An 81,570-nucleotide genomic window follows, 5' to 3' on the forward strand; every position below is an offset into this window, starting at 1 on the left:
GTCGGCCTGCATGGCGATACGGGTGATGGCGCGAAACAACCGAAACGACTTGACGTCGGGCTCGACCGCATCCGGCAGGTAAACGGCGAGCCGGCCCTTGCCCTTCAGCACCCGCACCAATCTGCGGCTGACGAAGACATGCTCGGCGTTGAAGGCGATGGTGCGGCCGAGCTCACGCCACGGCTCCAGCCACGGCGACCTGGCCGAAGCCTGGTCGAGGATGTGCAGCGTGTCCTCCGGCAGCAGCGACAGCATCAGCGCCGGCTCGATGCGTGACTGATGCCAAACGACGTAGATGACCGGGGCCGCCGACTTGCGGGCAATCTTGATGCGCTCGTCGCTGATCCGGTAGGCGAGCTTGAACGGCACGTAGAGCAGCGCCTGGCTCAAACGCAGGCCGAGGCGGAACGTCTCCACCACGCCGATCAGCAGCCACTCCGCGACAAGACCCGCAAGCAGCGCCAGTGTCAGGATCATCGCCGCATCTCCCAACAATCTCACGTCACGGCTCTTCAGTGGCCGCTTCGGGTGAGAACCTAGCCGAAGTTGGATCAACGTCAATGCGGCTCCATTTTCCTTTTCTCCTGTCATCACTGGATTCGGCTGCCTATCGCAGCTACGCCGCTTTCATCCTTCCGCTGATGAAGCGGAATTCCTGCGTTTTGCCGCCAAAGCCATAGGCCGCCGCAGGTACTTCATGCACGAGGGCGTAGCTTTCCTCATGCACCTTGCCCAGAAGCCGGCCGAATGCGGCAAAAATTGCCTGCAGATACGCCTCCAGCTCGAGCTTGGTGTTGGTGCCGTCGACAACCTTGATGTCGAGCCAAGCCGTGTTGGCGCCATGCTCGGCCAGCGACTTGCCGCCGGCGAACCAGTGCTCGGGGTCGTGATAGGAAATGGCAACAGCTGTAATCGTTGCGTCTTTGCGCAGATGCATGGCCGTCAGTTCGGTTACCTCCTTGGCAATGGCGGCTGACAAACCGGCATCGGGTTTGCCGGTAACGCTGACATTGATGATCGGCATGTTTCTTCTCCTCGGCTTCAAGCGGCGTTTCTCGCCGTCCAAAAAATCGTGCCATCATTATTAAATCAAAAAAATCGAATTGTTTTTGATAAACACTTTGATAATATCGAATTATGCAGGTGTTCGATCCCGACCTCCTCAAGACTTTCCTCGCTTTCGTCGATGGCGGTTCCCTGGCGCGGGCTGCGTCGATCGTCGGCCGCTCGCCGTCCGCAGTGACCGCGCAGATGCAGCGGCTCGAGGATGTTGTCGGCGAAGCGCTGCTGGTACCGCAGGGGCGAGGACGCGGTCTGACGCCGGCAGGCGAGGATCTTGTCGGCCACGCGCGTCGCATCCTTGCCGCGCACCGCGAGGCGTGGCTGGCCCTCAAAGGGGCGCGTGCCGACGGGCGCGTCGCCATCGGCACCACGCAGGACTTCGCCGACAGCGGCTTGCCGCAGCTTCTCAGGGCTTTCGCTGTCAGCCATCCTCGCGTCAGGATCGAATTGCGCGTCGGCCGTTCCGCCGAACTGGCGCAGGCTTTGCAGGCCGGCGCCCTTGATCTGGCCATTGCCATGCGGCAGGTGCCGACACGCGACGAAATCGGCGTGCTCAAGGAACCGATGATCTGGCTTTGCTCACAGAATGGGCTGGCCACCCGCCATGACGAACTGTCCTTGGCACTGCTCGATCCTCATTGCGGGTTTCGCGAAGCGGCGACCAGTACACTCGATGCGGCCGGCCGTCGCTACCGTATTGCTGCCGGCAGTGCCAGCCTTGCCGGCCTGCGCACGGCAGTGCACGCCGGCATCGCCTTGACGTTGAGGACTGCGCGCTTCGCTCATTCCGGCATCGTCGAGGCGCCGCGCGATCTTGATCTGCCGCCAGTGCCGGTCGCCGAATTCGCCATCCGCTTGCGTGAGGATGCCGATCGACCAGCGCAGGATCTGGCCGCGTTGTTCAGCGGCAACCTGGCCTTGGCCAACTGAGCCAGCAAAGAAAAAGCCGACCTTGCGGTCGGCTCTGAGTAGGACGGGCCGAGGGGTTTGGGGGGACTTGGGGTGGCCCGTCGCAGCCATAATGACTGAGCCCTATGATGGTTCCATGACTTTTCAAATTTATTTTGAGGAACGGACTTCTCGTGATCGGACCGCCAACTCGCCCTCGGACGCGGCGAGGATTGGTCATGCATCCGCTGCGCGCTGCTTGGCCATCAGCCAGTCTCGGCCGGCGTGAGCGAACACCGCGCAAAGCACGATGGCCCCGCCGAGCATGCTGGCTGCCGGCGGGATCTCCGCGAGGAACAGGAAGGCAAACAGGATCGCGAATGGCACTTCGGCCGAGCCCAGCAATCCTGACTCGGCCGCCGGAATAAGCCGGGTGCCCTCCGTCCACAGGATCGAGGCCAGCGCGAACGAGGCGCCGAAGGTGGCTAGAAGCACAGCGTCCCTGGCCGAGACGGCCAGCGGATCGGTGATGAGCCAGCCGAGCACGAACAGGAGGAACGCCGACATGGCACCCGCCCACACCACCGGCGTATCGCGGAAGGCCCGCACCATGATCATGTAGAGCGCGCTGCCGATCGTCATCAGCAGCGCCAACCCGTCGCCGAACAGATGGCCGGTGCCGAAGCCGGACCAGACCATGATCGCCACACCGCACAGTGACACGGCGGCGGCGGCAAGCGTCTGCAGCCGGAACGGCTCGCGGACCAGCATGAAGGCAAGCAGCGCGGTGACGAAAGGGGCCGTGGCATAGATGATCGCGACATTGGCGACAAAGGTGAACTTGAACGCCGAGATGAAGGCGATGCTGGCGAGCGCGCCCTCGATCGCCAGCAGCCAGCCGCGCCAGCCGAGCCGCAGGCTGTCGCGACCGCCGGAGCGCTGGCGACGCCATAGCACATAAAGGCTGATCAGGATCGAGCCGACGAAGCCGCGCCAGCAGGTGATGGTCAGCGGGTCGGCATGGATCGATTTGGTCAGCACGCCGGTGAGGCCGAAGACGGCCGCCGATGCCGAGACCAGGATGATGCCGAGGGTACGTTCGCGGGCGCTTTCCACTGTGCCTGACATGTCCAGCGATTCCGTCATTTTACCAGCTTACGCTGCCCCGTCCTGACACCATAGTGTCAGCTTGATCGAGGCGTCGTGCATCGAAACAGCAGACGGCAGCGCCGTTGAACAGGAGGCCCGCAAGAACCCTTTCGCGGGTTTCCAGGGTGGCGATATCGGCCATATGTCCGGCGGCCTTACGAATGTGTTGCGAGAGAGGGTGTGAAGGCGTTGGATGTCGGGCACCCGTATCGTCAGGCTATACGGGCGAAACCCTGCCAAGCGCTACGCCAGCGGGGACTTGCGTTTGGGGCAGGCGACACCGCCGTTAAGCGGCGAAGCCAGACAACTATGGGAGAGAAATGAAATGGACGCGATCGCATTGAAGGCCATGCAGGCGCCGCTGAAGGAGGCCTATCGCGACGACGCCTCGCGCGCGCTGATTACCCTCAAGGCCAAGGGCTCGATCGACGACCAATCGATCGCCTGCAAGGTCGAGACGGGCAGGGCGATTGCCATTGCCGGGCTGCATCCGGCGACCGGCGGCACCGGGCTCGAACTCTGCTCCGGCGACATGCTGCTGGAGGCGCTGGTGGCTTGCGCCGGTGTCACGCTGAAGGCAGTGGCGACGGCGCTGGAATTCAAGCTTGGAGCCGCCACGGTGGAAGCCGAAGGCGATCTCGACTTTCGCGGCACGCTTGGCGTGGCGAGGGATGCGCCGGTTGGCTTCCGCGCCATCCGGCTGACATTTGGGCTCGACACCGACGAACCGCAGGAGCGCATCGATGCGCTGCTCAAGCTGACCGAGCGCTACTGCGTGGTGTTTCAGACCATCAGCCAGAAGCCGGAGCTGACGGTCAGCGCGCGACGCTGACGATCTCCCCTTGAGGGTCCTCAGGGGGAGATGTCGCCGAAGGCGACAGAGGGTTGTCTCGCGTGAAGCGCCAACCGCTGCAGCAGGCCGAGCCCGATCGGACCAACCCCCCTCTGGCCTGTCGGCCATCTCCCCCTCAAGGGGGGAGATCACGCTGTCCTACTGCGCCGACGGCTCCTCGGCGTCGCCCTCGTCGGCGAAGGGCGAGGCGCTCGGCACGCACTGCACCGACCAGCCGGCCGGCGTCGGTTGCTTCTGGTATTCGGTTATGGCGAAGGCGCACTGTTCGCGGGTGTCGAATGTGCTGGGCAGCACGACCATGCCGCCTTGCGGGCCGGCGATCACCAGATACCAGACTAACGCTACGCTCGGTGCCGCCATGAGTATTTCCTCGCTCTGCTTGTTTGGGAGTCGCACGATCCTAGCAACTCCGGCCCAGCGGCGAAAGCTGGGCCAAAGCGCGGCGTTAAGCCACGGCATCACAGCCGCGTGATGTCGGTCGTTTTCCGGCTGTGGTTCAGTTCACCGCAAAACAATAGAACAGGCCGTCGCCGCCGGTGCCCTTCAGCGCCTCCTGGCTGCAGCCACCGCGTGACGCATGCGAGGAATTCCACGATTTGGCGGCTGCCGAATCATCGAGGCCGGTACGATCGTGATGACCCATCATCGCCACACCTTCTGCTCCGCTCAGCGTCCAGTCGCCGCAGGTCTGGTCGGCTATTTTCGCGCCATCCGGCTTGGAGCCGGTCAAAACGTCGTGCCGGTTGGGCGTGTCGCCGCGGCCGTTGACCATTTGGCCCTTTTCGTCGAGTGCCGTCTGTTTGGTGATGGCGTTGGCATCGCTATGCAGGGAAGCGACATCATCGGCGATCTTGACGCCCTTGGCGTTGAACCACGGGCCTTTGCCGATACGGTCGCGTGCATCGGTATCGCTGGTCGAGAGATAAGCGCGCCATGTCTTGCCGGTAACGCCCGCGGCTTCGGCCAGTGAACTACAATGGGCGTCGGCGCCGGCCACACCGCCGAGATCGGCGCCTTTGCCGGAGCCGACGCTGGTGACGAAAAAGCTCATCGTTGCCTCCTGCGACGACGTGGCGCCGATAACTGCAAGCAGCGCGGTGGCAGTCAAGAGAAGCAGTCTCCGCATATGGTCCTCCGTTCCTCGAATTGTGGCACCCGAACAACGTTGGTGCCGGCGCAATTCTTCCGGCAAAATGCGATGTGTGGCTACTCCGGCTGCCGGTAGGCGACAAAGCGATTGTGCTTGGCCTGGAAGATCAGCCCGGTCTCCTTGAGCATAGGGCTGGCCAGCGGCACGATACGCTTGGCGATCTCCGAAGGGTGCGGCAGTGTTTCAGGATCCTCGCCGGGTACGGCCTGCGCCCGCATCGCGGTGCGCGTTGCCCCGGGATCGGCGGCATTGACCCTGAGCGGCAGGTTTTCGGTCTCATGCGCCCATGAACGCGTCATGGCCTCGACCGCCGCCTTCGACGCCGCATAAGGCGCCCAGAAGGCGCGTGCGGAGTGGGCAAGGCTGGAGCTCAGCACGATAGCACGGCCGGCATCTGAAAGCCTGAGCAGCGGGTCGACCGAGCGGATCAGCCGCCATGTTGCGGTGACGTTGATGGTCATCACCTTCTCGAAGGTCTTGGCCTCGACATGGCCGATCGGGGCGATGACGCCGAGCACAGCGGCGTTGGCGACCAGTATATCGAGCTTGCCCCAGCGCTCGTGGATGGCGCCGCCCAGCCGGTCGATCCCCGCCATGTCGGCAAGATCGAGCGGGACCAGCGTCGCCTGCCCGCCATCTGCCTTGATCTGGTCGTCGAGTTCTTCCAAGCCGCCGACGGTGCGAGCAACTGCAATCACATGCGCACCGGCCGCGGCAAGCTCCCTGGCGATGAAATAGCCGATACCGCGCGACGCGCCGGTGACGACCGCAACGCGGCCGGAGAGGTCAAGGCTCATACGATGGATTCCGACAGGCAAGGTGAAACCGCCGTAAGGGGCCAAGGGGACGGAGACAAACGGACCGGCAAGGCCTACGACCCACCTGCCGCCAACAGCGACAGCGTGCGCACATTGTCGGAGCCTTCGAAATCGGCAAGCCGGGTCGGATACTGACCGGTGAAGCAGGCGTCGCAGAATTGCGGCTGCTCGTTGTCGCGGCCGGCTTCGCCGACGGCGCGATAGAGCCCGTCTATCGACAGGAAGCCGAGCGAATCGACGCGGATGAACTCGGCCATCTCCTCCACCGACATGCGCGATGCCAGCAGCTTCGATTTCTCCGGCGTGTCGACGCCGTAAAAGCATGAGGCGCGCGTCGGCGGCGAGGCAATGCGCATATGCACTTCCTTCGCGCCGGCATCGCGCACCATCTGCACGATCTTCTGGCTGGTGGTGCCGCGCACGATCGAATCGTCCACCAGAACCACCCGCTTGCCTTCGATCATGCGGCGATTGGCGTTGTGCTTGAGCTTGACGCCCATGTGGCGGATCGAATCGCCGGGCTGAATGAAGGTACGGCCGACATAGTGGTTGCGGATGATGCCGAGCTCGAACGGAATGCCCGCGGCCTGTGAAAAGCCGATCGCCGCCGGCGTGCCCGAATCCGGCACCGGCACGACGATGTCCGCCTCGACCGGGCTTTCCAGCGCCAGCTCGGCGCCGATGCGCTTGCGCACTTCGTAGACATTGCGGCCTTCGACAGACGAATCCGGCCGCGCGAAATAGACATATTCGAAAATGCAGAAGCGGGTCTTCTGCGGCTCGAACGGGAACAGGCTTTCGATCCCCTTGCTGGTGACGACGACCATTTCGCCGGGCTTCAGGTCACGCACGAAACGCGCCCCGATGATATCGAGCGCACAGGTTTCCGAGGCGAGGATCCAGGCACCGTCAAGATCGCCGAGTACCAGCGGGCGGATGCCGAGCGGGTCGCGGCAGCCGATCATCTTCTTGGACGTCATCGCCACCAGCGAGAAGGCGCCTTCGACCTGGCGCACCGCATCGATAAAGCGCGAATTCAGGTCGCGCTCCTTGCTGGTGGCAACCAGATGCAAGAGCGTCTCGGTATCGGAGGTGGAAGAGAAGATGGCGCCTTGCTTCTGCAGCGCGCGCTGCACGGTCATGGCGTTGGTGAGATTGCCGTTGTGGGCGACGGCAAAGCCGCCATCGGCAAGTTCGGCGAAGAAAGGCTGGATGTTGCGCAGGCCGGAGCCGCCGGTGGTGGCATAGCGCGTGTGGCCGATGGCACGGTTGCCTTGCAGGCTGTCGATGACACGCTGCTTGGTGAAGGTGTCGCCGATCAGGCCGACATGGCGTTCGACATGGAATTGGGTGCCGTCGTAGGAAACGATTCCGGCCGCTTCCTGGCCTCGATGCTGCAACGCATGCAGGCCGAGGGTTACGATGGCTGCGGCGTCCTGCCGGCCGAAAATGCCGAACACGCCGCATTCGTCGTGGAAATGGTCGTCGGCTTCGGCGGAAAGCACGTCGTCTGCGTCTGCCATTGAGGCTGCCATTGGGGGCTCAAGCTCCGCTAAAGTCGCCATATAAGGCCATAGCGGATCGAAAGCAACGCACGTCGTGCGGCGTTCACATGATCGTCAGTCTTGATGCCTCGCCAAGTCTGCAGATTGGCAAGTCTGTCGAAATCAGTTTGCCGGCGCCGGGTTTGCAGGTGCCGGCGTCGCGGGCGCATTGTCTGCTGGCGGCGCGTCACTGTCGTCGGGTGCCGGTGCGGTGGCGTCGTCGCCGGCGGCAGGTGCTTCCGCTGCAGGCGCGTCTGGGGCCAGAGGCGTCTCGGTGGCTGGCTGATTCGGATTGAGCTTGTTGAGGATGGCGTTTTCCGGATCCTCGGGCAGCAGGCTTTCGAGCTTGGCGCCGATCGATTCGAGCAGCGGCTTTGACTTGGCGTTGGCAATCCAGCCTGGGGCCTTGGCGCCGGCCAGCCAATTGAAGAAAAGCAGAGCAACAGCGACGACCAGGATACCGCGCGCCGCGCCATAGAGGAAGCCAAGTGTACGATCGAGCGCGCCGATCCTGGAATCGATGATCCAGTCGGCGAGCTTCATGGTGATGACCGAAACGACGATCAGCGCTACAATGAAGACGATACCGGCGGCCGCGGCCATGGCGGCCTTTTCGTTGTCGATATAGGGCTGAATGTAAGGCAGCACCGGCTTGTAGAAGAAGAAGGCGGCCGCCGCGGCGGCTGCCCAGGAGATGATCGACAGGATCTCGCGCGAAAAGCCGCGAACCATGGCGAGCATCGCCGAGACCAGGGTGAAGCCGACGAGAATTCCGTCAAGCAGCGTAATCGGCATGTTTTCGCCCCACTCCGATCTCTTTTTCGCGGCTCGACGAGCCGCATCACTCTCGCTCGTCGACGCGGCTGCGCCGTGAGCCGGCTATGCGCGCCACGAGATCGGCAAGCTCGGTGGGCTGGAAAGCGCCGGCTCCGATCCCCCCGACCCCATTACAACCGACAAGTTCCTCGCTGCCCAAGGGCAGAACCGCGCTTCCGAAACCCAGCTTTTCGGCTTCCTTGAGGCGCTGCTGCGCATGTGCAACCGGCCTCACCGCACCCGAAAGGCTGATTTCGCCGAAATAGACGCAATCGGCGGGAAGGGCAAGACCGGTGAGCGAGGAAACCAGTGCCGCAGCCACCGCCAGGTCGGCCGCCGGCTCCGAAATGCGGTAGCCGCCGGCAACGTTGAGATAGACGTCGTGGGTGCCGAAGCGGACGCCGCAATGAGCTTCCAGAACCGCCAGGATCATCGACAGCCGGGCACCGTCCCAGCCGACGACGGCGCGGCGCGGCGTGCCGAGCGACGACGGTGCTACCAGCGCCTGGATCTCGACCAGCACCGGCCGTGTGCCTTCCATGCCCGCGAAAACCGCGGCGCCCGGCGACTTCGCGTGGCGTTCACCGAGGAAAAGCTCGGACGGGTTGGCGACTTCCCGCAAGCCCTTGTCCGACATTTCGAAGACGCCGATCTCGTCGGTTGGCCCGAAACGATTCTTGACCGTGCGCAGGATACGGAAGTGGTGGCCGCCTTCGCCCTCGAAATAGAGCACCGCGTCGACCATGTGCTCGACGACGCGTGGGCCGGCGATCTGGCCCTCCTTGGTGACATGGCCGACCAGAACGATCGCCGCCCCTGTGGATTTTGCGTAGCGGATCATCGCCTGGGCCGCGGCACGCACCTGGGTCACCGTGCCGGGCGCCGAATCAGCCATGTCGGTCCACAGCGTCTGGATCGAATCGAGAATGACCAGATCCGGCCGCTTGCCATCGGCGATGGTGGCGAGGATGTCCTCGACATTGGTTTCGGCGGCGAGCTCGACCGGGGTGTCGGCGACGCCGAGCCGCTGGGCGCGCAGCCTGATCTGGGCGACCGCCTCTTCACCCGAGACGTAGACGATGCGGTGGCCCTTTGCCGCCAGCGCGGCCGCGGCCTGGGTGAGCAGCGTCGACTTGCCGATGCCGGGATCGCCGCCGACCAGCAGCGCCGAGCCGCGCACGAAGCCGCCGCCCGTGGCGCGGTCGAGCTCGCCGATGCCGGAGACGATGCGCGGCGCGTCCTCGATGTCGCCGGACAAGGTGGTGAGCACTACGGCGCGACCCTTGCGCGCGTTACGGCTATTGGCCGGACCCGAGCCGATGCCGCCGGACGTACCTTCCTCGACCAGCGTGTTCCACTCGCCGCACGCATCGCATTTGCCGGCCCAGCGCTGATGCACCGAACCACAATTCTGGCAGATGAACTGGACGCGCGATTTGGCCATCAGGCGTGGCCCGGTTCGGGTGTGGCAGGTGCCAGCGCAGGATAGGGAGGCGGGACAGCGCCCCCCTCTGTCCTGCCGGACATCTCCCCCACGAGGGGGGAGATCGGACTGAACGTAGGATTTCGCCAATTTTCCGCGTCGCAAAAAAGAGTGGCGTCGCGAGTGACGGCCAATCTCCCCCCATGTGGGGGAGATGTCCGGCAGGACAGAGGGGGGCGCCGTAGAGCGCCGACCGCATTTTCGGGGCGTGGTTTAGCGAGCTGGTTCAAACTCAGTGCTTCTTGGCGAGAGCGCGAACTTCGGCAAGCGCCTCGTCGAGCAATTCCGGGTTGGGTGGCAGCATCTGCGAGTTGTAGATGGAAATCATCCCCTGTGTCTGGGTGGCAAACTCCGGCTCCGCTTTCCGCGCTTCCTCAGTGATCGCATCCACGTAAAACAGGAAATTCTGCCCGGCCAGAACAGGCACACCGCATCCACCCATGATCAGAGTGGTCGTGGAGACCACGCCATTCGGTTCCGGTTTGCCCTTGAACACCTCGGCAATCTCGTATCGTACGTTAACCAGTATTCGGCCATCACCCTCATCAGGCGGAACAGTTCCAAGTTTGATTGGGCTAAGCTCAGTTTCAGTAACCATGCCTCGGAATACCAGGGAGGCCTCCGCAAACGCTCGCTGCGGCGTCCAATGTGGAGGCATGGAACAAGCAGAGGCGGTTGCGAGGGCGGCAACCGCGCCAATGAGCGCAAAAGCAAGAACGGCGGCGCGTCTGAAGTGGTTACCCATGCTACTCAAACCGATCCGGCAAATGATGTTCCTCGGCAAGGTCGGAGAAGCGGGTGAACTCGCCCTGGAAGGCGAGGCTGACCGACCCCGTTGGGCCGTGGCGCTGCTTGGCGACGATGACTTCGGCCTTGCCGCGCATTTCGTTCATCTCGTGTTCCCATTTGATGTATTCGTCGGTGCCCGGCTTCGGCTCGCGGTTCTTCAGGTAGTATTCCTCGCGGTAGACGAACAGCACCACGTCGGCGTCCTGCTCGATCGAACCGGATTCGCGCAGATCCGAAAGCTGCGGGCGCTTGTCGTCGCGGCTCTCGACCTGGCGCGACAGCTGCGACAGCGCAATGATCGGCACCGCCAGCTCCTTGGCTAGCGCCTTGAGCCCGGTGGTGATCTCGGTGATCTCCTGGACGCGGTTTTGCGATGATTTCGCGCTCGACCCCTGCATCAGCTGGATATAGTCGATGACGATGACGTCGAGGCCGCGCTGGCGCTTCAGGCGACGTGCCCGGGCGGACAGCTGAGCAATGGAAATGCCGCCGGTCTGATCGATGAACAGCGGGATTTTCTGCATCGTCTGCGAGCACGCGACGAGCTTTTCGAAATCCATCTCGCTGATCTCGCCGCGCCGGATTTTCGACGACGGGATTTCGGTCTGTTCGGAGATGATGCGGGTGGCCAGCTGTTCGGACGACATTTCGAGCGAAAAGAAGCCGACGACGCCGCCATTGGCCGCTTTGAACGACCCGTCGGCCTGCTGCGCCGGGACGTAGGCCTCGGCGATATTGAAGGCGATATTGGTGGCGAGCGAGGTCTTGCCCATGCCGGGGCGCCCCGCAATGATGATCAGGTCGGACGACTGCAGGCCGCCCATGCGGCGGTCGAGGTCGCGCAAGCCGGTGGCGACGCCCGACAGATGCCCGTCGCGCATATAGGCGGCATTGGCCATGTCGACGGCGGTCTTGACGGCGTCGGTGAAGCTCTCGAAGCCGCCATCATAGCGGCCGGTCTCGGCCAACTCGAACAGGCGCCGCTCGGCATCCTCGATTTGGTCGGAGGGCGACATGTCGACCGGCGCGTCATAGGCGATGTTGACCATGTCCTCGCCGACGGTGATCAGCGCGCGCCGCGTGGCCAGATCGTAGATGGCGCGGCCATAGTCGGTGGCGTTGACGACCGTGACGGCCTCGACCGCCAACCGCACGACATATTGCGCCACCGTCATGTCGCCGACCTTCTCGTCGGCCGGCAGGAAGGTCTTCAGCGTGATTGGCGTCGCGATCTTGCCCATGCGGATGAGCTCGGCCGCGACCTCGAAGATCTTTCTATGCAGCGGCTCGTAGAAATGGCCGGGCTTCAGGAAGTCGGAGACGCGGTAGAAGGCATCGTTGTTGACCAGTATGGCGCCGAGCAGCGCCTGCTCGGCCTCGATGTTGTTCGGCGCCTCGCGATAGAGCGGTGTTTCCGCCACGCCGAATTTTCGTGCTGCCTCTGCCATGATGTCCCCGGTCCTGATCCCCGGTCTCTCGATATCAGAACGAGACAAGTCGGTGATGACTTATCTGCATCAGTCCCCAACCAACCAACTTTGATGCCCGCGATTCACAGCCAGGTTCTTTCGGTGGAAAGAATCTCAATTGACTCGAATCAAGATGGCGAGCCTAGCCGTTCTTGGGCGAGAACAAAACAGGAAAATAGCTGCCGGTCATTCCGGCAAGGCATCACCCCACTCCAGTCGCCGTGCGGCCTTGAACGTCTCGCCATCGCGCTTGGTGAACAGTCGCTCGGCAGCACTTCCATCCTGTTGGCAAAGCTTCAGCAAGACCTTGCCGGAGCCAGACTTCGGCGGTGCGATCACTCGCGCTCGAGGCGGAGTGGCCGGATGGCGGGAAGCCGCGACAAAGATGAATTTCTCGTCCTCCCACGGCACCTCGGCATCCTTGGCCAGACGGTGCAGGCGCGAGCGGGCGACCCGGCGGGCGAAATGGCACCAGTCGGGAGCGACGAGAGGGCAGGGCGCCTCATGCGGGCAGGGCGCAAGCACGTGCGCCCCCGTATCGATCAGCTGCCGCCGCACGGCAAGAATACGCTGCCAGCCGGCCGGCGTGCCCGGCTCGACGACCAGCAGCGTGTCGGCGGTCAGCTGCCAGAGCCGGTCGACGAGTTTTGCCAGCGATGCCGGCGCGATCTCATCCAGCACATAGGCTGAAGTCACCAACTCGGCCGGCTCCAGATCGACCAGGTCGACGGTGACGTCGCCGGTCCGCCAGGCGGTCCTGGCCGTGATCGCATGCGCGGCAAGTGCTTCGCCGACCCTTCGTACCGCGGCGCCGGCCTCGAGCAGCACCGCCTGCTGGAGATCAGGCCAGAGATTGATTGTGGCCCAAAGCACCGTGCCAGGGCCGGCGCCGACATCGAGCAGCGTTCTCGGAGCATAATCGGGCCGCGCCTCGCTTACCGCGTCGAGGCTGGCGCGGACGGCAGCATAAGTCGCCGGCAGCCGCGTTGCCAGATAGGCCTTCACCGCCATGTCTTCGGCCATGTGCAGGCGACCGTCGCGCAACTCTGCGCGGTAGCGGTCCGACAGCGTCTTTGCCGCTTGCTTAAGCATCGGCAACGGCACCTGTTCGAGAAGGCGATCGACGCCTTGTCTAAGCGGGACGGGCAGTTCCATCGCTTAGACAGTCCGAGGTGAGAGCAGAATGACCGAGGCGCCAACGATGCAGATCGCGGCACCGGCAAGATCCCAGCGGTCGGGGTGCACGCCTTCCGCCAGCCACAGCCAGGCCAGCGAGGCGGCAATGTAGATGCCGCCATAGGCGGCGTAGGCCCGGCCCGCGGCGCTGGTGTCGACCAGCGCCAGCAGCCACGCGAATAGCACCAGCGAGACGAGACCGGGCGCCAACCACAGCGGCGATTTTTCCAGCCGCCACCATGTCCAGAACGAAAAGCAGCCGGCGATCTCGGCAAGTGCGGCAGCGACGTAGAGGAGGTAGGTCATAAAAAGGTCCCGCGTTGACGGGAGCCTTTTCAGCGTGCCAGTCGGCAAATGGCAAGCGGCAATGGCGCGATCGCCGGCCGTCTACTCCGGATCCACCATTTTGCGGCGGCGAGCGGGCTTGGCCGCCGGAGCCTTTTCACGACGTCCAAGATCGCGCATCTCCAGCGCCTTCTCACAATTGGCCATGTAGTCGCGCGTCATCGGCAGCGTGTCGTTCTTCTTGGCAATCTGGATCTGGAAGATCACCAGATCTTGCCAGCGGAACGCAGCTTCCGAGGCGGCAAGATAGAACTCCCACATACGGCAGAAGCGCTCGTCATAAATCGCCTTGGCCTTGTCGCGGTTGGCCGCGAAGCGTTCGCCCCAATGCTTCAGCGTCTCGGCATAATGCAGCCGCAGAACCTCGATGTCGGTGACGACGAGCCCCGATTTTTCGATGGCCGGCATCACTTCGGAGAGCGACGGAATATAGCCGCCCGGGAAGATGTATTTGCGGATGAAGGCGCTGGTCGCCCACGGCACGCCGGAGCGGCCGATCGTATGCAGCAGCATGACGCCGTCCGGTTTCAGCAGCGTCGCCGACTTGTCGAAGAAGGTGCGGAAATGATTGACGCCGACATGCTCGAACATGCCGACCGAGACGATGCGATCGAAACGTTCATTGAGTTCGCGATAGTCCTTAATGTCGAAATGAACCCGGTTTTGCAGGCCCTGCGCATGGGCGCGGTCGGTGGCAACGCCGTGCTGCTCGGTCGACAGCGTCACGCCCTGTACGTCGACGTCGAACGCCTTGGCGAGATAAAGGCCAAGCCCACCCCAGCCGGAGCCGATATCGAGCACCGTCTGGCCGGCCTTCAGCCTGAGCTTGGCGGCAATATGGCGCTTCTTGGCCGCTTGTGCCTCGTCGAGGGTCATATCCGGCTGCTCGAAATAAGCGCAGGAATATTGCATGTCCTCATCGAGGAAGAGGCGGTAGAGGTCGCCCGACAGATCGTAATGGCGCTGCACGTTGCGGCGCGCCCGCGACGCCGTGTTGATCTGCTGCAGGCGCCGGAAGGCGTGGCGCAGACCTTCGATCGCTTTCGACCAGGTGGCATCGATACCGCCGCTGCCCATGTTCTGGAAGGCAATCCGCATCACCCCCAGCACGCCGCCCTCGAGAATGTCGAGTTCACCGTCCATGTAGGCTTCCGGCACCGCCAGCATCGGATCGAAAGTGATGGCGCGCTCGGCATGCCTGGTCTTGATGTGCATGTGCACCGGTTCGCCGCTGCCGTCACCGAAAGTCACCATCGAGCCTTGCGGCCCTGTCACCTTGAGATTGCCTGTGCGGACCAGGCGGTCGAGAATGCGTTTCAGCAGAATATTCATGACCAAATGTCCCCTCTCGGTCAGACAGGCTGTCTTATTCTGCATCAAGATATAGGGGTTCGAAAAGTTCCATTTGGCATAAAAATGCCCGGGTACGAGGCCCGGGCATTGGTCCAGAATAGCGATTAGCCGGCGAATGCCGACGAATGACGATCAGCCGTTGTCTTCGCCGCCCTCGAACTCCGCATTCGGATCGAAGAAGTTTTCCGGCCGCGCATTATCGTTGATGTCCTCGCCGTAGATGGCTTCCGCGGTTGTCAGCGTTTCGCCCTTGGCCTGGCGCTCGGCTTCGTCGGCCGTGCGGGCAATGTTGAGCGTGATGGTAACCTCGACCTCCGGATGCAGCGCGATCGCCACATTGGTGACGCCAATGGTCTTGATCGGCTGGTTGAGCAGGATCTGGTTGCGGTTGACCGAAAAACCTTCCGCCGTCACCAGCTCGGCGATGTCGCGTGTCGAGACCGAACCATAAAGCTGACCGGTCTCGCCGGCTGAGCGCACGGCGATGAAGCTCTTGCCGTCGAGCTTTTCTGCAATCTGCGCGGCCTCGGACTTGCGCTCCAGGTTGCGGGCTTCCAGTTGCGCCCGCTGTCCCTCGAACTTCTTCTTGTTAGCTTCGTTGGCGCGCAGCGCCTTGCCCTGCGGCAACAGGAAATTGCGGGCGAATCCGTCCTTGACCTTGACGGTGTCGCCCATCTGGCCGAGGCGGGAAACGCGTTCGAGAAGAATGACTTCCATGGTTTTGTTCCTTCGCTTGGGCGCTATCCTCAGGATCGGCGCCGAGTTGTCTGGAACAGGTCAGAAAGCTGGGGCGTCACCGCCTGTGTCGCTGTCCTGCCTGTCGCGGCAGTTAGGATCTCGTGTCGAAATCCAACCCGGGATTTGGTGTTCGATCCGGCTACGCCCGTCGTGGCCGGTGACAAAAAGCGGGCGGCGAACCGCCCGCGTAGATTTAGCGGACCACGTAGGGCAGCAGGCCGAGGAAGCGGGCACGCTTGATCGCCTTGGCGAGTTCGCGCTGCTTCTTCTGGCTGACGGCGGTGATGCGCGATGGCACGATCTTGCCGCGCTCGGAGATGTAGCGCTGCAGAAGCCGCACGTCCTTGTAGTCGATCTTCGGCGCGTTGGCGCCAGAGAACGGGCAAGTCTTGCGGCGGCGGTGGAAGGGGCGCCGGGTTGGGATCTGATTGATGTCGACCATTATTCTGCGGCTCCTTCAAAGCCTTCGCGCGGACGGCGCGGGCCACGATCGGCACCGCCATCGCCGAAGCTGCGCGGCGGACGATCACCACGGTCACCGCGATCGCGGTCGCCGAATGAGCGCGGGCCACGGTCGCGGTCGCCGAAGCCGCCGCGTTCCGAGCGCTCTTCGCGCTTCTGCATCATTGCCGACGGACCTTCCTCATGCGCATCGACCTTGATGGTCAGGAAACGCAGTACGTCCTCGGACAGACCCATCTGGCGCTCCATTTCGTTGAGCGCGGCCGGGGGGCAGGTGATGTCCATGAGTGTATAATATGCCTTCCGGTTCTTGTTGACCCGGTAGGTGAGGGACTTCAGTCCCCAGTTCTCGACCCGGCCGACGGACCCGCCATTCGCGGTGATGACGCCCTTGTACTGTTCGACAAGCGCATCGACCTGCTGCTGCGAGAGGTCCTGCCGAGCAAGAAACACATGTTCGTATAGAGCCATAGTGTTCGTGCCTTTCTTCGTTTCTCTCCCGGTTCCCGGCGGCAAAAGCCTCTGCAACTTCTCTGACCCGCAATCCTTGCGAAGGCGGGGAAGAAAGGAGCATGACGAGACGGTCGAGAGCGGAGACACGGGAGGCGGAAGCGCTTCTGGCTTCACGCGAAGGTTTCGAAAAACCTCCGGCCCTCCGTTCAGCCCCCAGCAAGGACCGGCAGATTGCGGGCGTCTATACAGGAATTTGGCCGCAAGGCAAGGGCAAACGGCCGACGTGTCGTAAGCAGATGAGTTGTCCGGATTAGGTAGCACATGAGTTGTCCGGTCTTATTGGGCTGCTGGCCTCATTCGCAAGGTCTTACGGATTCCCTGCCCGGACCCAAGAATGTTTTCCTGCATTTCGCCTGACAAAACAAACCGGATGCCCTGTTCGTATAATCGCGGGAGACGGTCGAGGTAACGCCAACAAATCGAACAGCTCTACGCAGTCGGCAATCAGCTGCAACAATTCCCGTCTCTCGACGACACGATCGGAGTTCGCGCATCACGCTGCAACTTCAGCTGCCTCAGCTCGTGTGTGCAGCCACTTTGCCTGTGGTTTCGGGGAAGAAATCGGGCGCCGCATGGCGCTTGCCGAACATCATGTCGTATTGCAGCAGACGGAAGTCGCGGATTGCCGGGTCGATCTCTTTCTGACGCGACCAATCGGGGGTGGCCTCGCCCCCCGGTGCCAACAGCAAATTACGGTCGATGACGCGGTAGCGCTCTCGCAACTGGCCGAGGAAGCCGGTGTAATAGGGATGGCTGATGCCGGCCGTTTTCAGGATATGGTAGGGCAGGAAGGCCGGGCTGACGGCGCCCAGATCCTCGGAGGGGCCGCTGCGGTTCGACCAGACGATCAATGGCGTCTGGTGGTGCTGCAGCATCTGGTCGGCCGGCTCCTTGCGCGGCGCGACATTGTCCTTCAGGAAACCGGTCTCGACGTAGACCGGCCCAAGCGGCGGCAGGTGATCGCCGAAGAATGCGATGACGGTCGGCCGCTCGCGTTTCTTCGCCCATTCGATCAGCCGCTCGAGGCCGCGGTCCGCGTCGGAAGAGCCTTCGGCGTAGCTCAACAGCGATTCACGTGCCCATTGGCTGATCGGCGCCTGCACCTTGTGGGTCGGATTGGTATAGCGATACGGCTCATACGGCCCGTGGTTCTGCAGGCTGACGGCGAAAAAGAAGACCGGCTCGGCGCTGGTATCGGCTTCGCGGATGATCTCGTCGGTCATCGCTGCGTCCGACGCGAGCGGTCCGCGCTTCTGCATGGGCGGCAACGTCTCCTCGGACTTGAAGTCGTTGAAGCCGAAATCGGCATAGACGGCCCCCCGGTTCCAGAACCAGTTGGTGCCGGGATGGATGGCGCGTGCCCGGTAGCCCTGACTTTTCAGGAAGGTCGCCAGCGAGGGAGTCGGTGTCCGCACATATTGCTGGTAGGGAATGCTGCCCGCCGGCAGGAAGGCGTTGGAAAAGCCGGTCAGGGCCTCGAACTCGATGTTGGCCGTCATCCCGCCGAACTCGGGCGAGAACATGTAGCCCGTGCGCAGTGCCCGCACATTGGGGATAGGGTCGGGTGTGATGGTGACGCCGGGCAGCTTGGTCGGATCCCAGAAGGATTCGCTCATCACGACGATGATGTCGGGCTTCTCGGCGGGTACCGAGGCGATCACCTGCGGTTTGCCGATCGCTTCGATCGCCTTGTCGGAATAGCCGGGCGGCGCCGAGACATGCGCCATCGGGACGTTCAGCGCGAAGGCGAGCGCAAAACCGTTCGAGGCATAGTTTTCCTTCTGGTCCCACATGATCGGGATGATCTGCAGCCGGTCGCGCGTCCACGAGAAAGTGGCATAGTCCATGATGGAAACGAAGAAGGCGATCAGCGGTACTGTCAGCGTCAGCCGGGCAAGGCGGCCCTTGTGGCTGAGCGCCGGAACGCGGCGGCGCCATAGCCGCCAACCGTAGACGAGCAGCGACAGTCCGCCGACGATGCCGATCGCCAGGGCAATGGCGGTTCCCGGGCGATCGCGTACCAGAAGCGGCATCAGTGCCACGATCTGCCGGGAATAGAGGAAATCGGTCGGATAGAGCGGATCGCCGAGATACAGCGACTTCTGGTGGCCGACGAACGCCAGCGACAATGTCAGCGGCGCAACGATCATCAGGCTCTGATGACTGCGGCCGAGCACGGCGTCGAGGCCGATGAGGATCAGCGCAAAAATGATGATCGTGGTCCAGCCGGGTTTGAAAGGCTGCAGAAAGAAATCAATGGTGCCGGCAAAGTTGCCGCGCACGATCAGTTCGATGGCAAACACAAGGATGGCCGCAGCCAGCAAGCTGATAAGGCCATAGCGGATGACAGGCCATTTGCGCGCCGGCAGATAGCCGGTCGACGGATCGCCTTCAAGAAACTGGGGCGCCGCCTCGGCTGCGCTCTGCTTGGTCTTTGCCACTTCAATAGTTCCCCGGCCCGCAACAAAAGCGTCACTCGATTGTCATCGAACTGTCACGCAAAGCCTAGCGCCTGTGGCGGAAATAAGAAGAGCCAGCAAACAAATCGTGAGCGGTTTTCATCATGAGTGATCGCCAAAAAGCCTGCCGAAACAGGCACTCGGCCGATATTACGCGATCAAGGTTGGACTTGACTTGGCCGCACGCCTTGCGTCACAGGCAACGTGAACCAGCAGCTGGGAGCCGCCGATGGCCATCGCATTCACCTTTCCGGGGCAGGGCAGCCAGGCTGTCGGCATGGGCAAGGACCTCGCCGATACCTTTGTGGAATCGCGGCGGATCTTCGAGGAAGTTGACGACGCGCTCGGCGAAAACCTATCGAAGCTGATCTGGGAAGGCCCGGAAGAGACGCTGACGCTGACCGCCAACGCCCAGCCGGCGCTGATGGCGGTGTCGCTTGCCGCAATCCGGGCGCTGGAGGCGCGCGGCTTCTCCCTGAACGGCAAGGTCACCTATGTCGCCGGCCACTCGCTCGGCGAATATTCGGCACTTGCGGCCGCAGGTTTCGTTTCGGTCGCCGACGCCGCCCGGCTGTTGCGCATCCGCGGCAATGCCATGCAGGCGGCTGTGCCGGCCGGCGAGGGCGCCATGGCGGCGATCATCGGGCTGGAACAGGCCGACGTCGAAGCCGCTTGCGCAGAGGCCGCCCAGGGCGCCGCCAAAGATCCCGCACAAGCCTTGGTTTGCCAGATCGCCAATGACAATGGCGGCGGCCAGCTGGTGATCTCCGGCGCCAGGCCGGCGGTCGAACTGGCGGCGAGGCTATGCACGGAGAAGGGCGCCAAGCGGGCGCTGATGCTGCAGGTCTCGGCGCCCTTCCATTCGGCATTGATGAAGCCTGCGGCCGAGATCATGCGGGAGGCGCTGGCCGCCGTGACGAAGAGTGCGCCGGTCGTGCCGCTGGTCTCCAATGTTACGGTGACCCCGACGAGCGATCCCGACGAGATCGCCCGCCGACTCGTCGAACAGGTGATCGGGCGCGTGCGCTGGCGCGAAACGGTGGAGTGGTTCGGCAGCAACGGCGTTGCGACGCTTTACGAAGTGGGCGCCGGCAAGGTGCTGTCGGGACTGGCCCGCCGCATCAACCGCGATATTGCCACCACTGCCATCGGATCCGCGGCGGATGTCGAGGCGGCGCTGGCGGCGCTTGCATAATCAACTGGCGATTTGACCCCGCTCCATGCGAAGGGTGTTCGCTCAGATCAGGAGGCAAGAATGTTCGAATTGACCGGCCGCAAGGCGCTCGTCACCGGCGCATCGGGAGGTATCGGCGAGGCGATCGCCCGGGTGCTGCACGGCCAGGGCGCCATCGTCGGCCTGCATGGCACACGTATCGAGAAACTGGAGGCGCTGGCCGCCGAACTGGGCGACCGGGTCAAGCTTTTCCCGGCCAATCTTTCCAACCGCGACGACGTCAAGGCGCTCGGCCAGAAGGCGGAGGCCGACCTCGAAGGCGTCGACATCCTCGTCAACAATGCCGGCATCACCAAGGACGGGTTGTTCGTACGCATGGCTGACGCCGACTGGGATAGCGTGCTCGAGGTCAACCTGACCGCCGTGTTCCGGCTGACCCGCGAGCTTACCCATCCGATGATGCGGCGCCGCCATGGCCGCATCATCAACATCACTTCAGTGGTTGGCGTCACCGGCAATCCCGGCCAGACCAACTACTGCGCCTCCAAAGCCGGTATGATCGGCTTTTCCAAATCGCTGGCGCAGGAGATCGCCACCCGCAATATTACCGTCAACTGCGTCGCCCCGGGCTTCATCGAATCGGCGATGACCGCCAAGCTCAACGACAAGCAGAAAGAGGCGATCATGGCGGCGATCCCGACCCGGCGCATGGGCACGGGCGCCGAAGTCGCCTCTGCCGTCGCCTACCTAGCTTCCAACGAGGCAGCCTACGTCACCGGCCAGACCATTCATGTCAATGGCGGCATGGCAATGATCTAACACTTGGGAAAACGCTTCATTCCGTCTTGGATGCACGGGATTTTTCGTGTAATGCCGCCCGCAACCCGGCGGTTCGGGCAAAAACCGGTCCTGTTCCGCTGCGTTTCCGGCAGGACCATCTTTCAGCTTGATTAGCGGCATTCTGCCCGCTAACGAAGACAGACAACCAAAAGACGAGGATGCCCAAATGAGTGACACCGCAGAGCGCGTCAAGAAGATTGTCATCGAGCACCTTGGCGTCGATGCCGACAAGGTGACGGAGCAGGCGAGCTTCATCGATGATCTGGGCGCGGACAGCCTCGACACGGTCGAACTTGTCATGGCGTTCGAAGAAGAGTTCGGCGTCGAAATCCCGGACGACGCCGCCGAGACCATCCTGACTGTTGGCGATGCGGTGAAATACATCGACAAGGCCTCCGCCTGACGCTATTTGCAGTCATCACCGGGGAGGACCTGCGATGAGGCGTGTCGTCGTCACGGGCCTTGGGCTGCTTTCGCCGTTCGGCATGGGCTTCGAGCACAGCTGGAAGGAGCTTCTGACCGGCCGCAGCGCAGCCAAGCGCATCACCGAATTCGAGGTGGAAGACCTTGCCTGCAAGGTCGCCCACGTCATTCCGCGCGGTGACGGCTCCAACGCCACTTTCAATCCTGAAGCCGTTCTCGAGCCGAAGGAACTGCGCAAGATCGGCGACTTCATCCTGTACGGGATCGCGGCCGCCGACGAGGCACTCAAGGATTCCGGCTGGCAGCCGAAGACGCATGAGGAACAGTGCGCCACCGGCGTGCTGATCGGTTCGGGCATCGGCGGCATCGAAGGCATCGCCGAGAATGCGATGATCCTCAAGGAACGCGGTCCGCGCCGCATCAGCCCATTCTTCATCCCTGGCCAGATCATCAACCTCGTCTCCGGTCAGGTCTCGATCCGCCATGGGCTGAAAGGCCCCAACCATGCCGTCGTCACCGCTTGCTCGACCGGTGCGCACGCCATCGGCGATGCCGCCCGGCTGATCATCTGGGGCGATGCCGACGTTATGGTCGCAGGCGGCGCCGAAGCGCCGGTGACGAGACTGTCGGTCGCCGGGTTCGCCGCTTGCCGCGCGCTCTCCACCGAGCGCAACGACGCGCCGCAAACGGCCTCACGCCCCTATGATCGCGATCGCGACGGCTTCGTCATGGGCGAGGGCGCCGGCGTTGTCGTGCTCGAGGAGCTCGAACACGCCAAGGCCCGCGGCGCCAAGATCTATGCCGAGGTCACCGGCTACGGTCTGACCGGTGACGCCTATCACATCACCGCGCCTGCCGAAGACGGCGACGGCGCTTTCCGTTGCATGACCGCGGCGCTGAACCGGGCGAAGCTGACGCCGGCCGATGTCGACTACATCAACGCGCACGGCACCTCGACCATGGCCGATACGATCGAACTCGGCGCCGTCGAGCGGCTGGTAGGCAACGCCGCCTCGAAGATATCGATGTCGTCAACCAAATCGTCGATTGGCCACCTGCTGGGCGCGGCTGGTGCTGCCGAGGCGATCTTTTCGATCCTCGCCATTCGCGACAACATCGCGCCGCCGACCATCAATCTCGACAATCCGGAGCGCGAAACGGCGATCGACCTGGTGCCGCACAAGCCGCGGGCCCGGCAGATCGACGTGGCGCTGTCCAACTCCTTCGGCTTCGGTGGCACCAACGCCTCGCTCGTCTTCCAGCGCTACAATGGCTGACCGCTCTGCCGGTTTCCGTCTGCCGTCAATTTTGCCATATTCGCCCCTACTCTGCCCGAGGGGATTCGTCGCAAGATCAGATGGTAGGGCGCTATGAACACAAATCCGGCCGATAACGGGGAATTCGGGCAACGGCCAGCAACGTCCGGCCCGATCGTGCCGAAAACGGCCAGCGAGGCGTTGCGGCCCGAGGCCGGCACGCCGCCGCCGAAGCGCTCGCGTGCCTCGCGCAGCCAGTTGGTCGTGTTCATGAACTTCGTCATCTCTTCGGTGATGCTGATGGTACTGGCGGCAGGCGTTGCGCTGTATTTCGGCAAGCAGGAGTTCAACGAGCCCGGCCCGTCGGCCAATGGGGACACTTTCCTGGTCAAGCCGAATAGCGGCGTCCAGGAGATCGCCGACCAGCTTGAGCGGCGAGGACTGATCAGCGACGCCCGCATTTTCCGCCTTGGCGTGCGCGCCTTCGGCAATGATTCCGCCCTGAAGGCCGGCGAATACGAGATCAAGCCGCAGGCGTCGATGCACGAAATCATGGAACTGCTGAAGAGCGGCAAGTCGGTGATGTATTCGCTGACTATCCCCGAGGGGCTGACGGTGGAGCAGGCGCTGCAACGGATCGCCGAGCAGGACGCGCTGACCGGCGATATGCCGTCGACCACCCCACCTGAGGGCAGCCTCGCCACCGACACGCTGCGCTTCACCCGCGGCGCAACACGCCAGCAGATGGTTGACAAGCTTCTGGCCGACCAGAAGAAGCTGGTCGACGAGGTCTGGCAGCGCCGAGCGCCGGATCTGCCTATCGCCAATGTTGAGGATTTTGTCACCCTAGCCTCGATCGTCGAGAAGGAGACCGGCAAGGGCGATGAACGCTCGCGCGTAGCCGCCGTCTTCCTCAATCGGCTGGCCAAGGGTATGCGGCTGCAGTCGGACCCGACCATCATCTACGGCCTCTTCGGCGGCAAGGGCAAACCCATCGACCGCCCGATCTATCAGTCGGACATCCAGAAGCCGACGCCCTACAACACCTATCTGATCAACGGTTTGCCGCCGACGCCGATCGCCAATCCCGGCCGTGCGGCGCTGGAGGCCGTCGCCAATCCGTCGAAGACCAGCGATCTCTACTTCGTCGCCGACGGCAGCGGCGGCCACGTCTTTGCCTCGACGCTCGATGAGCATAACGAGAATGTCGCTCGCTACCGGGCACTGCTGAAAAAGCAGGCGCAGGACGCCGGCAAGGCCGGGGCAACCAATACCGGAGCCGACACGCCGGCGGGAGCCATCGTTGACGATGCGGGCGCCACCGCCGCCCAGTAGGGCCGGACGCCATCAGGTTGGCCCTGTGCATGTCCGGGTGGATGTGCAAGGGCTGCTATGGCATTAAAATTCACATGATCCTGCCCGGAGAAAATCGCTCCGGCTTGAGGGCATTCGGCAAAGGGACGCACGGCTACATGAACTTGCAGAGCATGACCGGTTTTGCGCGCAGTGTCGCCGAACACGACGGTACTTCGATTGCCTGGGAAGCCAAGTCCGTCAACGGCAAAAGCGTCGAGGTCAGGTTGCGGCTGCCGCAAGGTTTCGACCGGCTGGAGCCGGCCGTCCGGCAGACGGTGCAAAAGCGTTTTGCGCGCGGCAATTTTCAGATGACGCTGACCATTGGCCGCGCCGCCGGCGCACAAGCGCAACCCGTGGTCAACGAGGCTTTCCTGAAGGATCTGGCGGGCTTGGCCAAGCGGCTGCAGGAGCAGTTCGGGGTAGCCCCTGCGGCGGCCGACGGGCTGCTTGCGCTGCGCGGCGTGCTCGACATTCCCGAAACCATCGAAACCGAAGAGGCGCGCAGTGCGCTCGATACCGCGATACTGTCGGCGCTGGAAGCAGCACTGAACGGGCTGCAGCAGGCGCGCCAGGGCGAAGGTGCCGCACTTCGTTCCCTGCTGTCCGGCCATATCGATGCCATCGAGGCGCTGACGCTGCGGGCCGAGGCCGATCCATCACGCGAGCCGGCCACGATCCGCGAAAGGCTCGCCGAGCAGATCCGCCTGTTGATGGACGCGTCCGCCAACCTGGACGCCAGCCGGCTGCATATGGAAGCGGCGTTTCTGGCCACCAAGGCCGACATACGCGAGGAAATCGACAGGCTGAAGACGCACGTGACGTCGGGGCGGGCGCTGCTCGCCGGCGGTGGCGCCATCGGCCGCAAGCTCGATTTCCTGGCACAGGAATTCAACCGCGAATCGAATACGCTGTGTTCCAAGTCGAATGCTGCCGCGGTCACCGCCATCGGGCTGGAACTGAAGGCGGTTGTCGACCAGTTTCGCGAACAGGTCCAGAATCTGGAATGATCCCGATGCCAAGCCACATGACTGCCAAGCCCCATGACCGCTAGGGATTTGGGTTCCCGCATTCGGCGCCGCGGGCTGATGCTGGTCTTGTCGTCGCCGTCAGGCGCCGGCAAGTCGACGATTGCGCGCAATCTGCTGGAGAGCGATTCCAGCCTCGAATTGTCGGTCTCGGTCACCACGCGGCCACGCCGCGGCAGCGAGATCGAGGGCGTCCATTACCACTTCCGCACCATGCGCGAGTTCGAGCGGCTACGCGATTCCGATGCGCTGCTCGAATGGGCGGAGGTGCACGGCAATTGCTACGCGACGCCGCGCGAGCCGGCCGAACAGGCGCTGGCCGAAGGCCGCGACATGCTGTTCGACATCGACTGGCAGGGCGCTCAGCAGCTCAAGGAGAAGATGCGCGCCGACATCGTCTCGATCTTCATCCTGCCGCCATCGATGAAGGAATTGAAGGCGCGGCTGAAGCGTCGCGCCGAGGACCAGGAAGCGGTGATCGAGACGCGGCTCAAGAACGCCCGCAACGAGATCGAGCACTGGAAGGAGTATGATTTCGTCATCGTCAACGACGATCTCGACCGCGCTTTCGCCGAGGTGCGCGGCATCGTTACGGCCGAACGGCTCAGACGCGATCGCCGGCCGGGCCTGTTCGATTTCGTCTCGGGGCTGCTCGATGAGAAGACGGATTGATCAAGGCGCTGTCCCCGCGACCAGGATCAGATTGCGGCTGAGCGCGGCGTCGCGCAGTTCCAATGCCGCGGCATATTCGGCGGAGCGGTACCAACGCCGCGCCGTGTCCATGTCGGGGAATTCCACGATGATCAGCGGCCCGGGAGACCAGTCGCCTTCCAACCTTTCCACCTCGCCGCCGCGTACCAGATAGCGCCCGCCATGCTGGGCGATGGAGGCAGCCGCGCGGGCGCGATAGGCATCGATAGCCTCTGTGTCACGGATCGTGACGTCGGAAATGACATAGGCGGCCACTGTTTGTCTCCGGGCAGGGTTTGTCCGGCTATCTATGCCATGAGAGCGGAAATTCCACGCGGGCGCTTCCCGGCATCACACCGCGTTGGTCAGGCGAATGAATTCCTCGACGCTGAGCGTCTCCGCACGCCTGGTCGGATCGATGCCGGCGCGGGTGAGCAGTGCCTCGCCGCCGAGGCTTTTCACGCTCTGCCGCAGCATTTTCCGGCGCTGGCCGAACGCCGCTTCGGTGACGCGGCTAAGCCGTTTGACCTCTGCCGGCAAGGGGCTGGCGCGCGGCACCAGATGCACCACCGAGGACGTCACCTTGGGTGGCGGCGTGAACGCCTGGGGCGGCACGTCGAAGACAATCCTCGCCTCCGTCCGCCAGCCTGCAAGCACGCCGAGCCGGCCATAGGCCTCGCTGCCGGGGCTGGCTGCAATGCGTTCGGCGACCTCGCGCTGGAACATCAGCGTCATCGACGCGTAGAAAGGCGGCCACTCGGTCACGGTCAGCCAGCGGATCAGCAATTCGGTGCCGATATTGTAAGGCAGGTTGGCAACGATTTTCGCCGACCCCCCGCTTCCCGGCGCTCCTTTGGCAAGCGCTGCAAAATCAGTTTTCAGCGCATCGCCGGCCACGATCTCGAGCCGACCCGGATAGTGGTTCGCGATCTCGGCCAAGGCCGCCAGGCAGCGCTCGTCGCGCTCGATCGCGACGACCCGGCGGGCGCCGTTGAGGAGCAGGGCCCGAGTCAGCCCACCCGGACCGGGACCGACCTCGATAACCGTAACGTCGCTCAGGTCGCCGGCGGTCCGCGCAATCTTGCTTGTCAGGTTAAGGTCGAGCAGAAAATTCTGGCCGAGTGCCTTTTTCGCCTGCAGCCCATAGCGCTCGATCACCTCGCGCAGTGCCGGCAGGCCGTCTATGCTCATAGGGTTGGGCTCATCGGGCTGGGCTCATCGGGCTGGGCTCGTCGGGTTAAGGCCATCGAATTGGGCTCATTGGGCCCAGTGGCCTACGGCCTTTTCCCGGTATCGGCAAGCAGGCGAGCGAGTTTCAGCGCCGCAATCAGGCTGTCGGCACGGGCAATGCCCTTGCCGGCGATGTCGAAGGCGGTGCCGTGGTCGGGCGAGGTGCGGATGAAGGGCAGGCCGAGCGTGACGTTGACTGCCTCGTCAAACGCCAGCGCCTTGGCGGGGATCAGCGCCTGGTCATGATACATGCAGAGCACCACGTCATAGCCGGCGCGGGCGCGAGCGTGAAACAGGGTGTCGGCCGGCAATGGCCCGAAGGCTTCTATTCCTTCCTGCCTCAGCCTGTCGATCGCCGGGCGCACGATCCGCTCGTCTTCGGTGCCTATCGCGCCGCCTTCGCCGGCATGAGGGTTGAGGCCGGCGATGGCGAGCCGCGGCTTGGCAATTCCGAAGCGGTTTGCAAGGTCGGCGGCGGTAATGCGGCCGGTGGCGACGATCAGGTCGGTCGTCAGCGCCTTCGGCACCTCGGCCAGTGCGATGTGAATGGTGACCGGCACGGTGCGCAGGTCCGGACCGGCAAGCAGCATCACCGGCGTCACTTCGGTGCCGGTGTGAAGTGATGCCAGATGCGCCAGATATTCGGTGTGGCCGGGAAAGCGAAAGCCGGCATCGTAGAGCGGCTTCTTGGCAATCGGGCAGGTGACGACCGCGGCAGCGCGGCCGGCCAGGCAGTCGGCAACGGCGCGGTCGATCGCCTCGATGATTCCGGCGGCGTTGGCTGGATCCGGGCGGCCGGGACTGTCGACGAAACGGGCGGAAAGCGCCACCACCGGCAGCGCGCGCGAAAACACACTAGGCGCTAGCGCCGGCGTCGTCTCGGCAATCGCGATATCGGTGCCGAGCCCGTGCGCCCGCGCGGCAATCAGCGCCGGATCGGCAAGGAGATAAAAAAACGGAACGCCGGCGCTGTCGCGGGCCTGCCAAGCGGCGATGGCGATGTCCGGCCCCACACCGGACGGATCGCCGACGCTCAACGCCAGCGGAAGCTCTGTGTCAGGCACGGCGATGCCGACTTCAGCGCTCGATGATGCGGGCTTTCTTCCGCAACTCCTCGACATATTTCTTTGAGAGCTCGTCGGCGTTCTTGTCGCTCGAGCCCTCGCTCTGGAACACCATCTGCGCGACTTTGTCGTCCGACACTTCGCGCGACGAGCAGATGCCGACGAATTCGACGCCGCGGTCGGTCTCGCGCGTCGCGGTGGCGCCGCCGACCTTGGTGGCCTTGATCTGCTCGGCCCAGTCCGGCGGCAGTTGCGGCGCCAGCACCCGGCCGAGGTCGCGAACGGTGACGTCGATCAGGCCCTTGGCGAATTCGCGGGTGGTGTTGCAGCCGTTGAAGCGGGCGCGCATGGCATCGGCTTCGCGCTTGCGCTTGGCCAGCGTCGCGCTGCGCTCGGCTGCCGGCACCACGAAGATGACCTGCTGCAGCATGTATTCGGTGGCGCTCGGCTTGCTGCCGCCCTTTTCGAGCATGCGCTTGACGACGTCCTGCTCGCTTATGGCGCCGCCCCCGTCGGCGGAGCGGTAGCGCGCGGACAGCGCCTGGTTCCAGGCCATCTGCGCTCGGATGAATTCCTTGAAGTGCTCCTTGGTGACGCCTGATTGCGCCATTACACCGTCAAGCTGCTTGAGCTGCATCTTGTTGTTCGTGGCGAAACGCTGATAGGCGGCATCGACCTGCGCATCGCTGATGCGGATGCCTAGGCGCCGAGCCTCGGCCGAGCGCAGCGTCTGATCTATCATTTCCTGGCCGGCATCGCCCTTTCTGCGCTGCAGGCGCAGGAAAGCGGCCCGATGCTGGATGTCGCCGGTGGTGATCGGTACGTTGTTGACGACGTATTTGATCTCGGTGGCGAAAGCCGGCCGCGTCACTGCGGTGGTCGAGAACGCCACCAGCAGCGCGAACCCTGCCGAAAAGAGGTATTTCCTCATCGAAAGCATCCCAGTTCCATCCCGATTCGACCCAACCCATCCCAGTTCAGGTCGCCGAAATCCGTGCCTGCTCTATGCGGCGAAACAATGTCGTCCGCCAGCCACCCCGTTGCCGACTGCCGTTATTGGATACTGCCGTTATTGGATGGTGTCGATGGAGCGTTGCGACGAGCCGAAATCGCCGAGCGTGCGGAACGACAGGTTGAAGCCGACGTTCTGCGACACTTCCCTGGTGTTAAGGTCACGTCTTTCCGAAAACGTCATCAAATAGGTAAAGCACGAATCACTATAGGCAAAGCCGACGCCGTCCTTGACCAGCACGCTCTGCTCAAGATCATATGTGCCGGTGCCAAAGACGCGCCAGTTCTCGGCAAGATGCGTCGAGGCGCCGAGCGTGACCTCATGGCGATCCGTGGAGAAGCCATAGAGCGGCTGTGCCTGGATGAAGGCATATTTGGCGCTCAGCGATACCGGCAGGCCTGAAAAGGCGGCCTTTACCTCAGCGCGGCGGATCTCGAAGCTCTGCTCGTCGAAACGGCCGCTGACCGAGCCGGAAAATCCGCTGGGGCTGTTGAAGCCGACAAGGCCGACATAGTCGGAGGTTGCAGTTTCAAGACCCGAATAGGCGCCGACATTGACCAGATCCGGCGTGCCGAACGAGTTCTGGCCGCCGAGCTGGTAGGATTGGCCGAACACCGCATTGGTGCCCCAGCCATTGTCGTATGCGCCGGAATAGCGGAGCCCGACATTGGCGCGTGTGCCGCCTTCCATGCGGTCATAGCCCGAGAATTTGTCGCGCTCAAACAGCGTCGTGGCGTCGAAGACGAAGCTCTGGGCGTCCTCGTTGGGAACCGCCAGCCCGCCGACATATTGCTCGTTCGGACGCACGAATACTTGCGCCATCGGCTCGAAGACATGGCTGGAACTGGTCATCGAGAACAGCACCGGCCAGCGCATCTCAAGGCCGGCGGTCGCCATGAAGCGGGCAAGCGATGAACGCATATCGTCCTCAACGCCGAGATTGGTCGCCATCTGGTTGATGGCGTCGAGCGAGGCGGAGGAGGCGTTGACATAGCCGGCGTCGCCGCGCAGCGCCAGGAGCGGCGTCAGCAGCAGCCCGCCATCGGTGGTGATGGTGCGCTTCCATTCGGCTTCCGCAGTAAGACGGCCGGATTGACCGTCGATGCCACGAACGTTGTTGACGGACGAAGGGACGCCCGAATCTGCAAGAGCCGTATCGAGCCTGTCGCGGTCTATGACCCGCGCGTTGACGTCGAACGAGAGCTGCCCGCCGGCCACCGGCATGTCGGGGATATAGGCGTAGTCGAGCGAGGGCAGCACCCAGGGCTGCTTGGCGGCGCGTGCGGTCGGATCGCTGGCGAGAGTGTCTTCCTGAACGTCGAAGTGCATGGCGCGCACATCGAAGTAATTGCGATCGTTGAGTCCCGTCAGATACACCTCGGAGCGGTGCACGCTGTCGTTGAAGCCATCGATGTCGTAAGTGCGCGCGAAATTCTTGTCGCTCTGCAGCAGGATGTCCCAACCGAAGTCCCAGCGCGGGTTGATAGCGAACTGGCCCTGGGTGCCCATCATGCCGCGGAACCTGTTCGGGTCGCCTTCGGTACCCGAATTCACGTTGTGACCATTGTCGTCGATGAAGGCGTCGGGATTCTCCTGCCGAATGCCTGCAATTTTCAGGCTGTACTGACCATTGTTGAAGCGCTGCCTCCACTCGGCCTCACCGAGGAAACCTTGCTTGGTATAGCCGCTGCCGGTGACAGTGAGATCGTAGGTCGGCGAGAGCGCGAAATAATAGGGGACTTTAACACCCACGCCGAGGTCGCTCTTGTAGGCGACGCCGGGAATCAGGAAGCCGCTCTTGCGCTTGACCGTTGGGTCGGCGATCTCGAAAGCCGGCAGATAGGCCAGCGGAAAGCCGAAGAACTCGAAGTTCGAGTTTTCGAAGCGAACCGTCTTCTTTTCGCCGTTCCAGATGATCTTCCTGGCCTTGATACGCCAGATCGGCGCTTTGTCGGGCTTGTCCTCGCACGGCTCGCACGCGGTGTAGACGCCATTGTGGAATGTCGTCAGCACGCCGCCCATGCGTTCCGCGCTTTCGGCGGCGAAGTAGGCCTTGTCTATGGTCTCGACCCGCAGCGCGTTGACGAAGCCGTCGGCGAAATCGTCAGTGATGTCGGCATGCTGCGAATAGATCTTGGTGCCGTCGCTATTGACGAGTTCGACATTGCCGCTGGCGACGAGGCGTTTGGTGTTGCGGTTGTATTCGACCCGCTGGGCGACGAGACGGTTGCCGCCGTAGTCGATCTGGACGCCGCCGACGGCCGTCACGGTCTGCTTGTCGTTGTCGTAGACCAGCGTATCGGCTGCCAGCAGCATCTGCGTGCCACTCGGAACCTTCGTTGCCAGCTCACTGACGTCCTGGGCAAAAGCCGGAGCAGCCGGGGCGACGCTGGCAAGCAGGCATGCCAAGGCGCTCGCCGCAGAGAGGCGTGCCAAACCGGCGTGCCTATGGCTGCGCAAAACCGCCTCCCTCACTAGCCGTCTTCCTTGTATAGCAGGAATGTCACCCCGAAGAACATAGCCACGACAACCGGGACCCAAGCCGCTACGGCTGTGGGTACGAATCCCGCTACGCCGAATGCCTTGACCAGCACCGAAACGACATAAAGCAGAAAGCCGGCCACGATGCCACCCAGAATCATCGTCGCCGACTGCCCCATCCTCGCAAATCGCATTGATACCGTTGCCGCAATCAGCGTCATCGCCACGAGCAGGAAGGGCAGCGCCACCAGGGAATCGAACTGCATGGCGAAGGCATTTGCCTTGAGGCCGAAGGAGCGGGCCACCTCGACTTTGCCGGGCAAATCGTAGAAGGGGATAGTCTCAGGGCGCGCCAACCGCTCTTGCACGAATTCCGGCTTGAGATTGGTCGGCAGCCGATCGCTGGGTAACGACTGGATGGTGCCGTCCCGGAACACCTTGACGTCCTGCAATTCCCAGTAGCCGTCCCGCAAAAACGCGCGCGCCGCATCCTTGCGCTCGATGATATCGCCTTGCGGACTGAAGCTGAAGAAGACCGCGTCGGCCATCTCCAAGCCTTGATTGAGAATGGCGCGCGCTCCGATGATGGTATCGCCGGAACTGGTTTTCTGCCTGATCCAGGGTGCGGCATCGGCCGAGACCGTATTCGACTTGCCCGAACGGAGCTGGGTCTCGATCTGCTCGGACCAGGAATAGGCGTGCGCGGCTATCGGATTGATGACGCCGACCGTCAAGGCACCAAACAGCAGCGCCCCGATGCAGCATGGCAGCAGGAACTGCCATGCTGAAACCCCGGCGGAACGGGCGATTACCAATTCATATTTGCGGTTGAGCGACACCAGGGTCGCCATCGCCGAGAACAGGCCGACGAACGGCACCGTCTGCAGCATGATCATCGGCATCCTGAGCCCGGAAATGGCGAAGGCAGTTCCGTAAGTGAAGCCTGGCACGCCGGTCGTGCGGCCGGAAAGCTCGGTGAAATCGATCAGGAACACCAGCGCCAAAAGACCGATGAAGAACCAAATGGTGATCGTCACATAGCGAAAGAAGAAGTATCGACCCAGAGTCCAGCCCATCAGCCGGCTCCCTGTCCGGAAGCGCCGCGCCCAGCAAAACGGAGCTTGATGGCGCTCCAGCCCTCACTGGAGCGGCCGGCAAGATTGGTCACCCAGTCGGCCCAGGCAACAGGCAGTTCCATGGTCCGGTTGGAAACAATGAACCAGATGGCGATCGCCGATGCCACGATCGGGACGCCGTAGACCATATAGGCATATTGCGGCACCTTGTCGGCCTTGCCGGCGGCAAAGAACCCGAGCCAGCGCACGAACAGCGCGATCGCGATTGCCGTGATCAGCGGGTGCACACGCGCCTCACGATGCGAGCGTGCATCTCCGGCGACGGCGAGCGCGATCAGCGCGAAGACGAGCGAATAGGACCACTCGGAAAAACGCTGGTCGAGCTCGGCCAGGTACCTGTTCGGCTTTTGCTGGTACATCTTGTCGTTCGGACTGGGATTGAGCAGATACTGGGTCGTCCGGTCCTTCGGCAAAAGCAGGATGTCGGATGATGCCGACATGAAAGCGGACAAATCGAAGGCATAGGAGGTGAACCGGATCACCGAGAGGTCGCCGGTCATGGTTTTGCGATGGATCACCCCGTCATTCATCATCAGCACCTTCTCGTCGCCGCGTTCGATGATGCTGCCGGACTTGGCATAATAGACGAGATTGACGCCTTCTTCGCGCGAATCGGCGACGAAGATGCCGCCGAGGCGATTGTCGGGAAGCCGTTCGCCAACCTGCAGGAACAGGCCGTCATCGATCTTGCGGAAGGTGCCTTCCTGGATGATCAACGACAACAGATCCGCACGCGAAGATGCTATCAGCTCGCGGTTCTTCTGGCGCGCGTAGGGGTCAACGCCATTGTCGACCGCGAACGAAAAAATGCTGGCTGCGAGTGCCAGAAGCATGATCGGCCTGACTATTGTCCAGCGTGAAGCGCCGGCGGCATTGATGACGGCGAGCTCCGAATCCGAATTCATCACGCTGAGGATCTGGGCGACCGCGACCACCAGGGCGAAGGGCACGACGATCGGAACGATCGTCGGGATGATCAGCGCTGCGACTTCGAAAAAGGTGAGGGCCGATTGACCGCTATCGGTGACGAGGTCGATGCGGGCGAGGACCTGAGTCGTCCAGACGATCGCCAGCGTCCAGACGAGCGCCAGCGCGAATACCGCGAAGGCACGGCGCATGATGTAACGTTCAACGACCTTCATGAAGGCTTTTCTCGGCGATTTCGAACGGCATCATGCCTTGGAACAAGGTAGTCGTCCGGCGCCGGCTGTACAACTGGCTCAGTTTGACGGTTCGATCCGGGTTCTGTCCCGTATCGTACATTCCGCTGGGCCGGAGTGTCGGCGGCAATGGATAAGAAAGGGCGAACATTGTTGGTTAACAACAGGTTGCGGCGGGAAGCGGGGCCGTGCCGCGACGAATCGTAGGTGGTTCGATATCGCATATGGGAGCGATTTCGGCCAAAGTCTTGTCAAATGCGGCAAAACGACCAAATGTCGCGCCGGTCGCGACCGCCGCGGCGTGATAAGACGGGTCAGGATCTGTTGAGCCCCAGCATGGAAGCGGAAAGATTGCGCAGTCAAACCGGTCGGGAAACCGTCTTGGACGGCGCGATCGTGGTCGGCGCCGGCGCGGCCGGCCTTGCCGCCGCCCACGCCTTGATGAAGGCCGGCGTACCGACGCTCGTCCTGGAAAAGGAGAGCCGGCTCGCCGAACCCTGGCATCGGCGCCACCAGCGGCTGCACCTCAATACCCATCGCGATCTCTCGACGCTCCCCGGTGTCGGCTATCCCGCAGGCACCCCGGCTTTTCCGCATAAATCGGCCGTCATTCGCCATCTGAACGATTTCAGCCAGACGCATGGTCTGCCGGTCGCATTCGGCGTTGCCGTTGAAGAGGTCACGTTCGACGGCGATCACTGGACCGTGCGGACGAACGCCGGACGTCGTCTGGCGCGCCATGTCGTCGTCGCCACCGGGCGCGACCGGCAGCCGTTTATTCCCGCGTGGAAAGGCAAGAAGGATTTTGCAGGCCGGATTATCCATTCGGCCGATTTTGGCGATGCGAGGGACTACGCCGGCAAAAGGGTGCTGGTGGTCGGTGCCGGCAATTCGGGTTTCGACGCACTCAATCATCTGGCGAATGCAGATGCCCAAAGCATCTGGCTGTCGGCCCGCAACGGCCCCTCTCTGCTGCCGAAACGCATCGGCAAGGTCGCCGTCCACAGGCTTTCACCGTTAATGGCGAGCTTGCCGGTGCGGCTGGCCGATGCGGTGATGGCGACAACCCAGCGCCTGGTTTTCGGCGACCTGACGAAATTTGGGCTTCCGCCGGCTCCCACAGGCGGTGCGAGCCGTCTGAGCGCCGACTACACCGCGATCGCAGCCGACGACGGCGCGGTTCGCGCCATCAAGGCAGGCACGATCGTGGTGGTGCCACCATTGCGGGAATTTAGCCAAGACGGCGTCGTGTTGAATGACGGCAGGTTTATCACGCCCGATATCGTCATTGCAGCGACTGGTTATCGCACCGGTCTGGAGCAGATGGTCGGCAAGCTCGGCGTTCTCGACGGCAAGGGCGTTCCGCTTTTCAACGGCGGCGATGCCGATCCGAAATTGCCCGGCCTGTGGTTTACCGGCATGCGGCCGAGCATTCGCGGTTGTTTCGCCAATGCCCGCATTCAGGCCAGGGCGATAGCGGCGCGGATTGTCAAGCAGCGATAGTGAGCAGGACTATGCCGATTGTTCCGCCCGCAATAGACACGCCTTGTTGGAGCGTGCTCGAACCGAAAGGTCAATGATCATGACGCCAGTCAGCATTCGCTACATGGTCGATGATGTCGCCACCTCGATCGATTTCTACTGTGGACAACTGGGCTTTACCGTCGAACAGGACGCGCGACCGGCTTTTGCTTCCGTCACGCGCGGCGCGTTACGGCTCCTTCTGAGCGGACCCGGCAGTTCGGGTGCACGGGCTATGCCGGATGGCCGGCAGCCGGTGCCGGGAGGCTGGAACCGCATCCTGCTGGTGGTGCCGGACCTGAAAGAAGAGGTTGCGCGCCTCAAGAGTGCTGGACTTGTCTTTCGCAACGATATCATAACGGGCGTCGGCGGTTCCCAGACCCTGCTCGAAGACCCATCGGGCAATGTCATCGAGCTGTTTCAACCCGCCGCTCACTGACGCAACAACACGGCACCTTTCGGTCCGACCAATCGAACGCTTCTCGCGATAATCCAACGCACTTCCCGAAAGCAGGACATCATGAATTCGAGACCCTCGATCGCCTTCGCCAAATTCGCCGCGCCCAAAAAGGGCAGCGTTTTCGTTCTGGCGGCCGACGAGGGCGACCTCAGCGATGCCGCCAGGGCTTGTGATCCGGCAAAGACCCTTGAGCGGGCTTTTCCGGTCGCTGACTTCAGCGGCAAATTCGCCAGCCTGGTCGAAGTGCTGGCACCGGAAGGGACATCGCTCGATCGGCTGGTAGCGGTCGGTGCCGGCAAGGGCTCCAATCTCGATGATTATGGTTGGCTGAAGCTCGGTGGCACGATTGCCGCGTCCTTTCGCAAGGCAACCGAAGTGGCCGTCGTGCTCGATCTTCCCGGTGCCGCCATCAGCGGCAGGCAAGCCGTTCAGCTCGCAGCAGGCATCCTGCTGCGCAGCTATTCCTTCGACAAGTACAAGACCAAAAAGAACAATGGTGACGACAAGCGCGAGCCAAAAAAGCCGGTCAAGGTGACTATTCACACCGCCGATCCGGCAGCTGCAAAGAAGGCCTTCGCCGATGAAGCGGCGGTGATCGACGGTGTCTTGCTGGCGCGCGATTTGGTCAATGAACCGGCCAATGTTCTGGGGCCGGTGGAATTCGCCACCCGCATCGCCGAACTGGAGGCGCTCGGCGTCACGGTCGAGATCCTGGCCGAGAAGGAGATGAAGAAGCTCGGCATGGGTTCGCTGCTGGGCGTAGCGCAGGGCTCGCCGCGTGGCGCCCGCATCGCGGTCATGCGGTGGGACGGCGGCAAGGCCAAGGAAAGCCCGGTCGCCTTCGTCGGCAAGGGCGTCACCTTCGACACCGGCGGCAATTCGATCAAGCCGGCCTCGGGCATGGAGGACATGAAGGGGGATATGGGCGGCGCTGCTGCCGTCACCGGGCTGATGCACGCGCTAGCCGCGCGCAAGGCGAAGGTCAATGCCGTCGGCATTGTCGGGCTGGTCGAAAACGCCGTCGATGGCCACGCTCAGCGACCGGGCGACATCGTCACCTCGATGTCGGGCCAGACCATCGAAGTGCTCAATACCGACGCCGAGGGCCGCCTGGTGCTGGCCGATGCGCTGTGGTACTGCAACGACCGCTTCCAGCCGAAATTCATGATCAATCTGGCGACGCTGACCGGCGCCATCATGGTGGCGCTCGGCCAGCATTATGCCGGCCTGTTTTCCAACAATGACGAGTTGGCGGACCGGCTGACGGCGGCCGGACAGGCGACGCAGGAGCGGGTGTGGCGCATGCCGCTCGGTGCCGAATACGACAAGCTGATCGATTCCAAGAATGCCGACATGAAGAACATCGGCGGCCGCCACGGCGGCGCCATCATCGCCGCGCAGTTCCTGCAGCGTTTCGTCAAGGACACGCCCTGGGCGCATCTCGACATTGCCGGCACCGCTATGGGCGCGCCCTCCAACGAGATCAACCAGTCATGGGCTTCCGGCTTCGGCGTCAGGCTGCTCGACCGGCTGCTGCGCGATCATTACGAGCAATGAGCGGCTGGGGCGGGGGTCCGAAAATGTAGACTGAACGCATGGCCGAGATTCTGTTTTATCACCTGACCGAATCGACGCTGGAGGCTGCGCTGCCCGGCCTCCTGGAGCGCAGTATCGATCGCGGCTGGCGCGCCGTGGTGCAGACCGGCACCGAGGAACGGCGCGACGCGCTGGACCAGCATCTGTGGACTTTCCGGGACGATTCATTCCTGGCCCACGCAACGGACCGCGAAGCCCGTCCCGCCGAGCAGCCGGTGCTTCTGACCGTCAGCCCTGACAATCCGAACCAGGCGCAGATACGCTTCCTGGTCGATGGGGCGGTGCCGCCGGAGCTTGGCGGCTACCAGCGCGCCGTGTTCCTGTTCGACGGTCACGATGCAGCCCAGCTAGAGGCGGCACGCACGCACTGGAAGACAATGAAGGAGGCGGGCCACACCGTGACCTACTGGCAGCAAACGCCCGACCGGCGCTGGGAACGCAAGGCTTAGGGAATTTGCCGCCTAGTGGAATCACTGGCGCCGCAAGAATGCGACGCCAAAAAGATGGACTGCCGGCTATTCAAAAGACCTGAGCAAGCCCGATGCCGCCCGATGAACGAACACCAGGCATGCCGATAGATGCCGCACTTGTTCGCCGGCTGATTGCCGCGCAGTTCCCCAAATGGGCGGACCTGCCGGTAGAGCCGGTCGAGCCTGGCGGCTGGGACAACCGCACGTTCCGACTGGGCGATCACATGTCGGTGCGGCTGCCGAGCGCCGCCGCCTACGTCGCCCAGGTCGAGAAGGAGCATCGCTGGCTGCCCCGCCTGGCGCCTCACCTGCCTCTGCCCATACCCGTGCCGCTGGCCAAAGGCGCGCCCGGGGAAGGCTATCCATGGCCTTGGTCCGTCTATCGCTGGCTTGGCGGCAGACCGGCGGCTGGTGGACTGATTGCCGATCTTACTGAGCTCGCCCGTTCGCTGGCCGGCTTTTTGGTGGCGCTCTACCGGATCGACGCTGCCGATGGGCCACCGGCAGGGCAGCATAATTTCCACCGCGGCGGCCGGCTTTCGGTCTACGACGCCGAGACCCGAGCCGCGCTCTCGGCGCTCGGTGGCCGCATCGACAAGGCCGCAGCCGAGGCCGTGTGGGCGACGGCCCTTGCCTCGGGATGGAAAGGGCCGCCGGTCTGGGTCCATGGCGACGTCGCCTCGGGCAATCTGCTCGTCGAAGATGGCAAGCTGTGCGCGGTGGTCGATTTCGGTAGTTCGGCTATCGGCGATCCTGCCTGTGATCTGGTGATCGCGTGGACGGAATTTTACGGCGAGAGCCGCCAAGCGTTCCGCGACGCCATTGCGCTTGACGAGCACAGCTGGGCGCGCGCTCGGGGCTGGGCGTTGTGGAAGGCGCTGATCGTCGCTTCGGGACATGACGGCAACCAGCGCGAGGCGGAAAAATCGTGGCGGGTCATCAATGAGGTGCTGGCGGATCACACAAACAGTCGGAGCGGGATGGCTAATTCAGTCTGAATGCATCCCGCTCTAACAACGAAAGGCATTACTGCCCGCCCATCTCCTTCTTGAATGTATCGAAATCGACCTGCATGCCGTTGAAGATGGTGCTCCAGTGGCGGGTCAGCGCTGAAACGGCGACCGCCTCCTGGATCTCCTCGTCGGTAGCGCCGGCCCGCTTGGCGTCCTGCGTGTCCGACCAGATGCAGTAGTTGCACGGGATTTGCGCCGCCACCGCCAGCGAGATCAGTGACTTGACCTTCGGCGGCAGCGCCGTCTTGTCGCTGAGCTGGATAGCCTTGACCTCGGCCCATGCACCGGGCAGACCGGCTTTCGGGAACTGCTTTACGAAACCGGGCACCCCGCCCATGGTCGACTGGATGTCCTTGACGGTTGCGTCATACTCATCGGCATAAGAAGGAGTTGCAGCCAGCGTCAGCACACAGGCGGCGGCGAGCAGGCAGGCACGGCGGATGGAAGAATGCGTTGATGAAAGAGTACGATACACAGACATGACGTTCTCCTCTGGCGTTTGTAGACCTTACGGTGTAAGGTAATGTCGAAAATGAACCTTACAGTGTAAGTTGTCAAGCGGCACCATGGACACATCGATCAAAAAAAAGCGACCGCGCGGCAGACTGTCTCGCGAGATGATCGAGGCTGCCGCTTTGAAGGTGATCGAGAGCGAGGGCCTCGCCGGTTTTTCGATGCGCAAGCTGGCGACTGCACTCGGCTGCGAGGCGATGAGCATCTATCACCACTTTCCTTCGGTGGCGCATCTCTTCGAAGCCTTGGTGGACCGGCTGATCGGCTCCCTCGAAATGCCCGACACGGACCTACCTTGGCGACAAAGGTTGCGCATCGCCGTGCAGGATTTCCGCCGCGTCGCGCGTGAGCACCCGGCTTTCGCCAGCTTCTTCGTTACCTACCGGATGAACTCGCCGACCTGCCTTGCGTGGCTGAACGGCATCCTCGGCCTGTTCGAGGCCGGCGGCTTCGGACCGGAACTTGGTGCGCGGCTGTTCCGTACCACCGGCTATTATCTGATGGGTGCCATCCTCGACGAGACTGCCGGCTATGCGAAGGGGCCTTCGGCCGTGACCACGGTCAGCGATGAGCAACTGGCGCAGGATTTTCCAAAAGTAGCTGCGGCCGGGCGTTATTTCGGCACCGCCGAATTTGACCGGACGTTTGATCTCGGCCTTGATATGCTCCTGGACGAAATGGAACGCGCCCGCGACGGCACCAGCGCGCCGAATACCGGGTCTTGACCTCATGCGCTCTCTGTTCGCCCTGATACTGCTCATCGGTACCGGCATCGGCGTCGTCTATCCCTGGGCGATGACCAATTTCTCCGGCCGTGAGATCGGCACCTGGAGGGTTTACGACCAGGGCCGGTTCAAGCCAGTGACGGTGGCCCTTAGCGCACGCGACGGGCCGCTACGCGTGCTGGTCGACCTTACGGCAAGAGCCGAGCGTATCGTCTCGCAGCAGCGCACCGTGTTGACCCTCACTGCCGCCACCGCCGGCAGGACGGTGCTCGCCTCGACGCTGCAGTTCAACCATTCCGACAATCCTCGGCAGGTCAGTCCGCAACTGCCGGACAGGATCTTTCGCGACGAGGCCGGCCTGATCCCGACCGTTACCGCCGGCCCCTATATTTTTACCGTTGGTCCGGGCGACGCCGAGGGCATTCCGATGCGGGCCGTCGACCTCGTCCTGCGCTCGGCTGCCGGCGAGGTCGACCGCCGGGCGCGACCGGTCGGTTTTTCCCTGATGGCGGCCGGCTTGGCCGGGCTGGTGCTGGCATTCCGTTTCGGCGGCCGTCGGCCGGAAAATCCGAATTCGCAGCCGCCAGCGCCTCGCTGGGGCAGGGGCTCCAATTGAACTATCGCCACGCCTACCATGCCGGAAACTTCGCCGACGTCGTCAAGCATGTCGTGCTCAGCCGGCTGATCGAATATCTGAAGCAGAAGGACAAGGCGTTTCGGGTCATCGACACCCATGCCGGGATCGGCCGTTACGATCTGTCCTCGACCGAAGCGCAAAAGACCGGCGAATGGCAAGGCGGCATCGGCCGGCTGGTCGATGCGGCCCTCGATGCGCCGGTGGCAGCACTGCTGGCGCCGTATCTTGAAGCCGTCCGCTCGCTTAATCCGGACGGCGGCGTGAAAAAATACCCGGGTTCGCCGCTGATCGCTCGGCACCTGATGCGCAAGCAGGACCGGCTGTCGGCGGTCGAGCTGCATCCCAAGGATGCCGCCAGGCTGAAGTCGCTGTTCGACGGCGACTTCCAGACCCGGGTGATCGAGCTCGACGGCTGGCTGGCGCTCGGCGCGCATCTGCCGCCAAAGGAGAAGCGCGGCCTCGTCCTCATCGATCCGCCTTTCGAGGAAGAGGGCGAGTTCGGTCGCTTGGTCGACGGGCTGCAAAGAGCCCATCGGCGCTGGCCAGGAGGGATTTACGCGCTCTGGTATCCGTTCAAGGACCGCAAGGCGGTCGCCGCCTTCCGCAAGGCGCTGAAGCAGACGGGCGTTCCCAGGCTGCTCGACATCGGTTTTGAGATCAGGCCGGCCTCTGTCGAGCCGAGCCTCGATGGCTGCGGCATGGTGGTGGTCAATCCGCCCTTCACCCTGGAGGGCGAGTTGCGGACGCTGCTGCCGGCGCTGCACCGGCTGCTTGCTGTCGAGCAGCCATCGCATTGGACGCTGGACTGGCTGGCGGGAGAGTAGTTTGAGATGCGGTCGTTGTCGTTCCCTCAGCGCAACCGCGTCACCACAACCATAGTCGCTACAACCGCTTGACCGCGCGTCAGCGAATCCGCACAGTGCGCGCAGTCGACCTTGAGAGGCTGCCATGACTCGCTTCGCCCAATCCGCCCTTGCCGCACTGCTCGCCGTTTGCACGCCGCTGGCTGCGCCTCTTGGCGTTACTCAGGCGGTGCAGGCCGCCGACCTTGCAATCTATACTGATGAGGACAGCGGCGTGTGCGGCGAGGCCTGGGTGCTGAACAAAATCACCGACCGCTTCTCCTATCAGGTGCATCACGTGCCGCATCTGCCGGATGTGCAGATCGTCGACTTCCAGCGCATCCACCAGCATCGCTATCTGCCGGCCGACGACACCTGGCCGATCGGCCGCCGTTATTGCGGCGCCACCGTCAGCCTCTCCGACGGCCGCGCCCGCACCATCTGGTACCTGATCGAGGAAGGCCAGGGCTTTGCCTCGATCGGCGACAATGTCGAATTCTGCGTGTCGGGCTTCGACCGCTGGATGGTCTACAACGGCCGCTGCCGCGTCCTGCGCTGATCGCGCACTCGCTGATTCCGACTTTTTAGCACCGGCCACCTGATCGACCGTCACCGTTTCCATGCGGCGCAGCATTCGCGGGAAGCGCGATCTGCTGTCACGAGTTTGCGGGGAAACAGCACCACATGGATTTGCTTGTTTATACTGTTGCTCTCGGCGCGGTCGTTGCTGGCTTCGTCCAGGGGCTTTCCGGGTTCGCTTTCAGCCTGGTTGCCATGTCGATTTGGGTTTGGACCGTGGAACCCCAACTGGCTGCTGCCATGGCGGTCTTTGGGGCGCTCACCGGTCAGATCATCGCTGCCGTCACCGTCCGCCGGGGTTTCGACCTCAGGCTTCTGCTGCCCTTCCTGATTGGCGGGACCATAGGGATTCCGGTCGGTGTCGCCATCCTGCCCTTGCTGGATGTGCAGTTGTTCAAGCTGGTCTTCGGCGCGCTGCTGGTCGTTTGGTGTCCCTTGATGCTCTTTGCGCGTCGCCTCCCTCCCATCAAGGTCGGGGGTCCTGTTGCAGACGGTGCAATAGGTCTGGTCGGTGGCATCATGGGTGGACTTGGCGGCTTCACCGGCCCGGTTCCAACGCTGTGGTGCGTGCTGCGCCAATGGGAAAAGGACAGGCAGCGTATTGTCATCCAGAATTTCAACCTTGTGACCCTCTCCATGACGATGGCCGCCTATCTTGCGGCCGGAAAGATCAAGCTCGAAATGCTGCCGATGTTTGCCGTCGTCGCGCCGGCGATGTTGATACCGACACTCCTTGGCGCGAGACTCTACATCGGCGTTAGCGAGGCGACTTTTCGAAAGATCGTCCTCACACTCTTGGCCGCATCAGGTGCGGCATTGTTGGCATCGTCCCTGCCGCACCTCATAAGCCGGCTTTGAACGACACACAGAAATCCCGACTTCCGCCGTGCCATGCGCTATCGACCGGTACGGCCCGCTCCCGATAGGTAGGCGCAGATCAGTTCGACGAGTTGCTTTTGCAGCTCCGGCGCGGCGAGCATGTTCCGGCGTGCCGCGTTGTGGATCACACCTTCGATCGCTGACGACAGCACCCGCGCCACGGCCTCCGTGTCGGCGCCTTTCCTTGGCTTGCGATAACTGGCGACAGCAGCCGCATAGTGATTGAGGTATTGTGCCTGGAACGAAGCATGGGCGGCCCTGGAGCCACGATCGCCAGGCGCCTCGTCGAGCAGCACCTGGTGTAGTGTCGGGTGAATGCTGTGTGCCGCGATCATGCCGCGCACCAGCTCCTGCGCGAATGTCCTGAGCGGCTTTTGGTCTTCCGCCGAATCGCGAATGACCGACAGCACATGATCGAAGTGACGGCGCCGGACGGCTGCGAGCAGGGAGAGCTTGTCGGGAAAATACTGGTAGAGCGTGCCGATGCTCACACCTGCTGTCTCGGCCACTTTGTTGGTGGTGAAGCCGGCCCAGCCCAGCCCGCTCAGAACATGAGCCGCTGCCTCGATGATCGCCTCGACGGTTGCCCTGGAACGCGCCTGGCGCGGCTGCTTGCGCATGCGCGGATGCGGTCTTGCAATGCGAGTAGACACGCCCTCTCATTCTCCTGAAAATATAAACAACATACTCGCATTTCCGGAAAAGGACACCGACCATGAGTGCGCTCGCTCTGGTTCGCAGCCTGTTTGCCTATCAGGCCTGGGCCATGACGAACTGCTGGAAAAGCTCGCGAGTCTCGACCCGCATGTTCACGGCAAGGAACGGCAGGCCGTGATACGGCTCGTCGATCACAGCCATGTGGTGTCGCGGATATTCTCGGCGCACCTGGTTGACGCAAGCCATGGCTACTCCGCCGCCACCACTGAGGACACGCCGGCGTTCGACGAACTTCGCGCCGCGGTCGCAGCGACCGATCGCTGGTATCCCGATTATCTCGAAACCGTTTCGTCGCGGCAGCTGTCCGAGCCCCTCGCCTTCGTGTTCACCGACGGGGATAAGGTATTGATGTCGCGACAGGAAATGCTGACCCACGTCGTACTGCACGGCGGCTATCATCGCGGTGAAGCGGGGCGCATCCTGGCACAGATTTCCGTCATGCCGCCATGGGATACCTTCGCCGTCCATCTCCACAGGGCCGAGCCTTCGCGCCGGCTGCAGATGAGCCGTGAGCCGCCCGGCGCCTGAACGGCCAAGCGCTTTCGATCACGCCGGTCGGCTCGACCGGATCTATCGAACGATATCCTGTCCTTCAGAAATGTGAGCTGTCTGCTTACTTTCATCGCGCCGTGCAAGATAGTGCAGCGGCGTGCTCGTCGCGTTGCTTCCTACTTACCTGTAGTTTATCTTTTCAAACAAGACGAGGCGGGCGACCGCCTTCGTTCTGGACAATGTTCGCGCTGAGCGCCGGACGTTGAAGCGCAAAGCTGGTCGAAAAGGTCCTGAGCTTGACGAGAAGACCGGTCGAGATAGAGCGGCCAGAATTTCTGTCGCAGAACTTCACTGCGGGAGACAAAGATTCGCAGCCGGTTTTTGCGAGGGTAAAATGGTCGTGCGCTCGCCGTAACCGAAACTTAAGCTGCAAAAATCATTCTAATGCTTCGCTGGCTAGCAAGCCGCGAGTCAGATATGCAATGCGCGCCGGGTCAATAACGGCCGTCGGCACAACGGAAGGGGCATGATATGGCTAAGCAGTCATCCAAGGCGCCGGCATCCAAGGCACCGGCAAAGAAAGCACCAGCAAAAGCAGCCGCGGCAAAGGCCGCAACTGCTGTGAAGAAAGCGGCACCCGCTGCCAAAGCGAAGGCCGCCGCGCCTAAAGCAAAAGCAGCGCCGGCCAAAAAGCCGGCCGCCAAGGCCGCGGCAAAACCGGCCGTGAAGAAAGCAGCACCTGCTAAGGCAAAGGCAGCACCGGCCAAGGCTGCACCCGCAAAGAAGGCGGCACCGGCCAAGAAGCCGGCTGCAAAGGCGGCCGCGAAGCCAGCTGCGAAGAAGGCAGCACCGGCAAAGGCCGCCGCTGCGAAATCTTCTGCGGCAGTGAAGAAAGCAGCGCCCGCGGCCAAGCCGAAAGCAGCGCCCGCAAAGGCGAAGGCCAAGAAGTAGTCGCCGCCCTGCTACCGTCGGGGACAATACTCAAGACAGTCAGGGCGGGATGCCGGACAGGCGCCTCGCTTCTTGGTTGACGGTCGGGCAGAACGAGAAAGAGGCGGGAGGAAGACGTCTTTTCGCAGCTCCCAGGGCTTCGCCATGCGGCGAAGTCCGGTGGGATTTTCGTGGCTGCCAAAGGCTAACCTTCGGTGCAAGGCCGAGTTGGTAGCCAATCGGATTTGGATTGTCCGACCCGCTCGCGTCTGCCGCCGCACTGCGGCTTATCGCATCGCGATTGACGTCGAGACAATGGTTGTACGCTGGCGGCGCGGTTTTCCGCCTCTGGCCGTTGATGAACCCTGCATGATCGGTCAACAGTGCCCACGCACGAGCCCCTGTCGGAATCGATTTTCGGTGAGGGTCATGTGCGAAGTCACAATGCTACCGCGTCCTTTTGCGCGTCCAACGGGGCATATGGAGCTGTAGCCGCCAAACAGGAATCGACAATGCCCAGACTGCTCTACGCGTCTACTTCCCCCTACAGCTCCAAGGTGCGCATGGCAGCACTTTATGCTGGCATCGCGGTCGATCTCGTGCCGATAAAGACGGAGGAAAGGCCGGCCGAACTGATCGGCGCCAATCCGCTCGGCAAGATCCCGGTGCTGGTGCTCGATGACGGCCGCTCGGTCCACGACAGCCGCGCCATCACCCAGCATCTCAATCGGATGTCGAAGAACGCATTGTTTCCGCGCAATCCCGACAGGCGCCTTGAGGCGGAGGTGCTGGAGGCATTGGCCGACGGTATCTGCGACTGCGCGCTGTCGATGGTCTATGAGCGGCGCACGCGGCCGGAAGAGATGGTCTACCAGCCTTGGCTCGAGCGCCAGTGGACGAAGATTTCGGCCGCGCTCGATCTGCTCAACGCCAATCCGCCGAAGCTGCCGAAGAAAATCACCTTAGGCCAAATCGCATTGCGCGCCTGCCTTGGCTATCTCTCGCTGCGCTTCGCCGGAAAATGGGAAAAGGGCCGCGGCCGGCTGACGCGCTGGGCGGCACGCTTCGACGAGAAGTTCCCGGAACTGAAGCCCGCCATCCCGGCTTGAGGGCGGGCGGCCTCAACCGGTGCCACAAAAAAAGCCGGGCGCGAGGCCCGGCTTTTTCGTGTCGTGGCTTGGACGACTCAGAACTTCATACCGACGCCGAAAGTGACGCGATTGTCGGTCGACTTAACTTTGCCGATACCGTCGAAGTCCTTCCTGCCGAAGTCCGTGTAACGATACTCGACACGGCCGAACACATTGTCGGTGATCTTGATGTCGGTACCGACGCCGGCTGTCCAGCCGAACTGCGTGTTGGTGTCGCTTACGCCGGCAGCTTCAATCTTCTGGTTCTTCAGCGCGCCACCGGCGGTGCCGTAGAGCAGGATGTCCGGGCTGACGGCATAGCCGAGGCGGGCACGCAGCGAGCCCTCGAAGCCACCTTTGGCCTCGATGCCGGCATCGTCGCCCTTGACGCCGTTGTAGCCGATATCGGCTTCGGCACCGTAGACGAAGTTCTCCTGCTGCCAGTTATAGCCGCCGAAGACGCCGCCGACAAAACCCTTGGTGTCGACGTCGACGCCAATGTCTTTGGCTTTGGCGTGGCCAGCGAAGCCGTAGCCGACGCTCACACCGGCATAGGGACCGGCCCAGGATGCGACCGGAAGCTCTGCAATCGGGGCAGGTGCCGGCGGCTCTTCCTGAACCACGTCCGCGGCATAGGCGGTTCCGCCGAGGGCGAACAGCCCAAACGCCACCGCGAGCGGTCGCGCAAATTTAAGATTGGCTTGCATTGTTCTTTACTCCTTAAGCCACAGGACACAGGCTTGTTGTTTATGAGCGCCCTCAACCCGTCCGGGGGGTGAAACGGATCCGGCGTTCAACGGTTCCAAATGTCGTGTCGAAATGCGGCTGAAGCGAACCTGAACTTGGGTCATTCCCTGGCACGAATGAGGCAGAACCTTGACGTTGCATCTTCGCAACAGCCAATGTCAGCAGGTTCGCCGTGCTGCACTGCACACGGCTTGGTGTAAGGGCTCCAGCGCCCTATATTGCGGCGGGCTGGTCCGAGTTCCGGTCGAGCCAGAACGCCCACTGGCCACTTTGCCACAATCCTGCCCCAGGTGGAAATGGGATTTAACGCTTGGCGGGCCATAATTTGCCGACGCGATCCCGGCAGGTCGGAATCGGCATCGGATTAAGGATTGACAGATGAGCAAGGTCGCCGCGACGGCACTGGTGACGGGCGGGGCGAAGCGGATCGGCAGGGCGATCGTCGAGGACCTTGCCGCGCATGGTTTTGCCGTCGCCATTCACTGCAATCGCTCGCTGGCCGAGGCGGAGGTACTGGCCGCCGAAATCAACAGTGGTCATTTTGGTCGACATGGCCGGGCCGCGGTGGTTGCTGCCGACCTGACCGACATGAACGCGGTCGGCGACCTAGTCGGCCGCGCGGCGGCGGCGCTCGGGCCGGTGTCGCTGCTGGTCAACAACGCCTCGCTGTTCGAGCACGACAGTGTTGAGGATTTCGACTGGCCGGCCTGGGATCGCCATTTCGCCGTGCATGTCAAGGCGCCGGCGCTGTTGGCGCAGACTTTCGCCCGGGCCTTGCCGCAAAACGGTGAGGGGCTGATCGTCAACATGATCGACCAGCGCGTCTGGCGCCCGACGCCGCGTTATTTTTCCTATGCGCTGTCGAAGTCGACATTGTGGGCGGCGACCGAGATGATGGCGCAGGCGCTGGGTCCCCGCATCCGCGTCAACGCTATTGGTCCTGGCCCGACCTTGAAGAACACGCGCCAGCACGACAGCGATTTCGATGCCCAGATTGCCGGGCTGATCCTGAAACGCGGCCCGGAATTGCCGGAATTCGGTGCCACTATCCGTTATCTCTGGGCGGCACGCTCGGTCACCGGCCAGATGATTGCGCTTGACGGCGGCCAGCACCTTGCATGGCAGACGCCCGATGTGACAGGCATGGCGGAATGAGCCCCATGGACCAGAAACAAAAAACGCGCGGTGGCGCCGACGACCTGCCGCCCGAAATCGACCTCGAGGACGAGGCGGCCGAAGAGGTCGTCGAGCCTGCAGCCGGCGGTTCGGACGTCACCTTCACCGCCATCGACTGGACCCCGCATGCCGGCGACGCCGACGGCATGGTCGGCGCCGAGGTGATCCAGACGTTGGTCAAGCGGCTGCCCAATGCGCCCGGCGTCTACCGCATGATGAATGCCAACGGCGACGTGCTCTATGTCGGCAAGGCACGCAGCCTGAAGAAGCGGGTCACCAGCTACGCGCAAGGCCGGTTCCACACCAGCCGCATCGGCCGCATGGTGCGCGAGACGTCGACGATGGAGTTCGTCGTCACCCGCACCGAGATCGAAGCGCTGCTGCTTGAAGCCAACCTCATCAAGCGCTTGCGGCCACGCTTCAACGTGCTGATGCGCGACGACAAGTCGTTCCCCTATATCTTGTTGACCGGCGATCATGTCTCGCCCGGTATCTACAAGCATCGCGGCGCGCGCTCACGCAAGGGAGACTATTTCGGCCCCTTCGCCTCGGCCGGCGCCGTCGGCCGTACCATCAACTCGCTGCAGCGCGCCTTCCTGCTCAGGAGCTGCACCGACTCCTTCTATGAGAACCGCACCCGGCCTTGCCTTTTGTTCCAGATCAAGCGCTGCGCCGGCCCGTGCACCGGCGAAATCTCGCACGGCGATTACGCAAGGCTTGTCGCCGAGGCGAAGGATTTTCTCTCCGGCCGCAGCCAGAAGGTGAAGACGGAGATCTCCGCCGCCATGCAGCAGGCTTCGGAGAACCTCGACTTCGAACGCGCCGCCATCTATCGCGACCGGCTGGCGGCGCTGTCGCATGTGCAGAGCCATCAAGGCATCAATCCGCAGACCGTCGACGAGGCCGATGTCTTCGCCATCCATCAGGAGGGCGGCCAGGTCTGCATCCAGGTGTTCTTCTTCCGCACCGGCCAGAACTGGGGCAACCGCGCCTATTTTCCCAAGGCCGATCCGGCGCTCGAAGCCGGCGAGGTGCTGGGATCGTTCCTGGCGCAGTTCTACGACGACAAGCCGACGCCGCGCACCATCCTGTTGTCGCATGGCGTCGAGGACCAGGAATTGCTGGCGGAGGCGCTCTCCACCCGCGCCGGCCGCAAGGTGTCGATCTCGGTGCCGCAGCGCGGCGAGAAAAAGGACCTGACCGACAATGCGCTGCAGAATTCGCGCGAAGCGCTCGGCCGGCGGCTGGCCGAAACCTCAACTCAGGCGCGGCTGCTCACTGGCTTTGCCGAGACCTTCGGCCTGGAAAAGCCGCCGGTGCGCATCGAGGTCTATGACAACTCGCACATCATGGGAACCAACGCCGTCGGCGCCATGGTCGTCGCCGGGCCGGAAGGTTTTGTGAAGAACCAGTATCGAAAGTTCAACATCCGCTCGACCGAGATCACGCCGGGCGACGATTTCGGCATGATGCGCGAGGTGATGCAGCGGCGCTTCTCGCGGCTGTTGAAGGAACATGGCGATGCCCGGCAAACCGAGGGCGCGGGCGAGGCGGGCCCTACCGAACCGGGCGACGATATCGAGGACGCGGGCGGCTTCCCCGCCTGGCCCGACGTCATCCTCATCGACGGCGGCCAGGGCCAGATGACGGCGGTGCGCAAGATCCTGGCCGATCTCGGCATCGAGGATCGCGTTGTCGCCATCGGCATCGCCAAGGGTCAGGACCGCGATGCCGGCCGCGAACGCTTCTTCGTCAAGGGCAGGGCCCCATTCTCGCTGCCCGTTCGCGATCCGGTGCTCTATTTCGTCCAGCGGCTGCGCGACGAGGTCCATCGCTTCGCCATCGGTTCGCACCGCGCCCGCCGCAAGAAGGAGATGGTCAAGAGCCCGCTCGACGAGATCAGCGGCATCGGCCCGGGCCGCAAGCGCGCGCTGCTGATGCATTTCGGTACGGCCAAGGCGGTCAGCCGTGCCGCCGTCGAGGACTTGGTCAAGGTCGATGGCATTTCCGAACAGGTGGCGAAATTGGTCTACAATCATTTTCACGAGAGCTAAGACTTATTGCCGATATTTCGGCTGGCTAATCGATTCTGGCCTGTTGACCCCCCACATTCGCTTCTGATTTGACTAAGCAGGCAGAAAGAGTTCCCAAAACATGTCCCAGCGCGCGTTCAACCTGCCCAACATGCTCACTTACGCCCGCATCCTGGCGGTGCCGCTGGTGGTGCTGTGCTTCTTCCTGGAGGGGCATCTGAAATCGAGCGACTTCGCGCGCTGGTCGGCGCTCATCATTTTCCTGCTCGCCTCGATCACCGATTACTTCGACGGCTATCTGGCGCGCGCCTGGCAGCAGACCTCCAACATCGGCAAGATGCTGGACCCGATCGCCGACAAGCTGCTGGTCGCCACTTGCCTGCTGCTGCTTGCCGCCGACACCGACCGCCATGCCGGCATCGCCGGCTGGTCGCTGTGGGCGGCGATCATCATCCTGTGCCGCGAGATCCTGGTCTCGGGCCTGCGCGAATATCTGGCGGCTTTGAAGGTCTCGGTGCCGGTGACGCAGCTCGCCAAATGGAAGACCACCATCCAGATGATCGCCATCGCCTTCCTGCTTGCGGGCCCGGCCGGCGACAAGCTCTTTCCGCTGACCACCCAGACCGGGCTGGTGCTGCTGTGGATCGCCGCCCTGGTGACGCTCTACACTGGCTACGACTATTTCCGCGCCGGCCTCAAGCACATCATGGACGAGTAGCATGTCGACGAAGCTCATTTATTTCGCCTGGGTGCGCGAGCGGATCGGCAGACCGGAAGAAGACGTCGAGTTGCCGGCCGGCATCGAAACGGTCGCCGACCTGTTGCGCTGGCTGAAATCGCGCGGCGAGGAATACGAGCACGCGCTGCAATATCCTGACGTGATCCGCGTCGCCATCAACCAGGAACATGTCGAGCACCGCGAAAAGATCGCCGGCGCGCGCGAGATCGCGCTGTTCCCGCCGATGACCGGTGGCTGAACCATGTCCGCGGTGGTGCCTGTCGTGCGCATCCAGGCGGAGGATTTCGACGTCGCCGCCGAGATCGCCAGGCTGACCAGGGGTCGCAACGACATCGGCGCTGTGGTGACCTTCTCCGGCCTTTGCCGCGACGAGCAAGGCAGGCTCTCCGCGCTCGAGCTCGAACATTATCCCGGAATGGCTGAAGCCGAGATATCCCGCATCGCCGGCGAGGCAATCGAGCGCTGGCCGCTGCAGGGGCTCACCGTCATCCATCGCCACGGCAAGATCGCGCCGGGCGAAAACATCGTGCTGGTGGTGTCCGCTTCCGCCCACCGGCAGGCGGCGTTCGAGGCCGCGAATTTCCTGATGGATTATTTGAAATCACGGGCGCCGTTCTGGAAAAAGGAACACCATAGCGACGGTTCCGAAGGCGGCTGGGTCGACGCCAAGGAGGCCGACGACAAGGCGGCGAGCCGCTGGAAGCGAGACTGACCAGGCTTCCGCGAGCCCTCAACCTTTGTCAGTGCCGATCAGATGATCGAGCGAAATCCGGCCGGGTCCCCAGGCCATGATGCCAAGCGCCATCGCCGCCCAGGTAATGTGCAGCGGCGAGCCGTCCGGCACGGTGAGCTCGATTGACCAGCGTCATCAGCAGCAACCCGAACGCCGCCAGTCGCGTCGCCAGGCCGAAAACAAGGAGAACTGGCAACACGATCTCCGCTGACCCTGAAGCGAACGCCACCAGCGCGGGTGCCGGAAAATCATAAGGACCGCCCGGCAGATGCAATTTGAGTTCCGAGCTGAAAAGCAGCACTGCGACATCGTTCAACTGTAGAAAACCGTCCCATGTTGACGCCGGACCGCCAGAACGGGACAGCGAGCGCGCAGCGCAGGACAAGCTGCGTCAGCGATGGCGTCGCGATCGTGCGCAGGGCGGCATTCAGCCTTTCGACGAGAGCGGCGAACCCTCGCGGTTCGGTGCTCGCGTTCTGCCTATGGCTCATCGTGCTCACCTTTCCTGATGTGCCGTCGTGAAGGCTCCCGCTTCCAGCACACCGGCAATGTTGGCGGAAAGCTCGAATTCGGCACTCTCCGCAAACGCTGCCGCGGCCGCTGCACCGAGCGACTCGCCCGCGACCAGATGCGAGATAAATACTGCGCCGCCGGGCGGTAGGTGGCGGACGAAGACCTCGAGGCCGGGCCGCGTGACCAGCGCATCTTCAGCGCCCGTTGCCCGGATCGGCCCAACAGGAGCGTCGTTCCGGTTTGCCGCGAAGACTGTGACTGCCGGGAACCGGGAGCGCGCGATCCGCGTCGCCGGATGCGGCCGCAGCACGGTGTCGGCAAGCCTCTCGCGAGGGATCGACGCCAGTGCCTCAGCCGACAGCGCCTCCGCGTCGGCGGCATGATAGGCATCGAGCCAGGCCCGCTCGATGCGCGCCACGTCGGCCAGCCACGGCATCGACTGCGCGTGTTCGTAGCGCTCGATGAAATCGGGAAAGTCGCGGCCATATTCGAATAGAAGCGGCGAGGTGGGTGGCGTTTCGCGGATGTGAAAGCGCGCCATCGCGCGAAAGAAATCCGGGCCGGTGATGCGCAGCGTCGCTGGAAAGCTGGCGGCCAGCGCATCGATCAGGCTGACCGTGACGTTGTTGCGGTAGACGGCATATCGCTTGATCGCAGCCTTCCCGTTCGGCCCCGAGACAGAGTCAGGCGGGGCACGGTCAGGATCGAGCAAACCGGCGGTGAATGCCGCCGCATAGTCAAACCGGCGGCCGAGATCGCCCGACTGGAGCTCATCCTGCGGCATGGGCTTTTCCGAGACAGTCGCCGAGCGTGGACTGAACAGAGTTTGCGGAGCGGCCAAGAAGGCCGACGACAAGGCGGCGGGCCGCTGGAAGCGCCCCGCCGTCCAAACAAATTCCTGGGACAGCCATGCCCATACGCCGCCGGCCATTCATTGACCGCAATCCTGCGAAACCCTTTGCCGAAGGGGAGCAGGATCATGCTGGACAGGATCGCCGAGTTCTTCATCTTCGGACTGGTGCCGCTGGCCGTTGGCATACTTGCCGTTCCGGATCGTTCCGTGGCTGCCGAAAAGACCCTCAAGGGCGAGGTGATGTATCGCGAGCGCATCGCGCTGCCGCCCAATGCCGTGCTTTCCGTGCAGCTTGCCGACGTGTCGCTGGCCGACGCGCCGGCAGCAATCATCGGCGAGCGCAAGGTGGTGCCGGCCGGCCAGGTGCCGATCAAGTTCGAGATCAGCTTCGACCCGCGGGTGATCCGGCCTGATATGACCTACGCGCTGCAGGCGCGCATCACCGTCGATGACCGGCTGCTATTCGTCACCGATACGCGCCATCAGGTCGACCCGCTCAGCGACGCGCCACAGACCATCATGCTGAAAATGGCGGCGCCGGGCGACGAGCCGGCGGCACCTTCCGTGTTCGGCCAAAGCTGGCTGGTCGAATATATCGACGGCGTCGGCGTGATTGCCGAGCCGCGGGCGACATTCCGCATCAGCGAAGCCGGCAAGGCCGGCGGCAGCGGCCCTTGCAACGTCTATTTCGCCACCGCCAGGATAAACGGCTCGACGATCGCTATCAGCGGCATCGGCTCGACCTTTAAGGCCTGCGCGCCTCAGGTCATGGCCGAGGAAAAGGCGCTGTTCGAGGCGCTGGCCAAAGCAGCATCCTACCACGTCGACGCCGGCAAGCTTGTCATCGCCGACAGAGATGGCCGCGACATCCTGCGCTTCAATGCCGCGAGCTAGCGCTTAGTCCGCGCCGATTGGCCCGCGCGGCAGCCGCATGTCGATCACGATGTGTTTCAGCGGGAAGAGGCCGGGCAGAGGGCGCGTTAGTTCCACATAAAATGGCGGGTAAGGCAAAAGGGACATTTGTCCCTTCGTTGAAGCCGCCAGAATGGCTGCGGCTCGTTCTGGCCTTAACTCAAAGGAGTCCAGACATGAAAACGCACACGCTTATCCTTGCCGCCACCGGTGCATCGCTCCTTGCCTTTACCGGCCTTGCCAAGGCGGACGACCATCTTGTCAATGCTCTTGACCACGGTCTCAAAGCGGACAGCCAACCGTTCCAGACCAACAAGGCCGGCCATAGCGGCGATCTCGCACCGGGGCAGGGCAGCCCGTTTTCAGGTGAAGAGACCAAGACCCCGTCCACCGACACGGAGGCGGCGAATGAACATGCGAACGTGAAGGAACGCCAGGCGAAATAGACTGACAGAACCCGCCGCTAGGGGGCGGCGGGCGACACACATCCTAGCGACAAAGTCGCATACGCCCGGCATTCTCAATTTGTCGCTTGTTTGAATACCGCGCCATAGTGATAGGGCGGCACATCAACCAATTCGGCAAGCTTGAACCCGCTCGCTTCCACCGCCGCGATGGTCTGTTTGGGTGACAGCCTCAGCTCGGTCTTTGGCCCGCGCGGCTCGCCCAAGAGCGTGGTTTGCTCGCGCGGATACTGGTGCCAGTTGACGATGGCAAAACGACCGGCAGGGTCAAGCGTCGTCCGCACGGCGCGGGCAAGGCGCGGCCGGTCCGGAACGCCATGGAAAGCGTTGGCCATGAAAACGAAGTCGACGGTCTGAGGCACCAGCCCGGCAAGCTCATAGGCGTCGCCCGCCACAAACTCGCAATTGCCCGCGCCGCCTTCGGCCAACCGCCGCCTTGCGACTTCGAGCAGATCGGCATCGATGTCGATAGCGATTACATGACGGGCGACCCTGGCGATTGGCAGCGTGAACCAGCCGTCGCCGCAGCAGAGATCGACCACGTCCGTGCCGGGCTTCATGCCTACTGCCGCCAGGACGCTGGCGGGCTCGGGCCACAGCGCTTCCCACCAGCCGCTGGTTGGCATTTCGGTGCCCTGGAAGAAGCCGGGAATGGCGCTGGTCATGGCCTTGTCGGCTCCCCAAAATCCTCATTGTCGGGACGGCGTTTGATCCGCCCTCCGAGCTTAACGCACCGGTGACCCGTCGAGGAGCCTGAAGCTGAAAATGTCCGCTACTGCATATCGCGCAGCAGCGTGCAGCGGTTTTGCGATACCGGCATGCATCAAAACAAGAACCTGAAGTGCATCGCATGAGACCGATCGAACGCGACGCGCTTTAGCGAAAAAGGCCGGCGTTGCGCCGGCCTTTTGATGGGGTTCGAAATGCCGGCTTAGCCGACGATCTCGGTATCCGAGAACCAGTATTTGATCTCTTGCGCGGCGGTTTCCGGCGCATCGGAACCGTGCACGGAGTTCTCGCCGATCGACAGTGCGTGCAGCTTGCGGATCGTGCCTTCGGCGGCGCTTGCCGGATTGGTGGCGCCCATCACTTCGCGGTTCTTGGCAATGGCGTTCTCGCCTTCCAGTACCTGCACGACTGTCGGGCCCGACGACATGGATTCGACCAGCTCGCCGAAGAACGGACGTTCCTTGTGGACGGCATAGAAACCTTCCGCCTCGCGGCGGCTCATCCACACCCGGCGCGAAGCGACGACGCGCAGGCCGGCATCTTCCAGTATCTTGGTGATAGCGCCGGTGAGATTGCGACGGGTCGCGTCCGGCTTGATCATGGAAAAGGTGCGTTCGAGCGCCATGGGGTCGTCCTTGTGATGGAGAGTGGAATTGAGGGTGGCGGGCTCTATACAAGCCGCCCGCCGCCTTGCCAAGGGGAGGCCGGCGCAGCGCGCATTTCTGCGCTGGGGCGGCGGACTTTCAAGTCGAACCATGCCGCCGCTCATCTTTTTGTTGAGATCGGATTTTCCGACAATCGGTACCCACTTGGGTCCGATCGACTGGCCGCCCTATAGCGCGTCGTCGTCAGCCTGACCCGACGTCGTCATAACTGCATCTCGATCGTCAGGTTGGCCGTGTCGCCAGCCCCGAGGCCTTCGCGGACCCGCACCGCGGTCTTGATCGGCAAGAGCAGGCTGCCGGATTTCTTGTCGGGAAACAGCGATGTCCGCCATCTGGTCTGGCCGATGACGGCCTCCACGCCAAGGGAGCCCCAGGGGCCTTGCCATCCCAACCATCGCCGCCTTGATCCGGGCTCCAAGCTCCGGCGGCAGGGTCACGAAATGCCAGCCGCCCTTGCCCGGATAGACCCAGATCTCGGCCTGCATGTCGTAGCGAAACATTCTATGCACTTCCTCAGATCAAGGCCTTCACGACCGGCTTTGCCATGGTGTCTTGCTGGCATGCTGACGATCGGCGAACCATCCATGATATCCACAGCCCTGCTGGGGAGGAGTCATTCTTCCCCGCAAGGAGGATGGCAGCGCTGCCATTCCACTACCGCCTTGTCACGATAGACGGCCGCCGCGTTTCCCAGCCTTCCCGTTCCAGTTCCGGCACGCTGTGGTTCTCGCTGGGGTAGCCGATGCAGAAGTAACCGATCAGTGTCCACTCCGGCGGCACGTCCAGGATCGTCGCCATCTCGGCCGGATCTAGGATCGAGACCCAGCCCATGCCTATTCCCTCGGCGCGCGCCGCCAGCCACATCGTGTGGACCGCCATGACAGCGGAATAGTCTATGGTGGCTGGCATGGTCTGGCGGCCAAGCCCATGCCCTTGCTCGGTTGCGCGGTCGGCGAAAACCGCAAGCTGGCAGGGCGCCTCGTTCAGGCCGGCAAGTTTCAGGCGCCCATAGAGCGCGGCGCGTTCACCGCAAAAATTTGCGAGTGCCTCCGCGTTGCAGCGCTCGAAGCATGCCCTGACGGCGGCGCGGCATGTTTCGCTCTCGACGATGACGAAGCGCCAAGGTTGGCTCAGCCCGACGGACGGCGCGGCGCTGGCAAGCTCGAGCAGCCGCTCCAGCGCCCCTTCCGGGAGCGGCGTCGGCTTGAACCGCCTGACGTCGCGCCGCCACAGGAAGAGCTTGGCGAGCCCGGCGCGAAAGTCGGCCGGGAACTCTGGGTTTGCGGTCATGGCGCGCTGCCTTTGTTGTGGTTGCCCGGTTCGCCGGATTTTCGTCTTGTTTGCTTCGATCCGGGCAGTGATGCGGCGCCTCAAGCGACACGTCGTCTACCCGCGTTGTCGCATTTCGCCGGGCGGGAATTCTAATCCATGTCGCGCAAAAGTGTGCAGCGGTTTTGCGGCAACGACATGCGTCAAAACAAGTGCATGTCGCGCAAAGGTGTGCAGCGGTTTTGCGGTAACGACATGCATCAAAACAAGAACCTAAAGCGCGTCACATGAGGCAGGCCAAACGCGACGCGCTTTAGAGGCCGGGCGACGTTGCCGTCATTTACGCCGTTGAACCTTGATCGGCAAACAAAACCCGCCTCGGCAAGCCGGGCGGGTCGTCGGTACGAATCAGCACCATACCCAAATTAGTAGCATAGCTGCCGGCACAAAGCAAGAACAAAATGTGGCGTTGCCGATGAAGCTGCCGAGCTCAACTTGCGAGAGGTGCGATCGCTGCCGGCGCGACCGTGCGGCCGAGGCCGCCATGCAGATCGAGGCATCGTTCGAACCATTGAGCCACGACATCGCTGTCGTCGAGCAGCCGGTAGGGCGTGGCGATACGCGCCCATTGCAGCGCGCCGAAAACGATGTAATCGGCAAATAGCGGCGACGGGCCGCCAATGAAGGGCTGATAGCCGAGCATCGAGCGGAGCGGCTCCAGCGAGGCGCGGAAGCCGGCGAGCCCGGCGTCGCGGGTGGCGTAAACCGCCTCCAAGCGCTTGCCGAAGCGCTGTTCGCGGTTCTGCCGGAAATAGGCGGCATTCGCCTCGTCCTGCATGGCATGCAGGTCCAGTAGCGCCGCGGTGGTGACGTAGGGATGGATGGTCAGCTGCGACCAGCGTTCGATGAAGCGCGCCGTCGCCTTACCGCCGTCGCCGGAAAACAATGTCGGCCGCTCGGGATAGGCCTCCTCGAGATAGAGCGCGATGGCGAAGGAATCGGCGACCACCGTCTCGCCGTCGCGGATCACCGGAACGAGCTTCGAGACACCGCCTTCCACCTTCGGCACTTCGAGGAAACGGGTCGGCACGCTGGTGATGTCGAGCCCTTTGTGGGCCAGCGCCATCACCGCCTTCCAGCAATGTGGGCTGAATGGGCGGGCGGCGTCGCGTCCAACAAGGTCGTAGAGCAGAATGGTCATTGGCGGCAGCGTCCTTGCAGTCTAACTATGGCCGAAACAGACCCGCGCGAAACAGGGTCCCGCAGGTCGAGAGAAGAATGAAACAGCATTTCAGGATGTTTGCGGCCTACAATCAATGGGCCAACGGCCGCATCTACGATGCCGCCGCCGATCTCGACGAGGAAGAGTTCGACCGCAATGTCGGCGTCTTCTTCGGCTCGATGATGGGAACGCTCAACCACCTCCTGGCAGCCGACCGTATCTGGATGAAACGCTTCACCGGCGAGGGCGACGCGCCGGCAAGGCTCGACACGATCCTGCACCGCGCCTTGCCAGGCTTGCGGCTGGCGCGCGAGGCCGAGGACAAACGGATCATCGACTGGGTTGCCGGCTTGAGCGACAAGGCGCTGTCGGGCCGCTTCTCCTACATGACCGTCTCGGATATGCGCACCGTCTCGCAGCGGTTGGCGCCGGCGCTCGACCACTTCTTCAACCACCAGACCCACCACCGCGGCCAGGCGCATGCGATCCTGACCGTTCTGGGCAAGCCAAGCCTCGGACTGGACCTGACGATGTTCCAGCGCAGCGAGGAGGGCAGGGCATTCGCCTGAACCTGGGGCGGCTGGTGAAGCGGATGGTCGATAGCGGACGATCTGCCGAGATTGCAAAAAGCGCCAAAACATTTTATGGAGCGCATGGTCGTGAGGGCGGCCGCTTCAGCAGCATTCAGCAGCAACAGTGAGAATTGGCACGCATGCCCAATGAACCCTTGCGCCTTGTGGCGTTCTTCGCCGTGGTCCTGGCGCTTCTCAACTCCGGTTATTATTTCCACCAGGGCGACATTGTCGCGACCATCTATTTCATGATCGGCGCCATTCTTGTGACTGCGGTGACCCGGATGAGCATCAGAAGGCAGCTGATTTAGGACCGATCTTCTTATCTGGCCGCCATCTCGACGGCTGGTTCGCTTCGACTGCGATCGAATTGAAAGCAAAGTCTTAGGACTTCGTTTGTGCTGTTGCTTCAAGGTAGCCGGCTGAAGCAGGAGCAAAAGCATGCAGATCGATGTGTCCCCGACGAGCTGGGGCAGGGTCGTGGCGGTTACCGTTGCGGGCACGGCGGTCTGCATTGCAGCCGCATTCCTCGTCGATTCCTTCAATTTCCCATATTTGTCGCCGGAAGCGCTGTGGCGGGCGCAGCTGACCGACCTGCTGCTGCCGCTTATCCTGGCCAGCTCGTTCTTCTTTTTCCTGATGTGGAAAATGCGCCAGCTGGCGATCGCGCAAAAGGCACTGGCCGTCGTCGCGGCGACCGACAGCCTGACGGCGGTGTTCAACCGGGGTGCGTTTTCCATGCTCGTCGAGGCCTATCTCGAACAGGCCCGCAGCCATTCTGTCGTTAATGCCGGCGCCTTGCTTATCGTCGATGCCGACCATTTCAAATCCGTCAACGACCGCCTCGGCCACGACTGCGGAGACCAGGCGCTCAAGCTGATCGCCAAGACAATCCAGGGCCAGCTACGCCGCGCCGATATCGTCGGCCGGATCGGCGGCGAGGAATTTGCGGTTTTCCTTCCCGGCGCAGATCCTTCGCAGTCCTGGCTGGTGGCGGAGACAATTCGCCGACGCGTCCGTGAGGCGGAGTTCTCGCCTGGCGGCCGGCCCTGTCCTCTCTCGGTCAGCATCGGCGGCGTCGCCTTCAGCGGGCCGACCACCTATGCCGAGATGTTCGTGGTGGCGGACAAGCACCTTTACGAGGCCAAATCGAACGGCCGCGATCAGGTCAGTTTCGAACCCGCAGCAGCGGGCGACCCGCCGGGCGGCGGCCCGATGACGGTCCATTGATGGTCGTTTCGGTCAGGCGGCGTAGCCGCCGAGGCCCCGGGCGACCGGCTTGACCGAGACCGCCGGCTGGGCGGCCGGCCAGAGGATGCCTGCCGTTACGGCAAAGGTGATCAGGGCGTCGCGTGCCGCTTCGGCCGAGATCTCGCCGGCACGTGCCGCCTCGCAGGCCTTTACCGCGGCGCCATAGCTCAGCCGGCGGCGCGAAGGCGGGAACTCGGTCAGGAATTCGTGCATCTCGGAGAACGAAGCGATCGTACGCTTGTAGCCGGCGCCAACAGTTAGGGCGACCGGGGTCGAAAACGTCCTGTCGTGCATTCTGGCCTCTCGAATGGGCGGAGGTCACGGCGGACGCCGTTCTCCGGTCTGGGGGTCGGGCAGAAACGCGGATCACGGCGCGAGGTTCCATGTTGCCGGGATTGTTTTTTCGCCGGCTCTGGGAGCGGTCGCCGGGCGAGCAGCGCCGGCGTCGAGGCGGGTGCCTATTTCCACATGCCGCGCATGCGGGCGCCGAGGTCGACACGCACCTGCGGCTGGCGGCGCGGATCGTCTCTGGCCTGGACGCTGGCCCATGCCACCTGCTCGAAGGCGCCGAGGATCGAGCGCGGGATGAAGCGCGTGCGCGAGGCATAGACGTGGCGGTCGCCGCGCGCCGCCTGGCCGTGGACGAAAAAGCGATGCGGCATGACCAGGTGCAGGCTGTCCTTGGCCCGCGTCATCGCCACGTAGAGCAGCCGCCGCTCCTCGTCGACGTCCTCCTTGCTGCCGACGCCGAGATCGATCGGGATGCAGCCGTCGACGGTGTTGAGCACGAAGACGTTCTTCCACTCCTGGCCCTTGGCCGAATGGATCGTCGACAGGATCAGATAATCCTCGTCGCGGTGCGGCGGGCCGGCCTCGTCGCTGGTCGCGTCCGGCGGATCGAGTGTCAGCTCCGTGAGGAAGCGCTCGCGCGACGCATAGCCGGAAGCGATCTGCTCGAGCTGCAGGAGATCGGCCCGGCGCGTCGTTGCATCCTCGTGGATACGTTCCAGATGCGGCTCGTACCAGAGCCTGACCTGTTCGATGTCGGCCGGCCATTTTTGCGCGTCGGCACGCAGGCCGCTATAGAGCGCGACAAAGCCCGGCCAGTCGTCGGCGGCACGCTGCGGCGGCCGATAGCGGGCAAGCCCCATCGTCTCGTCAAGCGAATTTGCCATGGTCTCGACGATCGCATTGGCGGCCGAAGGGCCGATGCCCGGCAGAAGTTGCAGCACGCGAAAGCCGGCGACGCGGTCGCGCGGGTTTTCGGCAAAGCGCAGTACAGCCAGCAAGTCCTTGACGTGAGCTGCATCGAGGAATTTCAGCCCGCCGAACTTGACGAAGGGGATGTTGCGGCGCGTCAGCTCGATCTCCAACGGGCCGCTATGGTGGGAGGCGCGAAACAGCACCGCCTGTGCTTTGAGAACGGTGCCGGCCTCGCGTTCGGTGAGTATGGCCTGGCAGACATAGCTCGCCTGCTCGGTCTCGTCGCGCACGCTCACCAGCTTCGGCTTTTCCGCCGATTTGCGCTCGGTCCAGAGATTTTTGGTGAAACGTTCCGAAGCTTCGCCGATCACCGCATTGGCGGCAGCCAGGATGGTCTCGGTCGAGCGGTAGTTGCGCTCCAGCATGACGACCTCGGCCGGCTGCGCGAACTGCTTGGGAAAATCCAGGATATTGCGCACTTCCGCGGCGCGGAACGAATAGATCGACTGCGCGTCGTCGCCGACCACCGTCAGCCCCGATCCGTCGGGCTTGAGCGCCGTCAGGATCGAGGCCTGCAGCCGGTTGGTGTCCTGGTACTCGTCGACCAGCACATGGTCGAAACGTGCACCCAGATGCGCGGCGATTTCCGGCTCGCCGGCCATCTGCGCCCAGTAGAGCAGCAGGTCGTCGTAATCGAGCACGTTCTGCCCCTGCTTGGCCTCGACATATCGGGCGAACAATTGCTTCAGCTGTTCGGCCCAGCCGGCGCACCACGGGAACACCGAACCCAGCACCTCGCCGAGCGGCGCCTGTGCGTTGACGGCGCGCGAATAGATCGCCAGGCAGGTGCCCTTGGTCGGGAAGCGGGCTTCGGTCTTCGAAAACCCAAGCTCGTGGCGGGCGAGGTTCATCAGGTCGGCGGAATCCTCGCGATCGTGGATGGTGAAGGCCGGATCGAGACCGATCTCCAGCGCATAATCGCGCAGCAGCCTGGCGCCGATGCCGTGGAACGTGCCGGCCCAGCTCAGCGCATCGGTGATCACCGAGACATCGCGCCCCAGCACCTCGCCGGCGATGCGCTCGACCCGCTTGGCCATTTCCGCCGCGGCACGGCGCGAAAATGTCATCAAAAGGATGCGGCGCGGGTCGGCACCCCTGACGATCAGATGCGCGACCCGGTGCGCCAGCGTGTTGGTCTTGCCGGAGCCGGCGCCGGCAATCACCAGCAACGGTCCGGCGATCTTGCCGTCGCCATGTTCGACGGCAAGCCGCTGCTCGGCGTTGAGCTTCGCCAGATAGGCCGGCTGGAAGGACGAATCACGGGCGGCGAGGTTCATCGCCCATCAAGCATCGTTTCTGCTTTGTTCGCAACGGTTTGCGGAGCCGGAATAGGGCCCGTGAGCGAAGAAGCCTTGCGGGCAGGCCTGTCGACTAACGCTCGGGCTCGACGCCCATCCTTGCCGATTGCCGCCGTAGCGCCTCGCGATCGTCCTGTGGCGGTGGCAACAGCAGCGGATCGAAATCGTCGGGCACCTCATCGATCACTTTCTTGGCGACGCGATAGGCAACATAGACGATTGCCCCGGCGATGAGTAGACGGATCATGCCATCCTCCATTGATTGTGGAGCAACCGGAGACGCGGCATTTTGTTCCCAGGCCCCTTGGCGAATGCGGGAACGACACCGGCCGCGCAACCAAATCGCCGACGCCTCGTTGTCGGGCGAGAGGAGACTGCGATGAAAAGGCGCTCAATCCTGCTGCTTATGGCAGCTCTGACGGTTGCGGGTTGCGACAACAATATCCAGCCGACCAAGGCCCCTGGCGACACGGTCGATCAGAACCCGCAGGTCGACAAGAATCCGGTGCCGAAATCGACGACCGGCGGCGATCAGCCCGGCACGCCGCCGAAACAATGACCGCCTCAGATGGCGTCGATCGGGCAAGCGGCGCCGGTCAAGGAAGGTGGCCGGCGCCGCTTGGGAGGAAGCTGATGGCGCCGGCCAGGCGGAGATCAGGCCCGCCGCACATCCAAGGATAGCCGAGTCTTTCCGCAGCGTCATGGTCGATAGCGTACAGACGGCACGCCCCTGTGGACAAACCTGCGGGCCACAGCAGCGTTTGTTCATCACATAGTTCGTTCTTCCCATGGAACAAACCAAGCTGCTGCGTGTTTGGATGTCGATCGGACGCTCCCAAGGCCGCCGTTCACGAAAGAGCCCGCTCTCCTTGTCCCCCCTCAGGATAGCGGGTTCTTTTTGCGTTTTGCGGGACGTTGTGGTGCGCGGGGTCGACGTCACCTGCTTGCCGGTTTTCGCACCTTTGCGGGGAACCGGGGCTCAAGGCCTTGCGAAGCATGGTTGTCCCGTGCAAAAGCCCGGCCATGCTGATCATCAACGACCTTTCGCTCCGCATGGCCGGACGCCTGCTTCTCGACCATGCCTCACTGACCTTGCCGGCCGGCAGCAAGGCTGGCCTTGTCGGCCGCAACGGCACCGGCAAGACGACCCTGTTCAAGGCGATCACCGGCGACCTCGCCTCCGAGACCGGCTCGGTCAGCCTGCCCAAGAACACGCGCATCGGCCAGGTCGCGCAGGAAGCGCCGGGCACCGAGGAGCCGCTGATCGAGATCGTGCTCAAGGCCGACCTCGAACGGAGTGCCCTGCTCGAAGAGGAAAAGACGGCGACCGACCCGCACCGCATCGCCGACATCCACATGCGGCTGGCCGATATCGATGCGCACTCGGCCGAGTCACGCGCGGCCACCATTCTCGCCGGCCTCGGCTTCGACGACGCCGCACAACGGCGCCCGGCCTCGTCCTTCTCCGGCGGCTGGCGCATGCGCGTCGCGCTGGCCGCCGTGTTGTTTGCCGAGCCCGATCTGCTGCTGCTCGACGAGCCGACCAATTATCTCGATCTCGAAGGCACGCTATGGCTGGAAAACTACGTGTCGAAATACCCGCACACCGTGCTGCTGATTTCGCACGATCGCGACCTGCTCAACCGCGCCGTCAACTCGATCGTCCATCTCGACCAGAAGAAGCTGACCTTCTGGCGCGGCGGCTACGACCAGTTCGAGCGCCAATACACCGAGCAGCGCGAATTGCAGGAGAAGGGCCGCGTCAAGCAGGAAGCCGCGCGCAAGCACATGGAATCCTTCGTCGAGCGCTTCCGCGCCAAGGCATCGAAGGCGAGGCAGGCGCAGTCGCGCATCAAGGCGCTGGAGAAGATGAAGCCAATCGCCGCGATCGTGAACGACACGGTGCGGCCATTCTCCTTTCCGGAGCCGGTGAAGACGGTGGCCTCGCCGATCATTGCGCTCAACAACGTCAACGTCGGCTACACCGAGGGCGAGCCGATCCTGAAGAAGATGACGCTGCGCATCGATGCCGACGATCGCATCGCGCTGCTCGGCGCCAACGGCAACGGCAAGTCGACCTTCGCCAAGCTTTTGGCCGGCCGGCTGAAGCCGGAGACCGGCAGCATGACGGTGGCGCCCGGGCTTAAGGTGGCAATCTTCGCCCAGCACCAGCTCGACGATCTCAGGCCCGACGAAAACGCCTATGAGCATGTCCGCCGGCTGATGCCGGATGCGCCGGAATCCAAGGTGCGCGGCCGCGTCGCCCAGTTCGGCCTGACCACCGAAAAGATGAACACCGCCGCCAAGGATCTGTCCGGCGGCGAAAAGGCGCGGCTCCTGATGGGCCTGTCGGCCTTCGAGGGGCCGAACCTTTTCATCCTCGACGAGCCCACCAACCATCTCGACATCGACAGCCGTGAATCACTGATCCATGCGCTGAACGATTTTCCCGGCGCCGTCATACTGATCTCGCATGACCGCCATCTGCTCGAAGCGACCGCCGACCGGCTGTGGCTGGTCAAGGACGGCGCGGTCAATCCATATGACGGCGATCTCGAGGATTACAAGACGCTGGTCACCGGCGTCTCCGGGGACCGCCGCGGCAAGCGCGAGGCGGACAAAGCGTCGAAGGCCGACCGCCGCCGCGATGCAGCCGCGCGCCGCGCCGCCTTCGAGCCGCTGGCCAAGGAAATCCGCGCCACCGAAGCGCTGATCGACCGCATCCGCAAGCGCATCGACCTGATCGAGGACGAACTCGCCAACCCGGCCGTCTACGAAAAGGACCCCTCGAGCGCGACAAGGCTGGCCAAGGAGCGCTCCCAGCTCGCGCAACAGCTGGCCGGCCATGAGGAAAAATGGCTGTCGATGTCGGCGGAGTACGAGGAAGGCACGGCGGAGTAGGAAGAGCGCAATCTCCCCCCTCGCGGGGGAGATGCCCGAAATGCCGCGCCTACGACGCGTTGCTCAAGCGTGTCGCGGTCATGTGGCCGGGTACGTTCCCGGATACCCAAATGGTTCGCGGTAGGAGGTGAATGAGATGCTTGAAGGTCGGGAGTGGCGCAAAAAAGATGGAGCGTCAGACGAAGCGATCGAGAAACTCAGGGGAGTGGGCCCTTTGGTCCTGCCTGAAAGCTATGCTGCCCTTCTCTCTTTCAGCAACGGTGGTGAGGGCCCCCTGCCAGTCCAGCCGCTATGGCTTGCCTTGCACGCTGCGGAAGAGGTGATCGAAATAGAGCAACAGGGGACATTCAAGGAGTTCTTTCCGGGTTTTTTCGTTATCGGCAGCAACGGGGGCGGCGAGGCGATTGCGTTCGATCTACGCACAGTGGGGCTTTATCCGCTCGTTGCGTTTGACATGACAAATATTGATCTTGTCGAAAGCGTTTGGCCCATTGCGCCGGACTTTGATGCATTCTTGGACTTGATCGGCCTTTCCGACGAATAGCCCAGAGGGGGATGTAGGCCCGCCCATCTGGCCCTACACGTCGCCATAACAACCGGCTAGTTTGCTCCCATGAATCAGCACGCCAAGCTCAAAATCGGCCATTCGGCCTGTCCGCATGATTGCCCTTCGACCTGCGCGCTCGAGGTCGAACTGCTCGACGCCAGGCGCATCGGCCGCGTCCATGGCGCCAAGGCCAACAGCTATACGGCCGGCGTCATCTGCGCCAAGGTCGCCCGTTACGCCGATCGCGTCCATCATCCCGACCGCCTGCTGAAGCCGCTGGTGCGGGCCGGCGCCAAGGGCGACGGCGCCTGGAAGGAAGCGAGCTGGGAGGCGGCGCTCGATCTGGTCGCTGAAAAATTCATCGCGGCGGAGGCAAAATACGGCTCGGAGACGGTCTGGCCCTATTACTATGCCGGCACGATGGGGCTGGTGCAGCGCGACGGCATAGAGCGGCTCAGGCACGCCAAAAAATACTCCGGCTTCTTCGGTTCGATCTGCACCAATCTGGCCTGGACCGGCTGGATGATGGGCGCCGGCGCGCTGCGCGGCTCCGACCCGCGCGAAATGGCAAAGTCCGACTGCGTGGTGATCTGGGGCACCAACGCCGTGGTCACGCAGGTCAACGTCATGACCCACGCCATCAAGGCGCGCAAGGAACGCGGCGCCAAGATCGTCGTCATCGACGTCTACGAAAATGCAACGATGAAGCAGGCCGATCTCGGCCTGGTGCTGAAGCCCGGCACCGACGGCGCGCTGGCCTGCGCGGTGATGCACGTGCTGTTCCGTGACGGCATGGCCGACCGCGCCTATCTGGAAAAATACACCGACGATCCGCACGGTCTGGAAGCGCATCTCAAGACGCGGACGCCGCAATGGGCCGCTGACATCACCGGGCTTTCCGTCGACGAAATCGAGGCCTTCGCCCGTCTCGTCGGCACGACGAAGAAGACCTATTTCCGCCTCGGCTACGGTTTTTCGCGGCAGCGCAACGGTTCGGTCAACATGCATGCCGCAGCCTCGATCGCCGCGGTTACCGGCTGCTGGCAATATGAGGGCGGCGGCGCCTTCCATTCCAATTCGGGCATCTTCAAGCTCAACCAGGAACTGCTCGAAGGCACACGGATGCGCGACCCCGCGATCCGTCATCTCGATCATTCGCGGATCGGCCCGGTGCTGACCGGGGCTGAGGATGCGCTCTATGGCGGTCCGCCGGTGACGGCGCTGCTGATCCAGAACACCAATCCGGTGAATGTCGCGCCCGAGCAGCGGCTGGTGAAGCAGGGTTTTCTGCGCGACGATCTGTTTTCCTGCGTGCACGAGCAGTTCATGACCGACACGGCAAAGCTCGCCGATGTCGTGCTGCCGGCGACGATGTTTCTCGAGCATGACGACGTCTACAAGGGTGGCGGCAACCAGCACATCACGCTCGGGCCGAAGCTGATCGACCCGCCGGAAGGCCCGCGCACCAACCATTTCGTCATCGAGGAGCTTGGCAAAAGGCTCGGTGTCGCCGATCGCCCAGGCTTCGGCATGACCGAGCAGCAGCATATCGATATCATCCTGGGCAAGCGCGGGCTGGGCAGCTTTTCGAGCCTCAAGGACGAAAAATGGCTCGACCTGCAGCCGGATTTCGCGGCCGCGCATTTCCTGGACGGCTTCGGCCATGCCGACAAGAAATTCCATTTTCGCGCCGACTGGACGGGGCAGGCGGCGCCCAACCGGCCGCCGAAAAGCATGGGCCTGTTCGGGCCTGTGGAGCAGTTGCCGGAATTTCCCGATCATGTCGACCTGATCGAGGTCGCCGACGAGGCGCATCCGTTCCGGCTGACGACCTCGCCGGCGCGCAATTTCCTCAATTCGACCTTTGCCGAAACGCCGGTGTCGCAGGCGAAAGAGCGCCGGCCGGAGTTGCTCCTGCATCCCGATGATGCGGCGGCACTCGGCGTCGCCGACGGCGGCCGTGTCGAAGTCGGCAACCAGCGTGGCGAAGTGGTGCTGCACGCAAAACTGTTCGACGGCATCAAGCGTGGCGTGGTCGTCGCCGAAGGCATCTGGCCGAACAGCGCCCATGAGCGCGGCGAGGGCATCAACGTGCTCACCGGCGCCGATGCGCCGGCGCCCTATGGCGGCGCCGCCTTCCACGACAACAAGGTCTGGCTGCGCCCGGCGGGTTGAGCGTCGGAACGATATCTCCATCCGGCCGTTTTCGCGTGGCGGGTGGAGGCATTGTCATGGCGGAAGTGTTGCCGGCGCCGGATCCCATCGGAAGGACACTGTCGTCCGGCGAACTCGTAACCACGATGTCCCACTTTCATCGCGCCGAGATTGCGCGCATGGCTGGGTGGCGCGACCGCCTGGACCGGACGAGCAACTGGGCGATAACCGTTGTCGCGGCGATGCTCTCCGTTTCGCTTTCGACAGCCAGCGCTCACCATGGCGTGCTGCTGTTTGCCATGCTGCTTGTCCTGCTGCTGCTGTGGATAGAGGCCCGCCGATATCGCTTCTTCGACTTCTATCGGGCTCGCGTGCGCCAGTTCGAACGGCACTATTTCGCGCAGATATTCTCGCCGCAGCCGGACTTCGCGTCCGATTGGCTGTTGATCGTCGGCGAGAGCCTGCGCGCCCCGAAATTCTTGATTTCGCAACGCGTGGCTTTGGCGCGCCGCCTGCGTCGCAATTACATCTACATGCTGCTGATTCTGCTGCTGGCCTGGATCCTCAAACTGTCGACCCCCAGTCTTCTGACCGAAGGCGTCCGCATCGGCTTCGTCGGGTCGATGCGTGAGGCCGTCGCCAGTGCTGCGCTGGGTCCAGTTCCTGGTGGCGCCATCGTCGTGCTGGTCGCCCTCCTCTATGCGGGCCTGCTGGTGACAGCCTTTCTGACGGAGAGCGACGACGGCGAACTCTCGTTCGGTGACGTTCACGTCTAGCAACGCAACGCCCTGTCGCGCGTTGTTGGACACGTGCATTTGGGCGATGGGGGTTTCATGGGTTGGCAGGCTCCGACACGTTCCAGCCTGGCGCTGCTGGTTTGCGCTTTCGTCCCCGCAGGCGCGGCCGGGGCAGCGGAGACGGTTGTTGCCGGGACCAAGGCCTCCGGCATGGGTGGTTCGGGCGAAGGCGCTTTCGTCGCCGAGATCGTGCTTCTGCTGCTTGTCGGGCGCGGCCTGGGCGAAGTGTTGCAGCGCTATGGCCAGCCGGCAATCATGGGCCAACTGATCGGCGGCATCCTGCTCGGTCGGCTGGCTATGGCCGTCGGCCCAGCACCTGATCTTTCCCACCGATCCCGCGCAAAAGGGCATGATCGACGCCGTCTCGCAGCTCGGCATCCTGATGCTGCTTTTGCTGACCGGCATGGAGACGGACCTGCGGCTGGTACGCCGGGTTGGCGCGGCCTGTTTTTCCATTTCGGCTACCGGCGTCGTGGTGCCCTTCATCTGCGGTTTCGCGCTGGCGCAGTTCCTGCCGGACGCATTGCTGCCCAACCCGACGCAACGCACCGTTGCCGGGCTGTTCCTGGGCACCGCGCTGTCGATCTCGTCAGTCAAGATCGTCGCCATGGTGGTGCGCGAGATGAACTTCATGCGTCGCAACCTCGGACAGGTGATTATTTCCTCGGCGATCATCGAGGACACGATCGGCTGGCTGGTCATCGCCGTAACCTTCGGCATCGCCACCAATGGCAGGCTGCAGCTCGTACCGCTGGTGACCACCATCGCCGCCGTGGCACTGTTCATGGTGTTCTCCTTCACCATTGGCCGCCGTCTTGTCTTCACCTTGATCCGCTGGACCAACGATCAATTCCGCAGCGAGTTTGCGGTGATCACCATGATCCTTATCATCATGGGCGTCATGGCGCTGATCACCAACATGATAGGCGTCCATACGGTGCTGGGGGCGTTCGTCGCCGGCATCCTTGTCGGGGAATCGCCTATCCTCTCCAGCCATATCGAAGGCCAGCTGCGCGGCGTCATCACCGCGCTGTTCATGCCAATCTTCTTCGGCATGGCGGGGCTTTCCGCCGATCTCACAGTGCTCGCCGACCCGACGCTTGCCATGCTGACGGGCGCACTTGTGGTCATCGCCAGCATCGGCAAGTTTGGCGGCGCATTCATCGGCGCCAAGCTCGCCGCCATGTCGTTCAAGGAAGCACTCGCCGTCGGCAGTGCAATGAACGCGCGCGGCTCGACCGAGGTGATCGTCGCCAGCATCGGCTTGTCGATGAACATCCTGTCGCACAACCTCTTCACCATGATCGTCACCATGGCCGTGATCACCACCTTGGCCATGCCGCCGATGCTGCGCTGGGCGCTCGGCCGGCTGCCGGTTGGGCATGACGAGCAGCAGCGTGTCGAGCGCGAGGCGTTGGACGAATACGGCTTCATTTCCAGGCTGGAGCGGCTGCTGGTGTTGGTCGATGACAGCAGGATCGGCAAGTTCACTGCCTATCTCGCCGGGCTGGTCGGTGGAGGCAGCGGCATGCCCACCACCTTGCTTCAGCCGAAAGACGGCCGAGTTGACAGGCCGACCGACAGCAAGGGACAGGAGCGCGCCCTGCAGGAAATCAAGAAGGGTGCAAAAAAAAGCGCTCAGGCGGTGAAACGGATCGAAGATACGCTTGTCGACAAAGTCCATCTGACGGCCCGCACCGAATTGGAGGCCACGGGTGAGACGATCGCCGAAGAGGCCCGCAAGGGATACGGCCTGTTGCTGGTCGGCCTTGACAATGTGCTGACCGCCGATGGCGCCTTCGCGCCGGCCCTCAACGACATTGCCGCAGGATTTGACGGCCCGCTTTGCCTGGTCCTGAACGGCGGCAATGCTGGCGAAAAGATGCCGACGCTGAAGGCCGGAACCAGCATTCTCGTCCCCGTCAACGGTACCCAGGTGGCGCGTCGCGCCGCCGACTTGGCGCTGGCGCTGGCCCGTCCAAACCGGGCACGGATCAAAGTTCTCTACGTTTCGCAAAAGGCAGCCAAGGGCCGCAGGTCGACATCGGTGTCGCATAGCCGCGAAGAGGCCGTGCTGAAAGACATCGCCGATTTGGCGGGCCGCTACGGCCTGCATATCGACACAGCGTTCCATACCCGCGTCACACCCGACAAGGCCATCACCCGGGAGGCGGCCAACGGCGCGGCGATCGTCGTGATGGGCGTCACCCAACGTCCGGGTGGGGACCTGTTCTTCGGCGAAACCGCCGGCGCTGTTTTGGCCGCCTGCAATTGCCCCGTCGTGCTTCTGGCCAGCGCGCGGCCCAAGCATGACGCCGCTGGCGCTGAGCTGGCGGCGTGATTTTCATGGCGCGCACTGACCCGTCGGTAGACATGTCGATTGAGGCTCTGAAGCGCTGATCAGTCAAACGTAAAGAACTAGAACCGAACGGTTCGGTTCTGTTGACGGAGCGTACAGGAAAGGGTGAACGCCGGCTCCCAGAATGTTCGCCAAGAAAATCACCAATGACCGCGTAACCAATTGACAATAAAGAAGAACAGTGTGGCGGAAGGAGCCGCATGTCGAATTTCAAGCGGCCAATTTGGCGCACCCGAACAAAATTTTCGTGATTGGAAACGACAGGCTTGCCGACCCATCTCGGGGTGGTCCGAGCGACGCGAATTCCTCCCAAGGCACGCCACTTGACGGACAGAACAAAGACTACCGGAGTACCCGAAATGACCAAGATCGCTCTTACCGCCGCCGCCATCCTTGTTGCCACCGGCACTGCTTTTGCCGGCAGCGACCACTATGGCTCGGACAACGTCAACCAGCCGGCCGCTCCTGCTGCCAACGTCGACAACACGTTTACCGGCTCGATCCGCAAGCCGGTTACTTCCGAGCATGCTGGTGCCAAGACGACTTCCGAGTCGGTGGCGCCTGAATCCGGCCAAGGCATCTGGGGCCGCTGATTATCACGGCCCCGGAGCACAAAGAGCGGCGGGCTTGGCCCGCCGCTCTTGTTTGGTGCGAAGCGGGTTTGGCCGAAGGTCGGCGATCCCCGGCCTGCCAGGCAATCCCTAGCGAAGATCCTTCGGCCAGATGCAGTGCGTCAGCCGGGCGCCGCCGAAGGTGAGACCGTCCCAATCGCCATCGACGTCAAACCGAGCCAGGGCCGCGGTCGGGAATTTATCCGCCAGTTTTTTCAGCGCCGCTTCATCCGATCCAGCCCCGGCAAGACCGCGCGCGAACTCCTCCAACCCGGGATTGTGGCCGAGCAGCAGCAGCGTTCCGGTTCCCGCCTTTACTTGCCGCACCTTGGCGAGGATGTCCGCCGCCGCTGCCTCGTAGAGCGCCTGGGCAAATTTGACCTGCACCTTCGCCGGCAATTCCGCCGAGAGCAGCCGCCACGTGTCGCGGGTGCGCAGCGCCGGCGATACCAGCGCCAGTTCCGGCAGCCAGCCGCGCCGGGCCAGTTCGCGTCCGACCAGCGGCGCTGCCTTCAGCCCGCGCGCGGACAGCGGCCGGTCGAAGTCGATGAGGTCGGGATCGTCCCAACTCGACTTGGCGTGACGCAGCAGCAGCAGTTGCTTCATGGATTCAATTCAAATCCAAGGGATGTCCGGCTGAAAGTCTTTCCCATATCCGCCGCCATGTCTTGCACCCGTGACGGCATCAAAACTCGCCCAAAGCGCACCAAAGATAAACAGGCCTACGCACCGTTCATCTTTATCCCATCTGACCGAAATGTCTGCTTCAGTAATGGCCCAATCGCCCGATCGAACGTGAATTGCACCAACGACAGGACCTACTCGCCCGTCCTCGATCCGACAGAGATAAAAATATGCCGTGGCAGTTTTCGGATGGTCCGCCTCGTCGTACTCGAAGACGCCGGCCAGATCACGCTTTGTCCGGATCGCGCTGTCGAAAACGTCCATTGGTCTATTTCTGCCGACCCGACGATTTATTGGCTTTTTCGACGGACCCTTACGGGGTGATCCGCGCCAGGTGCTCGAGATCGGTCTCTTCGCGCAGCGGGTCGGGCGCGATCACCACCGACGTGGCGTTGTCGGCATCGTCGGCGAAGCGCGAAAACACCGTGCGGCCGCCTTCCATCCGCGCCTTGCCTTCGGCGACCAGCCCCAGCGCCAGTGGATAGAGTTGGTGCTCAGCCTTGAGCACGCGCGCGGCCAGCGTATCCTCATTGTCGCCGACCATCACCGGCACCGCGGCCTGGGCGATGATCGGCCCATCATCCATGTCGAGCGTGACGAAATGCACTGTGCAGCCATGGATGCGCATGCCTGCGCGGAGCGCCCGCGCATGTGTATCCAGCCCCTTGAAGGCAGGCAGCAGGGCAGGGTGGATGTTGACCATGCGGCCCTGCCACTTCTCGACGAAACGCGCGCCGAGAATGCGCATATAGCCGGCCAGCGCGACGATCTCGGCGCCAAAAGAGACAAGGGCCGCGTCGATCGCCCCGTCATGCGCTTCCTTGCTGGCATGGTCCGAGCGCGAAATCACCCTGGTGGCGATGCCGCGCGCCGCGGCGATGCCGAGGCCGGCGGCATTGGCGCGATCGGAGATGACGCCGACGATTTCGGCCGGATAGGCCGGGTTGCTCGCCGCCGCGATCAGCGCCGTCATGTTGGAGCCGCGCCCCGAAATGAGCACTACGGTGCGTTTTCTGGTCATAGGCCGATCGAGCCCCGATAGATGACGCCGGCATCGCGGCGCGGCACGATCTGGCCGATCGGCGTCACCGTCTCGCCGGCCTCCTGCAGAACGGCGGCGACCTGCGCCGCCTGGCCCGAGGCGACGACCAGGATCATGCCGATGCCGCAATTGAAGGTGCGCATCATCTCTTCCGGCGCGACGCCACCGGTCTTGGCCAGCCACGAAAACACCGGCGGCACCTCGATGGCGCCGAGATCGAGCTCGGCCGAAAAATCCTTGGGCAGAACGCGCGGGATGTTTTCGGGAAAGCCGCCACCGGTGATATGGGCCAGCGCCTTGATGCCATGCGTGTTGCGGATCGCCTTGAGGATCGACTTGACGTAGATGCGCGTCGGCTCGAGCAGCGCCTCGGCCAGCGTCGCCTCGTCATTGAACGGCGCCGGATCGCCCCAGCCAAGGCCGCTTACGGCGACGATGCGGCGGACCAGCGAGAAGCCGTTCGAATGCAGGCCCGACGAGGCAAGGCCGAGCAGCACGTCGCCCTCGACGATGTCGTCGGTCGGCAGCAACTGGCCGCGTTCGGCGGCACCGACTGCAAAGCCGGCAAGGTCGTAGTCCTTGTCGTGATACATGCCGGGCATTTCCGCCGTCTCGCCACCGATCAGCGCGCAACCGGCCTGCCGGCAGCCGGCGGCAATGCCGCCGACGATCGAAGCGCCCTGGTCGGGATCGAGCTTGCCGGTGGCAAAATAGTCGAGGAAGAACAGCGGTTCGGCGCCCTGCACGACGATGTCGTTGACGCACATGGCGACGAGGTCGATACCGATCGTGTCATGCTTGCCGGCATCGATGGCAATCTTCAGCTTGGTGCCGACGCCGTCATTGGCGGCGACCAGCACCGGATCGGTAAAGCCGGCTGCCTTGAGATCGAACAGGCCGCCGAAACCGCCGATCTCGCCATCGGCGCCCGGCCGGCGGGTGGCGCGCACCAGCGGCTTGATCTTCTCGACCATGAGATTGCCGGCGTCGATGTCGACGCCCGCTTCGGCATAGGTGAGCCCGTTCTTGCGCTTGCTCATACTCTTTCCCTGCTTTCTCGGGCTCTTCGCATGAACGGTTTCGGTCCGCAAGGATAACGGCGCTGAAACTGCCAATCTCCCCACTTGAGGGGGAGATGGCCGGCAGGCCAGAGGGGCGCTGTCCCGCCGACCTGCCGATCGGCACCATTGCGCATCCAGGTCAAACCCCAACCTGGTTCCAGATCAATGAGAAAGCCCTGCTGTCGGCTCAGCTTTATGAGGTAATGCTGGTTGATGGGGCGTTGATCGCAAATTGCGCGGTGAAAGCCCGGATATAGGCCGGCCGTGCTTCCCCGCGCGCTACATAGGCAGCCAAGTTTTGATATTCGTCCAAAATGCCGGACATTCTTAGTCGCAGCAGCACTGACACCATCAATAAATCGCCCGCGCTGAACGTATCATCGAGCCAGTCGGCGACGCCTAAGTGGGCCGAGAGTTTGTCCAGCCGAGCCCGAACACGGTCCTTTACCAACGGCAAGCGCTCCTCGCTCCAAGGCTTGTCACGTTCGAATATTCTTGCCGTCGTTAATTCGAGGATCGGCGGCTCGACGGTATTAAGTGCGGCAAACATCCACGTGATCGCACGCGCGCGGGCATTGCGATCCTTCGGCAGCAATCCCGTATGCTGCTCAGCAAGGTGAAAGACGATCGAGCCGGTTTCGAACAGCGAGAGAGAACCTTCCTCATAGGTGGGGATCTGGCCGAAGGGATGGATGGCCAGATGGCCAGGCGCCTTCATTTCTGCAAAGGAAACAAGACGAACCTCATACGGCTGCCCCACTTCTTCGAGCGCCCAGCGAACGCGCGTATCGCGCGCCAGTCCCTTGCCGCCATCGGGCGATCGTTCAAAAGCTGTGATAGTGATTGTCATCGCGTCCGTTTTCCTTGCTCGCGGTCCAGGAAGGTCTGGGCGAATTCTTCGGCTTCCCATCGTGAGACGAATGAGCCTCCCCGAAATCGACATCTGTCTTGACCTATTTCATTTGTCTTGACCTATTTCATTGCTGGCGCCCTCGAGGGGTGATTGGCAGCTTCTGTGTCGCTTCTCACTTGCCGTAACCCTCCTTCTCCATCATGTATCGACAAACAAGAGCGACGGGATATGCGTTTGACCATCCCTAACATGATCACGATCATGCGCTTCGTGCTGGTGCCGGCAGTGGTGCTGGCCATGCTGCAGGAACGCTGGGACTGGGCGTTTGCCGGCTTCCTCATTGCCGGCATTTCCGACGGCGTCGACGGCTTCATCGCCCGCCATTTCAATCAGTTTTCCAGGCTCGGCGCCTATCTCGATCCGATGGCGGACAAGCTGCTGCTGGTCTCGGTTTTCGTGGTCCTGGGCTTCAGCGGCGAACTGCCGCTGTGGCTGGTCGTTACCATGGTATCGCGCGACGCACTGATCGTCTGCGCCGTGCTTTTATCCACCGTCATGGCGCATCCGGTTGAGATGAAGCCGCTCCTGGTGTCGAAGGCCAACACCGCGATTCAGATCGTACTGGCGGCAGTGGTGCTGGGCGAACTGGCCTTCGACATCCGTCTCGATCCGCTGAGGCCGGCCCTCATATTGCTGTCCGGGGTCTTGACCGTGGCTTCGGCCGCGGCCTATCTCGTGGCTTGGCTGAGGCATATGAGCGGCTATGGCGAAGGCTCCACACCCGGCACCTGAACATCGGGCACCTGACGAACGGTCCATCGACGCCGAGGCCGAAGCCGCGGCAGCGGAGGCTGCGGCATCGGCGTCGTTTCGCCGGCAGATCCGCTTCTGGCTGGTCAGCGCCATCATCCTCGCCGTCTTCCTTTACGTCTTCAGCGGCATCCTTCTGCCCTTCGTTGCCGGCATGGTGCTCGCCTATTTCCTCGACCCTGTCGCCGACCGGCTGGAGCGTCTCGGCCTGTCCAGGCTGATGGCGACGGTGGTCATCCTCGTCGCCTTTATCGTCGTCCTGGTGCTGGCCGTCGTCATCCTGGTTCCGGTGCTCGCCTCGCAGATGGCTGATTTCGCTAGCAAGCTGCCGGACTATCTGACCCGGCTGCAGAGCCTGATCACCAGCTTCGACCCGAAATGGCTGGAAGAGAAATTCGGCGTCGACGCCAATGGCCTGCGTGAAGGCTTGAACTCGCTGCTGACCTCCGGCTTCGGCCTCCTGACCACCGTCTTCACCTCGATCTGGAGCTCCGGCGTGGCGCTGGTCTCGGTCGTCAGCCTGTTCGTGGTGACGCCGGTCGTCGCCTTCTACATGCTGCTCGACTGGGACCGCATGGTGGCAATCGTCGACAGCTGGGTGCCACGCGACTATGTCAAGACCGTCAGGGCGATCGCCAGGGATATCAACACGGCAACCGCCGGCTTCGTGCGCGGACAGGGCACGCTGTGCCTGGTGCTGGGCGCCATGTATGCCACCGGCCTGACGTTGACGGGCCTGAATTTCGGCATCCTCATCGGCCTGTTTGCCGGGCTGATCTCGTTCATCCCCTATGTCGGCTCGCTGACCGGCCTGGTGCTGGCCGTCGGCGTCGCCTTCGTCCAGTTCTGGCCGGACTGGACCATGATCGCGGCGGTGGCCGGCGTGTTCTTCGTCGGCCAGTTCATCGAGGGCAATATCCTGCAGCCGCGGCTGGTCGGCAAAAGCGTCGGCCTGCATCCGGTGTGGCTGATGTTCGCGCTGTTTGCCTTCGGCGCGCTGTTCGGCTTCGTCGGCCTGCTGATCGCCGTTCCGGCTTCCGCCGCCGTTGCCGTTCTGGTGCGCTTCGCCATCGCGCGCTATCTCGAATCGCCGCTCTACAAGGGCCACGCCGACGAGCCGGTGCCGCCGCTGCAGGTGCGCCGCCGCGGGGGCGCGCGCGGTTGAGCCAGATGCCGGACAAGATCGATCCGCCGCGCCAATTGCCGCTCGATCTAGGCCACGGCACCGGCTATTCGCGCGACGAGCTCGTCGTTTCCAGCACCAACAGCCAGGCGGCGGCGCTTGTCGACCGCTGGCCGGACTGGCCGTCGCCGGTTGTCGTGCTGGCCGGGCCGGCCGGCTCCGGAAAAACCCATCTGGCCTCGATCTGGCAGACCCGCGCCAACGCGGTCAAAGTGGAGGCCGGCCGCATCGGCGACTGCATCGAAAATCTCGGCGCGCATCCGGCCATGATCGACGATGTCGATGCCGGCCCGGTCGACGAGCACGGTCTGTTCCACCTGATCAATGCGGTGCGCGGCGCCGGCTCGACCTTACTGTTGACGGCGCGCCGCTTTCCCTCCGCCTGGGGCGTCCGGCTGCCCGACCTGGCATCGCGGCTGAAGGCGGCGGCTACCCTCGAGATCCACGAGCCCGACGACCTCTTGCTGGCCGGCGTCATCACAAAGCTGTTCGCCGATCGCCAGGTCGAGGTCGAGCCGCATGTCGTGCAATATCTGGTGCGCCGCATCGAACGCTCGCTGGCCACCGCAATGCGGGTGGTCGAACGGCTCGACCGCACCGCGCTCGAGCGCAAGACGCCGATCACGCGAGCGCTCGCCGCCGAGACAGTCAGCGCCATGGACGAAGGGCAGGGCGAGTTCGAGATTTAGAGGATTCCAGTTCAGCCGCCGTCCCATTTTGGGAAAAAAGGCTGGCATCTGTCTTGCAAGAAAGAGCTTGCCGGCTAATCCCGGTCCTGATTGCGTATCAAATCAGGTAGTAGGCTCGCCGGGATGGAGTGGTTGGGGTTCTCGCCCGGCGAGCTTGCCGTCAGATGCATCTGGTAGCGCCATTGCGGCGGCCAGGTCTCAACTTTCGACTCCTGCAATCGCGGCTCGTTCCACGCCAAAGCGCCGGCGATAATCGCCGGGCACCAGGCCGGTTATCCTGGCGAATACCTTGCGGAAGGAGCCGGGATCGTCATAGCCGACCTCCCGGGCGATCTGGTCGATCGATCGCATCGTGGTTTCCAGCATCTCGCGCGCCTTGCCGACCCGCAGGTGCTGACAATATTCGGTCGGCCTCAGGCCAGTGGCGTTGCGGAAGCGTCGCAGAAAGGTCCGCTCCTCCAGCCCCGCATGCTCGGCCATGGCGCCAAGCGTCACGTCGCGCGCGCCGTTCGCCTGCAGCCAGTGCTGCACCTTGAGGATCGCTTCGTCGTCATGGGTCAATCGCGGCGCAAACGGGCTGTAAAAACGTTGCTGGCGGCCCGGTGGATCGACCAGCATGAAACGCGCCGTGTCCATCATGACGGCTGACCCGAGCACCCTGTCCACCAGCTTCAGGCCGAGATCGGTCCAGGCCATATAGCCGCCGGCGGTAATGATATCGCCATCGTCGATGACCAGTCTGTCGGCGTCGAGCAGGATGTCTGGGAAGCGTAGCGCCAGCGCGTCGCGATAAGCCCAGTGCGTCGTCGCGGCGCGACCGGACAACAGGCCGGTCTCGGCAAGCACGAAGGCGCCGGCGCAGACCGAACCGAGCGTCGCGCCTGCCGTGTGGCGATCCCTGAGCCAGCCGGCATAGAGCGCGGCTGCTTCCCGAGCGATCGGATCTCCCAAGGTCGGCGGGAGGATAACCATGGCTGGTTCATTGTCGGCGCCGGGGTCGCTGTCGAAGCTGCGGACCACGGTGTGGCCCGCGTCCTCCAATTGCCAATGACTGACGCGAAGCCTCAACGCGTCCGGCAACCGCTCGACAGCCAGCCGGTTTGCCAGCATGAAAAGATCGGTCAGGCCGAGCACGGCTGCTTCCTGCACGCCGGGATACAAGACGAGGCCGATTTCGATCAGATCACGCGCAGCCGTCATTTGTCAGTTTTGCCATGTTGAATGTCCGTTTTGCCAATGCTCACCCTGACCGCACTGTTATAATTTTTCCAGCTGAGGGGGCTAAAAGCTTCCCTGTTACCCCCAACTTTTCCATCAAGGAGTAGGACTATGAGCACATTCACCACCCATGACGGCACCGAGATTTTCTACAAGGATTGGGGCAAGGGCCAGCCGATCGTGTTCCATCACGGCTGGCCGCTAAGCTCAGACGACTGGGACAACCAGATGCTGTTCTTCCTCGAAAAGGGCTACCGCGTCATCGCACATGACCGCCGCGGCCACGGCCGCTCGTCGCAGACCGCGACCGGCAATGAGATGGACACCTACGCCGCCGATGTTGCGGCGCTGGCGGCGCATCTCGATCTCAGGGATGCGATCCACATCGGCCACTCGACCGGTGGCGGCGAGGTGGCGCGTTACGTCGCGCTTTATGGCGGCGGCGGCCGTGTTGCCAAGGCGGTGCTGATCGGCGCCGTGCCGCCGATTATGCTCAAGACCGACAGCAACCCCGGCGGCTTGCCGATCGAAGTCTTCGACGGCTTTCGCGCCGCCCTGGCCGCTAACCGCGCCCAGTTCTACAGGGATGTGCCGGCCGGCCCGTTTTATGGCTTCAACCGCGAGGGCGCCAAGGTCTCGCAAGGCGCCGTCGACAATTGGTGGCGCCAGGGCATGATGGGTGGGGCCAAGGCCCATTACGACTGCATCAAGGCCTTTTCCGAGACCGACTTCACCGACGATCTAAGGAAGCTCGACGTGCCCGTGCTGATTATGCACGGCGACGACGACCAGATCGTGCCGATCGCCGATTCCGCGCTGCTTGCGATCAAGCTGGTGAAGCATGGCACGCTCAAGGTCTACAAGGGCCTGCCGCACGGCATGTGCACCACCCATCCGGAGATCATCAATCCGGATCTGCTGGCCTTCATCCAGGGCTGATGGCTTGGGTATCGGACGGGCAGCGCAGGCTCGTGCTGTCCGTCCGCTCGAGCGTGATCCGCTTGCGCTGCCGATGAGATTCGCTGTGAGGAATGGTCGGAGTGGAGAGATTCGAACTCCCGACCCTCTGGTCCCAAACCAGATGCGCTACCAGGCTGCGCTACACTCCGAACGGTCTGTTGCCTAGTGATTTCAGCCCACCAAAGCAAGCGTAAAAAGCCATCGGCCTTGCTGCCGGCGGCATTGCGCAGTAATGACGGGCTAGTGCATGGCCAGAGAACAGTAATCTGGTGTCGCGGTCGTGCGCTTGCAACCAGCAATGAGGTGGTCATGTCAGCCCGCATTTTCAGCCCAGCCAAAACCGCGATGCAGTCCGGCAAGGCCAAGACCGGCCATTGGGTGCTGGAATTCGATCCGGAGCAGCGCAAGAAGATCGATCCGCTGATGGGCTACACCACGTCCGGCGACATGCGAAGCCAGATCAGGCTGACCTTCGACACAAGAGAAGAGGCGGTCGCCTATGCCGAGAAGGAAGGCCTGGCTTTCCGCGTCGAGGAGCCGAAGGAAATCAAGCGCCGCCAGATTTCCTATGCGGAGAATTTCCGCTATGACCGCAGGACGCCCTGGACGCATTGATCCCATACCGGCCCTGCCAGCACAATCCGCCGGTCATGCGGCCGGCCAGTGGTCCCGTAGCTCAGCTGGATAGAGCACCGGCCTTCTAAGCCGATGGTCACAGGTTCGAATCCTGTCGGGATCGCCAATATCTTCACGGTACGACCCGGAGACATGGGTAACAGAATGTACCTAAGACATGGGTGACAACCTCGTGCCGAACGGGTTGTCGATGGTCTGCAAGGTTCTC

The 81,570-nt window shown here is 63.1% G+C and carries 86 protein-coding genes, 2 tRNA genes and 2 pseudogenes (1 of these 90 cut by a window edge); 45 read left to right on the forward strand and 45 right to left on the reverse strand.

Annotation, left to right across the window (positions count from 1 at the left end; genetic code table 11):
- On the reverse strand, positions 1–477 hold the 5' end (the start) of the coding sequence (locus tag NKJ17_RS17675; protein WP_352689612.1) for an AMP-binding protein. The gene continues 1,746 nt to the left of window position 1, outside the view; 477 of the gene's 2,223 nt are visible here — the first part of the coding sequence; the start codon lies at positions 475–477; its stop codon lies off the left edge, out of view.
- A gap of 139 nt (positions 478–616) precedes the next feature.
- Positions 617–1,024, reverse strand: a complete 408-nt coding sequence (locus tag NKJ17_RS17680; RefSeq protein WP_352479219.1) for a tautomerase family protein — start codon at positions 1,022–1,024, stop codon at positions 617–619.
- A gap of 113 nt (positions 1,025–1,137) precedes the next feature.
- On the opposite strand from NKJ17_RS17680, the gene NKJ17_RS17685 reads away from it, so the two are divergent.
- The gene (locus NKJ17_RS17685; protein ID WP_352508535.1) at positions 1,138–1,992 is read left to right on the forward strand and encodes a LysR substrate-binding domain-containing protein; all 855 of its coding nucleotides are present in this window, start codon (positions 1,138–1,140) and stop codon (positions 1,990–1,992) included.
- A gap of 195 nt (positions 1,993–2,187) precedes the next feature.
- On the opposite strand, the gene NKJ17_RS17690 is transcribed toward NKJ17_RS17685, so the two are convergent.
- On the reverse strand, positions 2,188–3,096 hold the full coding sequence (locus tag NKJ17_RS17690; RefSeq protein ID WP_352689582.1) for a DMT family transporter: 909 nt from the start codon (positions 3,094–3,096) through the stop codon (positions 2,188–2,190).
- Between the two features lie 328 nt (positions 3,097–3,424).
- Here NKJ17_RS17690 and NKJ17_RS17695 point away from each other — a divergent pair, with 328 nt between their 5' ends.
- Complete coding sequence (locus tag NKJ17_RS17695) at positions 3,425–3,931, forward strand: OsmC family protein (protein ID WP_352479222.1); 507 nt, start codon at positions 3,425–3,427, stop codon at positions 3,929–3,931.
- Positions 3,932–4,090: 159 nt separating this feature from the next.
- Here NKJ17_RS17695 and NKJ17_RS17700 read toward each other — a convergent pair whose 3' ends face one another.
- The 15 genes from NKJ17_RS17700 to NKJ17_RS17770 all read right to left on the reverse strand — a co-directional run bounded on the left by NKJ17_RS17700 (position 4,091) and on the right by NKJ17_RS17770 (position 19,049).
- Positions 4,091–4,312, reverse strand: coding sequence for a hypothetical protein (locus tag NKJ17_RS17700; RefSeq protein WP_254820234.1), 222 nt, complete (start codon positions 4,310–4,312; stop codon positions 4,091–4,093).
- A 136-nt stretch (positions 4,313–4,448) separates the two neighbouring features.
- Positions 4,449–5,078, reverse strand: a complete 630-nt coding sequence (locus NKJ17_RS17705; protein ID WP_352507943.1) for a hypothetical protein — start codon at positions 5,076–5,078, stop codon at positions 4,449–4,451.
- An 80-nt stretch (positions 5,079–5,158) separates the two neighbouring features.
- Positions 5,159–5,899: an SDR family NAD(P)-dependent oxidoreductase gene (locus NKJ17_RS17710; protein WP_352507942.1), complete on the reverse strand. Its 741-nt coding sequence runs from the start codon at positions 5,897–5,899 to the stop codon at positions 5,159–5,161.
- Positions 5,900–5,973: 74 nt separating this feature from the next.
- On the reverse strand, positions 5,974–7,443 hold the full coding sequence (purF, locus tag NKJ17_RS17715; RefSeq protein WP_352479226.1) for an amidophosphoribosyltransferase: 1,470 nt from the start codon (positions 7,441–7,443) through the stop codon (positions 5,974–5,976).
- 144 nt (positions 7,444–7,587) lie between these two features.
- Positions 7,588–8,259 (reverse strand): CvpA family protein, encoded by a 672-nt coding sequence (locus NKJ17_RS17720; RefSeq protein WP_254820238.1) that lies wholly within the window; start codon positions 8,257–8,259, stop codon positions 7,588–7,590.
- 46 nt (positions 8,260–8,305) lie between these two features.
- Positions 8,306–9,724: a DNA repair protein RadA gene (gene radA / locus NKJ17_RS17725; RefSeq protein ID WP_352507941.1), complete on the reverse strand. Its 1,419-nt coding sequence runs from the start codon at positions 9,722–9,724 to the stop codon at positions 8,306–8,308.
- Positions 9,725–9,995: 271 nt separating this feature from the next.
- The gene (locus NKJ17_RS17730; RefSeq protein ID WP_352507940.1) at positions 9,996–10,508 is read right to left on the reverse strand and encodes a hypothetical protein; all 513 of its coding nucleotides are present in this window, start codon (positions 10,506–10,508) and stop codon (positions 9,996–9,998) included.
- A gap of 1 nt (position 10,509) precedes the next feature.
- Positions 10,510–12,000: a replicative DNA helicase gene (locus NKJ17_RS17735; protein WP_023677714.1), complete on the reverse strand. Its 1,491-nt coding sequence runs from the start codon at positions 11,998–12,000 to the stop codon at positions 10,510–10,512.
- Between the two features lie 207 nt (positions 12,001–12,207).
- Positions 12,208–13,176 (reverse strand): small ribosomal subunit Rsm22 family protein, encoded by a 969-nt coding sequence (locus NKJ17_RS17740; protein ID WP_352507939.1) that lies wholly within the window; start codon positions 13,174–13,176, stop codon positions 12,208–12,210.
- Between the two features lie 3 nt (positions 13,177–13,179).
- On the reverse strand, positions 13,180–13,503 hold the full coding sequence (locus NKJ17_RS17745) for a YnfA family protein (protein WP_352507938.1): 324 nt from the start codon (positions 13,501–13,503) through the stop codon (positions 13,180–13,182).
- Between the two features lie 81 nt (positions 13,504–13,584).
- Positions 13,585–14,874 carry a cyclopropane fatty acid synthase gene (locus NKJ17_RS17750; protein ID WP_352507937.1) on the reverse strand — a complete coding sequence of 430 codons (1,290 nt, stop codon included), beginning with the start codon at positions 14,872–14,874 and terminating at the stop codon, positions 13,585–13,587.
- Between the two features lie 153 nt (positions 14,875–15,027).
- Entirely contained in the window at positions 15,028–15,612 is a 585-nt protein-coding gene (gene rplI, locus NKJ17_RS17755; RefSeq protein WP_254820243.1) for a 50S ribosomal protein L9, read from the reverse strand.
- Between the two features lie 214 nt (positions 15,613–15,826).
- Positions 15,827–16,075 carry a 30S ribosomal protein S18 gene (gene rpsR / locus NKJ17_RS17760; RefSeq protein WP_006203718.1) on the reverse strand — a complete coding sequence of 83 codons (249 nt, stop codon included), beginning with the start codon at positions 16,073–16,075 and terminating at the stop codon, positions 15,827–15,829.
- Positions 16,075–16,566: a 30S ribosomal protein S6 gene (rpsF, locus tag NKJ17_RS17765; RefSeq protein ID WP_254820244.1), complete on the reverse strand. Its 492-nt coding sequence runs from the start codon at positions 16,564–16,566 to the stop codon at positions 16,075–16,077. The genes rpsR and rpsF overlap by 1 nt, the downstream gene beginning before the upstream one ends.
- A 557-nt stretch (positions 16,567–17,123) precedes the next feature.
- Positions 17,124–19,049, reverse strand: a complete 1,926-nt coding sequence (locus tag NKJ17_RS17770) for an LTA synthase family protein (protein ID WP_352689583.1) — start codon at positions 19,047–19,049, stop codon at positions 17,124–17,126.
- A gap of 247 nt (positions 19,050–19,296) precedes the next feature.
- Here NKJ17_RS17770 and fabD point away from each other — a divergent pair, with 247 nt between their 5' ends.
- The 7 genes from fabD (at position 19,297) to gmk (ending at position 25,813) form a co-directional block, all read left to right on the forward strand.
- A complete protein-coding gene (gene fabD, locus NKJ17_RS17775; protein WP_352454401.1) occupies positions 19,297–20,262 on the forward strand; it encodes an ACP S-malonyltransferase in 966 nt (321 codons plus the stop codon).
- A gap of 60 nt (positions 20,263–20,322) precedes the next feature.
- Complete coding sequence (gene fabG, locus NKJ17_RS17780; protein WP_352453223.1) at positions 20,323–21,060, forward strand: 3-oxoacyl-[acyl-carrier-protein] reductase; 738 nt, start codon at positions 20,323–20,325, stop codon at positions 21,058–21,060.
- A 187-nt stretch (positions 21,061–21,247) separates the two neighbouring features.
- On the forward strand, positions 21,248–21,484 hold the full coding sequence (locus NKJ17_RS17785; RefSeq protein WP_006203723.1) for an acyl carrier protein: 237 nt from the start codon (positions 21,248–21,250) through the stop codon (positions 21,482–21,484).
- Positions 21,485–21,518: 34 nt separating this feature from the next.
- Positions 21,519–22,781 (forward strand): beta-ketoacyl-ACP synthase II, encoded by a 1,263-nt coding sequence (gene fabF / locus NKJ17_RS17790; RefSeq protein ID WP_352454402.1) that lies wholly within the window; start codon positions 21,519–21,521, stop codon positions 22,779–22,781.
- Positions 22,782–22,874: 93 nt separating this feature from the next.
- Positions 22,875–24,095 carry an endolytic transglycosylase MltG gene (mltG, locus tag NKJ17_RS17795; RefSeq protein WP_352689584.1) on the forward strand — a complete coding sequence of 407 codons (1,221 nt, stop codon included), beginning with the start codon at positions 22,875–22,877 and terminating at the stop codon, positions 24,093–24,095.
- Between the two features lie 137 nt (positions 24,096–24,232).
- A complete protein-coding gene (locus NKJ17_RS17800; protein WP_352689585.1) occupies positions 24,233–25,123 on the forward strand; it encodes a YicC/YloC family endoribonuclease in 891 nt (296 codons plus the stop codon).
- A gap of 33 nt (positions 25,124–25,156) precedes the next feature.
- Positions 25,157–25,813 carry a guanylate kinase gene (gene gmk, locus NKJ17_RS17805; protein ID WP_254820312.1) on the forward strand — a complete coding sequence of 219 codons (657 nt, stop codon included), beginning with the start codon at positions 25,157–25,159 and terminating at the stop codon, positions 25,811–25,813.
- Here gmk and NKJ17_RS17810 read toward each other — a convergent pair whose 3' ends face one another.
- The 7 genes from NKJ17_RS17810 to lptF all read right to left on the reverse strand — a co-directional run bounded on the left by NKJ17_RS17810 (position 25,814) and on the right by lptF (position 33,896).
- Entirely contained in the window at positions 25,814–26,107 is a 294-nt protein-coding gene (locus NKJ17_RS17810) for a DUF1330 domain-containing protein (RefSeq protein WP_352689586.1), read from the reverse strand.
- A gap of 75 nt (positions 26,108–26,182) precedes the next feature.
- On the reverse strand, positions 26,183–27,022 hold the full coding sequence (gene rsmA / locus NKJ17_RS17815; protein ID WP_352689587.1) for a 16S rRNA (adenine(1518)-N(6)/adenine(1519)-N(6))-dimethyltransferase RsmA: 840 nt from the start codon (positions 27,020–27,022) through the stop codon (positions 26,183–26,185).
- Between the two features lie 83 nt (positions 27,023–27,105).
- On the reverse strand, positions 27,106–28,125 hold the full coding sequence (pdxA, locus tag NKJ17_RS17820; RefSeq protein WP_352689588.1) for a 4-hydroxythreonine-4-phosphate dehydrogenase PdxA: 1,020 nt from the start codon (positions 28,123–28,125) through the stop codon (positions 27,106–27,108).
- A gap of 13 nt (positions 28,126–28,138) precedes the next feature.
- Positions 28,139–29,065 carry a peptidylprolyl isomerase gene (locus tag NKJ17_RS17825; RefSeq protein ID WP_352647392.1) on the reverse strand — a complete coding sequence of 309 codons (927 nt, stop codon included), beginning with the start codon at positions 29,063–29,065 and terminating at the stop codon, positions 28,139–28,141.
- A 129-nt stretch (positions 29,066–29,194) separates the two neighbouring features.
- Positions 29,195–31,612: an LPS-assembly protein LptD gene (locus NKJ17_RS17830; RefSeq protein ID WP_352689589.1), complete on the reverse strand. Its 2,418-nt coding sequence runs from the start codon at positions 31,610–31,612 to the stop codon at positions 29,195–29,197.
- The gene (gene lptG, locus NKJ17_RS17835) at positions 31,612–32,697 is read right to left on the reverse strand and encodes an LPS export ABC transporter permease LptG (RefSeq protein WP_352689613.1); all 1,086 of its coding nucleotides are present in this window, start codon (positions 32,695–32,697) and stop codon (positions 31,612–31,614) included. Before lptG ends, NKJ17_RS17830 begins: the two co-directional genes overlap by 1 nt.
- Positions 32,694–33,896 (reverse strand): LPS export ABC transporter permease LptF, encoded by a 1,203-nt coding sequence (gene lptF / locus NKJ17_RS17840; RefSeq protein ID WP_352689590.1) that lies wholly within the window; start codon positions 33,894–33,896, stop codon positions 32,694–32,696. Before lptF ends, lptG begins: the two co-directional genes overlap by 4 nt.
- 354 nt (positions 33,897–34,250) lie before the next feature.
- Between lptF and NKJ17_RS17845 the strand changes: the two genes are divergently transcribed.
- From NKJ17_RS17845 to NKJ17_RS17865, 5 genes are all read left to right on the forward strand, one after another.
- Positions 34,251–35,417 carry a flavin-containing monooxygenase gene (locus tag NKJ17_RS17845; RefSeq protein WP_352689591.1) on the forward strand — a complete coding sequence of 389 codons (1,167 nt, stop codon included), beginning with the start codon at positions 34,251–34,253 and terminating at the stop codon, positions 35,415–35,417.
- A gap of 73 nt (positions 35,418–35,490) precedes the next feature.
- The gene (locus NKJ17_RS17850) at positions 35,491–35,874 is read left to right on the forward strand and encodes a VOC family protein (RefSeq protein WP_352507925.1); all 384 of its coding nucleotides are present in this window, start codon (positions 35,491–35,493) and stop codon (positions 35,872–35,874) included.
- 81 nt (positions 35,875–35,955) lie between these two features.
- On the forward strand, positions 35,956–37,452 hold the full coding sequence (locus NKJ17_RS17855) for a leucyl aminopeptidase (RefSeq protein ID WP_352689592.1): 1,497 nt from the start codon (positions 35,956–35,958) through the stop codon (positions 37,450–37,452).
- Positions 37,453–37,490: 38 nt separating this feature from the next.
- Positions 37,491–37,940: a DNA polymerase III subunit chi gene (locus tag NKJ17_RS17860; RefSeq protein ID WP_352507922.1), complete on the forward strand. Its 450-nt coding sequence runs from the start codon at positions 37,491–37,493 to the stop codon at positions 37,938–37,940.
- 119 nt (positions 37,941–38,059) lie between these two features.
- On the forward strand, positions 38,060–38,959 hold the full coding sequence (locus NKJ17_RS17865; RefSeq protein WP_352507921.1) for an aminoglycoside phosphotransferase family protein: 900 nt from the start codon (positions 38,060–38,062) through the stop codon (positions 38,957–38,959).
- A gap of 28 nt (positions 38,960–38,987) precedes the next feature.
- On the opposite strand, the gene NKJ17_RS17870 is transcribed toward NKJ17_RS17865, so the two are convergent.
- Positions 38,988–39,455, reverse strand: a complete 468-nt coding sequence (locus NKJ17_RS17870; RefSeq protein WP_254820302.1) for a carboxymuconolactone decarboxylase family protein — start codon at positions 39,453–39,455, stop codon at positions 38,988–38,990.
- An 85-nt stretch (positions 39,456–39,540) separates the two neighbouring features.
- Here NKJ17_RS17870 and NKJ17_RS17875 point away from each other — a divergent pair, with 85 nt between their 5' ends.
- The 5 genes from NKJ17_RS17875 to NKJ17_RS17895 all read left to right on the forward strand — a co-directional run bounded on the left by NKJ17_RS17875 (position 39,541) and on the right by NKJ17_RS17895 (position 43,128).
- Positions 39,541–40,212, forward strand: coding sequence for a TetR/AcrR family transcriptional regulator (locus NKJ17_RS17875; protein WP_254820301.1), 672 nt, complete (start codon positions 39,541–39,543; stop codon positions 40,210–40,212).
- 4 nt (positions 40,213–40,216) lie between these two features.
- Positions 40,217–40,828 (forward strand): hypothetical protein, encoded by a 612-nt coding sequence (locus NKJ17_RS17880; protein WP_352507919.1) that lies wholly within the window; start codon positions 40,217–40,219, stop codon positions 40,826–40,828.
- Positions 40,825–41,673: a 23S rRNA (adenine(2030)-N(6))-methyltransferase RlmJ gene (locus NKJ17_RS17885; protein WP_352689593.1), complete on the forward strand. Its 849-nt coding sequence runs from the start codon at positions 40,825–40,827 to the stop codon at positions 41,671–41,673. Before NKJ17_RS17880 ends, NKJ17_RS17885 begins: the two co-directional genes overlap by 4 nt.
- Positions 41,674–41,797: 124 nt before the next feature.
- A complete protein-coding gene (locus tag NKJ17_RS17890; RefSeq protein ID WP_352507916.1) occupies positions 41,798–42,250 on the forward strand; it encodes a hypothetical protein in 453 nt (150 codons plus the stop codon).
- Between the two features lie 125 nt (positions 42,251–42,375).
- Positions 42,376–43,128 carry a sulfite exporter TauE/SafE family protein gene (locus tag NKJ17_RS17895; RefSeq protein ID WP_352507915.1) on the forward strand — a complete coding sequence of 251 codons (753 nt, stop codon included), beginning with the start codon at positions 42,376–42,378 and terminating at the stop codon, positions 43,126–43,128.
- A gap of 38 nt (positions 43,129–43,166) precedes the next feature.
- Here the strand turns inward: NKJ17_RS17895 and NKJ17_RS17900 are convergent, their stop codons facing one another.
- Positions 43,167–43,802 (reverse strand): TetR/AcrR family transcriptional regulator, encoded by a 636-nt coding sequence (locus tag NKJ17_RS17900; RefSeq protein WP_352507914.1) that lies wholly within the window; start codon positions 43,800–43,802, stop codon positions 43,167–43,169.
- Positions 43,803–43,980: 178 nt separating this feature from the next.
- Between NKJ17_RS17900 and NKJ17_RS17905 the strand changes: the two genes are divergently transcribed.
- From NKJ17_RS17905 to NKJ17_RS17915, 3 genes are all read left to right on the forward strand, one after another.
- Entirely contained in the window at positions 43,981–44,394 is a 414-nt protein-coding gene (locus tag NKJ17_RS17905) for a DinB family protein (RefSeq protein WP_352689594.1), read from the forward strand.
- A gap of 495 nt (positions 44,395–44,889) precedes the next feature.
- Positions 44,890–45,309, forward strand: a complete 420-nt coding sequence (locus tag NKJ17_RS17910; protein ID WP_352479251.1) for a hypothetical protein — start codon at positions 44,890–44,892, stop codon at positions 45,307–45,309.
- Positions 45,310–45,800: 491 nt separating this feature from the next.
- Positions 45,801–46,397, forward strand: a complete 597-nt coding sequence (locus NKJ17_RS17915) for a glutathione S-transferase family protein (protein ID WP_352479252.1) — start codon at positions 45,801–45,803, stop codon at positions 46,395–46,397.
- 77 nt (positions 46,398–46,474) lie between these two features.
- Here NKJ17_RS17915 and NKJ17_RS17920 read toward each other — a convergent pair whose 3' ends face one another.
- Positions 46,475–47,125 (reverse strand): outer membrane protein, encoded by a 651-nt coding sequence (locus NKJ17_RS17920; RefSeq protein ID WP_254820293.1) that lies wholly within the window; start codon positions 47,123–47,125, stop codon positions 46,475–46,477.
- A gap of 418 nt (positions 47,126–47,543) precedes the next feature.
- Between NKJ17_RS17920 and NKJ17_RS17925 the strand changes: the two genes are divergently transcribed.
- From NKJ17_RS17925 to NKJ17_RS17945, 5 genes are all read left to right on the forward strand, one after another.
- Positions 47,544–48,320, forward strand: coding sequence for an SDR family oxidoreductase (locus NKJ17_RS17925; protein ID WP_352689595.1), 777 nt, complete (start codon positions 47,544–47,546; stop codon positions 48,318–48,320).
- Positions 48,317–50,395: an excinuclease ABC subunit UvrC gene (gene uvrC, locus NKJ17_RS17930; protein ID WP_352689596.1), complete on the forward strand. Its 2,079-nt coding sequence runs from the start codon at positions 48,317–48,319 to the stop codon at positions 50,393–50,395. Before NKJ17_RS17925 ends, uvrC begins: the two co-directional genes overlap by 4 nt.
- Before the next feature lie 100 nt (positions 50,396–50,495).
- Complete coding sequence (gene pgsA / locus NKJ17_RS17935; RefSeq protein ID WP_254820290.1) at positions 50,496–51,092, forward strand: CDP-diacylglycerol--glycerol-3-phosphate 3-phosphatidyltransferase; 597 nt, start codon at positions 50,496–50,498, stop codon at positions 51,090–51,092.
- Position 51,093: 1 nt separating this feature from the next.
- Positions 51,094–51,351, forward strand: a complete 258-nt coding sequence (moaD, locus tag NKJ17_RS17940; protein WP_352507910.1) for a molybdopterin converting factor subunit 1 — start codon at positions 51,094–51,096, stop codon at positions 51,349–51,351.
- Positions 51,352–51,354: 3 nt separating this feature from the next.
- A complete protein-coding gene (locus NKJ17_RS17945; protein ID WP_352689597.1) occupies positions 51,355–51,825 on the forward strand; it encodes a molybdenum cofactor biosynthesis protein MoaE in 471 nt (156 codons plus the stop codon).
- Positions 51,826–51,843: 18 nt separating this feature from the next.
- Here the strand turns inward: NKJ17_RS17945 and NKJ17_RS17950 are convergent.
- Positions 51,844–52,337 (reverse strand): annotated as a pseudogene (locus NKJ17_RS17950) (DoxX family protein).
- A 5-nt stretch (positions 52,338–52,342) separates the two neighbouring features.
- Positions 52,343–53,143 (reverse strand): HvfC/BufC family peptide modification chaperone, encoded by an 801-nt coding sequence (locus NKJ17_RS17955; protein WP_352507907.1) that lies wholly within the window; start codon positions 53,141–53,143, stop codon positions 52,343–52,345.
- Positions 53,144–53,338: 195 nt separating this feature from the next.
- On the opposite strand from NKJ17_RS17955, the gene NKJ17_RS17960 reads away from it, so the two are divergent.
- Both NKJ17_RS17960 and NKJ17_RS17965 read left to right on the forward strand, forming a co-directional pair.
- Positions 53,339–54,106 carry a YbaY family lipoprotein gene (locus NKJ17_RS17960; protein ID WP_352507906.1) on the forward strand — a complete coding sequence of 256 codons (768 nt, stop codon included), beginning with the start codon at positions 53,339–53,341 and terminating at the stop codon, positions 54,104–54,106.
- Between the two features lie 194 nt (positions 54,107–54,300).
- Complete coding sequence (locus tag NKJ17_RS17965) at positions 54,301–54,570, forward strand: hypothetical protein (RefSeq protein WP_254820285.1); 270 nt, start codon at positions 54,301–54,303, stop codon at positions 54,568–54,570.
- A gap of 74 nt (positions 54,571–54,644) precedes the next feature.
- Here the strand turns inward: NKJ17_RS17965 and NKJ17_RS17970 are convergent, their stop codons facing one another.
- The 5 genes from NKJ17_RS17970 to NKJ17_RS17990 form a co-directional block, all read right to left on the reverse strand.
- The gene (locus tag NKJ17_RS17970; protein WP_352689598.1) at positions 54,645–55,253 is read right to left on the reverse strand and encodes a class I SAM-dependent methyltransferase; all 609 of its coding nucleotides are present in this window, start codon (positions 55,251–55,253) and stop codon (positions 54,645–54,647) included.
- Between the two features lie 266 nt (positions 55,254–55,519).
- Entirely contained in the window at positions 55,520–55,942 is a 423-nt protein-coding gene (gene ndk / locus NKJ17_RS17975) for a nucleoside-diphosphate kinase (RefSeq protein WP_023677669.1), read from the reverse strand.
- Between the two features lie 242 nt (positions 55,943–56,184).
- Positions 56,185–56,373: a DUF1905 domain-containing protein gene (locus NKJ17_RS17980; protein WP_352507904.1), complete on the reverse strand. Its 189-nt coding sequence runs from the start codon at positions 56,371–56,373 to the stop codon at positions 56,185–56,187.
- A 263-nt stretch (positions 56,374–56,636) separates the two neighbouring features.
- On the reverse strand, positions 56,637–57,272 hold the full coding sequence (bluB, locus tag NKJ17_RS17985; protein WP_352507903.1) for a 5,6-dimethylbenzimidazole synthase: 636 nt from the start codon (positions 57,270–57,272) through the stop codon (positions 56,637–56,639).
- Positions 57,273–57,741: 469 nt separating this feature from the next.
- A complete protein-coding gene (locus tag NKJ17_RS17990) occupies positions 57,742–58,452 on the reverse strand; it encodes a glutathione S-transferase family protein (RefSeq protein WP_352689599.1) in 711 nt (236 codons plus the stop codon).
- Positions 58,453–58,529: 77 nt separating this feature from the next.
- Between NKJ17_RS17990 and NKJ17_RS17995 the strand changes: the two genes are divergently transcribed.
- The 3 genes from NKJ17_RS17995 (at position 58,530) to NKJ17_RS18005 (ending at position 60,275) form a co-directional block, all read left to right on the forward strand.
- Positions 58,530–59,042, forward strand: coding sequence for a DinB family protein (locus NKJ17_RS17995; protein ID WP_352495582.1), 513 nt, complete (start codon positions 58,530–58,532; stop codon positions 59,040–59,042).
- 143 nt (positions 59,043–59,185) lie between these two features.
- A complete protein-coding gene (locus NKJ17_RS18000; RefSeq protein ID WP_023677663.1) occupies positions 59,186–59,356 on the forward strand; it encodes a hypothetical protein in 171 nt (56 codons plus the stop codon).
- A 130-nt stretch (positions 59,357–59,486) separates the two neighbouring features.
- Positions 59,487–60,275: a GGDEF domain-containing protein gene (locus NKJ17_RS18005; RefSeq protein ID WP_352689600.1), complete on the forward strand. Its 789-nt coding sequence runs from the start codon at positions 59,487–59,489 to the stop codon at positions 60,273–60,275.
- Between the two features lie 12 nt (positions 60,276–60,287).
- On the opposite strand, the gene NKJ17_RS18010 is transcribed toward NKJ17_RS18005, so the two are convergent.
- The 3 genes from NKJ17_RS18010 to NKJ17_RS18020 all read right to left on the reverse strand — a co-directional run bounded on the left by NKJ17_RS18010 (position 60,288) and on the right by NKJ17_RS18020 (position 63,104).
- A complete protein-coding gene (locus NKJ17_RS18010) occupies positions 60,288–60,590 on the reverse strand; it encodes a DUF982 domain-containing protein (protein ID WP_352452964.1) in 303 nt (100 codons plus the stop codon).
- Between the two features lie 164 nt (positions 60,591–60,754).
- Positions 60,755–62,836 carry an ATP-dependent helicase gene (locus tag NKJ17_RS18015; RefSeq protein WP_352689601.1) on the reverse strand — a complete coding sequence of 694 codons (2,082 nt, stop codon included), beginning with the start codon at positions 62,834–62,836 and terminating at the stop codon, positions 60,755–60,757.
- A gap of 94 nt (positions 62,837–62,930) precedes the next feature.
- Positions 62,931–63,104 carry a hypothetical protein gene (locus tag NKJ17_RS18020; RefSeq protein WP_023677660.1) on the reverse strand — a complete coding sequence of 58 codons (174 nt, stop codon included), beginning with the start codon at positions 63,102–63,104 and terminating at the stop codon, positions 62,931–62,933.
- A 132-nt stretch (positions 63,105–63,236) separates the two neighbouring features.
- Here NKJ17_RS18020 and NKJ17_RS18025 point away from each other — a divergent pair, with 132 nt between their 5' ends.
- The 7 genes and pseudogenes from NKJ17_RS18025 to NKJ17_RS18055 all read left to right on the forward strand — a co-directional run bounded on the left by NKJ17_RS18025 (position 63,237) and on the right by NKJ17_RS18055 (position 72,208).
- The gene (locus tag NKJ17_RS18025) at positions 63,237–63,416 is read left to right on the forward strand and encodes a hypothetical protein (protein ID WP_352689602.1); all 180 of its coding nucleotides are present in this window, start codon (positions 63,237–63,239) and stop codon (positions 63,414–63,416) included.
- Positions 63,417–63,880: 464 nt separating this feature from the next.
- Complete coding sequence (locus NKJ17_RS18030; RefSeq protein ID WP_352689603.1) at positions 63,881–65,758, forward strand: ABC-F family ATP-binding cassette domain-containing protein; 1,878 nt, start codon at positions 63,881–63,883, stop codon at positions 65,756–65,758.
- A 136-nt stretch (positions 65,759–65,894) separates the two neighbouring features.
- Complete coding sequence (locus NKJ17_RS18035) at positions 65,895–66,302, forward strand: SMI1/KNR4 family protein (RefSeq protein WP_352507897.1); 408 nt, start codon at positions 65,895–65,897, stop codon at positions 66,300–66,302.
- Between the two features lie 69 nt (positions 66,303–66,371).
- The gene (locus NKJ17_RS18040) at positions 66,372–68,480 is read left to right on the forward strand and encodes a molybdopterin-containing oxidoreductase family protein (RefSeq protein ID WP_352507896.1); all 2,109 of its coding nucleotides are present in this window, start codon (positions 66,372–66,374) and stop codon (positions 68,478–68,480) included.
- 56 nt (positions 68,481–68,536) lie between these two features.
- Positions 68,537–69,235, forward strand: coding sequence for a DUF2270 domain-containing protein (locus NKJ17_RS18045; RefSeq protein WP_352507895.1), 699 nt, complete (start codon positions 68,537–68,539; stop codon positions 69,233–69,235).
- 171 nt (positions 69,236–69,406) lie between these two features.
- Positions 69,407–71,597, forward strand: a pseudogene (locus tag NKJ17_RS18050) (cation:proton antiporter domain-containing protein).
- A gap of 377 nt (positions 71,598–71,974) precedes the next feature.
- Positions 71,975–72,208, forward strand: a complete 234-nt coding sequence (locus NKJ17_RS18055; RefSeq protein ID WP_352507893.1) for a DUF680 domain-containing protein — start codon at positions 71,975–71,977, stop codon at positions 72,206–72,208.
- A gap of 108 nt (positions 72,209–72,316) precedes the next feature.
- Here NKJ17_RS18055 and NKJ17_RS18060 read toward each other — a convergent pair whose 3' ends face one another.
- The 5 genes from NKJ17_RS18060 to NKJ17_RS18080 all read right to left on the reverse strand — a co-directional run bounded on the left by NKJ17_RS18060 (position 72,317) and on the right by NKJ17_RS18080 (position 75,863).
- The gene (locus tag NKJ17_RS18060) at positions 72,317–72,832 is read right to left on the reverse strand and encodes a SixA phosphatase family protein (protein ID WP_352507892.1); all 516 of its coding nucleotides are present in this window, start codon (positions 72,830–72,832) and stop codon (positions 72,317–72,319) included.
- 9 nt (positions 72,833–72,841) lie between these two features.
- Positions 72,842–73,174, reverse strand: coding sequence for a hypothetical protein (locus tag NKJ17_RS18065; RefSeq protein ID WP_352507891.1), 333 nt, complete (start codon positions 73,172–73,174; stop codon positions 72,842–72,844).
- A 49-nt stretch (positions 73,175–73,223) separates the two neighbouring features.
- A complete protein-coding gene (gene purN / locus NKJ17_RS18070) occupies positions 73,224–73,931 on the reverse strand; it encodes a phosphoribosylglycinamide formyltransferase (protein ID WP_254820266.1) in 708 nt (235 codons plus the stop codon).
- Entirely contained in the window at positions 73,928–74,992 is a 1,065-nt protein-coding gene (gene purM, locus NKJ17_RS18075) for a phosphoribosylformylglycinamidine cyclo-ligase (protein ID WP_352472623.1), read from the reverse strand. The genes purN and purM overlap by 4 nt, the downstream gene beginning before the upstream one ends.
- Before the next feature lie 214 nt (positions 74,993–75,206).
- Positions 75,207–75,863 carry a glutathione S-transferase family protein gene (locus NKJ17_RS18080; protein ID WP_254820264.1) on the reverse strand — a complete coding sequence of 219 codons (657 nt, stop codon included), beginning with the start codon at positions 75,861–75,863 and terminating at the stop codon, positions 75,207–75,209.
- 237 nt (positions 75,864–76,100) lie between these two features.
- Between NKJ17_RS18080 and NKJ17_RS18085 the strand changes: the two genes are divergently transcribed.
- Genes NKJ17_RS18085 through hdaA form a run of 3 tightly spaced genes read left to right on the forward strand, consistent with a single transcriptional unit; the run spans position 76,101 to position 78,548 of the window.
- Positions 76,101–76,658, forward strand: coding sequence for a CDP-alcohol phosphatidyltransferase family protein (locus tag NKJ17_RS18085; RefSeq protein ID WP_023677645.1), 558 nt, complete (start codon positions 76,101–76,103; stop codon positions 76,656–76,658).
- Positions 76,630–77,841, forward strand: coding sequence for an AI-2E family transporter (locus NKJ17_RS18090; protein WP_254820263.1), 1,212 nt, complete (start codon positions 76,630–76,632; stop codon positions 77,839–77,841). The genes NKJ17_RS18085 and NKJ17_RS18090 overlap by 29 nt, the downstream gene beginning before the upstream one ends.
- Before the next feature lie 5 nt (positions 77,842–77,846).
- Positions 77,847–78,548, forward strand: coding sequence for a DnaA regulatory inactivator HdaA (hdaA, locus tag NKJ17_RS18095; RefSeq protein WP_352689605.1), 702 nt, complete (start codon positions 77,847–77,849; stop codon positions 78,546–78,548).
- Between the two features lie 198 nt (positions 78,549–78,746).
- Here the strand turns inward: hdaA and NKJ17_RS18100 are convergent, their stop codons facing one another.
- Complete coding sequence (locus NKJ17_RS18100; RefSeq protein ID WP_352689606.1) at positions 78,747–79,748, reverse strand: GlxA family transcriptional regulator; 1,002 nt, start codon at positions 79,746–79,748, stop codon at positions 78,747–78,749.
- A gap of 129 nt (positions 79,749–79,877) precedes the next feature.
- On the opposite strand from NKJ17_RS18100, the gene NKJ17_RS18105 reads away from it, so the two are divergent.
- Positions 79,878–80,705: an alpha/beta fold hydrolase gene (locus NKJ17_RS18105; protein WP_352689607.1), complete on the forward strand. Its 828-nt coding sequence runs from the start codon at positions 79,878–79,880 to the stop codon at positions 80,703–80,705.
- A 93-nt stretch (positions 80,706–80,798) separates the two neighbouring features.
- On the opposite strand, the gene NKJ17_RS18110 is transcribed toward NKJ17_RS18105, so the two are convergent.
- Positions 80,799–80,875: transfer RNA gene (locus NKJ17_RS18110), tRNA-Pro, on the reverse strand.
- Positions 80,876–81,035: 160 nt separating this feature from the next.
- Here NKJ17_RS18110 and NKJ17_RS18115 point away from each other — a divergent pair.
- Both NKJ17_RS18115 and NKJ17_RS18120 read left to right on the forward strand, forming a co-directional pair.
- Complete coding sequence (locus NKJ17_RS18115; RefSeq protein WP_352479279.1) at positions 81,036–81,341, forward strand: ETC complex I subunit; 306 nt, start codon at positions 81,036–81,038, stop codon at positions 81,339–81,341.
- A 50-nt stretch (positions 81,342–81,391) separates the two neighbouring features.
- A tRNA-Arg gene (locus tag NKJ17_RS18120) sits at positions 81,392–81,468 on the forward strand.
- The last annotated feature ends 102 nt before the right edge of the window (positions 81,469–81,570 follow it).

Source organism: Mesorhizobium sp. M0208 (assembly GCF_040322015.1).
Taxonomy (GTDB): Bacteria; Pseudomonadota; Alphaproteobacteria; order Rhizobiales; family Rhizobiaceae; genus Mesorhizobium.

Excerpts from the sequence above, each read along its gene's own strand:
- NKJ17_RS17680 (WP_352479219.1), bottom strand. The coding sequence starts at position 1,024 with ATGCCGATCATCAATGTCAGCGTTACCGGCAAACCCGATGCCGGTTTG.
- NKJ17_RS17685 (WP_352508535.1), top strand. The coding sequence starts at position 1,138 with ATGCAGGTGTTCGATCCCGACCTCCTCAAGACTTTCCTCGCTTTCGTC.
- NKJ17_RS17690 (WP_352689582.1), bottom strand. The coding sequence starts at position 3,096 with ATGACGGAATCGCTGGACATGTCAGGCACAGTGGAAAGCGCCCGCGAA.
- NKJ17_RS17695 (WP_352479222.1), top strand. The coding sequence starts at position 3,425 with ATGGACGCGATCGCATTGAAGGCCATGCAGGCGCCGCTGAAGGAGGCC.
- NKJ17_RS17700 (WP_254820234.1), bottom strand. The coding sequence starts at position 4,312 with ATGGCGGCACCGAGCGTAGCGTTAGTCTGGTATCTGGTGATCGCCGGC.
- NKJ17_RS17705 (WP_352507943.1), bottom strand. The coding sequence starts at position 5,078 with ATGCGGAGACTGCTTCTCTTGACTGCCACCGCGCTGCTTGCAGTTATC.
- NKJ17_RS17710 (WP_352507942.1), bottom strand. The coding sequence starts at position 5,899 with ATGAGCCTTGACCTCTCCGGCCGCGTTGCGGTCGTCACCGGCGCGTCG.
- purF (WP_352479226.1), bottom strand. The coding sequence starts at position 7,443 with ATGGCAGACGCAGACGACGTGCTTTCCGCCGAAGCCGACGACCATTTC.
- NKJ17_RS17720 (WP_254820238.1), bottom strand. The coding sequence starts at position 8,259 with ATGCCGATTACGCTGCTTGACGGAATTCTCGTCGGCTTCACCCTGGTC.
- radA (WP_352507941.1), bottom strand. The coding sequence starts at position 9,724 with ATGGCCAAATCGCGCGTCCAGTTCATCTGCCAGAATTGTGGTTCGGTG.
- NKJ17_RS17730 (WP_352507940.1), bottom strand. The coding sequence starts at position 10,508 with ATGGGTAACCACTTCAGACGCGCCGCCGTTCTTGCTTTTGCGCTCATT.
- NKJ17_RS17735 (WP_023677714.1), bottom strand. The coding sequence starts at position 12,000 with ATGGCAGAGGCAGCACGAAAATTCGGCGTGGCGGAAACACCGCTCTAT.
- NKJ17_RS17740 (WP_352507939.1), bottom strand. The coding sequence starts at position 13,176 with ATGGAACTGCCCGTCCCGCTTAGACAAGGCGTCGATCGCCTTCTCGAA.
- NKJ17_RS17745 (WP_352507938.1), bottom strand. The coding sequence starts at position 13,503 with ATGACCTACCTCCTCTACGTCGCTGCCGCACTTGCCGAGATCGCCGGC.
- NKJ17_RS17750 (WP_352507937.1), bottom strand. The coding sequence starts at position 14,874 with ATGAATATTCTGCTGAAACGCATTCTCGACCGCCTGGTCCGCACAGGC.
- rplI (WP_254820243.1), bottom strand. The coding sequence starts at position 15,612 with ATGGAAGTCATTCTTCTCGAACGCGTTTCCCGCCTCGGCCAGATGGGC.
- rpsR (WP_006203718.1), bottom strand. The coding sequence starts at position 16,075 with ATGGTCGACATCAATCAGATCCCAACCCGGCGCCCCTTCCACCGCCGC.
- rpsF (WP_254820244.1), bottom strand. The coding sequence starts at position 16,566 with ATGGCTCTATACGAACATGTGTTTCTTGCTCGGCAGGACCTCTCGCAG.
- fabD (WP_352454401.1), top strand. The coding sequence starts at position 19,297 with ATGGCCATCGCATTCACCTTTCCGGGGCAGGGCAGCCAGGCTGTCGGC.
- fabG (WP_352453223.1), top strand. The coding sequence starts at position 20,323 with ATGTTCGAATTGACCGGCCGCAAGGCGCTCGTCACCGGCGCATCGGGA.
- NKJ17_RS17785 (WP_006203723.1), top strand. The coding sequence starts at position 21,248 with ATGAGTGACACCGCAGAGCGCGTCAAGAAGATTGTCATCGAGCACCTT.
- fabF (WP_352454402.1), top strand. The coding sequence starts at position 21,519 with ATGAGGCGTGTCGTCGTCACGGGCCTTGGGCTGCTTTCGCCGTTCGGC.
- mltG (WP_352689584.1), top strand. The coding sequence starts at position 22,875 with ATGAACACAAATCCGGCCGATAACGGGGAATTCGGGCAACGGCCAGCA.
- NKJ17_RS17800 (WP_352689585.1), top strand. The coding sequence starts at position 24,233 with ATGAACTTGCAGAGCATGACCGGTTTTGCGCGCAGTGTCGCCGAACAC.
- gmk (WP_254820312.1), top strand. The coding sequence starts at position 25,157 with ATGACCGCTAGGGATTTGGGTTCCCGCATTCGGCGCCGCGGGCTGATG.
- rsmA (WP_352689587.1), bottom strand. The coding sequence starts at position 27,022 with ATGAGCATAGACGGCCTGCCGGCACTGCGCGAGGTGATCGAGCGCTAT.
- NKJ17_RS17825 (WP_352647392.1), bottom strand. The coding sequence starts at position 29,065 with ATGCTTTCGATGAGGAAATACCTCTTTTCGGCAGGGTTCGCGCTGCTG.
- lptF (WP_352689590.1), bottom strand. The coding sequence starts at position 33,896 with ATGAAGGTCGTTGAACGTTACATCATGCGCCGTGCCTTCGCGGTATTC.
- NKJ17_RS17845 (WP_352689591.1), top strand. The coding sequence starts at position 34,251 with ATGGAAGCGGAAAGATTGCGCAGTCAAACCGGTCGGGAAACCGTCTTG.
- NKJ17_RS17850 (WP_352507925.1), top strand. The coding sequence starts at position 35,491 with ATGATCATGACGCCAGTCAGCATTCGCTACATGGTCGATGATGTCGCC.
- NKJ17_RS17855 (WP_352689592.1), top strand. The coding sequence starts at position 35,956 with ATGAATTCGAGACCCTCGATCGCCTTCGCCAAATTCGCCGCGCCCAAA.
- NKJ17_RS17860 (WP_352507922.1), top strand. The coding sequence starts at position 37,491 with ATGGCCGAGATTCTGTTTTATCACCTGACCGAATCGACGCTGGAGGCT.
- NKJ17_RS17865 (WP_352507921.1), top strand. The coding sequence starts at position 38,060 with ATGCCGATAGATGCCGCACTTGTTCGCCGGCTGATTGCCGCGCAGTTC.
- NKJ17_RS17870 (WP_254820302.1), bottom strand. The coding sequence starts at position 39,455 with ATGTCTGTGTATCGTACTCTTTCATCAACGCATTCTTCCATCCGCCGT.
- NKJ17_RS17875 (WP_254820301.1), top strand. The coding sequence starts at position 39,541 with ATGGACACATCGATCAAAAAAAAGCGACCGCGCGGCAGACTGTCTCGC.
- NKJ17_RS17880 (WP_352507919.1), top strand. The coding sequence starts at position 40,217 with ATGCGCTCTCTGTTCGCCCTGATACTGCTCATCGGTACCGGCATCGGC.
- NKJ17_RS17890 (WP_352507916.1), top strand. The coding sequence starts at position 41,798 with ATGACTCGCTTCGCCCAATCCGCCCTTGCCGCACTGCTCGCCGTTTGC.
- NKJ17_RS17895 (WP_352507915.1), top strand. The coding sequence starts at position 42,376 with ATGGATTTGCTTGTTTATACTGTTGCTCTCGGCGCGGTCGTTGCTGGC.
- NKJ17_RS17910 (WP_352479251.1), top strand. The coding sequence starts at position 44,890 with ATGGCTAAGCAGTCATCCAAGGCGCCGGCATCCAAGGCACCGGCAAAG.
- NKJ17_RS17915 (WP_352479252.1), top strand. The coding sequence starts at position 45,801 with ATGCCCAGACTGCTCTACGCGTCTACTTCCCCCTACAGCTCCAAGGTG.
- NKJ17_RS17920 (WP_254820293.1), bottom strand. The coding sequence starts at position 47,125 with ATGCAAGCCAATCTTAAATTTGCGCGACCGCTCGCGGTGGCGTTTGGG.
- NKJ17_RS17925 (WP_352689595.1), top strand. The coding sequence starts at position 47,544 with ATGAGCAAGGTCGCCGCGACGGCACTGGTGACGGGCGGGGCGAAGCGG.
- uvrC (WP_352689596.1), top strand. The coding sequence starts at position 48,317 with ATGAGCCCCATGGACCAGAAACAAAAAACGCGCGGTGGCGCCGACGAC.
- pgsA (WP_254820290.1), top strand. The coding sequence starts at position 50,496 with ATGTCCCAGCGCGCGTTCAACCTGCCCAACATGCTCACTTACGCCCGC.
- moaD (WP_352507910.1), top strand. The coding sequence starts at position 51,094 with ATGTCGACGAAGCTCATTTATTTCGCCTGGGTGCGCGAGCGGATCGGC.
- NKJ17_RS17945 (WP_352689597.1), top strand. The coding sequence starts at position 51,355 with ATGTCCGCGGTGGTGCCTGTCGTGCGCATCCAGGCGGAGGATTTCGAC.
- NKJ17_RS17955 (WP_352507907.1), bottom strand. The coding sequence starts at position 53,143 with ATGCCGCAGGATGAGCTCCAGTCGGGCGATCTCGGCCGCCGGTTTGAC.
- NKJ17_RS17960 (WP_352507906.1), top strand. The coding sequence starts at position 53,339 with ATGCTGGACAGGATCGCCGAGTTCTTCATCTTCGGACTGGTGCCGCTG.
- NKJ17_RS17965 (WP_254820285.1), top strand. The coding sequence starts at position 54,301 with ATGAAAACGCACACGCTTATCCTTGCCGCCACCGGTGCATCGCTCCTT.
- NKJ17_RS17970 (WP_352689598.1), bottom strand. The coding sequence starts at position 55,253 with ATGACCAGCGCCATTCCCGGCTTCTTCCAGGGCACCGAAATGCCAACC.
- ndk (WP_023677669.1), bottom strand. The coding sequence starts at position 55,942 with ATGGCGCTCGAACGCACCTTTTCCATGATCAAGCCGGACGCGACCCGT.
- bluB (WP_352507903.1), bottom strand. The coding sequence starts at position 57,272 with ATGACCGCAAACCCAGAGTTCCCGGCCGACTTTCGCGCCGGGCTCGCC.
- NKJ17_RS17990 (WP_352689599.1), bottom strand. The coding sequence starts at position 58,452 with ATGACCATTCTGCTCTACGACCTTGTTGGACGCGACGCCGCCCGCCCA.
- NKJ17_RS17995 (WP_352495582.1), top strand. The coding sequence starts at position 58,530 with ATGAAACAGCATTTCAGGATGTTTGCGGCCTACAATCAATGGGCCAAC.
- NKJ17_RS18000 (WP_023677663.1), top strand. The coding sequence starts at position 59,186 with ATGCCCAATGAACCCTTGCGCCTTGTGGCGTTCTTCGCCGTGGTCCTG.
- NKJ17_RS18005 (WP_352689600.1), top strand. The coding sequence starts at position 59,487 with ATGCAGATCGATGTGTCCCCGACGAGCTGGGGCAGGGTCGTGGCGGTT.
- NKJ17_RS18010 (WP_352452964.1), bottom strand. The coding sequence starts at position 60,590 with ATGCACGACAGGACGTTTTCGACCCCGGTCGCCCTAACTGTTGGCGCC.
- NKJ17_RS18015 (WP_352689601.1), bottom strand. The coding sequence starts at position 62,836 with ATGAACCTCGCCGCCCGTGATTCGTCCTTCCAGCCGGCCTATCTGGCG.
- NKJ17_RS18020 (WP_023677660.1), bottom strand. The coding sequence starts at position 63,104 with ATGATCCGTCTACTCATCGCCGGGGCAATCGTCTATGTTGCCTATCGC.
- NKJ17_RS18025 (WP_352689602.1), top strand. The coding sequence starts at position 63,237 with ATGAAAAGGCGCTCAATCCTGCTGCTTATGGCAGCTCTGACGGTTGCG.
- NKJ17_RS18030 (WP_352689603.1), top strand. The coding sequence starts at position 63,881 with ATGCTGATCATCAACGACCTTTCGCTCCGCATGGCCGGACGCCTGCTT.
- NKJ17_RS18035 (WP_352507897.1), top strand. The coding sequence starts at position 65,895 with ATGCTTGAAGGTCGGGAGTGGCGCAAAAAAGATGGAGCGTCAGACGAA.
- NKJ17_RS18040 (WP_352507896.1), top strand. The coding sequence starts at position 66,372 with ATGAATCAGCACGCCAAGCTCAAAATCGGCCATTCGGCCTGTCCGCAT.
- NKJ17_RS18045 (WP_352507895.1), top strand. The coding sequence starts at position 68,537 with ATGGCGGAAGTGTTGCCGGCGCCGGATCCCATCGGAAGGACACTGTCG.
- NKJ17_RS18055 (WP_352507893.1), top strand. The coding sequence starts at position 71,975 with ATGACCAAGATCGCTCTTACCGCCGCCGCCATCCTTGTTGCCACCGGC.
- NKJ17_RS18060 (WP_352507892.1), bottom strand. The coding sequence starts at position 72,832 with ATGAAGCAACTGCTGCTGCTGCGTCACGCCAAGTCGAGTTGGGACGAT.
- NKJ17_RS18065 (WP_352507891.1), bottom strand. The coding sequence starts at position 73,174 with ATGGACGTTTTCGACAGCGCGATCCGGACAAAGCGTGATCTGGCCGGC.
- purN (WP_254820266.1), bottom strand. The coding sequence starts at position 73,931 with ATGACCAGAAAACGCACCGTAGTGCTCATTTCGGGGCGCGGCTCCAAC.
- purM (WP_352472623.1), bottom strand. The coding sequence starts at position 74,992 with ATGAGCAAGCGCAAGAACGGGCTCACCTATGCCGAAGCGGGCGTCGAC.
- NKJ17_RS18080 (WP_254820264.1), bottom strand. The coding sequence starts at position 75,863 with ATGACAATCACTATCACAGCTTTTGAACGATCGCCCGATGGCGGCAAG.
- NKJ17_RS18090 (WP_254820263.1), top strand. The coding sequence starts at position 76,630 with ATGGCGAAGGCTCCACACCCGGCACCTGAACATCGGGCACCTGACGAA.
- hdaA (WP_352689605.1), top strand. The coding sequence starts at position 77,847 with ATGCCGGACAAGATCGATCCGCCGCGCCAATTGCCGCTCGATCTAGGC.
- NKJ17_RS18100 (WP_352689606.1), bottom strand. The coding sequence starts at position 79,748 with ATGACGGCTGCGCGTGATCTGATCGAAATCGGCCTCGTCTTGTATCCC.
- NKJ17_RS18105 (WP_352689607.1), top strand. The coding sequence starts at position 79,878 with ATGAGCACATTCACCACCCATGACGGCACCGAGATTTTCTACAAGGAT.
- NKJ17_RS18115 (WP_352479279.1), top strand. The coding sequence starts at position 81,036 with ATGTCAGCCCGCATTTTCAGCCCAGCCAAAACCGCGATGCAGTCCGGC.